Source organism: Acinetobacter sp. 1294596, assembly GCF_000582925.1.
GTDB classification, from domain to species: Bacteria; Pseudomonadota; Gammaproteobacteria; order Pseudomonadales; family Moraxellaceae; genus Acinetobacter; species Acinetobacter radioresistens.
The window spans coordinates 1-104997 of sequence record NZ_JFCC01000007.1 but is presented as its reverse complement, the minus strand read 5'-3'; the positions used below and the strand labels follow the sequence as shown (position 1 = coordinate 104997).

At 43.0% G+C, this 104997-nt stretch carries 91 protein-coding genes, 2 pseudogenes and 1 riboswitch; of the genes and pseudogenes, 53 read left to right on the top strand and 40 right to left on the bottom strand.

Annotated elements, in window-relative coordinates:
• Positions 1–310 (bottom strand): helix-turn-helix domain-containing protein (locus J502_RS16495; RefSeq protein ID WP_033844983.1); only part of this gene is annotated, 310 nt, incomplete at its 3' end.
• 181 nt (positions 311–491) lie between these two features.
• On the opposite strand from J502_RS16495, the gene J502_RS04955 reads away from it, so the two are divergent.
• A complete protein-coding gene (locus tag J502_RS04955; RefSeq protein WP_034683322.1) occupies positions 492–2063 on the top strand; it encodes a histidine-type phosphatase in 1572 nt (523 codons plus the stop codon).
• Positions 2064–2182: 119 nt separating this feature from the next.
• Here J502_RS04955 and purC read toward each other — a convergent pair.
• The 3 genes and pseudogenes from purC to dapA form a co-directional block, all read right to left on the bottom strand.
• Positions 2183–2901, bottom strand: a pseudogene (gene purC / locus J502_RS04950) (phosphoribosylaminoimidazolesuccinocarboxamide synthase).
• Between the two features lie 35 nt (positions 2902–2936).
• Positions 2937–3545 carry a hypothetical protein gene (locus tag J502_RS04945; protein ID WP_005017707.1) on the bottom strand — a complete coding sequence of 203 codons (609 nt, stop codon included), beginning with the start codon at positions 3543–3545 and terminating at the stop codon, positions 2937–2939.
• A 13-nt stretch (positions 3546–3558) separates the two neighbouring features.
• The gene (gene dapA, locus J502_RS04940; protein WP_005017708.1) at positions 3559–4455 is read right to left on the bottom strand and encodes a 4-hydroxy-tetrahydrodipicolinate synthase; all 897 of its coding nucleotides are present in this window, start codon (positions 4453–4455) and stop codon (positions 3559–3561) included.
• A 708-nt stretch (positions 4456–5163) separates the two neighbouring features.
• Between dapA and mhpT the strand changes: the two genes are divergently transcribed.
• The 3 genes from mhpT (at position 5164) to J502_RS04925 (ending at position 8237) form a co-directional block, all read left to right on the top strand.
• Positions 5164–6366, top strand: coding sequence for a 3-(3-hydroxy-phenyl)propionate transporter MhpT (gene mhpT / locus J502_RS04935; RefSeq protein WP_034683320.1), 1203 nt, complete (start codon positions 5164–5166; stop codon positions 6364–6366).
• 145 nt (positions 6367–6511) lie between these two features.
• Positions 6512–7156 carry a bifunctional nicotinamidase/pyrazinamidase gene (gene pncA, locus J502_RS04930; protein WP_005017712.1) on the top strand — a complete coding sequence of 215 codons (645 nt, stop codon included), beginning with the start codon at positions 6512–6514 and terminating at the stop codon, positions 7154–7156.
• Between the two features lie 118 nt (positions 7157–7274).
• Positions 7275–8237: a bile acid:sodium symporter family protein gene (locus J502_RS04925; protein WP_005017714.1), complete on the top strand. Its 963-nt coding sequence runs from the start codon at positions 7275–7277 to the stop codon at positions 8235–8237.
• A gap of 356 nt (positions 8238–8593) precedes the next feature.
• Here the strand turns inward: J502_RS04925 and J502_RS04920 are convergent, their stop codons facing one another.
• Positions 8594–10006 carry an aminotransferase-like domain-containing protein gene (locus J502_RS04920; RefSeq protein WP_034683317.1) on the bottom strand — a complete coding sequence of 471 codons (1413 nt, stop codon included), beginning with the start codon at positions 10004–10006 and terminating at the stop codon, positions 8594–8596.
• Between the two features lie 112 nt (positions 10007–10118).
• Between J502_RS04920 and J502_RS04915 the strand changes: the two genes are divergently transcribed.
• The gene (locus tag J502_RS04915; protein WP_005017716.1) at positions 10119–11027 is read left to right on the top strand and encodes a DMT family transporter; all 909 of its coding nucleotides are present in this window, start codon (positions 10119–10121) and stop codon (positions 11025–11027) included.
• A gap of 75 nt (positions 11028–11102) precedes the next feature.
• On the opposite strand, the gene glmS is transcribed toward J502_RS04915, so the two are convergent.
• The 8 genes from glmS to J502_RS04875 form a co-directional block, all read right to left on the bottom strand.
• Positions 11103–12941 carry a glutamine--fructose-6-phosphate transaminase (isomerizing) gene (gene glmS / locus J502_RS04910; protein ID WP_005017717.1) on the bottom strand — a complete coding sequence of 613 codons (1839 nt, stop codon included), beginning with the start codon at positions 12939–12941 and terminating at the stop codon, positions 11103–11105.
• Between the two features lie 11 nt (positions 12942–12952).
• Positions 12953–14317 carry a bifunctional UDP-N-acetylglucosamine diphosphorylase/glucosamine-1-phosphate N-acetyltransferase GlmU gene (glmU, locus tag J502_RS04905; protein ID WP_005017718.1) on the bottom strand — a complete coding sequence of 455 codons (1365 nt, stop codon included), beginning with the start codon at positions 14315–14317 and terminating at the stop codon, positions 12953–12955.
• A gap of 21 nt (positions 14318–14338) precedes the next feature.
• On the bottom strand, positions 14339–14815 hold the full coding sequence (locus tag J502_RS04900; protein ID WP_005404828.1) for a phosphatidylglycerophosphatase A family protein: 477 nt from the start codon (positions 14813–14815) through the stop codon (positions 14339–14341).
• A 22-nt stretch (positions 14816–14837) separates the two neighbouring features.
• Positions 14838–15755, bottom strand: a complete 918-nt coding sequence (thiL, locus tag J502_RS04895; protein WP_034683314.1) for a thiamine-phosphate kinase — start codon at positions 15753–15755, stop codon at positions 14838–14840.
• A 12-nt stretch (positions 15756–15767) separates the two neighbouring features.
• Positions 15768–16217 (bottom strand): transcription antitermination factor NusB, encoded by a 450-nt coding sequence (nusB, locus tag J502_RS04890; RefSeq protein ID WP_005017726.1) that lies wholly within the window; start codon positions 16215–16217, stop codon positions 15768–15770.
• Positions 16218–16220: 3 nt separating this feature from the next.
• Complete coding sequence (gene ribH, locus J502_RS04885) at positions 16221–16691, bottom strand: 6,7-dimethyl-8-ribityllumazine synthase (RefSeq protein WP_005017729.1); 471 nt, start codon at positions 16689–16691, stop codon at positions 16221–16223.
• Positions 16692–16702: 11 nt separating this feature from the next.
• The gene (gene ribBA / locus J502_RS04880) at positions 16703–17824 is read right to left on the bottom strand and encodes a bifunctional 3,4-dihydroxy-2-butanone-4-phosphate synthase/GTP cyclohydrolase II (RefSeq protein WP_034683312.1); all 1122 of its coding nucleotides are present in this window, start codon (positions 17822–17824) and stop codon (positions 16703–16705) included.
• 282 nt (positions 17825–18106) lie between these two features.
• On the bottom strand, positions 18107–19390 hold the full coding sequence (locus J502_RS04875) for a hypothetical protein (protein WP_155757371.1): 1284 nt from the start codon (positions 19388–19390) through the stop codon (positions 18107–18109).
• Positions 19391–19449: 59 nt separating this feature from the next.
• On the opposite strand from J502_RS04875, the gene serB reads away from it, so the two are divergent.
• The 3 genes from serB to J502_RS04860 all read left to right on the top strand — a co-directional run bounded on the left by serB (position 19450) and on the right by J502_RS04860 (position 22050).
• A complete protein-coding gene (gene serB / locus J502_RS04870) occupies positions 19450–20670 on the top strand; it encodes a phosphoserine phosphatase SerB (protein WP_005017734.1) in 1221 nt (406 codons plus the stop codon).
• Positions 20671–21082: 412 nt separating this feature from the next.
• The gene (gene aciT / locus J502_RS04865) at positions 21083–21418 is read left to right on the top strand and encodes a ciprofloxacin tolerance protein AciT (protein ID WP_005017736.1); all 336 of its coding nucleotides are present in this window, start codon (positions 21083–21085) and stop codon (positions 21416–21418) included.
• Positions 21419–21570: 152 nt separating this feature from the next.
• Positions 21571–22050, top strand: coding sequence for an SCP2 sterol-binding domain-containing protein (locus tag J502_RS04860; protein ID WP_005017739.1), 480 nt, complete (start codon positions 21571–21573; stop codon positions 22048–22050).
• A gap of 51 nt (positions 22051–22101) precedes the next feature.
• Here the strand turns inward: J502_RS04860 and dtd are convergent, their stop codons facing one another.
• Positions 22102–22542, bottom strand: a complete 441-nt coding sequence (gene dtd, locus J502_RS04855; protein WP_005017742.1) for a D-aminoacyl-tRNA deacylase — start codon at positions 22540–22542, stop codon at positions 22102–22104.
• Positions 22543–22748: 206 nt separating this feature from the next.
• Between dtd and J502_RS04850 the strand changes: the two genes are divergently transcribed.
• The 5 genes from J502_RS04850 to asd all read left to right on the top strand — a co-directional run bounded on the left by J502_RS04850 (position 22749) and on the right by asd (position 28082).
• Positions 22749–24269, top strand: coding sequence for a catalase (locus tag J502_RS04850; protein ID WP_034683307.1), 1521 nt, complete (start codon positions 22749–22751; stop codon positions 24267–24269).
• Positions 24270–24467: 198 nt separating this feature from the next.
• Positions 24468–24893 (top strand): ankyrin repeat domain-containing protein, encoded by a 426-nt coding sequence (locus J502_RS04845; RefSeq protein WP_410113645.1) that lies wholly within the window; start codon positions 24468–24470, stop codon positions 24891–24893.
• 172 nt (positions 24894–25065) lie between these two features.
• Positions 25066–26274, top strand: coding sequence for a nicotinate phosphoribosyltransferase (gene pncB / locus J502_RS04840; RefSeq protein WP_034683302.1), 1209 nt, complete (start codon positions 25066–25068; stop codon positions 26272–26274).
• 111 nt (positions 26275–26385) lie between these two features.
• Positions 26386–27234 (top strand): sulfurtransferase, encoded by an 849-nt coding sequence (locus J502_RS04835; protein ID WP_034683300.1) that lies wholly within the window; start codon positions 26386–26388, stop codon positions 27232–27234.
• Entirely contained in the window at positions 27231–28082 is an 852-nt protein-coding gene (asd, locus tag J502_RS04830; protein ID WP_005017748.1) for an archaetidylserine decarboxylase, read from the top strand. The genes J502_RS04835 and asd overlap by 4 nt, the downstream gene beginning before the upstream one ends.
• A 46-nt stretch (positions 28083–28128) precedes the next feature.
• Here the strand turns inward: asd and phoR are convergent, their stop codons facing one another.
• The 3 genes from phoR to J502_RS04815 all read right to left on the bottom strand — a co-directional run bounded on the left by phoR (position 28129) and on the right by J502_RS04815 (position 31123).
• Positions 28129–29487: a phosphate regulon sensor histidine kinase PhoR gene (phoR, locus tag J502_RS04825; RefSeq protein WP_005017755.1), complete on the bottom strand. Its 1359-nt coding sequence runs from the start codon at positions 29485–29487 to the stop codon at positions 28129–28131.
• A gap of 9 nt (positions 29488–29496) precedes the next feature.
• Positions 29497–30207, bottom strand: coding sequence for a phosphate regulon transcriptional regulator PhoB (phoB, locus tag J502_RS04820; RefSeq protein ID WP_005017756.1), 711 nt, complete (start codon positions 30205–30207; stop codon positions 29497–29499).
• 238 nt (positions 30208–30445) lie between these two features.
• Positions 30446–31123, bottom strand: coding sequence for a TetR/AcrR family transcriptional regulator (locus J502_RS04815; protein WP_005017757.1), 678 nt, complete (start codon positions 31121–31123; stop codon positions 30446–30448).
• Between the two features lie 198 nt (positions 31124–31321).
• Between J502_RS04815 and J502_RS04810 the strand changes: the two genes are divergently transcribed.
• On the top strand, positions 31322–32173 hold the full coding sequence (locus J502_RS04810) for an SDR family NAD(P)-dependent oxidoreductase (RefSeq protein ID WP_005017759.1): 852 nt from the start codon (positions 31322–31324) through the stop codon (positions 32171–32173).
• An 86-nt stretch (positions 32174–32259) separates the two neighbouring features.
• Here J502_RS04810 and J502_RS04805 read toward each other — a convergent pair whose 3' ends face one another.
• The 5 genes from J502_RS04805 to J502_RS04785 form a co-directional block, all read right to left on the bottom strand.
• The gene (locus J502_RS04805) at positions 32260–33627 is read right to left on the bottom strand and encodes an MATE family efflux transporter (RefSeq protein ID WP_005017760.1); all 1368 of its coding nucleotides are present in this window, start codon (positions 33625–33627) and stop codon (positions 32260–32262) included.
• Positions 33628–33744: 117 nt separating this feature from the next.
• Positions 33745–34899, bottom strand: coding sequence for a methionine aminotransferase (locus J502_RS04800; RefSeq protein ID WP_005017762.1), 1155 nt, complete (start codon positions 34897–34899; stop codon positions 33745–33747).
• Positions 34900–34932: 33 nt separating this feature from the next.
• On the bottom strand, positions 34933–36234 hold the full coding sequence (locus J502_RS04795; RefSeq protein ID WP_005017764.1) for a DUF445 domain-containing protein: 1302 nt from the start codon (positions 36232–36234) through the stop codon (positions 34933–34935).
• Positions 36235–36266: 32 nt separating this feature from the next.
• Positions 36267–36833: a CC0125/CC1285 family lipoprotein gene (locus tag J502_RS04790; RefSeq protein ID WP_005017767.1), complete on the bottom strand. Its 567-nt coding sequence runs from the start codon at positions 36831–36833 to the stop codon at positions 36267–36269.
• A 52-nt stretch (positions 36834–36885) separates the two neighbouring features.
• Positions 36886–37425 carry a DUF924 family protein gene (locus J502_RS04785; protein ID WP_005017768.1) on the bottom strand — a complete coding sequence of 180 codons (540 nt, stop codon included), beginning with the start codon at positions 37423–37425 and terminating at the stop codon, positions 36886–36888.
• A gap of 206 nt (positions 37426–37631) precedes the next feature.
• On the opposite strand from J502_RS04785, the gene gshA reads away from it, so the two are divergent.
• Both gshA and J502_RS04775 read left to right on the top strand, forming a co-directional pair.
• On the top strand, positions 37632–39209 hold the full coding sequence (gshA, locus tag J502_RS04780; protein ID WP_005017771.1) for a glutamate--cysteine ligase: 1578 nt from the start codon (positions 37632–37634) through the stop codon (positions 39207–39209).
• A 23-nt stretch (positions 39210–39232) separates the two neighbouring features.
• Positions 39233–39757: a disulfide bond formation protein B gene (locus tag J502_RS04775; RefSeq protein ID WP_005024008.1), complete on the top strand. Its 525-nt coding sequence runs from the start codon at positions 39233–39235 to the stop codon at positions 39755–39757.
• 136 nt (positions 39758–39893) lie between these two features.
• Here J502_RS04775 and J502_RS04770 read toward each other — a convergent pair whose 3' ends face one another.
• Positions 39894–41225 carry a PGAP1-like alpha/beta domain-containing protein gene (locus J502_RS04770; protein WP_005404662.1) on the bottom strand — a complete coding sequence of 444 codons (1332 nt, stop codon included), beginning with the start codon at positions 41223–41225 and terminating at the stop codon, positions 39894–39896.
• A gap of 224 nt (positions 41226–41449) precedes the next feature.
• On the opposite strand from J502_RS04770, the gene J502_RS04765 reads away from it, so the two are divergent.
• Both J502_RS04765 and parE read left to right on the top strand, forming a co-directional pair.
• Positions 41450–42037: a YqiA/YcfP family alpha/beta fold hydrolase gene (locus tag J502_RS04765; protein WP_005017776.1), complete on the top strand. Its 588-nt coding sequence runs from the start codon at positions 41450–41452 to the stop codon at positions 42035–42037.
• A 15-nt stretch (positions 42038–42052) separates the two neighbouring features.
• Positions 42053–43933, top strand: coding sequence for a DNA topoisomerase IV subunit B (gene parE / locus J502_RS04760; protein ID WP_005017778.1), 1881 nt, complete (start codon positions 42053–42055; stop codon positions 43931–43933).
• Between the two features lie 100 nt (positions 43934–44033).
• On the opposite strand, the gene J502_RS04755 is transcribed toward parE, so the two are convergent.
• Entirely contained in the window at positions 44034–44771 is a 738-nt protein-coding gene (locus tag J502_RS04755) for an outer membrane protein OmpK (protein WP_005017779.1), read from the bottom strand.
• A gap of 694 nt (positions 44772–45465) precedes the next feature.
• Between J502_RS04755 and J502_RS04750 the strand changes: the two genes are divergently transcribed.
• The 3 genes from J502_RS04750 (at position 45466) to J502_RS04740 (ending at position 47262) form a co-directional block, all read left to right on the top strand.
• Complete coding sequence (locus J502_RS04750) at positions 45466–45819, top strand: HPF/RaiA family ribosome-associated protein (RefSeq protein ID WP_005017781.1); 354 nt, start codon at positions 45466–45468, stop codon at positions 45817–45819.
• A 118-nt stretch (positions 45820–45937) separates the two neighbouring features.
• Positions 45938–46480: an ankyrin repeat domain-containing protein gene (locus tag J502_RS04745; RefSeq protein WP_005017789.1), complete on the top strand. Its 543-nt coding sequence runs from the start codon at positions 45938–45940 to the stop codon at positions 46478–46480.
• A gap of 14 nt (positions 46481–46494) precedes the next feature.
• Positions 46495–47262 (top strand): transporter, encoded by a 768-nt coding sequence (locus J502_RS04740; RefSeq protein ID WP_005017790.1) that lies wholly within the window; start codon positions 46495–46497, stop codon positions 47260–47262.
• Positions 47263–47421: 159 nt separating this feature from the next.
• Here J502_RS04740 and J502_RS04735 read toward each other — a convergent pair whose 3' ends face one another.
• On the bottom strand, positions 47422–48333 hold the full coding sequence (locus J502_RS04735) for an alpha/beta hydrolase (protein ID WP_005017796.1): 912 nt from the start codon (positions 48331–48333) through the stop codon (positions 47422–47424).
• Positions 48334–48492: 159 nt separating this feature from the next.
• On the opposite strand from J502_RS04735, the gene J502_RS04730 reads away from it, so the two are divergent.
• On the top strand, positions 48493–48930 hold the full coding sequence (locus tag J502_RS04730; protein ID WP_005017798.1) for a DUF2147 domain-containing protein: 438 nt from the start codon (positions 48493–48495) through the stop codon (positions 48928–48930).
• Positions 48931–48994: 64 nt separating this feature from the next.
• On the opposite strand, the gene J502_RS04725 is transcribed toward J502_RS04730, so the two are convergent.
• Positions 48995–49351, bottom strand: a complete 357-nt coding sequence (locus tag J502_RS04725) for a Spx/MgsR family RNA polymerase-binding regulatory protein (protein ID WP_005404660.1) — start codon at positions 49349–49351, stop codon at positions 48995–48997.
• A 447-nt stretch (positions 49352–49798) separates the two neighbouring features.
• On the bottom strand, positions 49799–50620 hold the full coding sequence (locus J502_RS04720; RefSeq protein WP_005017802.1) for an exodeoxyribonuclease III: 822 nt from the start codon (positions 50618–50620) through the stop codon (positions 49799–49801).
• 39 nt (positions 50621–50659) lie between these two features.
• Between J502_RS04720 and pyrE the strand changes: the two genes are divergently transcribed.
• The gene (pyrE, locus tag J502_RS04715) at positions 50660–51310 is read left to right on the top strand and encodes an orotate phosphoribosyltransferase (RefSeq protein WP_005407164.1); all 651 of its coding nucleotides are present in this window, start codon (positions 50660–50662) and stop codon (positions 51308–51310) included.
• Positions 51311–51619: 309 nt separating this feature from the next.
• Entirely contained in the window at positions 51620–52564 is a 945-nt protein-coding gene (gshB, locus tag J502_RS04710; protein WP_005017805.1) for a glutathione synthase, read from the top strand.
• A gap of 36 nt (positions 52565–52600) precedes the next feature.
• Here the strand turns inward: gshB and J502_RS16810 are convergent.
• Positions 52601–53797, bottom strand: a pseudogene (locus J502_RS16810) (MFS transporter).
• 410 nt (positions 53798–54207) lie between these two features.
• Between J502_RS16810 and murG the strand changes: the two are divergent.
• The 7 genes from murG (at position 54208) to lpxC (ending at position 62329) form a co-directional block, all read left to right on the top strand.
• Positions 54208–55305 carry an undecaprenyldiphospho-muramoylpentapeptide beta-N-acetylglucosaminyltransferase gene (murG, locus tag J502_RS04700; protein ID WP_034683297.1) on the top strand — a complete coding sequence of 366 codons (1098 nt, stop codon included), beginning with the start codon at positions 54208–54210 and terminating at the stop codon, positions 55303–55305.
• A gap of 13 nt (positions 55306–55318) precedes the next feature.
• Positions 55319–56767 (top strand): UDP-N-acetylmuramate--L-alanine ligase, encoded by a 1449-nt coding sequence (gene murC, locus J502_RS04695; RefSeq protein ID WP_005017818.1) that lies wholly within the window; start codon positions 55319–55321, stop codon positions 56765–56767.
• Between the two features lie 52 nt (positions 56768–56819).
• Complete coding sequence (locus J502_RS04690; RefSeq protein WP_034683296.1) at positions 56820–57755, top strand: D-alanine--D-alanine ligase; 936 nt, start codon at positions 56820–56822, stop codon at positions 57753–57755.
• Positions 57756–57758: 3 nt separating this feature from the next.
• The gene (locus J502_RS04685) at positions 57759–58616 is read left to right on the top strand and encodes a cell division protein FtsQ/DivIB (protein WP_005017833.1); all 858 of its coding nucleotides are present in this window, start codon (positions 57759–57761) and stop codon (positions 58614–58616) included.
• Between the two features lie 67 nt (positions 58617–58683).
• Positions 58684–59946 (top strand): cell division protein FtsA, encoded by a 1263-nt coding sequence (ftsA, locus tag J502_RS04680; RefSeq protein WP_034683295.1) that lies wholly within the window; start codon positions 58684–58686, stop codon positions 59944–59946.
• A 165-nt stretch (positions 59947–60111) separates the two neighbouring features.
• A complete protein-coding gene (gene ftsZ, locus J502_RS04675) occupies positions 60112–61296 on the top strand; it encodes a cell division protein FtsZ (RefSeq protein ID WP_005404658.1) in 1185 nt (394 codons plus the stop codon).
• Between the two features lie 130 nt (positions 61297–61426).
• Positions 61427–62329, top strand: a complete 903-nt coding sequence (gene lpxC / locus J502_RS04670) for a UDP-3-O-acyl-N-acetylglucosamine deacetylase (protein WP_005024044.1) — start codon at positions 61427–61429, stop codon at positions 62327–62329.
• A gap of 98 nt (positions 62330–62427) precedes the next feature.
• Here lpxC and J502_RS04665 read toward each other — a convergent pair whose 3' ends face one another.
• On the bottom strand, positions 62428–62868 hold the full coding sequence (locus tag J502_RS04665; RefSeq protein ID WP_034683293.1) for a DciA family protein: 441 nt from the start codon (positions 62866–62868) through the stop codon (positions 62428–62430).
• A 106-nt stretch (positions 62869–62974) separates the two neighbouring features.
• On the opposite strand from J502_RS04665, the gene J502_RS04660 reads away from it, so the two are divergent.
• From J502_RS04660 to recJ, 10 genes are all read left to right on the top strand, one after another.
• A complete protein-coding gene (locus J502_RS04660; protein ID WP_005024046.1) occupies positions 62975–63661 on the top strand; it encodes a M23 family metallopeptidase in 687 nt (228 codons plus the stop codon).
• Positions 63662–63868: 207 nt separating this feature from the next.
• On the top strand, positions 63869–66586 hold the full coding sequence (gene aceE, locus J502_RS04655) for a pyruvate dehydrogenase (acetyl-transferring), homodimeric type (RefSeq protein WP_005017845.1): 2718 nt from the start codon (positions 63869–63871) through the stop codon (positions 66584–66586).
• Positions 66587–66591: 5 nt separating this feature from the next.
• Positions 66592–68631, top strand: coding sequence for a 2-oxo acid dehydrogenase subunit E2 (locus J502_RS04650; RefSeq protein ID WP_034683290.1), 2040 nt, complete (start codon positions 66592–66594; stop codon positions 68629–68631).
• A gap of 129 nt (positions 68632–68760) precedes the next feature.
• A riboswitch (yybP-ykoY riboswitch) is annotated at positions 68761–68918 on the top strand.
• Positions 68919–69008: 90 nt separating this feature from the next.
• Positions 69009–69584, top strand: coding sequence for a TMEM165/GDT1 family protein (locus J502_RS04645; RefSeq protein WP_034683328.1), 576 nt, complete (start codon positions 69009–69011; stop codon positions 69582–69584).
• 179 nt (positions 69585–69763) lie between these two features.
• The gene (locus J502_RS04640; RefSeq protein ID WP_005405190.1) at positions 69764–70561 is read left to right on the top strand and encodes an oxygen-binding di-iron domain-containing protein; all 798 of its coding nucleotides are present in this window, start codon (positions 69764–69766) and stop codon (positions 70559–70561) included.
• Positions 70562–70653: 92 nt separating this feature from the next.
• Entirely contained in the window at positions 70654–71016 is a 363-nt protein-coding gene (locus J502_RS04635; RefSeq protein WP_005405189.1) for a YkgJ family cysteine cluster protein, read from the top strand.
• A gap of 173 nt (positions 71017–71189) precedes the next feature.
• Positions 71190–72656 carry an IMP dehydrogenase gene (gene guaB / locus J502_RS04630; protein ID WP_026444012.1) on the top strand — a complete coding sequence of 489 codons (1467 nt, stop codon included), beginning with the start codon at positions 71190–71192 and terminating at the stop codon, positions 72654–72656.
• A 140-nt stretch (positions 72657–72796) separates the two neighbouring features.
• On the top strand, positions 72797–74143 hold the full coding sequence (gene glmM / locus J502_RS04625; protein ID WP_034683287.1) for a phosphoglucosamine mutase: 1347 nt from the start codon (positions 72797–72799) through the stop codon (positions 74141–74143).
• Positions 74144–74146: 3 nt separating this feature from the next.
• A complete protein-coding gene (gene pdxH, locus J502_RS04620) occupies positions 74147–74800 on the top strand; it encodes a pyridoxamine 5'-phosphate oxidase (protein WP_034683284.1) in 654 nt (217 codons plus the stop codon).
• On the top strand, positions 74801–76513 hold the full coding sequence (gene recJ, locus J502_RS04615; protein ID WP_034683282.1) for a single-stranded-DNA-specific exonuclease RecJ: 1713 nt from the start codon (positions 74801–74803) through the stop codon (positions 76511–76513). It abuts the gene before it with no gap.
• Between the two features lie 142 nt (positions 76514–76655).
• Here the strand turns inward: recJ and J502_RS04610 are convergent, their stop codons facing one another.
• Positions 76656–77441 (bottom strand): putative porin, encoded by a 786-nt coding sequence (locus J502_RS04610; RefSeq protein WP_005017857.1) that lies wholly within the window; start codon positions 77439–77441, stop codon positions 76656–76658.
• A gap of 560 nt (positions 77442–78001) precedes the next feature.
• Here J502_RS04610 and prfB point away from each other — a divergent pair.
• Positions 78002–79097, top strand: a protein-coding gene (gene prfB / locus J502_RS04605; protein WP_155757370.1) for a peptide chain release factor 2 whose coding sequence is annotated in 2 segments (ribosomal slippage) — positions 78002–78073 and positions 78075–79097 — 1095 coding nt in all. Because the reading frame shifts where the segments join, the coding sequence is not laid out codon by codon here.
• A 72-nt stretch (positions 79098–79169) separates the two neighbouring features.
• On the opposite strand, the gene J502_RS04600 is transcribed toward prfB, so the two are convergent.
• The gene (locus tag J502_RS04600) at positions 79170–79715 is read right to left on the bottom strand and encodes a VTT domain-containing protein (protein WP_005404655.1); all 546 of its coding nucleotides are present in this window, start codon (positions 79713–79715) and stop codon (positions 79170–79172) included.
• A 305-nt stretch (positions 79716–80020) separates the two neighbouring features.
• Positions 80021–80476, bottom strand: coding sequence for a GNAT family N-acetyltransferase (locus J502_RS04595; RefSeq protein WP_052026665.1), 456 nt, complete (start codon positions 80474–80476; stop codon positions 80021–80023).
• Positions 80477–80765: 289 nt separating this feature from the next.
• On the opposite strand from J502_RS04595, the gene J502_RS04590 reads away from it, so the two are divergent.
• The 4 genes from J502_RS04590 to J502_RS04575 all read left to right on the top strand — a co-directional run bounded on the left by J502_RS04590 (position 80766) and on the right by J502_RS04575 (position 84260).
• Positions 80766–81071, top strand: a complete 306-nt coding sequence (locus J502_RS04590; RefSeq protein ID WP_005017861.1) for an ArsR/SmtB family transcription factor — start codon at positions 80766–80768, stop codon at positions 81069–81071.
• A 42-nt stretch (positions 81072–81113) separates the two neighbouring features.
• On the top strand, positions 81114–82169 hold the full coding sequence (locus tag J502_RS04585; protein WP_034683278.1) for an alkene reductase: 1056 nt from the start codon (positions 81114–81116) through the stop codon (positions 82167–82169).
• A gap of 87 nt (positions 82170–82256) precedes the next feature.
• The gene (locus J502_RS04580) at positions 82257–83534 is read left to right on the top strand and encodes a 3-deoxy-D-manno-octulosonic acid transferase (protein WP_034683275.1); all 1278 of its coding nucleotides are present in this window, start codon (positions 82257–82259) and stop codon (positions 83532–83534) included.
• A 12-nt stretch (positions 83535–83546) separates the two neighbouring features.
• Positions 83547–84260 (top strand): 16S rRNA (uracil(1498)-N(3))-methyltransferase, encoded by a 714-nt coding sequence (locus J502_RS04575; RefSeq protein WP_005017864.1) that lies wholly within the window; start codon positions 83547–83549, stop codon positions 84258–84260.
• Here J502_RS04575 and J502_RS04570 read toward each other — a convergent pair.
• On the bottom strand, positions 84234–85226 hold the full coding sequence (locus J502_RS04570; protein ID WP_005017875.1) for a mechanosensitive ion channel family protein: 993 nt from the start codon (positions 85224–85226) through the stop codon (positions 84234–84236). The two genes, J502_RS04575 and J502_RS04570, sit on opposite strands and share 27 nt — an antisense overlap.
• Before the next feature lie 98 nt (positions 85227–85324).
• Positions 85325–85888 (bottom strand): DUF805 domain-containing protein, encoded by a 564-nt coding sequence (locus J502_RS04565; RefSeq protein WP_034683269.1) that lies wholly within the window; start codon positions 85886–85888, stop codon positions 85325–85327.
• Between the two features lie 299 nt (positions 85889–86187).
• On the opposite strand from J502_RS04565, the gene acs reads away from it, so the two are divergent.
• Positions 86188–88134, top strand: a complete 1947-nt coding sequence (gene acs, locus J502_RS04560) for an acetate--CoA ligase (protein WP_034683266.1) — start codon at positions 86188–86190, stop codon at positions 88132–88134.
• 120 nt (positions 88135–88254) lie between these two features.
• The gene (locus J502_RS04555; protein WP_034683264.1) at positions 88255–89439 is read left to right on the top strand and encodes an acyl-CoA dehydrogenase family protein; all 1185 of its coding nucleotides are present in this window, start codon (positions 88255–88257) and stop codon (positions 89437–89439) included.
• A 188-nt stretch (positions 89440–89627) separates the two neighbouring features.
• Here J502_RS04555 and sfnG read toward each other — a convergent pair whose 3' ends face one another.
• Positions 89628–90737 carry a dimethylsulfone monooxygenase SfnG gene (gene sfnG, locus J502_RS04550; RefSeq protein WP_034683261.1) on the bottom strand — a complete coding sequence of 370 codons (1110 nt, stop codon included), beginning with the start codon at positions 90735–90737 and terminating at the stop codon, positions 89628–89630.
• A 20-nt stretch (positions 90738–90757) separates the two neighbouring features.
• A complete protein-coding gene (msuE, locus tag J502_RS04545; RefSeq protein ID WP_005017880.1) occupies positions 90758–91495 on the bottom strand; it encodes an FMN reductase in 738 nt (245 codons plus the stop codon).
• A 367-nt stretch (positions 91496–91862) separates the two neighbouring features.
• On the opposite strand from msuE, the gene J502_RS04540 reads away from it, so the two are divergent.
• Entirely contained in the window at positions 91863–92513 is a 651-nt protein-coding gene (locus J502_RS04540; RefSeq protein WP_005017881.1) for a response regulator, read from the top strand.
• Positions 92514–92573: 60 nt separating this feature from the next.
• On the opposite strand, the gene J502_RS04535 is transcribed toward J502_RS04540, so the two are convergent.
• Both J502_RS04535 and J502_RS04530 read right to left on the bottom strand, forming a co-directional pair.
• Positions 92574–93341, bottom strand: coding sequence for a hypothetical protein (locus tag J502_RS04535; RefSeq protein ID WP_034683258.1), 768 nt, complete (start codon positions 93339–93341; stop codon positions 92574–92576).
• A 396-nt stretch (positions 93342–93737) separates the two neighbouring features.
• Positions 93738–97235: a hybrid sensor histidine kinase/response regulator gene (locus J502_RS04530; RefSeq protein WP_034683257.1), complete on the bottom strand. Its 3498-nt coding sequence runs from the start codon at positions 97233–97235 to the stop codon at positions 93738–93740.
• A gap of 192 nt (positions 97236–97427) precedes the next feature.
• Here J502_RS04530 and J502_RS04525 point away from each other — a divergent pair, with 192 nt between their 5' ends.
• Together J502_RS04525 and J502_RS04520 are read left to right on the top strand one after the other, a co-directional pair.
• Complete coding sequence (locus tag J502_RS04525; RefSeq protein WP_005017884.1) at positions 97428–97772, top strand: DUF485 domain-containing protein; 345 nt, start codon at positions 97428–97430, stop codon at positions 97770–97772.
• A 1-nt stretch (position 97773) separates the two neighbouring features.
• On the top strand, positions 97774–99489 hold the full coding sequence (locus tag J502_RS04520) for a cation acetate symporter (RefSeq protein ID WP_005017886.1): 1716 nt from the start codon (positions 97774–97776) through the stop codon (positions 99487–99489).
• A gap of 48 nt (positions 99490–99537) precedes the next feature.
• Here J502_RS04520 and J502_RS04515 read toward each other — a convergent pair whose 3' ends face one another.
• Entirely contained in the window at positions 99538–100578 is a 1041-nt protein-coding gene (locus tag J502_RS04515; protein WP_034683253.1) for a hypothetical protein, read from the bottom strand.
• Positions 100579–100923: 345 nt separating this feature from the next.
• Here J502_RS04515 and J502_RS04510 point away from each other — a divergent pair, with 345 nt between their 5' ends.
• On the top strand, positions 100924–101619 hold the full coding sequence (locus J502_RS04510) for an ion channel (protein ID WP_034683323.1): 696 nt from the start codon (positions 100924–100926) through the stop codon (positions 101617–101619).
• A gap of 165 nt (positions 101620–101784) precedes the next feature.
• The gene (locus J502_RS04505) at positions 101785–103752 is read left to right on the top strand and encodes a glycine betaine transporter (protein ID WP_026444010.1); all 1968 of its coding nucleotides are present in this window, start codon (positions 101785–101787) and stop codon (positions 103750–103752) included.
• 60 nt (positions 103753–103812) lie between these two features.
• Here J502_RS04505 and omp33-36 read toward each other — a convergent pair whose 3' ends face one another.
• Positions 103813–104742 carry a porin Omp33-36 gene (gene omp33-36 / locus J502_RS04500; RefSeq protein WP_262446913.1) on the bottom strand — a complete coding sequence of 310 codons (930 nt, stop codon included), beginning with the start codon at positions 104740–104742 and terminating at the stop codon, positions 103813–103815.
• Positions 104743–104997: the final 255 nt, after the last annotated feature.

Genomic DNA, 104997 nt, shown 5'->3' with positions numbered 1-104997 from the left:
AACGCTTTGCTATTTGCTGAGGAGACCATAAACAACGGATCGCTTCAACAATAAATTTCCAGAGGATTGAATCGATTTTGAGTTTTCTGTGACCACGTCTACGTCTAGCGAAGGTGTTATCAGAAGCATATCGAGCTTGATAAACGTCATTGATGCTATTTCTTTTAAGCTCACGATAGATCGTACTAGGATGTCTTTTAATGAGTTCAGCAAATTTTCTGGCTGAAAAGCCTTCTTTTCTTGACTCAAGCATTAATGCAGTACGATCTTCAAAGTTAAGATGATGGTATGACAATTTTATATACTCCATAAACCCTTTAAATTAATTAGGTGGTTTATGTCGCACTTCAAGTTTTACTCTGCCCTATTCACCCAATTATAAAACAATTAACAGAATATTCTAGTAGAGATCCTCTTTTAAAATTAGTAATAAAATTGACATAACATTAAATTATTATACCCAGCATTTCCTTATCTATTATTTGAATTATATGAATAAAATATTTAAAATCAGTATATTAGCTTTAAATTTATTTATAGTTGCCTGTAACGATGAAACCAGTAATAATTTAGTCATACCACCTTCAAATCATACTGAGTCAAAATATTATCAAACTAAAACCCCTTATCAGCCACAACAGGATTTAAAAAGTTACGAGCCAGTTCCTTCAGGCTTTCAGCCTGTTTTTACAGAAATGGTTGCACGTCATGGATCAAGGGGATTATCAAGCCTTAAGTATGATCTAGCCTTATATCATTTATGGAAACAGGCGAAAGCAGAAAATGCCTTAACTCCTTTAGGGGAACAACTGGGTAAAGACCTGGAAACTATGATGCAAGCTAATATACTTTTAGGCTATGGGGTAGAAGGTATTCGCCAGTTTGGTTATGGTAATGAAACTGTGACAGGTATTTTGGAACATCGTGGAATTGCTGACCGGTTACTGCAGCGTTTACCAAACTTGTTTAATCAGGATGCTTCAATCTGGATACAAAGTTCTGGAGTGGACCGGGCAGTCGATAGTGCAAAATTTTTCACAGCTGAATTAATTCAGCAGCGAAGTGAGCTTAAAAATAAAATAGAACCTGACTCCTATACCAGTCTGACCAGTACTATTTCTCCTACCATTGAAGAAGGTGGAGTCGACCGCTTCAAGCTTTATTTTCACCGCTTAAATGCAGAGGAAGATTTAATTAAAGCACTTAACCCTCATCAACAGGAAATTTATGAGGCGAGTCAGACCTATCAACAGTTTGAAGAAAATAATGATGACTTGAACAAGAAACTTGATGAATTATCTAACCATACTCAGGCTGAGGCAGTTGCATTAACTGTACTCGAACCCATCTTTAAGGCAGATTTTATTCGAAAGCTCGGTTTACCTGACTATATTTTCAGTAATACAGGCTCATTTACGGTCACTACTCCTGCAGGGGAGCAAGTTACAGAAAAGGGTAAGGGTAAAAATACAATCGCAAGCACGGTAGATGCTGCAGCTTATCTGTATGAGCTTTATTCGATTTCAGGTGGAATGCAAAGTGAATTACGAGGAACAGACTTTGCTAAATACATGCCTTTAAATGCTGCCAGGTTTTACGCTGAATTTAATGATGCTCATGACTTTTATGAAAAAGGACCAAGCTTTTTAGAATCAAATCAGGTAACAAGTAAAATAGCATATGGCCTAAAACAGGATTTATTTCAACAAGCTGATCAGGTTATCGAGAAAACACAACCTTATAAAGCTGTTTTACGTTTTGCCCATGCAGAAATTATTATTCCGCTTGCGACCAGTCTTGATCTGCATAGTATGATGCAACCTTTAGCCCTGCATCAGACTTATAGTTATGCTACCAGCACATGGCGGGGCGAAACAGTTTCACCTATGGCCACCAATATACAGTGGGATATTTATCAAAATCCTCAAGGCCATACGCTAGTAAAAATGCTTTATAACGAAAAAGAAACTTTATTTAAACCAGCTTGCAATTATGCACGTTACCAACCCACAAGTTTTTATTATGATTATCAAAAATTAAAACAGTGTTATCAGAGCCGTTAAATTACTGGGTAAAAAATTATACTTATCTGAATAATAAATCCATGATTGAAGTGTGCAAACATAATACTATTAAATTAAAAAACCGGACTCTATGTCCGGTTTTTTAATTTACTGCTATCTCAGATATCAGATAGATCAATACCTAAACGTGCGGCTACTTCTTCATAGGCCTCAACAACACCTCCTAATCCCTGACGGAAACGGTCTTTGTCGAGTTTTTTCTTGGTATCCTTATCCCATAGACGGCAGCCATCTGGAGAGAACTCGTCACCAAGTACTATACGGTCATGGAACACACCAAATTCAAGCTTGAAATCTACCAGAAGCATATTGCCCTGAGCAAACAGGTCTTTTAGAACTTCATTTACTTTATAGGTAAGAACCTTCATCTGTTCCAGCTGCTCCGCAGTAGCCCAGCTCAAGGCAATTGCCTGAGACTCGTTTACCATTGGATCGCCTAAACCATCATCTTTAAAGAACAGTTCAAAGGTAGGTGGATTAAGTTCCTTACCTTCTTCGATACCTAGACGACGACATAATGAACCTGCAGCATAATTACGGATCACACATTCTACCGGAATCATTTTCAGTTTCTTGACCAGAACTTCTGTAGGTGAAAGCAGCTTCTCGAAATGAGTTTCGATCCCGGCAGCAGCGAGTTTTTCCATGATAAAGGCGTTAAAACGGTTATTCACCTTGCCCTTACGATCTAGTTGTTCGATTTTTTCGCCATTGAACGCAGAGGCATATCACGAAAGACTAAAATCAGATGGTCGGCAGAATCTGTTTCATATACAGATTTCGCTTTACCCGTATAAAGCAAGGTTTGTTTTAACATGGAGGAACCTTTTTACAAAAAAATGCCTAGTACGACTAGGCTGGCCAATTTTGGTAAATCTGAGCTAACAGCTCTGCAGCCTGCTGTGGATCTGCAAAACTATTATCGGCATTAAACACAGCAAGTGTATGACTTGCACCTACGGAGGTTAGTCTTAAAACATATGTCCGGTTATCAGCTTTAATAGTGGCTTCATGACCATTTTTACTCTGGCCAACTACGCTATAGTTAAGGCTGCTCAGCGTGGCAAGGGTGTATTGCCAGATCGTTGCCGAGTTACCCTCAATTTTAAGTAACGGATTGCGGTTACCATCCATCACTACTTGAGGACGCCCAGTTTCAGTCACATTCTGAGCTGTAGCAGACTGATTTGCACCTTGCTGAGCTGATTCTGGACGAGGCAAAGCAAAACGGTTGCCCCGCTTATTTTCAAGTTTAGGCGCATTATCAATGGCGAGCTGTTCAACTGTAGGTGCCGGATACAGCGGCGTAACTGGTCGTACCAGAGAACCTTCAGGATATTTAAGTGGTTCTAGTGTGGTTGTATTTTTATAGTCAAGAGAACCATTATTGATGCTCATGGAACTGCAACCAGCCAGACTCAAGGCTGAAAGGGTCAGGGCTAAACCAATACGTAACTGCATAATCTTTGTGCTCTTATTCAAGTATACCCGCTGCTTTGAGGGCATCACGCAGTGGGGTGCGATACTGTTCTGCAAGTGGGGTCAGCGGCAAGCGAATACCAGTGCCAATCAGACCCATTTCATGAAGAGCCCATTTCACAGGAATTGGATTCGATTCACAAAATAGAATGTTATGTAAATTTGATACTTTATTGTTAAGTTCAAGAGCTAAAGTCTTATCTCCCTTGATTGCAGCTGCACAGATTTCACTCATGATCTTAGGTGCAATATTGGCAGTTACAGAAATATTCCCCTGAGCCCCGCCATGAATCAGCTCGCATGCTGTAGCATCATCACCTGAATATACTGAAATCTTGTTTTTCAGCCCTTCGATCAGTTTGCAGCCCCGCATAATATCGCCGGTAGCATCTTTAATACCAACAATCTGTGGAAGATCGGCTAGACGGATTACAGTTTCATTCTGCATGTCTACACCAGTACGACCTGGTACATTATACAAAATCTGTGGTAAATCGACAGCTTCAGCAATCGCTTTATAATGTTGATAAAGACCTTCTTGTGTCGGTTTATTATAATAAGGAGTCACCAGCAGGGCAGCATCTGCACCCAGTTCCTTGGCTTCTTTAGTCAGTTCGATGGCTTCGCGTGTTGAGTTCGCACCAGTGCCGGCAATAATAGGAATACGTTTGTTGGCCACACGAATGATTTCTTTGATCACCTGTGTATGTTCAGCCATACTTAAAGTCGATGCTTCACCTGTTGTGCCAACAGCAACAATGCTGTTAGTGCCTTGTTCTATGTGCCACTCAACCAGCTTCTCAAGACCCTTCCAATCTACGCTACCATCTTCAAACATTGGGGTGACAATGGCGACAATTGAGCCTTGAATGGTCTGTGCTTGCTGAGTCATTTTAAAAAAATATCCTTGTTGTCCATCCGGATAGTTTAAGAATTAAGTGTCTGGATGGTTGCAGTATTTTGAGTGTAAGCAAAATATGAACAGGCGTAGCCCATTGCATAATGCTTATGCAAATTATGACTGAACATCTGGTGAAGAACAATATACTTTCGCCAAAGCGATGAAAAACTTTGATGAAACATATTCAGGCGACCAAAAATTTTTAATTTCCAGTCTGATAATGAATTGAACCGAATTATTTTAATTTAGAAAACCTGTAGTTCAGGACAGTGAAATGACCAGGTAAATCATCAAATATTAAAATTAATAGTCTGGAGAGCCAGAAAGATAAAAATCACCTGATTAAGAGCTAATTGTGATGAGCTTATAGAGGAATATAATAAAAAAATTTTAAAATCTGATGTACTAAAACTACTCAAAAAATAATAAGTTATTGGTTTCAGCTATCAGAAAATCAGTAGAAGTTAGTCTAAAAATTAAAAAAATATAGTATTTACAGCTCTATTGTTGAGTTTTTTAGTCAGTATTATTTGCCAGTTATTGTTTTTATCACTATCTCAGTATTTTTATATTAGAAGAAAAGTCCAGTAATTAATAAAAAAAATAGAAATTTCTAGAATTTATGGCTAGTTATATTAAATGTTGGCCTTCTGGATGATGTGAGGCTAAGTCATCACCTCTACTTTAAGGATACGCTAGATGGGTGGATCAAATAAAAAGCATTCCATTATTACGGTGGTTATCTGTTTTTTAATTGCTGTCATTGAAGGGCTAGATATTCAGGCTGCGGGAATTGCAGCTGCCGGTATCCGTGAACATTTTAGGCTAGATAGCTCACAGTTAGGCATATTTTTTAGTGCAGGTATTCTGGGGCTGTTACCGGACGCATTAATTGGGGGACGTTATGCGGACCAGATTGGCCGTAAAAAAGTTCTGATCTGGTCAGTTGCAACCTTTGCGGTATTTACTTTATGTACGGTATGGGTCAACAGTTTCTATAGCCTGCTATTGGTACGGTTGCTGGCAGGTGCAGGGCTCGGCGCGGCTATGCCGAATCTGATTACTCTGGCTTCAGAAGCCGTGAGTCCTGCCCAGCGTGGCCATGCTGTAGGTTTAATGTATTGCGGTATGCCGGTCGGCGCTGCCGCACTATCCTATATCGCCAGTCTGGAGTTTGGAGCTGACTGGAAAAATATTTTCTACTTGGGTGGATTGCTACCGATTATTGTTATTCCGATCATGGTTAAATTTTTGCCAGAATCACATGAATTTTTGCAATCCCGACAATTACAACCCCGAATCGAAATACCAAATTCATTTAAACCACTGTTCAACCAAGAAAATTTATTACGGACTTTGCTGGTATGGGGCAGTTATTTTTTGACCCTGATGGTGGTGTATATCATGTTAAGCTGGTTACCGTCCCTGTTTATGGAACTCGGTTTCTCGCGTAAAGAAGGCAGCACTGCACAGTTCTTCTTCATGGTCGCAGCTACCGTTGGTACAATTATTCTGGGTATTTTGACAGATCGCTGGAAAAAAGCCTATGTCATACTCCTCATGTATGGCGGTATTGCTGCCGGGCTGTTTAGTTTAAGTGCAGCGGGTTCCTTGCAGCAGATGTACTGGGCAGCTGCTTTAACTGGTGCTTTTGTCATTGGTTGCCAAGGGGTACTGTATGCGTTTGGCAGTATTGTTTATCCGACTAATATCCGGGCTAGTGGAGTAGGTATGGCATCTGCTGTAGGACGGGTTGGAGCTATGCTTGGGCCAGCAATTGCAGGTCAGTTGCTATCTGCCGGTTTTGGTGCTGTTGGAGTCATTTCTGCAGCTATTCCCTGTATTATTATTTCAGCAATACTCATGTTGTTGTTAGTACGTCGCTTGCCTGCACAGACCTGAATCTGATCACTTAAAAGCCTGCATCTGTCGGGCTTTTTTATTGGTGTGACGAGAAAACCACAGAAATTTAATTTGTCTGGTTAAACTGTACTGAAACCACGCTACACTATTTTGATTTTTAGATACAGCTTAGAGGAGCTACCGCATGCTTCCGCAAAACAGTGCTTTGATTATTGTCGATGTGCAAAATGGTTTTTGTCCCGGTGGCAATCTGGCAGTCAATGGGGCGGACCAGATTATTCCGCTAATTAACCGGCTGGCTCAAAAGTTTAAAAATATTATTCTGACTCAGGACTGGCATCCGGAAAATCATGTTTCATTTGCAAAAAACCATATAAATAAAAAGCCTTATGACAGTATTGAGCTAGCTTACGGGACACAAGTACTGTGGCCGGCACATTGTGTTCAAGGCACTGACGATGCTGAATTACATCCCTTGCTTAATGTTCCAGCTGCACAGCTAGTAATCCGAAAAGGATTTCATCCTGACATTGACAGCTACTCAGCTTTTCTGGAAGCAGACCAGGAAACTGTAACCGGTCTGGCAGGTTATTTAAAAGAACGCCGAATTGATACAGTATATATTGCAGGGATTGCTACAGACTTCTGTGTGGCCTGGACAGCAATGGATGCACGTCAATTCGGTTTTAATACTTTTGTAATTGAAGATGCCACCAAGGCAATTGATCTTGAGGGTTCACTTGAACAAGCTTGGCAGCAGATGCTGGATAGGGGCGTACAGCGTATCCAATCAGATGATTTATTTAAAGTCACAGTTCAAGATGAGTGATGTGCTCAAAGAATATGGCAGAATGGGTATTCAAACCCGCTTACCTCAACAGAAAAAGAATATTTTTATAGTAAAACTTTAAAGTTTGATTTTCTCTGTCAATACATGGATGAATTTTATGGCTGCCTTGTTACGCTTGACCCAGTTTATTCAGAAAACTTTTGCATTATGGGTTGTCCTGTTTGCAGGGGTTGCCTTATTAGTGCCTGAGGCTTTTGTCTGGCTCAAGGCCTATATTACCTGGATGCTGGGTATTATTATGTTTGGCATGGGCATGACCATGACACCAAATGATTTTAAAAGCGTATTACAAAGCCCAAAAGCAGTAATCATTGGAGTAGCTGCCCAGTTCGTAGTCATGCCGGGCCTGGCTTTTATTTTATGTAAATTATTCCAGTTACCGCCTGAAATTGCCATTGGCGTCATTCTGGTCGGATGTTGCCCGGGAGGTACAGCTTCTAATGTAATTACTTATATGGCCAAGGGCAATACGGCGTTATCAGTAGCCTGTACCTCGGTATCTACCTTATTGGCACCTATTTTTACACCAGCAATTTTTTATGTATTGGCCAGCCAGTGGATTGAAATTAATGCTGCTTCAATGCTGGTTTCTATTTTGCAGGTGGTGCTATTTCCAATACTGCTAGGGCTCATTGTCCGTAGCTTACTTAAGCAAAAGGTAGAACAGTATATTCAGGTCATGCCTCTGGTTTCAGTGGTTGCTATTGTGGCCATTGTGGCTGCGATCATTGGCGGCAGCAAGGCTTCTATACTGGAATCCGGGTTAATGATTCTAGGAGTAGTCATGCTGCATAATACCTTGGGATATTTGTTGGGATTCTGGGCCAGTCGCCTGTTTAAGTTACCTTATGCAGACAGTAAAGCGGTGGCAATCGAGGTTGGTATGCAGAATTCAGGACTGGGTGTTGCACTTGCCGCCGTACATTTTGCTGCTTCACCAGTTACAGCAGTACCAAGTGCCATCTTTAGCCTCTGGCATAATATTTCCGGCCCGGCATTGGCAACTTACTGGGCCAGCCGAACTCGGCAGGAAGTAGCGCCACAGCGGCATGAGGAATAAATCTGGTTGTATCTAAACTGTGAACCCAGCTTTTCTCAGAGATGATTATTTAAAGTGCTAGAGTGGTAGTGTTCAATAAGAGTTCGCAATATTAATGCGCTTCAGCCGGTATAATATAAAATTTGGCTAGCCTTAAACCACCAGATGAAACAGGTACAACTTATAGTCTTCACCCGGCCATACCATATAGCGAGCGATAATATTGGAAAATAGACATTACGTATAATCTTGAAAATTCATGATTATTAAAGCTGTCAGCGGTACAACTATAACTGATCACCTAGAGACTAACTTTCCTAATCGGCTTATAGGATGGATATACAAGACGTCTATACTAATCAGGAATAATCCTGCAGTTAAATGTCGGTGCTGCCAGCTCTGGATTGTTTGTTTAAGACTTTCTCCAGGATCTGGTAGATTTTCTTATGATTGGACTGTGCCACATTAAATCTTAGAAACTGGTTAGCGGTTGGTGATGAGCTGAATGCTCCGCCTGGTGCGAGAATTACGCCGTGTTTGAGCGAATCTTTAGAAATTTTATCCGCCTGATAGCCCGCAGGTAACTGGCACCAGAGAAACATACCTGCTTTAGGTAACAACCAAGGGTGAATATCCAGTTTTTTTAAGTTTCCTGCGGTTTTACTCATAGCCTCTGCCAGATGCAGGCGCAGCCAGTCAAGATGCTTGCGGTAGGCTGAATCTGTTAAGGCATGATAAATAATTTCAGTATTTAAATGATTGCTGTTAAAACAGGTAGCGATCTTAAGATCGATCAGGCGTTCAACCCATTCCGGTTTGGCAGCAATATAACCGCAGCGAATAGATGCTGACAGGGTTTTAGAAAAGCTGCCAATCTGTATTACCTGATGAAAACCATTTAATGCTGTATAACGGGGTGCCGGAATTAATTCAAGATCAGCAAAGATATCATCTTCTATGATAATCAGTTGAGCTGCCTCGGCCAGTTTGAGTATCTGGTATGCAGTAGAAATCGAGAGGCTGGCCCCGGTCGGGTTATGTATACCGGCATTGGTAATATAAAGTCGCGGCCGTTTAGCCAGTGCAGCTTGAAACGCTGCTATATCTGGACCCTGAGCTGTAAAAGGAACTGCTATAGTTTCGACTTTATGCACCTTGAGTAACGCGTGAAAGTTAAAATAGCAAGGATCATCAATCAGGACAACATCACCTGGATTTAAAAAGAGCCGACAGATCAGGTCGATTGACTGTGTACCGCTATCGGATAAAATTATCTGCTCAGGTAGACTGTATACCCCTGTCATCTCCATACGTCTGGCAATCAGATGGCGTAAGGGTGCATAACCGGCAGGTGTAGAATAGCTGACCAGACCATCAGGTTCAGTTCGTGAGGTTTTTCTCAATGCTTTTCGTAAAGCAGCTTCTGGCATCCAGTTTGCCGGCATCCAGCCACATCCTGGTTTAAGAGAATTTGGCTTTGCTTCAAGAGATTGCCGTGAGATCCAGAGCGGATCTATTTCCCGGGTCAAACAAGGTTCAACCGTATTTAAAGGATAAGCCCTGACCGACGAGCAAACAAAATAGCCCGCTCCGGCACGTGCTTCTATAAGTTCTTCCGTGACCAGCCGTTCATAAGCCTCTACAACGGTAGAGACCGAAAAATTAAATTTCTGGGCCATTGCCCGTACTGAAGGTAAGCGTGCCCCTGAGACCAGATGGCGGTTTGCCACTTTTTCACGCACACTTTGCATGACTATTTCTATTTTTGTTTTCTTTACATTATTTTCCATAACAGTGCCAATTTCTAGAGCAATACAGTATGTTTAAATTGTATGGGGCTGTATCTGTTAGTACAACTATAAGATGTCTTATAACACATCAACCGTTATAGGAAGATAGAGTATGTATAAGTCATCTAGAGGCTGGTTAAATGGGCTGATTGGCGTAATTATTTTTTCAGGCTCCCTGCCTGCAACCCGAGTCGCTGTAGCAGGTTTTACCCCAGAGTTTTTAACTGTTGCCCGTGCAGCAATTGCCGGATTGCTGGCCTTATTGGTCTTAAAAATATTGAAAGAGAAATGGCCTAAACGTACTCATGTGAGCTCTCTGGTAATTGTATCTTTAGGCGTTGTTATAGGTTTCCCTTTATGTACTGCACTTGCGTTGCAATATATTACTGCATCATATTCAATTGTCTTTATTGCTCTGCTACCCCTATCTACAGCTATTTTTGGTGTAATACGTAGTGAACAATGTCCTCAGCCTTTATTTTGGCTATTTGCACTTCTGGGGAGCAGTGGTGTCATGGGTTTTATGCTGCTTAAAGTACAGGGTGAAAATACCATGTCTGGAAACCTTTGGATGCTAGCTGCCATAACGGTTTGTGGACTGGGTTATGCTGAAGGAGGAAAACTGTCGAGACAGCTTGGCGGGTGGCAAGTAATTTCTTGGGCTTTGGTAATTTCTTTACCGCTTATGCTCATACTGAGTTATGTCTATCTACCACAAAGTTTTAGCCAGATTACTATTTCTGAGCTGCTGGCGCTGTTATATGTCGCTTTCTTTAGTATGTTTTTCGGTTTTATTTTCTGGTATCAAGGCTTGGCACAAGGCGGGGTACTGGCAGTAGGACAATTACAACTGCTACAACCGTTTTTAGGTTTAGGCTTGTCTGCTTGGTTGTTGAATGAAACCGTAAGCCCGATAATGTGGGGGATTTCACTCATGGTTGTCATTTGCGTAGCAGGAGCTAAAAAATTTTCGGTATATCCCTCGTCTACTAATTCTATAAACAATGTAAAACAATCTTAATTATGAAGATGATCATTTCTTTTAAATAATAAAAAAGAGAGCAATAAACTCTCTTTTTTATTATCAGGTATTAAATTATTCAACAGTAACGGACTTGGCTAAATTACGCGGCTGGTCCACATCAGTACCACGTAACACTGCAACATGGTAAGACAATAGCTGCACTGGAACACTATATACAATAGGTGCCAAGCAGGCAGTTACAGTAGGAATGCTGACCACATGCTGACGCTCTTTTTCCTGTATACCGCTGTTCTCATCTGCAAAAACAAATAATTCTCCACCACGTGCCTGTACTTCTTCCATATTCGATTTTAATTTATCGAGCATGTCATCTTGTGGCGCGAGAATAACTACTGGCATATCGTTATCTACCAATGCCAGTGGGCCGTGTTTTAATTCTCCTGCTGCGTAGCCTTCAGCATGGATATAGGAAATTTCTTTCAATTTAAGCGCGCCTTCTAGCGCGATCGGATAATGAATTCCCCGGCCTAAAAACAGACAATGCTGTTTTTCTACAAACAGCTCAGAGAGACGTAAAATCTCACTGTCATGTTGCAAGGTATCCAGTATTACTTTTGGACAGTGCCATAACTCTGCCGTAATCTCAGCAATCTGCTGAGCACTAATACTTTGCTTGACCTGACCGACTTTTAATATTAACAGCATTAATGCCGCCAGCTGGGTAGTGAAGGCCTTGGTTGAGGCGACACCAATTTCTGGCCCTGCTAAAGTCAGCAGATAATGATCTGTTTCACGTACCATTGATGAAGTTGCAACATTACAAATCGTCATGGTGGTAATAGGGATATTTTTCTCGGCAGCCCGTTTTTTGGTATCACGCAGGGCAGCAAGTGTGTCGGCAGTTTCACCAGACTGAGAAATACAGATATATAGGGTATTTGCTATAATTACCGGCGAACGATAACGGAATTCGCTGGCGATTTCGACTTGGCAGGACAGCCCGATAATCTGTTCAAACCAGTATTTGGCAATCATACCGGCATGATAGCTGGTGCCACAGGCAATAATCTGTACCTGCTGGATATTCTTGAAATCATTTTCAGCACTTTCCAGAAAATCTTCACGCAGGTGGTCACTATTTAGAGCCTGAGATATTGTCTGCTGAATCGCTTCCGGCTGCTCATAAATTTCTTTGAGCATATAGTGCTTATATTCACCTTTAGATGCATTGCTTACTGTAGCATCCAGCTCTTTTACCGGACGGTCAATACGCTGGCCATGAGCATAAACTTCAATACTGTTACGGGTGAGGCGTGCAATATCACCTTCTTCCAGATAGATAAAACGGTTAGTGATCGGAAGCAATGCCAGCTGGTCAGAGCTAATAAAGTTCTCGCCAATACCTACTCCAATCACAAGAGGTGAGCCTTCACGTACTGTAATTAACTCATCCGGATGATCAGTATGGATAATTCCCAGTGCATAGGCACCTTTTAACTGTGGAACCACCTGATTAACTGCTTCCAGCAGATTTGAGGTTGATTTAAGGGCATCATTAACCAGATGTGCCACTACTTCGGTATCGGTCTGTGAGGTGAAAACATAGCCGAGAGCTTCTAAGTCATCTTTGAGTTCCTGGTAATTCTCAATAATACCATTATGAACAACTGCAACATTACCAGAGATATGCGGGTGAGCATTATCTTCAGTCGGTTTACCATGAGTGGCCCAGCGCGTGTGAGCAATACCGACCGAACCGCTAATCTGGCTATCACGAACTGCTTCTTCCAGCATGGCTACTTTACCGACACGGCGTTCGCGTACAATCTGGCCATTATGCAGCAGGGCAACACCGGCTGAGTCATAACCCCGGTATTCAAGGCGTTTTAGGCCTTCAATTAAAATATTAATAATATTACGTTCAGCAACGCCACCAACAATACCGCACATAGTTTATTCCTCTATTTTTTAATTTTTTGTGGACGCTGATAGTTTTCTTTGGAGAGCTGTTTGGCACGTTCAAAAGCCAGAGAATAATCTTCAACATCACGGGTAATGACTGAGCCTGCACCAACTGTTGCGCCATTACCTATTCTGACCGGGGCAACCAGTGAGCTATTTGAACCGACAAAGGCCTCATTACCAATAATGGTTTTATGCTTGTTGGCACCATCATAATTACAGGTAATTGTGCCTGCACCAATATTGGAATTTTCGCCGACTTCAGCGTCCCCTAAATAAGTAAAATGATTGGCTTTCGAGCCTGTACCGATAGAGGTATTTTTCACTTCAACAAAATTACCAATATGTACATCATTGCCAAGTTTTGCGCCCGGACGAAGGCGGGCAAATGGCCCAATCTGGGTATTTTCACCCACTACCGCGTTTTCAAATACGCTATATGGCTGGACTTTGGTTCCAGCCGCAATTTTAGTATTTTTGAGAACACAGCCTGCGCCAATCTCGACAAAATCACCGAGTTCACAGTCGCCCTCAATAATGACATTAATATCAATTCGCACATCTTGGCCGGCTTTTAATGTTCCACGTAAATCAAAGCGTGAAGGATCAATCAAATGCACCCCTTGCTGCATAAGATCTTTCGCCTGCTGCTGCTGAAAATCGCGTTCCAGTGCAGAAAGTTGTAGGCGGTCATTTATTCCTTCAACTTCAAATGCCAGTTCTGGTTGAATTGATGCAATCTCCAGACCGTCTGCCACGGCCATCGCTACAATGTCAGTCAGGTAATATTCACCCTGTACATTGTCATTGGAAAGCTGCGGCAGCCACTGATGCAGCTTGGCATTACTAACACAATAAATACCGGTATTGATTTCATTAATCAGACGCTGCTCATCCGACGCATCTTTGTGCTCGACAATTGCCTGAATTTTGCCACTTTCACGTACAATTCGGCCATAACCTGCTGGTTTGTCTACAGTTAAAGTAATCATGCCAATACCGGTTTCTCTGGATGCCTCCAGCAGCTGTTCTAATGTCTGCTGGCGCACTAACGGCACATCACCATATAGAATCAGGGAAATACCTTCTTTAGGTAATACTGGTAGCGTCATTTGAACCGCATGTCCGGTTCCGAGCTGTTCTGCCTGTTCTACCCATTGAATTTTTTCTTCAACAAATGCATCTTGAACCAGTTGGCCACCATGGCCATAAATCGTAATAATATTTTCAGCTTGTAGTTTTTTTGCGGTCTCAATCACATGACCAAGCAATGGACGCCCTGCCAGAGGTTGTAAGACTTTAGGTAAATGGGAACGCATTCGGGTTCCTTTACCTGCCGCAAGAATAATAACGCTTGTAGACATGAGTAATCCTAAAAAATAGGGTTAAATCCTGGAAAAATATAAATAAATTAATATACAGAGTGCAGCCCAGATACCCGCGATAATATCATCAAGCATAATACCAAAGCCACCATGTACCCGGCGGTCAACTACCCGGATTGGCCAAGGCTTCCAGACATCGAACAAACGGAACAGGGCAAAACCGATAAGAACCCACAGCCAATTCATCTGACCTAGATACACCAGTGGTAAAAATGAAATAGACTGTCCAGCAAATTCATCCCAGACAATGCGGCCATCGTCATGTACACCCATGAGTTCAGCAGTACGCCCGCACAGATAAATACCTAGCAGTGACATCAGTACAATGATCAAGACACTGTTAAAAAAACCTAGTGCCAGCCAAGCGGGTATAAACAGCAAGGCAAAAGCAGAACCAAACGTACCCGGAGCCTTAGGTGCTAGACCTGAACCGAAACCTACGCCACAAAATACAATACAGCGCTGTGTCCAGGTCATCTGTTTAAATTTGATGGAAGGTTTATGCAAAATGTTGATATCCGTGAAACTGAAACGGATGGTCTATGCCATCTTTTTCAAAAGTTAAGCCGAGCCGCTCAGTAATATGCCCGATTTTGCTAATTTTTACATGACTTTGTTGTTGTAAAAGTTTTTCATAAGCTGTCGGACTCAGCGTAAAGCAAAGCTCATAGTCATCGCCACCAGCTAAGGCATACTGGAACTTTTCATTTAAAGAGAGCTGCTGTAGTACAGGATCAAGTGGCAGACACTCGAGTTCGATCTGTGCGCCTACATGCGATGCCTGTAAAATATGACCTAAATCCTGTGCCAGTCCGTCTGAAATATCGATCATGGCTGAGGCCATGCCTTTAAGCTGCTGGCCAAGTTCACAGCGTGGTGTTGGATAATCTAGCCGTTTTTGCAGAGGATGTCCGGGATGTTGCAGACCATAAGCTGCATCTCCAACCTGCCCACTTACACAGATATAATCACCTGCCTGGGCTCCGCTACGTGTAATGGCTTTTCCGGCTTCAACCCAGCCCAATGCAGTAATACTGATAGTTAGATGTGGACCCTGAGTGGTATCACCACCAATCAGGCTGACACCAAACTGCTGGCAGCAGTCAAATAGGCCTTGGCTAAAAGCCTGTAACCACTCGTGATCTACCTGTGGCAAAGTTAATGCCAGTAAAATACTGTGTGGTTTGGCACCCATGGCAGCAATATCAGAAAGATTTACCGCGACACTTTTCCAGCCAATGGCATGGGCAGAGGTCGAGAGCGGGAAATGACGGCCGGCCACGAGTGTATCAGCACAAATGACCAGTTGCTGGCCAGGAGGAGGGGAGACCAGAGCCGAGTCATCTCCAATACCTAAATCAACCTGACTATGATGATCACGGTTAAAGTAGGTCTGAATTAAGGAAAACTCGGCCATCGTCAACAGCTTTTATTCAGCTTGCTGTTTTTCTGCCGCACGCAGACTTTGTGCCAGACGGTCAAGTACACCATTAATGTATTTATGACTATCTGCACCACCAAAATGCTTGGCTAGTTCGATCGCTTCATCCAGTACGACCCGGTAAGGAATTTCAAGATGATCCCGTAGCTCGTAAGCGCCCAGACGTAACGTAGCCAGTTCTACACCATCAAGTGCACCAAGCTCACGGTCAAGTACCGGAACCAATAAGGTATCAAGTGCTTCATGCTGGGCAACAACTTGCGTAAGCAGCTCATGATAATAGCCAAGGTCGACCTTATGCATGGCATTTTCAGCACGGGTACGAGCTTCAATTTCATGCACTGGATTATGGCTCATTTGCCATTCATATATACCTTGTACAGCAAAACGGCGTGCTTTGCGTTTTGCTGCATAAGTTGCTTGAAGAGTTTGCGACATCTTTTAGATTGCCTTTAACAAGTTAACCATTTCAATAGCAGTCAGGGCAGCTTCGCTACCTTTATTACCTGCTTTTGTACCAGAGCGTTCAATTGCCTGTTCAATACTATCCGTAGTTAATACACCGTTGATCACTGGCAAGCCAGTATCTAGCCCAACTACGCCCAAGCCCTTGGCACATTCACCGGCTACAAAGTCAAAATGTGGTGTACTGCCGCGAATCACTGCGCCTAGCGCAATAATGGCATCAAATTTGTCTGTTGCAGCTAGTTTTTTTGCAACTACTGGCAGTTCCCAAGCACCCGGTGCGTGAACAACAGTAATATTCTCTTCAGATACACCATGACGTTTCAGTGTATCAATCGCACCTTCTAACAGATGTTCTACAACAAAACTGTTAAAACGGCCGACCAGAATCGCGTAACGGCCTTCGCTCGCGAGATGTAATAAACCTTCAATACGGCGAATCGCCATAGCAACCTCGATTATTTAACTAAAGTTTGATCTGCGGTGATATATTCCACCACTTCCAGATTAAAGCCGGACAGGGCATTAAAGCGTAATGGCGAGCTAAGTAGCTGCATTTTCTCTACCCCCAGATCCCGTAAAATTTGTGCCCCTACCCCAATAGTCTGATACTGCTGCGATAACGCTGCGTTCGATTTGATCGGTTTAGGCTTGTTCAGGCTTTCAAGCGCAGGGCCCAAGTCCTGCAAGTGACGCTGTCCGATCCAGACCAGTACACCACGTTCGCTATCAGCAATGGTTTTTAAGGCACGGTCCAGATTCCAGGCTGGCTCGCCTTCCTGCTTGTTCAGTTTCAGCAGATCACGAGCTGGATTAAAACCATGCACACGAACCGTAGTGACCCCTTCTTTAGGCTCACCTTTTACTAGCGCCAGATGAATATCCGGGTTACCGATTTCACGATAACGATACAGGTCAAAAGTTCCATATTCAGTGTCGATACTTTGCTGGTCAATACGTTCGATAGTCTGTTCATTGGTCATACGGTAATGAATCAGGTCTGCAATTGTACCGATTTTCAGTCCATATTTTTCAGCAAAAATTTCCAGATCCGGACGGCGTGCCATTGTACCGTCTTCTTTAATAATTTCACAAATGACTGAAGCCGGTTCCAGTCCTGCCAGTCTTGACAGATCGCAGCCTGCTTCTGTGTGTCCGGCGCGGTGCAAAACACCTCCCGGTTGAGCCATTAATGGAAAAATATGTCCTGGCTGGACAATATCACTTGGTTTGGCATGGGCAGCTACGGCAGTACGAATCGTATGAGCTCGTTCAGCTGCTGAAATACCGGTTGTGATACCCTCTGCCGCTTCAATGGACAGCGTAAAGTTTGTTCCGTGCTGGGCACCGTTAGAATCCACCATCAGTGGCAGATCTAACTGCTTGCAGCGTTCGCGGCTTAAAGTCAGACAAACCAAACCACGCGCATGCGTAATCATAAAATTAATATCTTCAGGGCGTACGTGCGTGGCGGCCATCACTAAATCGCCTTCATTTTCACGATCTTCATCATCCATCAGGATGACCATTTTTCCTGCACGGATATCTGCAACGAGCTCTTCTACAGTATTGAGCGGCATCTATCTAGACCCTCTTTTTTTGTCTTGCTGACAATAAATTGCATTGATAAGCCATAGTCTAACGTGTTTTAACTATATTTGCCTATGCTTATAGTATGGATGTTCCGGTTCTCTGTTATACACACCCTAATAGCCCTTTGAAAAGAGTGAAGATTTTAAAACAGAGCTGAATATGCTTAATCTTTGCTCACCTGGAAGATTTTGGGCCAGTGTGCCAAGGGTTTTAGACTGAAATAAAAAAACCTGACCTATATACAGATCAGGTGTATGTTTTCAGAGAAACTAGACTTGTTCTGAACGTACTTTTTTACCCATCAGGATTTCAGTACGGATTTGCTGTGCAAGTTCAGCAGACTCAGTATTTAAACCATTGAGCATAAATGCATTTCGGGTAAGGACATTACTCGGATTTGGCATTGGCATCAGCTGGTAATTCTGGCTGATGTCTTTAAGCTGTTCATTATTGAGATATAAAGCAGTTTCCTTGGCGTTGAGCTGCTGGGCCAGACGTTCAGCAGCTTGCTGGGCGTTGAGCTGCATTGCCTCAACCGCGGTTGCAACCGCACTCCGTGTTTGCAGGGCAAAGCGTTTGTCTTCACGGTAACGTTTATACAGTACATCTGAGAGTAACTGGAATACCGTGCCTACCATAAGTAGACACTCAACTGCTGGTTTGGAGTCAGCAGAGACAGAAACGACTGCACCATTCTGGTTAAATTCCTGTCGAATTTCCAGATTGCTACTGCGTAGATGATAATGCTGTGCACACAGCTCAATACTTTTATTCAGAAAAATCTGACAAAGCTTAAAGTAAGGCACAGAAACGGACTGGTTTACGCTACTAAGCAACTGTTTTGGATCATAGAACTGAATATTTAATGCCACTCGCTGATCATTATCTGAAGTTGTTTCGGCAGTTCTGGCTTTAGGTAATGGCTGGGCTTTAGCCTGCTGCTGTACTTGGGCCACCATCAAGGCAGAATTATGTTTCTCTAGTTCAAGGGCCTGGGTCAACTGCTGAATTTCATGTTTCAAGCGTGACTCATTGTTGATCCGTGCCAGATATTCGCTACGGCTTGGACGCGCAACTGCCCGGTAAGCCAGCCATAACAGCATATGTATAAACAGTGATGCCAGAATTGCCAGCCATTGGGTCCGTAAAATTTCACCAATACTGGGTTTAATCAGACTGACTTCAATACTGCCCACTTTCTTTTCATTCTGCAGCGCATCACGCACAAATACTTCACCCTGACGGGTTTTAGCCATGCCACTTGATGCTAAAAGCTGGTTGTTGGCATCCAGAATGCGAATAGATGCCACACTCGGATTGGTCGCATAACGGTTGGCGACCAATGCCAGCGAAACCGGGTTGGGGGGGTCCAGCTCTGCCAGAGAGTCACTGACCAGTTGACTGGTCATCAGCTGGCCTTGGCTGGCCCGATTCTCATTGAGTTGATGGGTTGTTGCAAGAACCAGTAAAAAGGTATGCAATGCAAAACTTATTATCAGCAGGCTAGCAAATAGCCCTTGTCTAGGCGCATTCAACGTAAACTTCCAAGGCAATTATATTTGATTTCGATTATGATTCTTACAATAGTTGTAGCTCAGACCCGAGTCAATTCATGCGAGAAATCATTCTTATATCATTTTTAGGACCTGATCAACCCAACCAGTTTACGCGATTAATGCAGGTATTGTCCGTACATTCCTTGCAAATTCTGGATGTGGGGCAGGCCGTTATTCACAATCAGCTCACCTTAGGCATTGTAGTCGCGTCAAACGACCAGACTGCAACAGCTCTGGCAATGAAAGAGATTTTGATTTTAGCACATGATATTGGTTTAACTGTGCGCTTTAAACCAATCTCAAGCACAGAATACGAACAATGGGTAAATGAAGGTGGCCGAACCCGTTATATTGTCACGGCTTTAGCACCTGAACTGTCAGCTTCGCATTTACAAGCTGTTACGAATATTGTCTCAGGGCAAGGCTTTAATATCGAAACAGTCACCCGTCTATCGGGACGGCCTCATCTGAATCATGAACAGGTAGAACCTAAGCGTAGTTGCATACAGTTTGGCTTGAGCGGACAAATGCTTGATGCCGCAGCTATGCGAGCTGCCTGTCTAAGGCTCTCAACTGAGCTTAATGTTGACGTTGCTGTACAAGAAGATAATGCTTACCGGCGTAACCGACGCCTGGTCTGTTTTGATATGGATTCCACCTTGATTGAACAGGAAGTCATTGATGAATTGGCAATAGAAGCTGGTGTTGGTGCGCAGGTGGCTGAAATTACCGAGCGTGCCATGCAAGGTGAACTCGATTTCCAGCAGAGTTTCCGTGCACGGGTTGCTCTGCTTAAAGGGCTAGATGCCGAAGTTCTACCAAAAATCGCCGAACGACTGACAGTGACAGAGGGTGCAGAACGTCTGATTTCAACGTTAAAAGCTTTGGGTTATAAAACTGCTATTCTTTCGGGTGGTTTTCAGTATTTCGCAGAATATTTACAGGCCAAACTCGGGATTGACGAAGTACATGCCAATATACTTGATGTAGAAAATGGCCGTGTCACTGGTGAAGTGAAAGGACATATAGTCGACGGTGCCCGCAAAGCCTTCTTACTGCGTGAACTGGCAGAAAAAATGGGTATTTCCCTGGAACAGGCAATTGCTGTTGGAGATGGTGCTAATGACTTGCCTATGCTTTCAATCGCGGGCTTAGGGGTGGCTTTTCGTGCCAAACCTCTAGTACGGCAAAATGCTAATCAGGCAATTTCGAGTGTAGGCCTAGATGGTGTTCTTTATTTACTGGGTGTACACGATAAGGACTTGAATCGTGCCTGATGCATAAATACAGTTACAACTTGTGCGACTCAGGAGTCGCACTTTTTGTTGGTAAACTTCTGATAAACAGATAGTTAATAAAAAATAATCTTGGTTTGTATATGTGTAGATTAAACTAAAAAAATTATTTTTTGCTCAAAAAAGCAACATATTTTTTTGTAATGACGCGCCAAGATTGATACAGCTTGGGATAAGACATTTCTATATTTTTTTTTAATGTAATGACAAAAGAATGTTGCGACAAGGTATGTCGTGTAATCGGAATTCAGGGCTTTTTTTCTATAGAAAACTCTTCATAATGCCAACAAGTACAAAACAGGCTAAGCAGAATAATCAATTTTGCAGGGCATTTGGGGAATAACATGATGGTCTAAGAAAGGGCCTAACGACATCATTAATGACGGAGATTGGTATGTGGACAGCGAATTATGCAACCATCATGGGATTTGGTTTAATTGTTGCTGCACTTGTTGCTGTTTTCTTTTCGCCTTACCGTCGTTGGCTGAGTTTTATGCTTGCCGGTATGGTGTTCTGGGGACTACTGGAAATGGTACGTTTTGGTATTCAGTCAGTTTTTATTATTCCACTCACTTACAGTTATTTATGTGCACTCAGCCTGGCCATGCTGGCGATTACCATGCTCTTGCTGCGTGAAGACCACCGTGCACAAAAAGCCCTGGCTAAACGCCAGTATATTGAGCATACTCCAGTTTATGAAGACGACCAGCAACAGTGTTCAAGTCGCTAAAAATGAGCTGACTTAACAAAAAAGGTGTACCTGTCCGTACACCTTTTTTTACGTTTGATAATTTTTAATATACAAAGACTTTATTTAAAAATAAGCTTTTATGCTACGATCATAAGATTATTTTTTATAAGAATATAATAGGCGCGCATGTCATGAAACTGTCTTCAATTCCTGTTGTTCACTTGCCTCTGGTTGACCTGAGTACTGATCCTCTCGATTTACTCCTGATGGGATTAGCTCTACGTATGAAGCAATTGGCCCGTACCAGTCCAAAGTTTATTGAACTGACCCATGATCGCCAGTTCCGTATCCAGATTGGGACAGAACAGGGGATGGCACGTCAGTTTGTCATTAATCATGGGCACGTAGAAACTGTATCTGGTTCTGCTGAAAAAGCTGACTTTATTTTACAGTTTGCTGATAGTGAGCAGGGGGTGAAGACGCTGCTTAAAGGTGATCCAACTGCTTTTATGACAGGGATGCAAAATGGCAGTATTAAAATGGAAGGTGATTTTGGTTTACTGGTCTGGTTTAACCAGGTAGCAAAACTGCTTCCACCTAAACTGCCAAAGCCGGTTAAAGAAAAAATTAAAATGGCTCGCCAGTTTTTAAAGGAAAAAACGGGGAAATAATAAAACCCAGCCCTCTTAAAATAGAGGGCTTCTTTATATTTTTTTTTAAAATTACTCTATTTCAAGATTGAAGGTAACCGGCCCATCATTTACCAGATGGACTTTCATATCTGCTGCAAAAATACCGGTTTGTACATTCTCAAACTGAGACTTCGTGTAGGCAACCAGTTCTTCATAAAGTACTTTAGCTTCACTCGGTGGCATCGCTGGTCCAAAGTCCGGACGTAACCCTTTTTGGGTTTGAGCCATCAGGGTAAACTGGGAAACCAGTAAAATACCACCCCCTGCCTGACTGACATTCCAACCCATTTTTCCCTGCTCATCATCAAAAAACCGATATTTTAAAATTTTATCGATTAATTTCTTACCTGTATCCAGCGTGTCTTCTTTCCCTAATCCTAAAAATACCAGAATCCCATGACCAATTTCACCGGTAATTTTGCCTTCCACTATGACTTTGGCCTCAAGTACACGCTGTAATAATGCCCGCATCTCACTCTCTTTTTTGCTTACTTAAAGACTGGGTTAATAGTGTATCAAAACTCGCTTTCTAAACTTGAATATATATTTTATTAATATTATACAATAGCTTATTTTTAAATATTTGAATAACCGATTATATTTATTTTTATTATCATTTTTAACTATTTTAAAGACTCTAGTAAAGTGCCGCTGCAGAAAATTAAAGAGATGATGTTATGTTTAAGCGTTCATTACTGGTCACCATGCTGGGTGTTACCATGTCAGCAAGTTACGCAGCGCCTTTGACCAAAGACAATGGAGCACCTGTAGGGGATAACCAGAATTCAATCACTGCCGGCGAGAATGGCTCAACTTTGCTTCAGGATGTACAGCTGATTCAAAAATTGCAGCGTTTTGGTCGTGAGCGTATTCCTGAGCGTGTAGTACACGCACGTGGTACAGGAGCATATGGCGAGTTTATTGCGACAAAAGACTTATCGGACTTAACGGTTGCATCACTATTTAAAGCAGGAACCAAAACACCGGTTTTCTTGCGTTTCTCTACTGTAATCCATCCTAAAGGTTCACCAGAGACATTACGTGACCCGCACGGTTTTGGCCTGAAGTTTTATACTCAGGAAGGCAATTGGGACCTGGTCGGCAACAACCTGCCTGTATTTTTTATTCGCGATGCTATTAAATTTCCCGACTTTATTCATGCTATGAAGCCAAGCCCGGTGACAAATGTTCAGGATCCAAACCGTGTGTTTGACTTCCTGCAAAGTCAGCCTTGGGCTGTAAATATGCTGACCTACGTGTATTCTAACCTCGGTACTCCAGTCAGCTACCGCAACCTGGATGGCTTCGGTGTGCATGCTTTTAAACTGTACAATGCTAAAGGCGAGTATAAGTATGTGAAATTCAATTTCCGTACTCAACAGGGTGTTAAAGGTATGAACATGGAACAGACCCGTGAAATGCAAGGTAAGGACTTTAATCACCTGACCAATGACCTGTACAACAATATTTATGCCGGAAACTATCCAAAATGGGATTTATATATTCAGGTACTTGACCCGAAAGATCTGAACAAATTCGACTTTAATCCACTGGATGCTACTAAAATCTGGCCCACTCACCTGATTCCAGAAGTTAAAGTAGGGACTTTGACGCTAAACCGTATGCCGAAGAATTTCTTTAATGAAACTGAACAGTCGGCATTTGCACCCGGTAATCTGGTTCCAGGCATTGAGCCTTCTGAGGACCGTCTGCTACAGGGCCGTATCTTCTCTTATTCAGATACCCAGATGTACCGTTTAGGTGCAAACCATCAGCAGATTCCAGTAAACCGTCCTCTGGTCAAGGTCAATAACAATAACCAGGAAGGCTCCATGAATGTATCTGAACGTGATTCAGATGTGAACTATGAACCAAGCCGCAAGGAACCTAAACCTCCAACCACACATGCCAAAGCAGTCATGACACCACTTGAAGGAAGTGTATTACAGCAGGCAATCAAGAAAGAGCAACCATTCAAACAGGCCGGTGAACTCTATCGCTCCTATTCAGCGGTTGAAAAAAATGACCTGATCCGTAACTTGGCAGCTGATTTGGGTGCAGTAAAAGATACCGAAACCAAACACATCATGCTGTCCTACTTTTATAAGGCAGATGCAGATTATGGTACACGGCTGACCCAAGCGGTAAAAGGTAACCTAACTACTGTTAAGGCAAAAGCAGAGCAACTGCAAGACTAAGTCCGGTCAGTCCTTCAGTGAGGAAAGGTGAGTTAACTTAATCACCTTTACCTCATGTGGTGCACTAGTTTTAAAGTGGAGTGATTACAGCAATATGTTAGAGATATTTTATTATTTTGAAGACTAAGGGGAATCCTGATGAGTTTTTTAAAAAGCACTTTCCTGATTTCACTATTTTGCCTGAGCAGTACCGTCGTGATGGCCGAAGTAGCTGAGTCTCCTGTGCAAGACAGTAAGCTGTTAGCCCAGCAGGAACTGGTTGATCTTTTCTTTGCTGCTGCAAAAACAGGAAATAAAGAAGTAATTGATGAATTCCTAAAATATGGATTTCCGGTCGATAGCAGAAATCATGCAGGTTTTACTCCCTTGATGATAGCAACTTACTATGGTCAGCAAAATATTGTCAGCACATTATTGGCATCCGGGGCTGACCGCTGTGCCAGAGACAATAAAGGTAATACAGCCTTGATGGGTGCTATTTTTAAAATGGAATGGGCAATTGCCAGACAGCTGCGTAAGGTCGACTGTGATATGAATACACAGCAGCCCGGACAAAAAACTGTAGCAGAATTTGCTAAAGTGATTGGACAGGAACAGGCTCTTAAAGAGCTATTGAACGAATAATATATACTGGCTAAGTTTTTAAAATATAGATAAAAATTTAGCGGACTGTTTGCAGGTAGATTCTGAACAGTATAAGACCATAGTCTTGCTTTACGTATCTACATGAAAAACTTGGCTTATAGCTCATCAAAATATGTTTTAATTAAAAGATTAAAGCAAAAATTTTCTGCATATGTCTGCAATTATTCACTCCCTTCTTGATACTGACTTATATAAATTCACCATGCTACAGGTGGTATTACATAAGTTTCCGCAAACTGACAGCGTCTATCATTTTCGTTGCCGGAATCTGGAAGATACTGTATATCCTTTGTCAGATATCCTGGATGAACTCAATCAGCAACTAGATTATTTATGCCAGCTCACATTTAAAGAAGATGAGTTGCAGTATCTGCGTAATCTACGTTTTATCAAGAGTGATTTTGTCGACTATCTGGAACTGTTTCAGCTCAAGCGTCGTTTTATTAAAGCCAGTATAGATGCAGAAGGCCGACTGGATATCTGGATTGAAGGCCCAATGGTTCAGGCCATGATGTTTGAAATCTTTGTACTGGCACTGGTTAACGAACTATATTTTCGCCGTATTCGCAGTGAAGAAGTATTGGCTGAAGGTGAACGACGTTTGCAGGCCAAGCTGGAACTGATCAAGAGTTATGAGCGTGGACAGCAGCCAAATGATCCTCCTTTTCTGGTGTCAGACTTTGGTACACGCCGTCGCTACAGTTTTGAATGGCAAAAGCATGTAATTGAAGAGTTCCATAAGGCCAGTCCAAGTGTTTTCCGTGGTACCAGTAATGTCTTATTGGCAAAAGAGCTGGGTATTACTCCTATCGGTACAATGGCACATGAATTCTTGCAGGCCTTTCAGGCACTGGATGTACGGCTGCGCAATTTTCAGAAAGCTGCACTGGAAACCTGGGTACAGGAGTATCGTGGTGATCTGGGCATTGCCTTAACTGATGTTGTGGGTATGGATGCCTTCCTGCGTGATTTTGACCTGTATTTTGCCAAACTGTTTGATGGTCTGCGGCATGATAGCGGTGACCCTTATGAATGGGGTGACAAGGCCTATAAGCATTACCGCAAGCTAAAAATTGACAGCCGGACTAAAATGCTGACCTTTAGCGATGGCCTCAATCTAGAAAAAGCATGGAAACTTCATCAGTACTTTAAAGACCGCTTTCAGGTCAGTTTCGGTATTGGTACCAATTTGACTAATGATATGGGCCAAACACCCTTAAATATTGTCTTAAAACTGGTGGAATGCAATGGACAATCGGTTGCCAAAATTTCAGACAGTCCGGGTAAAACCATGACCGATAACGATACCTTTCTGGCCTATTTACGACAGGTTTTTGATATTCAGGAACCTGAAATTTAAGCCGGTTTACATAGCAGTTATTTTATAAAGGCCCTGTAAAAAACCGCAATGGCTTTAAATTAGACTATGCTAAAATTGGCTTCAGATAAAAAATAACCTGAAATAAATGTAATGATGACACCTGATTTTAACTTTGGTTTACTGATCGAAGCCGAGGAACTTTTGCCACAGCTGGGTCATCCGAAACTGCGTATTGTCGACTTGAGTCGAGAATCGGTTTATCAGCAACTGCATATTCCGCACGCTTTACATTTAAAACCTAAATTATTAGTGCGTCATGAAGAGCAAGCCTCTGGCCTGCTCCCAGATGAGCTGGGCCTGCAGGCATTAATTGAATATTTACAAATTTCTCCAGAACATCATGTAGTTGCTTATGATGATGAAGGCGGGGCATGGGCAGGACGCTTGCTCTGGAACCTGCATTGCTTAGGTTTTGAACAGACCAGTCTGCTAAATGGTGGTATTCATGGCTGGCTGGCTGCCGGTTTACCTACTTCATCTGAACAGGTGGTTATTAAAGCCGCTGATACACTGGTACAGGTTGACCTTGGCCAAATTGAGAAATATCGGGTAAAATATGATCTGCTTCGTCAAGTGATTAAAGAAGATAGCACCCAGCTATGGGATTGCCGAACCTTTGATGAGTATACTGGCCTGCGTCTTGCCGCCCGTCGTGGTGGACATATTCCAGGTGCTCGCCATTTTGAATGGAGTACTGCCCTTGACCGACAAAATCATCTAAAATTGCATCCGCTAGAACGTACCCGACAAAATCTGCAGAATGCAGGTTTTCAGCTGGACCAGCCTGTCGTGGTATATTGTCAATCGCATCATCGCTCTGGGCTGGCTTATATACTGGGCCGACTTCTCGACTGGGAAATACAGGCTTATGATGGTGCATGGAGTGAATGGGGCAATCGCCTCGACAGCCCTATTATTACCGGAGAGTTGCCGTTTTGAGCCTCACATCACGTCTGAAAAAAAATATCTTTATTCGGGCCCAGCGCCTGGTTCCCCAGCATCAGCTAAGCCGGGTAGTTGGTAAAATTGCTGCCAGTGAGAACCCGCTGGTACGTGCGGCAGTCATTCAGACTTTTAAAACCCGCTATGGCGTAGATATGTCAATTGCCGAGCAGGTTAATGCTTTAAAATATAAATCTTTTAACGAGTTTTTTACCCGTGCCCTACGCGAAGGTGTGCGTATGGTAGATGCTGATCCTAAGAGTATCGTTTCCCCAGCCGATGGCGCTATCTCACAGCTGGGTACGATCCATGACGGTGATATTTTTCAGGCGAAAGGACAAAGTTTTTCTGTCGAGAAACTCATCGGTGATCCACAACTGGCAGAGCCATTTAAACATGGCCAGTTTGCTACGGTTTATCTTTCTCCGCGGGATTATCATCGTGTCCATATGCCAATAACGGGTACATTAACTGAAACCCTGTATATTCCAGGTGAGCTGTTTTCAGTTAACCAGATTACTGCCGAGAATATTCCTGGCCTGTTTGCACGTAATGAGCGTATGGTCTGTCTGTTCGATACCGAACTGGGACGCATGGCGGTAGTCATGGTAGGTGCCATGATTGTGGCTGGAATTGAAACAGTGGTTACTGGAAAAGTAAAACCGTCCGGTCGTCTTGAGCTGAACCAGCATAACGTGGTACTGGAAAAGGGTGCCGAACTGGGACGTTTTTACTTGGGCTCAACTGCTGTAATTTTATTTGAACAGGATAAAATGGCTTGGGATGCGGAATTTAAGGCCAATTCTGTGGTGACTATGGGACAGAAACTGGGTCAGGCTCTTTAGAAGACCAATAATAAAAAATGCGCCTTGAGGCGCATTTTTTATAGATCTAGTTTAAATGATATAGGCGTTCTTTAGGGAAGACAGCTTTGAAGGTCGAGCCTTCATTTTCCTTTGATTCAATTTCCAGATAGGCATTGTGCTGCATGAGTACATGCTTGACGATCGCAAGGCCTAATCCGGTACCGCCGGTTTGCCGGCTGCGGGCACTATCCACCCGGTAGAAACGTTCAGTCAGTCTTGGTAGGTGCCGTGGGTCAATTCCGATGCCTGTATCCTGTACGGTAAAATAGCCATGTTCACCATCATCATGCCAGCCGATAGTAATCGTACCGCCCTTGGGCGTATATTTAATGGCATTGGTAATCAGGTTGCTAAAGGCGCTGGCCAGTTCCATATCTGAACCGATCAGGTCACAATGGCTGTCTATATCCAGATTAAGTGTATGGCCATAATCGACATTATAGGCCTGAGCATCATCAAAAAGCTGGTTCATTAGACCGGGCATTTCCACAATCTGGTTCTTAGCAATTTTCTTGTTATTTTCAAGACGTGATAACAGCAACAAGTCATTAACCAGAGAATTCATGCGCTTGGTTTGTGCCTGCATCTGGTCAAATGCCCGTTTCCAGCGTGGATTCAAATCTTCCTGATCGGTAAAAGTCTCAATGTAGCCACTTAATACAGTGAGCGGGGTACGTAATTCATGCGAAATATTGTCGACAAAATCTTTACGCATCTGTTCCAGGTTTTGCATGCGAGTAACATCATAAGCCACCAGCAAATGACTTTCGCCACCAAAACGGGTTAGCTTGATTTGCACATAGTGGTCTTCATGCACGGGCGACTTCATTTTGATGCCATCTGGCGCCTGATCAATATTTTGAAAATATTCAATAAAAATAGGCTGGCGTAATATCGTGAGCAGATTACGACCACGATCCAGGGGCTGTATACCAAGCAGTTTTTCAGTAGCCGGATTAAACCATTCTATCTGGTTCAGATCATCAATCAGCATTACTGCTTCAGACAGTGCGACTAATGAAGACTGCGCCCGGTCAATCAGTCCGACCATTTCTGCCTGCACGATGCGTTCCTGACGCTGGGCCCGGTATACATTAAACAGGAGTGCTCCCCAGATACCGTTTAAATTAGGTGGAGCATCATAAGGCCGGTTGGAAATCCATTCATTTACTAAATATAAGGACCGTAGTTGAAAGGCAAAAAACACGACAAAGCCAATGAAAATACAGCTCCAGAAATAGCCGATTCCGAAACCGATCAGACTGGCAACGAGCAGTAGAAAGACCAGCAGCCGTAAGTCCTGTTTAGCAAAAGTCCATAAACTGCTGTATCGGAATTTTTTGTAGTCCCGGGCCAGCTCAGGGACCGGATATGGTTCATACATAAAGTCAGTTTAACCTAGAGCGACATCAGCACGGGTCGAGAAGCGGTAACCGGTTCCACGTACAGTCTGTACAAAGCGGTCGGCACCATAAGGCTCAAGCACCTTGCGTAAACGTCGGATATGTACATCAATGGTACGATCTTCAATATATACATTTCCGCCCCAGACCTGGTCAAGTAACTGGGCACGGGTATAAGCACGCTCTGGATGAGTCATGAAGAACGCCAGTAATCGGTATTCGGTTGGCCCCATTTCCAGAATAGAATCACCAAAGCTCACACGCTGACTGACCGGATCTAATAGCAGGCCATTGGCATCAATTGTTTTCTCACCGCTCAAGGCATTGGCACGGCGCAGTACAGCTTTAATTCGGGAAACCAGTTCACGAGTTGAGAATGGCTTGGTCATGTAATCATCTGCACCGGCATCAAGGCCTTGTACTTTATGGTCTTCTTCGCCACGAGCAGTGAGCATAATTACCGGAATTTCAGAAAGATTTTCATCGCGCTTCAGACGGCGACACAGATCAACACCACTGATACCGCCTGGCATCATCCAGTCCAGAAGAATCAGGGCTGGGCGCTGATCAACAATCATCTGATGAGCCTGCTTGGCATCTTCAGCTTGCAGACATTGAAAACCTGCCATGTCCAGAGAGGTATGAATCATTTCACGGATCGGTAATTCATCATCTACAATTAAAATATAATCATCTTTCACAGCGCAATACCCTATTCGTTATTAACGGTGAACCGTTTTTATTTATGACAGGCTTATTACAAAGATAAATTATGACAGTATCATTGCAAAAATGGGGACAAAGTCTATTTTAGCAATTATTTGTGACAAATATTACATTCAAATAGCAGCTCTGCAAAAGTATGGTATTAATAATTCAGAAATTGTCAGAATATTAAATTAAGAAAGATAAGCGATCAGCTCACAATTTAAAGAAAGACTATTTCTCAAATTTTTCTAATAATGCCATAAATACCACTTGGGCTGCTGCCAGTATATCTTCAAGACTCTGTTTAAAACCGCCCATAACCCAGCGAATTGCCAGCTGTGTGACATAACCATTCAGGCCAGTCGCGATCAGTGAAACTTCATGCTGGCTACGGCTTAGATGCGGCATCATTAACATTACAAAAGCCTGAATCATTCGATCAAAACGCAGCATGGTTTCCTGAATGGTGGCCTGGTTATGCAATTCCTGAACCAGCATGGCATCCACATAAATGATACGTGCAACCCGTGGATCATCTTTTAACATGTTGAGTAAAGCCCGTAAGCCGGCTTCAATCATTTTATCAGGATTAGGCGAAGCCTGCATAATAGCCTGCATTACCCTTTGCTGTAGCTCTTCAATCAGCTGGAGAAAAATAGTCTGGAACAGCTGTTCACTTTTCTTGAAAGATTCATAAAAATAACGTTCAGTCAGTCCGGCTTCACGGCAAATATCTTTAACCGTAACTGAAAAAAAACCTTGAGTACCGTAAGCCTCAATTCCCGCTTCAATCAGCTTGGTGCGACGTGCCAGTTTACGTTCTGACAGAGATAATCCCTTGAACTGACGTTCCCTCAAACTGGTAGCTGTATCTGCCTGTGGCTCCTGAGCATATTCTGACTGACTCATCTTTACCTATTATTTATAGAATTTTATGGCAGCCATTTTAACAAGTTTTTTAAACGAAAGTGCTGGCAGATACTGCCGTTTATTTTTTATGCATTTTTAACTTTAAAGAAATATTGACAATATGAATTGTCAAAATTATATTGAAAAGGAAATTTGCTATCTATCTGCCACTGCAGAGAGAAAAATAAAGGAACATGCATGAAGAATTTTAAAAATAAAGTTGCTGCCATTACAGGTGCAGGCTCAGGGATTGGCCAACAGCTGGCAGTTTTGCTGGCTAAACAGGGCTGCCATTTGTCTTTAAGTGATGTTAATGCGCAAGGCCTACAAAAGACTGTCGAACTGTTAAAAGACAGTAATGTACGAGTCACGACCCAGATAGTGGATGTGGCAGATCGTGAAGCAGTAAAAGCATGGGCTGAAGAAACCGTCAGAAATCATGGGTCGGTAAATCTGATTTTTAATAATGCCGGCGTTGCTTTAGCTTCAACAGTCGAAGGTGCCAATTATGATGAGCTGGAATGGATTGTCGGAATTAATTTCTGGGGCGTAGTATATGGCACTAAAGAATTTCTACCTTATCTGAAAAAGAGTGGTGATGGGCATATTGTCAATATTTCCAGTTTATTTGGTCTGACAGCTCAGCCTACTCAGTCTGCCTATAATGCGACCAAATTTGCAGTGCGTGGTTTTACTGAATCGTTACGTCAGGAACTGGACCTGCAAAAATGTGGGGTAAGTGCCTTATGTGTGCATCCAGGCGGTATTCGTACCAATATTGCCAATGCTGCTAAAGTCAATCAAAGTCTTAAATCACTAGGCATGCATCCCGAAAAATCAGTCAGTTCATTTAACAAACTGCTCCGTATTCCACCAGAAGAGGCTGCTCGCCAAATTCTGGATGCGGTACTGAAAGACAAGCGCCGTCTATTGATTGGTAATGATGCAAAATTTCTGGATGCCTTGCAGCGCGTTATGCCGGCCAAATACCAATATATTACTGGTCTGCTGACTGGCATGAATAAAAAACCACGTAACCAGATCGTATAACTGTTTATTAATATACTAAATAAAAAAAGCCCAGATCCTATTATCGGTTCTGGGCTTTTTAATACCTAAAAAAAGAGAGTGTTATTTTAAATTAATACCTCTACAGTTTTTTTCTTCCATACGAACTGGTAATACAAACCTTGTAAAATACAGAGACTTACAAAAGCAAGTGCATAGGCATACCAGATTCCTTTAAGGCCCCAGATTTGACTAAACCAGTAAGCACATGGCAGTTCAATCGCTAAAATAGCAAAGATATTGATGAGCATCGGTACAGTTACGGTGCCACTGGCCCGCATGATGGAGGCGAAAATGGCACTGGCTCCAAAAAACAGAATAGACCACAGTACAATAAACAGTAACTGCTGACCCAGCTCGACTACTTCTGGATCGGTAATAAAAAGTGCCATCAGATACTTCGAGAAAAGATAGCCTAATATTACCAGAATGCCAGTGATGACAAAATTCATGCCGAGCGCAGTACGGCTCACCCGTGACAGTAAATCATTTTTACCCGCTCCAATCGCTTGGGCTGCAAAAATTGAAGCTGCGATACCTATAGAGAGTGCTGGGAACTGGATATAGTTTAAAACCTGGTTAACTGCACCATAAGCTGCTGTGGCATGGGCACCAAAACGGTTAACCAGCCCCACAATGACCAGGCCAGCTACAGAGGTGGTTACCATCTGGATGCCAGTAGGAATACCTAGCCTTAAAATAATTTTACTTAATTTTGGCTGATGACGGATATAACTGAACAGCTCCCGGTCTGGACGTAAAGGATGATGTTTTTTATTCAGATAAACTGCAAGAAAGCCCAGCACCGCAAGATAGCCCACAATAGTCGCAATAGCCGGTGCAATAATCCCCATTTTAGGTAAGCCGAAATAACCGGCGATCAGGATAGGGGTGATCATTAAGCCGATCAGGCTGGTCATACCCAATGCAATCAGTGGCGTTACACTGTCACCGACACCCCGTAAAATAGATGTATAAATAATATAAATAAATAGCAGGGGACTACCAGCTAGCATCCAGCGGACATAAGGAAGTGATAAATGCATCACAGCCGGGTCTGTACCCAGTGCAAGCAGAATATGCTCGGCAAATATAACCCCCAGTAACGCCACAATAATCCCGCCGATTAATGTCATAAATAAGGTAGAACCAACTACGCAGCGCACCTTCTGAATATTCTGAGCGCCCCAGGCCTGGCCCACCAGTACGGTGGCTCCTGCTGAAAGCCCAATCACAAATGCCATCAGGCAGAATAAAATTGGAAAAAACACGGAAACGGCAGCAATTGCCTCGACGCCCATCATCTGCCCAACAAAGATCGTATTAATTGTCCCGGACAGATTTTGCAGAATATTGGTTGCAATTAACGGTAAAAGAAAAACTAAAAAAGTTTTCCAGAGTTTCTGCTGCTGTATAGTAGTTTGATGTGGTGCCATAACAGTGCGTCGCACTCTCCCAGTTTTTAGTATTATCTTTAAAATAACCTTAACATAGGGCTGACCTGAAAAACGCTATGAATTAAGTAACTTCCTGCCAAATATAGTGGTATCTGTTTAGCAGCCGCGTAAAATTTCGCAAGCTTTATGCAATGTAGATTCCTGTTTAGCAAAGCAGAACCGGATCAAACGTAGTTCAGAGGGCGGTTTTTTATAAAAGGCAGAAACAGGAATAGCCACAATACCATGCTGTTCAGCCAAAAATTTACACATTTCCATAGCATTCAGTTCTGGGCAGATCTGGCTGTAGTCCAGATTCTGAAAATAAGTGCCTTGAGAAACTTCATACTGGAAGCGTGAACCTTTTAATCCCTCAATAAACAGGTCTCGCTTGGCCTGATAAAAACTGCCGAGCTGCTCAATATGTTCCGGATGCTGTTGCATATAGCTGGCCAAGGCTACCTGGCAGGGAGTATTCGCACAGAAATTTACAAACTGATAAACCTGACGAAACAGGCGCATGAGATGCGGTGAAGCTGCACAATAACCTGTTTTCCAACCTGTCACATGAAACGTTTTACCAAATGAACCAATCACGAAACTGCGCTCGGCCAGCTCAGGGAAACTGAGGGCACTTAAATGCGGACGGCCATCAAATACCAGATGCTCATACACCTCATCGCTGAGAATCACGATATTGGTGTCTTGCACCAGTTTAATCAACTGTTGCCAGTCTTCACGTGTCCAAACAGTAGCACTCGGATTATGTGGAGTATTGACGACTATCATTCGTGTTTTAGAGTTGACCTGTTGTTTTAAATGTTCCCAGTCAACCTTGAACTCTGGCGCTTGCAGGGCTATACGCTTACAGCTTCCTCCCATCATCTGTACACTGGGTACATAGCTGTCATAACTCGGATCAAAAATAATTACTTCATCACCCGGACGAATCATCGCTTGAATAGCGCAAAAAATAGCAATTGTAGCACCTGGTGTAATGGTAAGCTGAGCCCGTGGATCAATATTGATCTGGTCCCGTTTATAAAACTGGGCAGCCAGCTGTTCACGAAGTGTCAGTAAGCCATCACCCGGAGCATATTGATGATGGCCGTCACGACTGGCTTTAGATAATGCCTCGACCAGATCGGGAGGTGCTGGAAAATCTGGAAAACCCTGAGACAAGTTCAGTGCACTCAGGCGCTGTGCCATTTCTGTCATCACGCTGAATATGGTCACGTTCTGTGCGGCAAACTTAGACTCTACTTTAAACATATCGTCAACCTCCTTTTAAAATTTAACTCAAGCTTAAAAAGCAAAGTCCACCAGCGCGCGAATAATGCCGAGAGTCAGTCCGATAAAAGCGCCTACGACTACGCCGTTGACGCGGATCATGTGCAGGTCGCCACCCACTTCGTTCTCAATTTTGTCAATCATTTCCCGCGAATCCCATTCATGAATTCGCTCACTAATAAAATGAATCACCCGGTCACTGTACTGGTCACTAAAGCTAACAGCCAAACTACTCATCCGCTGATTCAGCAAGTGACGGACTTCTCTATTCTGCATCAGGTTCTCACCCACCTGCTGAATGGCAACTCTTAAATTCAGAGCAATTCCCGAATCCGGTTTTTCTAAATCGTCCTTGACAGCATTACACAATATAGCCACCGCGCCACTAATAAAGTTAAGTACTTGCGGACTGTTGAGCAGGGCATCCTTGGCACTGTTCAGACGTTGACTCGACAGGCTATTTTCATCTGTCAGTTCCAGCATAAGCTGGCTTGCATATTGTTCAATACTCTGCCGCCACGGATGCTCGGGATCAGCCAGCATGGACTCGACCCGGCCAAGCATTGAATCAACAGTCCGCTGCTGTACATCAATACCAATCCAGCTAGCGCCTCTTGCCAGTTTCCAGACACCGAGTTCCTTAAACAGCTTACGGGTCAGCTCACGTGTCTCTTCCGGATGGGACTTCATCCAGTCCTGAGCTAGATCCAGCCCACGCTGCAATACATCCTGGTGAAAATCATTTTCCAGTACAGCACGCAACATTTCACTGGCCAAAGTGTTGATCTGGGTATTACGTACCCACTGCACACTATTATTCTGGATAAAACGGCCAATTTGCTCCTGCCCGACAAATTCAAAAATTTTGGGTACAGTCTGTTGAATAATCTGTACCACTTGCAGATTGTTATCTGGCTGAGCCAGCCACCGTCCGGCTGCCATGGCCAGATCAGTATCTTGCAGACTGCGTTCTACCACTGATGGAGACAGGAAGTTTTCCTGTACAAAGCGGCCCATAGATACGGCAATCCGATCCTTGTTGCGTGGAATGATTTCTGTATGGTCTTTTAAAAATGCTGGAATAGGAATACGACCAAAAGGATTCCGGAACAGAACTGTAATCGCATACCAGTCAGCAAGCCCGCCCACTACTCCAGCTTCAGCAGCAAGCATCAGGATCTGGATTAGCCAGGCATACTCTGGCACGAACTTGGCCATGGCAATGAGTATGAGCCAGGCTACAACCGCCACAACTAGAGCGACTGTGGCATAACGTTTACTACGGTTCAGACTCGGAGAAGTCATAGGTTCAGCCATAAAATTTTATTTGTCCTTAATTTTTGTTTTTATCATTTGGTTGTGTTCTGGGCTGGTGCAGTCTGGGGTTGTAGGACCTGACCAGTTGGACTGACTCCATATTTCTGTCCAATAGATGACAGAATAAGACGTGCATCAAAGGCCTCCTGAGGCACATTTTTCTGCTCCTTGTAACATTCAATAGTATAGGAAACCTGAACCGGGTCAATATTTACCACTTGCGGCATATCATAAAACGGATCTGGCCAGAAGCCGGGATAGCGCCGGTAATAAGCGGAAGGATAATAGGGCCGGCTTGGATAGACGACTGCCTGACGGGGTGGCTGCTGGGTGCGGTTGCTCGGATCATCCAGTACTTTAAAGTAGCGAAAACCGTTTTCTACTGTGGTCTGTGCTGCTTTAACCAGGGTAATTTCTTCTGCAGTCCCATAACTGATATTGTCACGAGCCTGGTAACTGATACGATAGGTCTGCGCATTTAAAGCATAACTTGAGAATTGTCCCAACTGGTCAAATGTCAAAGGCTTGTGCGGGGTAGTAGCACAACCGCCAAGCAGCAGAGCTGTACCGAGAGCAAAACCTATAGATAAATTTTTCATCATACACCTCCTATCAGGAAGGACAGCACAATGGCTGGGGAGTGCAGGAAGGTTAAAAGCTGCTTCCTGGCTGATCTAGGAATTCCAGTTCTTCCGGAGTTGATTCACGGCCCAGAATTTTGTTGCGATGCGGATAACGCCCGAAACGTTCAATAATTTTCTTGTGACGTTTTTCATAATCCAGATTAACCGGATTACCCAGACGCTGAAAGAGCTTTAATGCAAATTCATGCATCATTTTTGATTCACTGTGCATGAATGGCATGTATAAAAAAGAACGTTGTTCAGGATTGAGCTGGGCATCCAGATTCAGGCTGATCGCTTCCTGGGCCAGAGCCAGAGCTAACCCGTCCTGTGCAAAAGCCAGCGGCTGGTCACGATAAAGGTTGCGGGAGAACTGATCCAGAACAATAATCTCGGCAAGGCGTCCATCGGCTGTTTTGCGCCATGACCAGAGCTCTGCCTGAACTGCTTGTGCATGAACTTTGCTAAAGTTCTGCCGTATTTTCTGATCAAAAGTATCACTTTTTGAAAACCATAGTGACTGGTGCTCAGGATTAAACCAGAAATCGAGGATCTCCTGATAATTCATAAGCTTTAATACCTATCAAGATTTATTTTTCAATAAAATCACAAATTTTCCGTGTCTTATACAGCAAGATTGTGATAAATATTTGCCGGGATAAACGCAGTATAATTGCCGGAAAATCAGTTGACTGTCACAGTAGAGCGGGTAAATCGCGTTATACTGCATGACTTAGATGATTTGAATTAATAGTTTTTAAAAGTGAGCCATGTATGAGTCAACCCGAATCAATCTCTCAAGTTTTGATACCAACATGGGTAGATTCTTCGCTCTTCAAAGGCATGTTGCGCGGGGTAGAACGGGAAGGCCTGCGCATGCAAAGTAATGGGTTTATCTCTCAAGGTCCGCATCCACACAGCCTGGGGGCGGCGCTCACTCATCCGCATATTACCACTGACTACTCTGAAGCCTTGATGGAATTCATTACGGCCCCTCAACCCGATATTCAGGCCATGCTGGCTGAACTGACAGATATTCATGCACTGGTTTACCAGCATCTTGAACATCAGGAAAAACTCTGGCCGCTTTCAATGCCGTGTATGCTGGACCGTGAAGAAGACAGTATTCAGCTGGCACAATATGGCTCATCTAATATCGGCCGGTTTAAAACCCTATATCGCCGTGGCTTAGGGGTGCGTTATGGCCGGCGTATGCAGACTATTGCAGGCGTCCATTATAATCTTTCATTTCCCGATGAGCTCTTTGAACAGTTACAGCAGCATGAGCAAGACAAAGCCTTAACACAGCTAAGTCTGCAAGATTATCGCAGCCATCGTTATTTTGGCCTAATCCGCAATTTCATCCGCCTGACACCACTGGTAATGTATCTGGTGGGCGCTAGTCCGTCAGTATGTCAATGCTTCTTAACAGGTCGCGAACATCACTTGCTGCCACTGGTTAAAGGAACTTTATATCTTCCATATGCTACCGCATTACGCATGGGGCGTTTTGGCTACCAGAATTCGGCACAAAAACAACTTGGTATTCACTATAACAATCTGTCTGGCTACCTGGATGGTCTACAAAAAGCTGTGAAAACCCCTTACGCTCAGTTTAGCCGTCTGGGACTAAAAGACGCAGATGGTGAACCGCTCCAGATTAATGATCATGTACTCCAGATTGAAAATGAATATTACAGTCTGGTCCGGCCAAAACAAGTACCAAGAGATGGAGAAACACCATCTGAGGCTTTAGCAAACCGTGGTGTCGGTTATGTGGAACTGCGGGCCGTCGATATTAATCCTTATAATCCGATTGGTATTGACGAAAATACTGCTGGTTTCCTTGAAGTGCTGGCTTTATATTGTCTGCTAAAAGACAGTCCAGACCTGCTGCCAGAAGAACAGGACCAGATTGAAAATAATCAGGCTGAAGTGGTCAACCGGGGCCGTGCTCCCAACAGTCACATCACTGAACGTGGCCAGGAACAATCTTTGGAGCAATGGGCTCAGGCACATGTTGTGGCCATGCAGCCTCTGGCGGTATTGCTGGATGAGGGCTATCACACCCAGCTGTATAGCCATGCCCTGCAACTGATGCAACAGCGTATTCAACAGGTTGATGAGACCTTATCAGCCCATGTAATTGCCGATACGATAAAATGGGGTGGAACCTGGAATCTGGGTAGCCACCTTGCACAAGAACATGCCAATTTTTATGAACAGCATGCACTTACACCAGAGAAGCAGGAATACTTTACAAAACTTGCACAGACATCGCTAGAGCAGCAACAGCAGCTTGAAGCCGATACCCGTATCAGTTTTGAAGATTATCTTGCCCATTATCAATAGTGAAAATAACAAGAGGTTGATCCATGCAATGGGGTAGTTATCGCTTCGTAAATGGTTTATTGCTGATTGCCAGTATTGTAGGGATGGCATTTGCACTTTATCTGGAACATGTCAAAGGCCTGGAACCTTGCCCTTTATGTGTCTTCCAGCGAATTGGCCTGATTGCGATGGGCTTGGTTGCCTTGGTGGCAGTAATTCATAATCCGGTATCGAATATAGTCAAACGTCTTTACGCTTTTTTGGCGACCTTAGCCATGATCTGGTCTGTAGGTGTTGCTGCGCGACACGTCTGGTTGCAGCATTTACCACCAGATCAAGTGCCAAGCTGTGGGCCGGGACTGGACTATCTGGTAGATGCCCTGCCATTGAAAACCGTTTTTCAGCAGGTTCTGACCGGTTCGGGCGAGTGTGCCATGGTAGACTGGACATTTTTAGGTCAGTCGCTACCGTTTTGGTCACTGGTATTTTTCTGTATCTTGTTAATGCTATGCTTATGGCAGCTGGTACGTAATTATCCTTATAGCAAAGCAGTCAAGAAAAAATATTAATCTGGTTCTACCTGATAAGATATCGAAAGGCCAGCTTGGAATATATCAAGCTGGCCTTTCAAATTCAGATAATTAAATAATTTATGAGCCATAAATTATTTAAGAGTAGCAGTGGCTATTTTATACTTTTAATGTTTTATGTCTCAGCAATATCTTCAAGTTTTATATTTTCTGTGTGCAGAATGTAGTAATCTAAACGTGTATTTTCAAGCAGAGGATCAGGATAGAACCACTGTACAATCTGCTGAGCAACCTGAGTATGATACTGGATCTCAAAATGGTTCAAGCCGAAAAATACTGCCTTGTGGTGTTCAGGTACCTTGAGCTGGAAACGTGGATTGGGATGTTCTCCCAAGGCACTTTTAATACTCACCAAATAATCACCAATAATCTTTAAAGCGCGGCTGTTAATATGTTCTGCTTCAACTGTACCCGCTACAAAAAAGGCCTGAATATGTGAAGGCAGGGGCGCAGGTTTACGGCTGTCATCCATTGTTCCAATACGCGCATCTAAATATTCCCAGTCGTCATCACGAACACTGCCATGGCGCAAGTCAATAATTCCATTACTACGAATATTTACCAGGTTACCAATCATATTAATCAGGGGGAAACGTCCGAGCTTTTCCTGCAAGGTAAAACCAAAACGCTCTAGAACCGCGCCATGATGCGGCGACCCCAGACAAACCAGATTCCCTACTTTACTCAACCAGCCCTGCATATTTTGCTTGCCATAAAATAAGGCACTACGAGACACTAATCCTCCCATACTATGACCAATCAGGTCAATCTGGCTAATGTCAGGGTTACGCTGGATCAAGTCATTCAGTAAATTGGCAAAACTGCGCCCATTGGCAGAAATTCGCCGTCCCGTATTATAGTTTAAATAAAGCATAGTACCGGGATGCGGTTGTGTCAGCAGATGCGCACCAATACCTGTAAAATTTGAATTGGCCCAGGTCAGGTGGTTCATGCAGAGTCCATGTACAAAAATAACCACTTTACCTTTAAGCCGGCCCTGTTGTACCCGACCATGGTGTTCATACAGAACCATAGGAAGTGCGAGCGGATTTTGCTGTGCTAAAAGATAATCACCTAATACACCGTTCAATATACCAATTAGAGAATGTAATTGCGGTGTCAGGTCTTTGCGATGCAGGCCGGGAAAGTGCTCAATAACTTGACGTAAACCGGGCGCAAGAAAATAATGGCCATAGCGTTGCAGGGCCCGGTAAGAAAACTGGTAAATCTTTTCTACACGGGGCAGGGCCTGAAAATATCTGGACTGCTGTTCGCTCATGCCTAATGTGTTTAATAATAATTCACGGTGAATCATCTGCACCAGTTCATGTATACCGCTTAAACTGGTGGATGCCAGCTGTGCCAGTCCCTCTAAGAGATCTGCCTGACTGGGTGGCGTGCGGTCCCATCTACAATAGGTTTCATGCAGTGGCGTCAAACTTGGCATATTTATAGTCCTGATAGCCTGTTGGTTACATGTAGCCGGCTCTTTATTTTTTAAATATTTAAGAGTATAAAAACTACGCATCCCTGATGAACTAAACATACTGTGAATAGAGAGATGAGCTGCATTTTTTTGTCCAACAATCTGCTTTTTCCTGTAATGATCAATTTTTAGGAAGACACTCGGGTCTAAAATTTCGGACACATTAAGAGATAATAAATATTTTAATGAATATCATTTATTTACATGGCTTTAAAAGTAATTCGGACTCTATTAAAGGGCGGCTGCTTAAACAGTACTGTGCAGAGCATTTACCAGACATGAAGATCCATCTGCCTGACTTGAATATGCCGCCTGTCGAGGCATTAAAACAAATGTCTGAGCTGATTGAGGCTTTAGAAGATGTGGCTTTGGTAGGAAGCAGTCTGGGGGGCTTTTATGCGACACAACTGGTCGCTAAGCATAATATTCCAGCTGTACTGATTAATCCGGCTATGCGACCATGGTTACTCTTTCGGAAACTATTTGCTGTAGAATCCGTTCCCTATCCAGTGACCGAACACTGGACGCTTGATAATGCCCAGTTACAGCAGCTTGAACAGCTTGCAATTCCTTTTGCCCGGCATGCCGAAAAAGTTTTGGTATTACTGCAACAAGGTGATGAAGTTTTGGATTATCGAGAGGCCCAGCGTTATTATAGTGCGCCTGCACATTCATCATTAATTATGACTGAAGCGCATGGCAGCCATGGGATGGACAATTTTGCAGAAAAACTTCCCATGGTGCTTGAATTTTTATCGTATTCCATAAAATAAAGGAAATTGTACAACGTGTCTCAATATACGGCTCAATCACTTGAAGTTCTCTCTGGTCTGGATCCGGTCCGTCGCCGTCCAGGGATGTATACCGATACCACACGTCCTAACCATCTGGCACAGGAAGTGATTGATAATGCTGTAGACGAAGCACTGGCAGGACATGCTAACCAGATTGCGGTTAAGGTCTATAAGGATGGTTCATTGTCGGTTGAGGACAATGGGCGTGGAATGCCGGTTGATATTCATCCGGAATACGGTCAGAGTGGTATTGAAATTATTCTGACCAAACTGCATGCCGGAGGTAAGTTTAGTACCGATAACTACCAGTTTTCGGGTGGTCTGCATGGTGTAGGTATTTCTGTAGTGAATGCTCTTTCAACCCGGGTAGAGGTTGAAGTACAACGGCAGGGCAATCTTTACAAAATGGCTTTTGAACATGGAGAGCCGGTTGCACCCTTAGAAGTTCTAGAAGGTAAAGCACCTAAGCGCGCCAGTGGAACCACAGTTCGGTTTTGGCCAGAAACCAGATATTTTGACAGCCCAAAATTTGCCTTGAAGGCGCTCAAACATAATTTGAAGGCCAAGGCAGTATTGGCAGCTGGTCTGAAAATTAATTATATTGATGAAATTAATAATGAAAAAATAGAATGGCAGTTTGAAAACGGTCTGGTCGATTACCTTATGGATGAACTGCAGGAGCGGGAGATTGTTCCACAGCCTGCTTTTGTAGCAACAGGTGAGGCAGAACGAGCCAGTGCTGAATTTGCAATCTGCTGGAATACCGAAGGTGGTGAACAGATTCAGGAAAGTTATGTCAACCTGATTCCAACAGCTCAGGGAGGAACGCATGTAAATGGCTTGCGTTCAGGCATTACCGATGCATTACGGGAATTCTGTGAGCTGCGTAATCTATTGCCCCGTAATCTCAAGCTTTCGGCTGAAGACGTATGGGATGGGGTAAATTATATCCTGTCTTTAAAATTTCAGGAACCGCAGTTCTCTGGTCAGACCAAAGAACGTTTATCAAGCCGTGAAGCATCATCGATTGTGCAAAATATTGCTAAAGATGCTTTTACCCTATGGTTGAACCAGAATTCTGAAATTGCCATGCAACTGGCAGAAATGGCAATCTCTAAAGCTGGCCGGCGCCTGAAGGCGGCTAAAAAAGTCGAGCGGAAAAAAATTGTTTCGGGTCCGGCTTTACCTGGAAAACTGGCCGACTGTGCCGGCTTGACCCGTGAAGATAGTGAGCTATTTATTGTAGAAGGGGACTCAGCTGGCGGTAGTGCCAAACAGGCGCGAGACAAAAATTTCCAGGCAATCATGCCGATTCGGGGAAAAATTCTGAACACCTGGGAAGTATCTTCCGATGAAGTGCTTGGCTCTCAGGAAGTCCATGATATCGCAATTGCTATCGGGGTCGATCCAGGCAGTGATGATCTGTCCGAATTGCGTTATGGGAAAGTCTGTATTTTGGCTGATGCTGACTCGGATGGCCTGCATATTGCCACTTTGCTTTGTGCCTTATTTGTTAAACACTTTCCAGCACTGGTTGAAGAGGGTCACTTATTTGTAGCAATGCCACCTTTATTCAGGATTGATGATGGTAAGGATGTGCATTACGCTCTGGATGAGGATGAACTTGAAGCCATCCTGAAAAAGACCAAAACCAAGACTCCACAGATTACCCGTTTTAAAGGTCTGGGTGAAATGAATGCCAGCCAGCTTCGTGAAACCACCATGGATCCAAATACCCGTCGTCTGGTACAACTTGATCTGGACGATATTCAACTGACAGCGGGTTTGCTCGACAAATTACTGGCCAAGAAGCGTTCTAGTGACCGCAAGCACTGGCTCGAACAAAAAGGGAATCTGGCTGATATTGTAGTGTAGGCCAAGAAAAATCTGTCCAATGTAGAACTTTGATATAAGTTAAAAAATCAAAGTATTAAAAAGCAGAGCCTTGGCTCTGCTTTAAACATTTAATTATTGTTTAAAAATGGTATTTTACTAACGCACTTACGTTATTTTCGCGTACATCTGGTACACCGTATTTATTGTTCCAGAGAGAATATTCAATACCTAGGTAAAGACGGGTTTCAGGTGAAATATATTTACCGGCATTCCATTTAAGCTGGCTGGTCCAGTTCAGTTCACTTGCATGAGCTACTTCGTCATCTTCTGCAGTTGACCAGTCTAAAAATCCGTCAAACAGGAAGTCTTGGCTGCCTAATTTAAACGGTACTCCATAAGTGAGTGTCATCTGCCAGTCATCTTTCTGGATTTCATTATTTGCGCGATAAAAGTTGATGCTGGCATATTGAGTATAAGGAATAGCTAAATCAAAACCGATACCGTAGAGATAGTTATTAAAACTCTCAATTCCATCACCGCTATTGCCTTCCCAAGTGGTTGAAATCAGTACATCTTTAACTGGGCCGGCAGACAGTTTTTTACCCGAAACTTCGCCCAGGCTTAAGCGTGGAGAAAATTCAAAATAGGTACCTTTATCACCGCCGCTTTCAGTACGGTCTGCAAAAGCAAATACATCACCATATTGTAATTTGGCTGCATATTCAAAGGTTACAGTAGTTTGTTCCGGCTCTGTAGTAAGTTCATAGTTTTCACCGTACAGTCCGGTAATACTAAAATCCTGCCAGACTGGTTTGGCTTGAGCCATGGACGCAGTTGCTGCTAGAGCACATGCCAGTGCGATATGTGTAAATTTCATGTCAGTCTCTCCCCCGTAGACGGCATAAAGAATACACACTATTGTTTAAAAATAAAGACAAAATTTAAGCAGTAAAGAAAAAAAGTCCACCGAAGTGGACGCGCTAAAACAAATATAAGATAAACCAGGAATTAAAGCTGAAACTGAATGCATCAAGAATTTTAAGCGGAACTCTTGAAATTTTCCTTAAACTCTCTGGTTAAAAAACTGGCCCTTCTCTAGTTATCTGGAATAGGTCTGAAAAATTATATATTTAGATCATACCGATTATAAAACAAGTTGCAACCTTAATCTCTGTATTCTATGAACTCAAAACGAATCTTCTTATAAAGGGAGCATGTCTAACCGGTTCGAAAATATAGCAGAAGGTTCTTCAAAAACCACTATGGCTTATTAAAGCAGGATTTATGCATATATCTAAATAGGTTTGTAGGGAAAAGCGTGATGTGTTGTTACCGTTGTGTATGCTTTAGAAATTTTTACAGAATTCACTTGCATATTTTTAAACTTAGCCCGATATTGAAGATAACAGCATGAATAAAATTTTAGCGAGAATTGAGCTAAAACAGGAGGATAGGCACAAAAAACTGCTCGGCAAATCATTAAGTATTGTGTTTAAGTCACCCGTAATAATGTGTCAATTCCAACAAGTTTTGCACAGGTAAGATTCGACCAGAAAGAAGAGGATGAGATTATGAACATTGAAATCCGTACAGATAAAAATATTCAAAACAGTGAACGTCTGATTAGCTATGTGCGTGCAGAACTAAACCAAGAATTCGAACGCCACAATGAGCGAATTACTCATTTTTCAGTTCATATCACCGATGAGAACGGCTTAAAAGGTGGAGATGACGATATCCGTTGTATGATCGAAGCCCGTCCTTCCGGATTAAAACCTGTTGCAGTCAAGCATAAAGCACCGAGTGTCGATTTAGCCATTCATGGAGCTATAGACAAATTGAAACGTAGTCTCGAGCATTTAATTGAAAAAAATGAACCTCAGCGTGGTGGTACTCTCGAAATACCAGATGAATTACCTGAGTAAGAAAAAAAGCCCCTTAGGGGCTTTTTTATGGCTTATTATTTTTATTCAACAATTTCCTTTCAACAAATAAATAATTCTTCGGCATAATAGGAGAAAATTTCCTGTAGAGTGCCAAGATATGTTAACTGCCCCACAACAAGCCTTGATCCAGGCCATAGAAGAATTAGATCTGGAGCAGGTACAGCGTCTTTTAAATGAGGGGCTCGACCCGAATTTTATTGATCCTGAAAAAGGTCCTCCTATTTCAGTAGTATGCGATGGCCTGTTTCAATGGTGGGAAGACGTTTCAGAAGCTTATGCTTCTGATCAACCTTTGACAGAGCAGGAAAAACAGCAAAAATTACAACCACATTTGGCGATACTTGATGCTTTAATTGAAGCTAAAGCCAATTTACACCTATGGGATGCCGAAGAGTTTTATGGTCCACTCTGGGATGCTGCAAGTGCTGCCTGTACTCCTGCTATACAACGTTTACTTGACCATAAAGTAGATCCAAATACTCGTGATGAGGAAGGTCAAACTATTCTCACATCGATCAGCGAATTATTCTTTGACTGCGATTTTGATAAAATAGACTGGACACAGTCACTACCTGAAGAAAAAAATGCATTGGAACTGCTACGTCAAAATGGCGCAAAAATGTCGAAAGAATTAATCTGATTTTGAGTAATCTTATGAATTTATCTAAAACTTTATCTTTTGTTATGCTTTCTACTGTAGCCGTACATACGATGGCTGCCGATTTTTCTTTTGACCGCCCAAGTACAGGTTTTGGTACCAGTATTACACCAGTAGGCCAGCTTGCATGGGAACAGGGATTACCGACAGTAAGTTATGATAAAAGTTATCAGGCTGGCGAAAAACAGAGAGTATTAAATTTAAATGCCGATACACTTTTACGGACCGGTTTAATGCCTGACCTGGAATTACAACTAGGCTGGCAAGGACCAGCCTGGACCCAGACTAAATATAATGGCAAAACAACAGAAGATGACGGTTTGGGTGATATCAGTATTGGTGTAAAAAAAGCCATAGACTTAGGTGATGAGCGTCTATCGATGGCAATTCTGGCAGAAGCTGTTCTGGCAACCGGTAATAGTGGTTTTAGTAATGAAGATGATATTTATAGTCTGAGTTCTGCTGTTGCCTATGTTTATAATGATCTGGTTAATACTTCAATCACAATGCGTTATGAAGTACAAGATGGTAACTGGGCAGTTACTGCGGTACCTACATTTGAATATCAGATTGCTGGCAAGTTGTCCGGTTTTTCTGAATTCGTTTACCGTAAGGCAGAAAGCCGGTCAGATGAAACCTCTCTGGCTTCAGGCCTGATGTATCAAGTTAATAATCGTACCCAGCTGGATGCTAGCGTCGGGGTCGGCCTTGCAGGAGACACACCGGATTATCAGGGTGGTTTAGGTATTTCTTACCTGTTTTAGGAAGTAATACAGATAAGATTAGTGAAAAGCCGGCATTTATTTAAATGCCGGCTTCTGCTGATATTTGATATTAGTTATTATTAATAAACAGAATATAAAACTATATTGACTGTCCTATTGAATAATAAAATGACACTATCTTTCTGATTTTATTAAAAATCAGCTGCGATCAATTCGATGTGCAAATTCAGATAGGTCAGCGAGTGCCTGTTTACTTTCATCAAACCAGGCGCTGAACATTGAAAAGTTATGCCACATACCCGTATAAATTTTAAAATCTACCTCAACTCCAGCAGCTTCGGCCTTTTCCTTAAAACGCTGTGCATCATCTAGCAGAATTTCTTTAGAACCGACTTGAACCAGAGTTGGGGGTAAACCGCTGAAGTCACCAAATAAGGGTGAAACCTGTGGATCTGCTGTATCTATTGAAGGCGGTACATAGTATTCAATACCCCGTTCTAGTAATTCGACTGATAATAATGCATCAAGTTTACGGTTGTAGCGTAAGGATTCACTGGTCAAGGTCAGATCCAGAAATGGTGACATAAGTACCAGTGCACTCGGCAATGGTTGTTCATTCTGCTTGAGTCGTAAAATCAGTGCTAATGCAAGATTAGCTCCACAAGAATCACCTGACAAAATAATATCTTTGGGCTGAATATCTTGGTCGAGTAGAGTCTGGTAAATATCATATACAGCTTCCAGAGCTTCGGGGTATGGATGCTCTGGTGCCAAAGGATAGTCAATATGAACGACCTGCATCTGGGTTCGGGCAGCAAGCTCAGTCATAAAAGACCGGTGAGTAGCCAAACCTCCTAAAAAGAAAGCACCACCATGAATATGTAGAATCATCTGGGTAGCATTAGGTTGAGGCTTGATTTCTTCTGCGCGAACACCGGCTAACCGGAGTGCCCGGATCTCGACTTCAGGATTTTTGGGAAAGACTCGGCCCAACTGATTAAACGCAGTACGCAGTACAGGAAGAGGAAGAGCAAATTGGCTGGGTTTACGTACCAGCGATTTCAGCAGTGACTCGGCTAAAAATTGTTTAAAAATTGGGTCAATCTTCATACTTTTTCCATTATGGTGATTTACTATTTTTATTGAAGTGTATTTACCGACAGTTTTTACAAGCGTACACTAAACGGTCACATTCAAAAGTTGAATTCTTGTTGTGACTTCTTTAATACTAGGGTGGTCGACTAGTGCAGGACAAGGGAAGCTAGAAAAATGAAAAAAATCGCAATTGTGTTAGGACTGTTCAGCGTGACTGCTTTGGCAAATGCAGCTGATCCGCTTAATGGTACAGTATGGAAAACGATAGACGACCAGACTAATCAAGCGAAAGCCTTAGTCAAGTTTACTGAACAGAAAAATGGAACTCTGACAGCATCTATTCAGAATGTACTCACCAAAGGTGAGGAAAATGCCTGTACGAAATGTGAAGGTCCATACAAAAACAAGTCACTTAAAGGTTTAACCATTGTTCATAACCTGAAAAGTGTAGGTACCAATAAATATGATGGCGGTACCATTCTTGATCCGCAGTCAGGTAAAACCTATAAACTGAAAGGTGAGCTGGCTGAAGGTGGTAAAAAACTGAAATTGCGTGGTTATATCGGTGTATCAGCTCTAGGCCGTAACCAGACTTGGGTTCGCGCTAACTAAGCTTGAATTGAAGTCAAATTCCATAAAACTCCCGGCAAATTACCGGGAGTTTTATATTTTAAACTTAGCTTCTCTCAGCAAGCGTTCGATAAGAAAATTCATCAAAACCTACCACATAGCCTTGTGGTGTTTTTAATACCGGACGTTTGACCAAGCTGGTATGGGTGATTAAGGTTTGAAGCAGCTGCTCTTCACTCTCTAGGGCTTTCTGCTGCTCTGTTTCCGAAAGTTTTCGCCAAGTGGTTCCTTTTTTATTAAGAATTACATCAGCTCCCATCTGCTCCAGCCATTCCTTGAGAGTCTCTTTATCTATTCCCTGTTTTTTATAATCATGAAATTCATAGGGCAAGTTTAGTTCATTGAGCAGATCAAACGCTTTTTTCATTGAACTGCAATTTTTAATTCCATAAATTTTCAGCATATTACTATCTTTTTTAACCTTTTCGACAAGACTAAAGGTTAGCTAAAATTACTAGTATTGGCTATTCGATTAAAATTAAAGTTTTATGAAAGTGACACAGGACTGTCACATGAAAGACTTAAAATAATTTAATAAAGAAGTAAGATTTAAAAATATATGGATCAAGAGAGTTTTATAAAATGAGGGTCCTAAAATAGAGAAAACCCACATTTAATCATCCTGATCATGCGGGTCTCAAGCTAACGTCCATTGTCATTTCCTTAAAAAATAAGCTAAATCATTTAGATTATTTTCTTCATCCTACGGCTTCCGATCCTTTTCGTGTCATCCTGACCCATCCTTGTGCCGTAGCGGTATAATGCGCTTAAGCAGCTGTAATAAAAAGAAACAATAACTACAAATCATGTAGGACAAAAACTCACATTGAGTTTACATGTGTACACTAATTTAGTTTATTTTATAGTCGATTATGACTGGTGCATGATCACTAAACCATTGTTCTTTATATACCCAGGCATTGACTGTACGGTTTTTCCAGTCTGGTGAACAAGCTTGGTAATCAATTCGCCAACCTACATTTTTAGCACGGGCCTGACCACGGTTGGACCACCACGAATAAAGTTCTGCTTCTGGACGAACTTCACGGAATGTATCTACATAACCCAGTTCATCATAGATATGGTCCAGCCAGGCCCGTTCATGAGGTAAACATCCGGAGGACTTCTGGTTACCTGACCAGTTTTTAATATCAATACGTTTATGTACGATATTATAATCCCCACAGATAATGATAGATTTGCCTTCCTCTCGCCACTGCTTAAGGATTTTTTGATACTCTTCTAAAAAGTAATCTTTACGTGCCTGTGCTTCATCACCAGATGAACCTGATGGTAAGTAAAGTGAACAGATATAAACCGGATAGCCGAATCCTAAATCAAATTCAGCTGTAACAAAGCGGCCTTGGCTGTCAGCCAGTTCAAAACCTAGGCCATCTTTAACTGAAATAAAAGGCAGGCGGCTATAGATCGCAGTTCCAGCATAGCCTGGACGCTCAGCTGGAAACAGATGCGTGTACCAGCCTTCTGGTTTAAATTTATCGGTCCACTGCGCATGGGTAATCCGGCTCTCCTGCATGCAAATTACATCAGCATCAGACTGTTCCAACCATTCCAGCAGGCCTTTAGTCACTGAGGAACGTAAACCGTTTACGTTAATTGAAACCACACGTAGAATTTTTTGATCACCTGGATAGCTACTCTTTGGTATCATGCGCAAGTCTTACCTCAATCTAAAAATTTGGAGCACCTCATGACAACGCCTGTGCAATTTAACCCGCAAGCTTTCATCGAACTTGCCTTATCACGTGGTGTGCTTAAATTTGGTGAGTTTACTTTAAAATCAGGCCGTGTGAGTCCTTATTTTTTTAACGCAGGTTTACTTAATGATGGCGAAGCATTGTCATTACTGGCAGCAGGTTATGCTGACAAGCTGACAGAATGCAATCAGGTAGAAGTAATTTTCGGGCCAGCCTATAAAGGGATTCCATTTGTGGCCGCTACAGCTGTGGCTTTGTCACAAAATCATGGTGTAAGTGTGCCATGGGGCTTTAACCGTAAAGAAGCCAAGGATCATGGCGAAGGTGGAGTACTGGTAGGTGCTTCAGTACAAGGAAAAAAAGTCTGGATTATTGATGACGTGATTACTGCTGGCACAGCCATCCGTGAAGTAGTAACTATCCTTAAAAATGCGGGTGCATCAATTGCCGGCGTACTGGTTGCTCTTGATCGCCAAGAAAAAGGTCAGGGTGAACTCTCTGCAATTCAGGAAGTGCAGAAGGAGCTGGAGATTCCTGTACATGCATTGATTACGATGAAAGACTTGATGAATTATCTAGAAACGAAGGGCGATAAGGTGGCACTTTCAAAAATGGAAGCCTATCGAATGAAATATGGGATCTGATATTCAGTCGAAAAGTTTAAGCTTTTTAAAGCCCTATTTATAATAGGGCTTTATTCTTCTATTCAATCAAATAAAGTTATAACTCCTGACCAGTTTGAGTTCTTTATTCCGTTTTGATCACCTGGAAAAATTAGCCCATATAGAGGAACTAAAAATAATTAATAATATTAAGGTCTGACAGGGTTTTATATACTGACCCTTTTTATAAAGATATTTAACATGAAATAAAAGCTTTACTAAAATTGAGAAAAAAGCACAGTTAATCTCCGCTATACTTTTCTGGATTAAAAATTGATAGAGCAAAGACAGATGCGCGTACTTGTTGTGATGGATCCTATTGAAAATGTAAATCTGAAAAAGGACTCAACCATGGCTATGCTATGGGCAGCCAGCCGTCGTGGCCATGAACTCGGTTATGCATTACAGCAAGACTTATACATTGATCAGGGTAAAGCCTGGGGCCTGATTTCTCCTTTAAAGGTATTTGAAGACTATAATCATTACTACGAGTTAGGCGAAAAACAAAAAGAATCAATCGCAGCCTATGATGTGGTATTGATGCGTAAAGATCCGCCATTTGACATGAACTTCGTCTATACAACTTATATTTTGGAGCAGGCAGAGCAGGAAGGTGCACGTATTGTCAATAAACCGCAGAGCCTGCGCGACTGTAACGAAAAACTGTTTGCAACTCAGTTTCCAGAATTGCAGGTGCCAACCCTGGTGACCTCACAGCAACAGCTGATTCGTGAATTTATTGCAGAACATCAGGATGTGATTGTCAAACCACTTGATGGTATGGGCGGCGCTGGAATTTTCCGCTTAAGTGCGACAGGAGCCAATATTGGTTCCACACTAGAAATGCTGACTCAACTCGGACAACAGCCAATTATGGCACAGCGTTATATTCCGGAAATTGTTGATGGTGATAAACGTATTTTAATGATCAATGGAGAGCCTGTACCATACTGCTTGGCGCGTATTCCACAAAATGGTGAAGTACGCGGTAATCTGGCAGCAGGCGGTTTGGGCGAGGCCCGTCCCTTAACTGAAAATGATAAAGTAATTGCAGCTAAAGTTGGACCTTACCTGAGGGAGAAGGGCCTGATCTTTGTAGGCCTTGACGTTATTGGTAATTATGTGACTGAAATTAACGTTACCAGTCCAACCTGTATTCGCGAAATTGATAACCAGTTTGGTACTTCAATTGCGGATGATCTGTTTGAAGTTCTGGAAAATAGCCCCTCAGCTTAAAACTGGAAATATAAAGAAGCCCAGATCTGGGCTTCTTTATATTCTATAGGGATAGCGCTGAAATAATTGTATGGTCAAGATCAGACCAAGCACAGAGAGAATCGTACTGACCCAAGCAATCATGCTCCAGAGCTGAGTATAAGAAATTAAGGCTGCAGTCAGTGGGGGAACAGTAAGTTGTGCAAAAGCAGAGACTTGCAGGACTAACCCGATACTGGCTGCTGTGGCATTTGGCTGTGGTGCATAATGCAGACTAATGGCAAAAATAGTAGTGGGAATAAAACCTCCCAATATTGAAAATACCATGATAGCTAGATATTTCAGACCAAAAGACAAATTAAAATAAGTAGAGAAAGCCAGCCAGCACATCATGACCATAAGTATAAAACCTGTGCTAATGAGCCGTACAGGTGCCAGACCACGATGTAATAAAAAACCGGAAGCAAACGTACCTAAAATATTAGAGACTGAAACAAGAGCAGTCAGTGTTCCGGCAACTTTTAGATTAATTTGCTCATCAAGATACAATGTCGGTAAAAAGCCAATTACTGTCAGCTATTGACTGGTATAGCAGGCAAAAATAAGAGCCAAGATCAGTACAGGCGGATGACTTAAGGTTGTTCTCAAAAGCTTAATGAATAAAGGGAAGGAGCTATTTTGTATTTTGTTGATAGGCGGTAACTGTAGGTACACGACAGCCGCCAGCAGCAGGCAAGATAAGCCAAGCATATTCCAGATCTGCTGCCAGCTCCAGAACTCTAACAGGAATGGTATAAACAGCAGGGCGAGACCCACACCTAATCCCATATAGGATCCCCATAGCCCCATTTTCAGGTTAAGTGATTCAGGCGTACTCAGCTGTTTAAGCAAAGTTGAAGCACATAAAGTGATAAAAAGGAAGCCAACACCTTCAATAAAACGGAAAATAAACAGGCTATAAAGATCGTTAATCCATAAACTGCCCATACTGGCACAGCCTAGAATGACTAAACCCAATATAAGACATCTTTTTAAACCAAAATATTGTGAAAGCCCGCCCAAGCTTAGAGCAAAACACATACCAGCTGCTTGTACCAGTGAAAGTGCTAAACCTGCCTGAGTTAAACTCAGGCCAATTTCCTGCTGTAGAATGGGTAAACCCGCAGATAGTTTACCTACGTGAATAGCGGCTAGGTAACCTGCGAAAATGATGCAAAAATTAGTCTTTAAAGAAGCTGGAGCCACGTTTTTCATCCATGAAAATATTGGGATTTTTTTGAATATTAAGAGAATTTTTTTATAGTTTATAATGAGATTTTATAAAAAAATTAGAATTTTTGCATAATATGATAATTTTAATTTTTATTAATCTTGTATTGGAATCAATAAAGCTCTTATACAAAACTTTACTCAAGAGAATAATCATAATAAAGAACGAGAAGGGACATTTTTATCTTTAATTAAATTAAACTCTCGATAATTATACGAATTTATATAGGGTTAATAATAAAACTAGTTTAAACTTTAAAATTCCAAGAAAAAAACGATGACATGCTTGGTGAAAAAAAGTAAATAAACTTTTCGAAGCTTAAACTTTGTGATTACAATTAGCGGTCAAAAAACTGGTTCCCAGTCGAATTATTTTAGTATTGAAGAATTAAGCCGTGTCTGACTCACAACAACGTATTTCCAAACATGTCATGATTATGGCTGCCGGCACAGGCGGCCATGTTTTTCCTGCGCTTGCTGTTGCCAAACAATTACAATCAGAAGGTGCTCAGGTTTCATGGTTGGCAACTCCTCAGGGTATGGAGAACCGCCTGCTTCAAGATCAGAAAATTCCAATTTACCAGATTGATATTCAGGGTATACGTGGTAATGGCATACTTCGTAAACTCATGGCCCCCTTTAAAATTTTAAAGGCAACTTTTAGTGCTATGCGTTATATGAAGCAGCTAAAAATTGATGCGGTGGCTGGTTTTGGTGGATATGTTGCAGGACCTGGTGGCTTGGCTGCTCGTTTATTGGGTATACCTGTCATTATTCATGAACAGAATGCCGTAGCCGGTTTTACCAATATACAGCTTTCTCGTATTGCAAAAATAGTCTGTCAGGCATTTCCAGAAACTTTTCCGCCACAGTCCAAAGTGGTCACAACCGGTAATCCGGTTCGTAAAGAAATTGCTGAAATTCTAAATCCAAAATGGCGCTATGATCAGCGTGCAGCTGCACAGGCACCGCTAAATATTTTAATTGTGGGAGGCTCACTAGGTGCACAAGCATTAAATGAGGGAGTCCCTGCCGTATTAAAACAGTTTGATATGCCTTTAAAGGTATTTCATCAGTGTGGACAAAAACAGCTGGAACTTACCCAGTCTGCCTATCAGGGAGCACCAGCGAGTTTACAAGTTGAAGTACAGCCATTCATTACCGATATGGCCAAAGCTTATAGTGATGCTGACTTAATTATTTGTCGTGCTGGCGCACTTACTGTTACTGAAGTCGCAACTGCTGGGGTGGCTGCCATATTTATACCTTTACCTATCGCTGTAGATGATCATCAGACTGCCAATGCCCGGTTTCTAGCAGATTTGGGTGCTGCCAAAATCTGTCAGCAAGCCGTCATGAGCCCTGAATATTTAAAAGAACTTTTAACGCCCTTACTTAACCGCCAGTTACTGACTGAAATGGCAGTCAAAGCGCGGCAACAGGCACAACCGAATGCAACTCAGCACGTGGTTGATTTAATTAAAAAATTGTAATATAGAGTTTATTATGTCTCCTTCTATTCCTGCTGAACAAGTTAAAGAATTAATTAAAATTCCTGAAATGCGCCGTATCAAGCAAATTCATTTTGTCGGAATTGGTGGGGCAGGTATGTGTGGTATTGCCGAAGTACTTAAAAATCAGGGTTACTGCGTTTCAGGCTCAGATATTAAGGCCTCGAAGACCACAGCTCAGCTCGAAGAAAATGGTATTGAAGTATTTATTGGCCATGCGGCTGATAATATTAAAGGTGCCAGTGTACTGGTAGTGTCTACCGCAATTGATCCTGAGAACCCGGAAGTCAAAGCCGCGATCGAACAGCGTATTCCAGTGGTACGCCGTGCCGAGATGCTGGGCGAGCTGATGCGTTACCGTCATGGAATTGCAGTAGCAGGGACTCATGGTAAAACCACAACTACCAGTCTCCTGACCTGTATGCTGGCAGAAGAAGGTATGGATCCTACTTATGTTATTGGCGGCTTGCTGAACCGTACTGGTGTAAATGCTGCATTAGGAGCAAGTCGTTATATCGTAGCTGAAGCCGATGAGTCAGATGCATCCTTTTTACATCTTGAGCCAATGGCAGCCATTGTGACCAATATCGATGCTGACCATATGGATACTTATGGCGGTAGTTTTGATGTACTGAAAGATACCTTTATCCAGTTCCTTCACAAGCTGCCATTTTACGGCTTGGCAGTTGTATGCGGGGATGATGCCAATATTCGTGAAATCATGCCGCGGATCGCGCGTCCATTATTAACTTATGGCTTCAATCCAGATAATGACATTCGCGCTGTCGATGTTGAACAGGATGGCATGCGCAGTCACTTTACGGTATTACGTAAAGATCGTGAGCCATTACGCCTGACGATTAACCAGCCCGGCCTGCATAATGTATTAAATGCACTGGCAGCTATTGGTGTTGCAACAGATGAAGGTGTATCCGATGCCGCAATTGGCCGTGCACTAGAAGGTTTCAGTGGCGTGGGACGCCGTTTCCAGGTTCAGGGTGAGTTTGGGCTGGAACAGGGTACAGTCAAGCTGGTCGATGACTATGGCCATCATCCGAAAGAGGTAGAAGCTACCATCAAGGCTGCACGGCAGAGCCACCCTGACCGTCGACTGGTCATGATGTTCCAGCCTCACCGCTTCAGTCGTACCCGAGACTGTTTTGATGACTTTGTCGATGTACTTTCACAGGTTGACCAGTTACTGTTACTTGAAGTTTACCCTGCTGGTGAAAAGCCGATAGTGGGTGCGGACAGCCGATCGCTAGCACGCAGCATCCGTCTGCGTGGCGAGGTTGAACCAATCCTGATCGATCCGGTCGAAGGTAATCTGCAGAATGTTATACAAAAAGTGTTACAACCGAATGACTTGTTATTAACCCAAGGTGCAGGTAACGTGGGGGCTATTTCACTTGAACTCGCTCATCACCAGCTCTATCTGAAATAGGACTTTTGGGTCATTTAAAAAATATTAGTGATAAAACTTTAAGGATATCAACGTGTCAAATGCTTTAAAATTCGGCAAAGTTGCAGTATTGCTTGGCGGGAAATCAGCAGAGCGAGAAGTTTCGTTAGATAGTGGTCGTGCTGTGCTTGAAGCATTGATACGTTCAGGGGTGGAAGCCGAGGCCTTTGATCCACAAGAACGTTGTGTCACTGAACTGGTGAATTATGACCGCGCTTTTATTGTATTGCATGGTCGTGGCGGTGAAGATGGACAGATTCAGGGTGTACTGGAGTGGTTAAATATTCCATATACCGGCACAGGGGTACAAGGTTCTGCGATTGGTATGGACAAGATCAAAACCAAGCAGGTCTGGCAGGGCAGTGAACTGCCGACAGCCCCACACCGTATTGTGAGCAAAGATGCCGATGCTGATGAGGTAATTGCCAGTCTTGGTTTGCCATTCATCATTAAACCGGTACATGAAGGTTCAAGTATTGGCATGAGTAAGGTAGAAAAACCTGAAGACTTTGCTGAAGCTTTGGCCAAGGCCACTGAACATGATGCTGTAGTCATGGCAGAAAAATGGATTAATGGCCGTGAGTTCACGATCGTATTGCTAAATGGCCAGGCCCTGCCAGTTATCCGTCTGGAGCCGCCAAAAGATGTCGCGTTTTATGATTATGAAGCTAAATATAATCGTAATGATGTGCAATATGGTATTCCTTGCGGCTTAAGTGAAGCTGAAGAGAAGATGCTTCAGGAGCTGGCCTTGCGTGCATTTCAGGCAGTGGGCTGTAAAGGCTGGGGCCGTATTGATGCCATGCAGGATGAACAGGGTAATTTCTGGCTGCTTGAAGTCAATACTGTACCGGGCATGACCAGCCATTCACTGGTTCCTAAAGCAGCCAAGGCTGTGGGTTATGATTTTGACCAGCTTTGTGTCACGATTTTGGAGCAAACACTGCAAGATCATGGAGTAGATCAGTAAGCCATGGCTCAGCTTCCGACTTCTATGCGCCGTAAACCACGGGCAGCAATTACTTCTATTCATGAAAAACCACCAACCCGGAAGGAAAAGCTTACTAATCTGGGTGGGTGGCTGATGCTGGTAATTGCCTGCTTGATGCTGGTTATAGGAGTTTATGGTTTATACAGGGTTATGACAGATGCTACTGTGGCTGAACTTCAGGTAGTTGGAGCACGCTCTGACGCCGAACAGCAGCAGCTGGTCAAACATCTGGACCCGGTAATTCAGGCTAACTATTTTACCTCTGATCTGGAACAGATCCGGGACGAAGCCTTGGAAATATCTTGGGTAGATAGAGTCGTCGTATCACGCGCATGGCCAAATGCCATCCGGGTACGTGTTATGCCACGTCATGCAATTGCCCGTTGGGGAACAGGACGACTGCTTAGTGACAGTGGTGATATTTTTACTGAGGCGGTGTATAGCAGTCATCAGCAATTGCCCTTACTCCATGGTCCGGCCAGTCAGTCCAAAGTGATGATGCGCCGTTACAATGAGATCAATCAATTATTTCGACCAGTCAATTTGCGTTTAAAAGAACTTTATTTAACAGAACGCATGACTTGGTTTATGCAATTTGATTCTGGACTTCGTATCATCGTGGACCAAGATCAGACTATGAGTAAACTGCAACGTTTGAGTCATCTGGCACAAACTGACTTAAAACCAGTGTGGAACAAAATCTCGGCAATAGACCTGCGTTATCGTAATGGTCTGGCTATTCAGTGGAAAAGTGCAGCACCACCTAAAATTATAAATAGTCAGTTTGTTGTAACGATTGATGACACAAGCATTGCAGGCGGAATAAGGGCAAAGCCATAATACGTGGCTTTATAAGATTGAGGCATTGGGCCAAATATAAACAACGAACATAAAATGGTAGTGAGTAATGAGTGAAGCTGTTCCCTCGGTTGTTGCGATTGATATTGGGACGCACAAAGTTTCAGTTTTAATTGGTAAGGTCCATGCTCCGGATAATATTCAGGTCATTGGTATGGCGAGTGCTCGCAACCGGGGTATGAATAAAGGAAAAATTGTCAGTCTCGATAAAGTCATTGCCGCAATAAAAAATGCTGTCGCAGAAGCAGAAAATATGGCGGAATGCCGTATCCACTCGGCCTGGGTGTCTATACCGAGTACAGAATTAAAAAGTTTCTATGCTGCTGGCCGTACCCCTGTTACCAATCCGGAACGTATTATCAGCACCAATGAAGTGGTGCGTGCGCTGGAACTAGCCAAGGCAAGCCATGTAACAGCAGACTACTATCTGGCCAGTGCTGTACCATTAGGTTTTGAACTGGATGACACGCCAGAATGGGTACAAAATCCGATTAACATGTCAGCACAGAGTATGACCGGACATTATCAGCTAATGATGATGCCAATCAGCACTATGCAAAATCTTGACCGGGCCATGAAAGGTGCAAATATTGGGGTCGAGAAGATGGTGGTATCTTCTTTGGCAACATCGGAAGGCAGCCTGTTGAAAGATGAAAAAGAATATGGTGTCTGTCTGGTCGATATAGGCGCAGGTACCACCAATCTGGCGGTCTATCTTGACGGTCATTTAGCACTGGTTCATACCTTGCAGCGAGGAGGGGAGCATGTTACCCGGGATATTGCTGCTGTGCTGCAAACAACGACTGAAGAAGCCGAGCGTATTAAAATATTACATGGTTGTGTTGATTTGCATGCAGTAAAGCCTGATCATATGATTCAGGTACAATGGATTGATGGTCCGCAAACGATTAGTCGCATTGAACTTGCAGAAATTATTATTGCACGCTATGAAGAAATTTTTTCTAAAATTCGAGAAGAACTAGAACGAAGTGGTGCAATTCATGGCTTGTATCACGGTGTCGTGCTTACAGGGGACGCATGCCAGATCGAAGGCATGGTAAATCTGGCGCGCCGTATGCTAGGTGTATCCGCCCATTTAGGTAATCCGCCTTTACAGGTGTATGCAGAAGAACAGCATCAGGCTTCTTTGCGTCGCTCCATGTATGCCACTGCTTCAGGCTTGCTACTTTTTAGCCAAAGTGAAATGCAGGCAACCGTTGATGAGCCGGAAGAAACAGAGAAACGCCCATTCTGGAGTCGGGTTGCCAATGGATGGACTAACCTGAATAGCAAACTAAAATCGATCTTCTAGGATGTATGGGTTTTTTGGGAATATTGTTAGGAAGTTGTAAGTGAAAAGCCGTGTACTTGACAAGGTGAGCATTGCACAGCATTCTAAAAAATATTTTTTACAGATCAAGGCAGTATACGGGCTAAAGTGACTGCCACAATTTAATTAGGAAATCTAAAGGTCATGTTGTCCTCATTTGAACTAATAGAAGATGAACCAAGCGATAGCAACGGTCAGGCCCGTTTCACTGTATTTGGTGTAGGCGGTGGTGGCGGTAATGCTGTACAGCATATGGTGCAGTCCGATATCAAAGGTGTAAAGTTTGTCTGTGCTAATACCGACAAACAAGCTCTCGACCGGATGAACGCTCCATTTAAAATCCAGCTTGGCGAACAAAGTACACGTGGTCTTGGCGCAGGTGCTAATCCGGAAGTAGGACAGATTGCCGCTGAAGAAAGTCGCGAAGTAATCCGTCAGCATCTTGAAGGTGCTGATATGGTTTTTGTGACTGCTGGAATGGGCGGGGGAACAGGTACAGGTGCCGCACCTGTGGTTGCTGAAATTGCTAAAGAGATGGGGATTTTAACCGTCGGTGTAGTGACCACGCCTTTTAACTTTGAAGGCCGTCGTCGTCAGCGTTCTGCAGAAAAGGGTATTGATGCGCTTGAAGCTCATGTCGATTCCCTGATTATCATTCCAAACCAGCGCCTGCTCAGTGTGTTTGGTGATATTTCCATGCAGGATGCATACAAAAAAGCAGACGATGTACTGCTTAATGCAGTACGTTCAATCTTTGATCTGGTTGTACGTCCAGGGCACATTAACCTTGACTTTGCTGACTTGAAAACTGCAATGAGTACCCGTGGCTATGCCATGATGGGTGAAGGGCGTAGCAGTGGACAGGATCGTGCCGAGAACGCAGCCCGTCTGGCTATTCGTAGTCCGTTACTTGATAATGTTAATATCATGAATGCCAAAGGTGTTCTAATTAATATTACAGGTGGTGCTGACGTAACTTTACGTGAAACTGAGATTATTACAGATGTCGTTAACCAGATCGTGGATCTGGATGATGGTGAGGTATTCTTTGGTACGGTATTTGATCCAGATGCGCGTGATGAAATTCGTGTTACAGTCATTGCTACCGGTTTGACCCGTAATGCTGCTGATGCCGTTGAGCCAAAGCGCCAGGCCCAGTCAGCTCAAGCACGTACTCAGGCTACCACCCATGTTTCTGTTGAAGAAGATGATGTGCCTGCTATTAGCAAGCGTCAGGCTGTAGAAGCTCCAGCAGCCTCTACACCAAGTTCTACGCCACGTTCCTCACCAATGAGTATTCAGGATTACCTGAAAAACCAGCAACGCAAGTAAAAATGCAGCTAGTTTGAACAAAAGCTGATGTCTTTACAAAAGGTAGTGGTCAAACACTACCTTTTTGTTTTTTATCAATGGCTAAATATGCTAACGTATAGCGGTTTTTTAGGTGGAAGACAAAAAGCGAATGTTGAAACAGCGTACCCTCAAACGTATGGTCAAAGCGAGTGGCATTGGACTGCATAGCGGTCAGAAAGTCATGATTAACTTTGTTCCGCATACAGTTGATGGCGGCATCATATTTCGTCGTATTGACCTAAACCCTCCTGTTGATATTCCTGCTGATGCCTTACTCATCCAGGAAGCATTTATGTGTTCTAACCTGGTACAGGAAAATGCCAAGGTTGGAACCATTGAGCACGTCATGAGTGCAATTGCCGGCTTGGGAATTGATAACCTGATTGTGGAGGTTTCAGCCTCTGAAGTGCCGATTATGGATGGTAGTGCAGGTCCATTTATTTATTTACTCATGCAAGGTGAGCTGGTTGAACAAAATGCACCCAAGAAATTTATTAAAATTTTAAAGCCGGTTGAAGCCCTGATTGATGACAAACAGGCTATTTTTACCCCCCATCATGGCTTTCAGTTAAATTTTACAATTGATTTTGATCATCCTGCATTTGCTAAAGAATACCAATCTGCCACGATTGACTTCTCTACTGAAACTTTCGTATATGAAGTTAGTGAAGCCCGGACTTTTGGATTTATGAAAGATCTGGATTATCTGAAAGCAAATAATCTGGCGCTAGGAGCCAGTCTTGAAAATGCAATTGGTGTAGATGATACTGGTGTAGTGAACGAAGAGGGGCTACGTTTCTCAGATGAGTTTGTACGCCATAAAATCTTGGATGCAGTAGGTGACCTATATCTGCTCGGACACCAGATCATTGCCAAATTCGATGGCTATAAGTCTGGCCATGCTTTAAATAATCAGCTGCTACGCAATGTGCAGAGTGATCCCAGTAATTATGAAATTGTAACATTTAATGATATTGAGGACTGCCCAATTTCTTATGTAAGTCTTTCATAAGTCATTGTCTTTATATGGTTATGTTATAATATAACATCTAAAAATGTGAAATAATTCTCTAAATATCTTCTCTAAAGTAATTGTATATTGCTGCCATGTTACTTTTTATTGCTTGCCAAACGTAGCAAGGCTTGGCTAAGCTTGGGGTCGCTCACAAAGCCAGCAGCATTTCGTAACATTTCCTGTGTTTCTGGTGCAAGTGATTGAGAAGATGCATTTCTGACAGGAGTGTCAGGTTGTCTAGACCTGAGATAAGGCCGGATCTGTTTCAGATCTTTCAGTTCAGCATGTTGAGCTAACTTAGAAATATATTGCTTTTGCAGGTAGCCGAGCTGACTAATCAAGGCTTGATTTTCACCAGTTACCGTCAAAATGCCATATTCATAACACACGACTTGCCATTGTTCCGGTTGGGGTAATAGCGGTTGAATTAGTTTCGTAAGTTTCTGCCATTCAGCAACTTGCGCTTTAAGAAACGTTAAGTTTCCTGTTTTTAGGTGTTTTCTTGTCTGTTGAAAGACGTTGAAAGGTTCTGACATACATATTTTCCACATAGTAATGTCTTAATCTTATGCGCTTGTTTCAGCTGATATCAAGGAAGAGATCACAAGGAACCTTGAGTAAGAACAGTTAAATGAGGTTTTTATGCACACGCGTCGTATTTTACTAGCGTTTTCACTCGCCGCATCAGCTGCATCAGTTGCATTTGCAGATCTGGTTGAATTAAACGGTACCACATCATCACCAGATCGTCTTGAAGAACTTACCCGCACTTTGGCTCAAGGTTCATATTCTCAGCCGGATGATATTAATATTCCAGCAAACACGAATGTCAGTATTACTCTTCGCGAGAAAACTGTTGAATTGAATAATGAATCTTTAGCAAAGAAGTACGGAACTAAAGCGACCCCATCTTACAGCTCCAGTAATCCTTATTCATGGCTAGTCAGCCATCCCCTACCTGATATGAAACGCGTCAGTTCTAATTACGGTGGCCGTGTTATGGGTGGCCGGGCTGAAAATCATTCAGGTCTGGATCTATCTGCACCTAGTGGTACTCCAATCTATGCAACTGGCCCAGGTATTGTGACCAAATCAGGCTGGGGTACAGGCTATGGCCAGTATGTAGAAATTAATCATGGTAATGGTTACTTAACTCGCTATGCCCATGCTTCACGTTTGGTCGCCCGTGTAGGTGACCGTGTTGAAGCAGGTGAACATATTGCAAATGTTGGCTGTACCGGCCGCTGTACTGGCCCGCATCTTCATTATGAAGTAGTCAAAGATGGCCAGCGTAAGAATCCTTCAACTTACCTTGCTATGCTGCCATAAAATTATAGTATCACCACTTTTAATATGAATTGTATGAAAAATCGCCTATATTGGCGATTTTTTGTTATTATGAGTAATAAAACGTCACTTGGTATTTATCTTATGAATAATTCTCCATGATGGCATTCACCTGCGGCGATACCTGCTCTACACGAAAACATGATACATATAGGGGATAAGACAGGAAGATTAAGAGAAAGGTGAGTTATGGCGTTTTACGGTGATACCGACGCACAGGAAACACAAGAATGGCAAGATGCTTTTGATTCAGTACTACAGCATATGGGTACAGAGCGGGCAGCATTTCTGCTTGAAAAATTGTATCAGCGCGCGATAGCTAAACATGTTCCTATTCAGCGTCTCAATACGCCATATCTCAATACAATCTCAGTAGATGAACAGCCTGCTATGCCGGGTGATCAGGATATGGAGCGAAGAATTCGCGCTCTGATTCGCTGGAATGCCTTAGCAATGGTGTTACGTGCTAACAAGACTGGTGATGATCTTGGTGGTCACTTGGCAAGTTTTGCATCTAGTGCCACCCTGTATGATGTAGGTTTTAACCATTTTTTCCGTGCTGCTAGTGATAATTTCGGCGGTGATATGATCTATTATCAAGGTCATTGTGCACCGGGCATTTACGCACGTTCATTTCTGGAAGGCCGACTCACTGAAGAGCAGCTCGGCAATTTTCGCCGTGAAGTAGGCGGAAATGGTTTACCAAGCTATCCACATCCTTATCTGATGCCAGATTACTGGCAATTCCCGACAGTATCTATGGGCTTGGGACCAATCATGTCAATTTATCAGGCCCATATTCAGAAATATCTGATGAACCGTGGCCTGATTAAAGAAGAAGACCGGAAAATCTGGGCGTACTTGGGTGATGGCGAGATGGACGAGCCAGAGAGTCTGGGTGCGATTTCATTGGCAGGTCGCGAAAAGCTCGATAACCTGATTTGGGTGGTGAACTGTAACCTGCAGCGTCTGGATGGCCCGGTGCGTGGTAATGGTAAAATTATCCAAGAACTAGAATCACTGTTCCGTGGGGCAGGCTGGCGAGTAATTAAGGTAGTGTGGGGTCGCCACTGGGATCCGTTACTGGCCAAAGATACCTCTGGTGCATTAAAAGCTGCAATGGAAGAAGCAGTAGATGGTGACTATCAGCGCTATCAGGTTAAAGGTGGAGCCTATACGCGTGCTCACTTCTTCGGTAAGTACCCGGAAGCTGAAGAGCTGGTAAAGAATTTAAGCGATGAAGATATTGATAATCTGAATCGTGGCGGTCATGACCCGTACAAGGTCTTTGCTGCCTATGCTGAGGCCACCAAAGCCAAAGGTCAGCCGACAGTTATTTTAGCTAAAACGGTAAAAGGTTATGGACTGTCTGAAGAAATTGAAGCGGTAAACAAGACGCATCAGATCAAGAAAATGCAGCTTGAGTCACTGAAATATGTTCGTAACCGCTTCAATCTACCATTTAATGATGAACAGCTTGAAGAATTGCCATTCTATCGTCCGAGCGAAAATTCTCCCGAGCTAAAATATCTTAAGGCACGGCGCGAAGCTCTAGGGGGTTATCTACCGGCACGACGCAAAGAAAGCTATGCTCTGGATATTCCAGAACTGTCAGTTTTTGATAGCGTTCTACGTGGCAGTAATGGTAAACAGCAATCTACCACCATGGTAATGGTACGCCTGATCTCAGCATTGCTTAAAGAAAAAGCCATTAAGGATCATGTTGTTCCGATCGTACCGGATGAGGCACGTACTTTTGGCCTGGAAGGTATGTTCCGGCAGCTAGGTATCTATGCGGCGCATGGTCAACAGTATACGCCAGAAGATAATGAACAGCTCATGAATTACCGTGAAGCTAAAGATGGGCATATGCTTCAGGAAGGTATCAACGAAGCTGGAGCCATGAGTGCCTGGGCTGCACTGGGAAGTAGCTATTCAACTAATAATTTGCCGATGATTCCGATGTACATGTATTACTCCATGTTCGGTTTCCAGCGTATCGGTGATATTGCCTGGGCTGCAGGAGATGCGCAGGCTCAAGGTTTCTTGCTGGGTGCAACTGCAGGCCGCACTACCCTGAATGGTGAAGGTTTGCAGCATCAGGATGGTCATTCACATATTCTGGCCAGTACCATTCCAAACTGTGTTTCATATGACCCTTGCTTTGGTTATGAGCTGGCTGTTGTGGTACATGATGGTTTGCAACGCATGTATGTAAATCAGGAACGTGTGTTCTATTACCTGACACTCATGAATGAAAACTATGAACATCCACCAATGCCACAGGGTGTAGAAGAGGGCATCAAACGCGGGATGTACCTGCTTGAAGAAGATGATAAAGCCACTGTCCAGTTACTGGGTTCAGGCGTCATTCTGCGTGAAGTGATCAAGGCTGCTAAAATTCTGCGTGAGGAATATCAGGTTCATGCCAATGTCTGGAGCGTCACCAGCTTCAATGAACTGGCACGTGATGGAATGGCATGTGAAGAATATAACCGCCTGCATCCGTTAAATGAACAAACCCGAGAATCTTGGGTTTCTCAGCAGCTGCGTGGTACAGATGGTATCGTGGTTGCAGCAACGGATCACATGCGTACTTATAGTGAACAGATCCGCGCTTATCTGCCCGATAACCGGCCTTACGTTACATTAGGTACAGATGGCTATGGCCGTTCTGATACCCGCGCCAATCTTCGCAGTTATTTTGGTGTAGATGCAGCTCATATCGTGGTTGCTACTCTGAAAAAACTGGCAGATGAAGGTGAAGTTGAAAACCGTCTGGTTAAAGATGCTATTTCCAGTTTTGAGCTGGAAACAGACCGTCCGGTAGCCTGGGCACCTCAAGCTCATCCGGAAGTCCAGACAGTTGCAGAATATCAAGAACCAGTATCAGGTGAGGAGAACTAAGCCCTATGCAAATCAAGACACCTGATATCGGCGTAGATCAAGCGAATGTTGCAGAAATTCTGGTCAGAGTAGGCGACCATATTGAAGTAGATGACAGCATTGTCGTGTTGGAATCCGATAAAGCAACGGTTGAAGTGCCTGCCACTTCAGCCGGAGTAGTTAAAAGTATCCTGGTCAATCAGGGCGATGACGTGACTGAAGGCACAGCATTGATTGAACTTGAAGCAGAAGGTACATCTGGTGGCGTTACTGAAGCTCAAGAAGCCGATGCAGCACAGAAAACTTCAGAAAATACTCCAACTGAATTACCTGACCGGGAAATTCAGCAGGAAATTTCATCCTATCAGCCAAACTCTTCGACCCAAGCTGCTCAACCGTCTGAATCTGAATCATCTTCAGCTGCTACGGTTGAAGTTAAGTTGCCTGATATTGGGGTAGAGAAAGCACTGGTGGGTGAGCTGCTGGTTCAGGTAGGTGATGATATTCAGGTTGACCAGAGCATTGCAGTAGTTGAGTCAGACAAAGCCACCGTAGAAGTACCAAGTACTGTAGCAGGCAAAGTACAAAGTATTACCGTCAAAGAAGGTGATAGCATTAAAGAAGGTGTGGTGCTGATTACTGTACGGACCGCTGAAGGTTCGGCCGAACCTGTATCAGAGAAGCCTTCCGTCCAGTCTGCTACAGAAAAATCTGCATCTCAACAGCAGGCTGCTACATCAGTTGAAAATAGTAGTAGTGCTGAAAGTACAGAAATTGAAGTCACTGTACCGGACCTTGGGGTAGATAAAGCCACAGTCACTGAAATTTTAGTTAAAGTCGGTGACCGTGTAGAGGCTCAGCAAAGCTTGTGTGTGGTTGAGTCAGACAAAGCTTCAGTTGAGATTCCAAGTTCTGCTGCCGGCATCATTAAGGCGTTACATGTAGAGTTAAACCAGGTCGTTAAACAGGGACTATTACTGGCTGTAGTAGAGACAGAGAAATCATCTGAACCGGTTAAAACTAAACAGGCTGCAGCGGTTAAAGAGCAGGATGCTGCAACGCAACAGACTGTAGCTAAGCCGCAAAATGATACTGGTACTTTGTCAGCTCCACAGCAGGGCACTGATAAGTTAAGTAAAGAACAGCAACTTGAAAATGCCAAGGTTTATGCTGGGCCTGCAGTACGGAAGCTGGCTCGTGAACTGGGCGTAGTATTAGCACAAGTTAAGGCATCGGGTCCGCATGAACGTGTAATGAAGGAAGACGTTTTTGCATATGTCAAAACTCGTCTGACTGAAGTGCAAAAACCTGCAAGCTCAACTCCAGCACCTGTAGTTTCAGGTTTGCCAGCTTTGCCAGATTTTACTGCTTTTGGTGGCGGTGAACTGAAAACCATGACACGTTTGCAGCAGGTGTCTGTTCCACAGCTTTCACTCAACAATTATATTCCTCAGGTAACCCAGTTTGATCTGGCTGATATTACCGAACTTGAGGCATGGCGTGGTGAATTGAAAGCTAACTTTAAAAAAGAAGGCATCAGTCTGACTATCTTGGCCTTTATCGCCAAGGCGGTTGCTCACCTGTTAAAAGAAGAGCCTTATTTTGCAGGTCATTTGGCTGATGACCAGAAAGCAGTAATGCTGCGTCATGAAATTCATATGGGTATTGCAGTAGCTACGCCAGATGGGTTGACTGTACCGGTGCTACATAATCCTGACCGGAAATCTATTCGTCAGATTGCACAAGAACTGGGGGAGCTGAGCCAGAAGGCGCGTGATAAAAAGCTGTCTCCAAAAGACCTACAAGGTGCCAACTTTACTATTACTAGTCTGGGTTCAATCGGTGGTACGGCATTTACGCCGCTGGTTAACTGGCCACAAGTGGCAATTCTGGGAATTTCTCCGGCAACCATGCAACCAGTATGGAATGGTGAGTCTTTTGATCCGCGCCTGATGTTGCCATTATCATTGTCTTATGATCATCGGGTCATTAATGGTGCTGATGCAGCACGTTTTACCAATAAGCTGACCAAACTGTTAAAGGATATACGCAGTTTATTGCTGTAATCTCCTTATCTAGATAAAAAGCCCTGCAATTGCGGGGCTTTTTATCAGCTCGATTAAAAAATATTAATGTATAAATCCGGGTTTAAAATAAAAGGGGTTTGAAAATTTGGCTGGCTCGTTTTACACTAGGCCTACTTCATTGGGGAGTAGCCGCTATTTACGTTCCAGTAAATAGGTGATGGTCAACATAATTGTTCAACAGAACATGGTCATCATAGCCAAAGAACCCGAGCTTTAATTCTTTTGTTGGCAAGACCTTTGATTTATCTTTCTGCTTGATTATGGCTGGCGGGAGAGATAAGTCATGGGACTACGCTAGCCAGAGAATAATCATGCCAGATTTTTTCACCTCCTTAATCTCTAATATGCCAACTAGTATGGTGGCTTTTTCTGTATCAACAGCGATTGTTGCTTTGGCTGAAATGGGCGATAAAACTCAGCTTTTGGCCCTTTTGTTGGCTGCGCGTTTCCGTAAGCCTTTACCTATTATTTTGGCCATTCTCGCTGCTACGCTGATTAATCACGGGCTTTCCGCAGTATTAGGGCAATTTATTACCCGTATGGTTGACCCGACTGTAATGATGTGGATTCTGGCAGCAGGTTTTATTGGCATGGCAATCTGGATGCTGATTCCTGACGAGCTGGATGATGAAACTGAAAATATTAATAAATGGCAGCGCTACGGAGTATTTGGTGCCACATTTGTATTATTCTTCTTGGCAGAAATTGGTGATAAAACCCAGATCGCTACAGTTGCCTTGGCAGCTCGTTTTGACAGTATTTTCTGGGTAACAGCCGGCACCACGCTAGGTATGCTTCTGGCTAATGTACCTGCAGTGTTTATTGGCGATAAGCTGGCACACAAGCTGCCCATAGCTCTAATTCACAAGATTAGTGCCTTTATCTTCTTGGCGATTGGTATCTTTACTATTGTGCAGCATTACTTTTTCTAAGCCAACTTTATGACAGCCCGGCAGATACCGGTCGGGCTGTATTTTATATTTTGAGCCTACTTAAAAAACTGCCTGAGCAGTACAAACTAAATTTTTTATTTTATTGTAAGTTTTAATGAATCCCATTATTTTAATAAGGAATTAAAAATTTAACTTGTTAAGTCAATTTGGGGTAGGGGATGAGTTTAGATCGCACCACATCACAGGTACTGTTTGATAACGGCACACATAAATGCATCAGTTTTACCAGTCTGGTTAAAGGTGAAGGTGTACAGGCCAATCAGTTTCTGATTATTGATCATGAGCGGGCGGCGGTTCTCGACCCTGGTGGCGACTTAACATATATTCCCCTGACCATGGAATTAAACCGTTACACCCGGCTGGCCAATCTTGATTATGTAATGGCTTCACACCAAGATCCGGATATTATTACTTCCATGCCACGCTGGCTGGTTTATACCGATGCCAAGGTGGTTGCATCAAAACTCTGGGCACGCTTCTTACCCCATCTGAACTCAGCCTTCATGAGTGACCGCATGAAAGGTAACTGGCTGGACCGTCTGGTTGAGCTCCCAGATCAGGGGCAGAGTATTGCGCTGGGACATGCTGCGATACTGGCTATTCCGGCTCACTTTTTACATTCAGTGGGTAATTTTCAGTTCTACGATCCGGTTTCTAAAATTTTATTTTCAGGTGATATGGGCGCTTCTATGGTAGAGAATGCCAGTCAGCCACTTGAAGACTTTGAAGCTCATATTCCTAAAATGAAAGCTTTTCACCAGCGCTATATGTGTGCAAATAAGGTTATCCGTTTATGGGTGAATATGGTTCGTAAAATGGATATTGAAATGATTGTGCCACAGCATGGCAGTGCATTTATTGGCAAAGAAAAAGTGAAACAGTTTCTGGACTGGATTGAGACACTCCAGTGTGGCGTTGATCTGATGGATGAGCGTATTTTTCACTGCCCGGCTTAAAATATTAAAAAATACTTGAGTAGAAAAACAACATTTTCTAAGATTCTGCTATTGGAAATAGCCAATATCTAGACTAACGAGAATATAAGAAAATGTTGTCTCAAGTAACTTATGAAAATGCCTGTTTAAGCTGTGGTGCCTGCTGTGCCTATTACCGGGTATCATTTTATTGGGCAGAAGGCGAACAGATTCCTGAACATCTGGTAGAGCCAATTACGCCAGTTTACTCATGCATGAGAGGGACTAACCAGACCCAGCCACGTTGTCAGGCACTAGAAGGAACGCCAGGAGAACAGGTTAGCTGTAGTATTTACAGTATGCGAAGTTCAAGCTGCCAGGAAGTTCAGGCTGGTGACAGTCAGTGTAATAAAGCGCGAAGCGCGCATGGGATGATTCCGCTGATTAATATTGAACCTCAGGTAATCAATGATGAAAGCTACGATCAGGTTAGCTAAGCATAAATAAAAATAAAACGAGTAGATAGATAAAACTATGGGCAAAAATGCTTCTGCGAAGATACTGATTTCTCTGGTCTGAAATCGCTGAAATAAAAATTCTCTGGGAGAAAAATGAAATTTGAGGAGAAATTTGTTTATAATAGCTCACGGAAATTACCAGTGAGACTGTTATGCTGACCATCGTTCAAGAAGCGTTAACCTTCGATGATGTCTTGTTACTCCCTGCCTACTCTACTGTTCTCCCAAAAGATGTCTCCTTAAAGACACGTTTGACCCGCGGTATTCAACTTAATATTCCTCTTGTTTCAGCAGCTATGGATACTGTAACCGAGTCACGTATGGCAATTGCCATGGCTCAGAACGGTGGTATCGGTATTCTGCATAAGAATATGGATATTGCACTTCAGGCTGCAGAAGTCCGCCGTGTCAAAAAATTTGAAGCCGGTATGGTTAAAGACCCGATTACAGTTACCCCTGAAACCACTGTACGTGAACTGATTGCGATTACGCAAGCCAATAATATCAGTGGTGTACCTGTGGTTAAAGATGGCCAGGTGGTCGGCATTGTTACTGGCCGTGATACCCGTTTTGAAACTAATCTTGAACAGCCTGTCAGTAATATTATGACACCACAAGAGCGCTTGGTGACTGTGCGGGAAGGCGAGTCTAAAGAAAATATTCAGGCCTTACTACAACAGCACCGTATTGAAAAAGTACTGGTCGTGGACGAGCAGCATGCGCTTAAGGGACTGATTACGGTAACGGATTTCCGTAAAGCTGAACTTTATCCAAATAGCTGTAAAGATGACCTTGGCCGATTGCGTGTTGGTGCAGCAGTAGGAACTGGTGCCGAAACACCAAGCCGTGTTGAAGCCTTGGTTGAGGCAGGTGTAGATGTCATTGTGGTCGATACTGCTCATGGTCACTCAGCCGGTGTAATTGAACGCGTCCGCTGGGTCAAGAATAACTACCCGCAGGTTCAAGTCATTGGTGGAAATATTGCCACAGGTGATGCTGCGCTGGCGTTACTTGATGCCGGTGCAGATGCAGTTAAAGTAGGTATTGGACCAGGTTCAATTTGTACCACCCGTATTGTTGCCGGTATTGGTATGCCGCAGATCTCTGCAATTGACAGTGTGGCCAGTGCACTTAAAGAACAGATTCCACTGATTGCAGATGGTGGTATCCGTTTCTCGGGTGACATGGCCAAAGCAATTGGTGCAGGTGCCAGTACGATTATGGTCGGTTCATTGCTAGCAGGAACTGAAGAAGCGCCAGGTGAGGTTGAATTCTTTCAGGGACGTTACTATAAGGCCTATCGTGGTATGGGTTCATTAGGAGCAATGGCTGGAGCGACCGGGTCCGCAGACCGTTACTTCCAGGACTCTAAAGCGGGTGCCGAGAAATTGGTTCCAGAAGGTATAGAAGGCCGTGTACCATATAAAGGCCCGATGGGTAATATTGTGCACCAGATGATGGGTGGTTTACGTTCATCTATGGGTTATACCGGATCTGTGACAATTGATGATCTTCGCCAAAATGCTAAATTTGTAAAAATTACGGCAGCAGGTATGTCTGAGTCTCATGTACATGATGTCACGATTACTAAAGAAGCACCTAACTACCGTGTGGGTTAAATCATGATTGGGCTATTTCTGACCTGATCCTTATAGAAAAAGCCGTCAGTTTTATGACGGCTTTTTTGTTTTGGTGTAAAGTAAATCCAATTTGCAACAGCTTGGTTAAATAACCATAAACTATAAGAAGTGAGTAAAATATGAGCTATTTTGGAACCGATGGTATCCGTGGTAAATTCGGTGAACTCCCAATCACCCCTGAATTTGCCTTAAAACTTGGTTTCGCTGCAGGTAAGGTACTCAAAAGAATCAATCCTTCTGATAAAACATTAGTCGTACTAGGTAAAGATACCCGTTTGTCCGGGTATATTTTAGAGTCAGCCTTACAGGCTGGTCTTAACGCTGCTGGCGTTTATGTACATTTACTTGGGCCTTTACCGACTCCCGCGATTGCCCATTTGACGCGTGCTCTACATGCCCATGCCGGGATTGTCATTTCTGCTTCGCATAATCCTTATTTCGATAATGGTATTAAATTCTTTTCCAGTCAGGGTAAAAAATTGCCAGACGAGCTTCAAGAAGCAATTAATGCGGAACTGGAAAAAGAAATTCATATTGAGGATACGGCTAATCTGGGTAAGAGTGTCCGGGTAAAAGATGCAGCTGGCCGTTATATTGAATTCTGTAAATCCACCTTTCCTTACCATCATGATCTCCGTGGCCTGAAAATTGTAGTAGATTGTGCCAATGGAGCAGCCTATAACGTAGGTCCTGCTGTTTTTCGCGAATTAGGGGCAAAAGTTATTGCTCTATATAATGAACCAGACGGCCTAAACATTAACGAGCAATGTGGTTCAACTCATCCGGAAAACTTGCAAAAAGCAGTAATACAGTCACATGCCGACCTTGGTATTGCATTTGATGGCGATGCTGATCGGGTCGTTATGGTAGATAAAGCTGGTAACCTGATTGATGGTGACCATATTCTGTATATTCTTGCGACACAAACCAGCCAGAAACCTGCGGGTATTGCCGGTACCCTGATGAGTAACCTGTCACTGGAACTGGCATTAAAAAAAGCCGGTGTCGATTTTGTTCGGGCCAAAGTCGGTGATCGCTATGTATTGCAGGCACTGGAAGAGAATGGCTGGATGATTGGCGGTGAACCTTCTGGACATATTCTTACCTTGGATAAGAGTACAACAGGAGACGCTATTATTGCTGCACTTCAGGTATTAACTGTCATGGTTGAGCAGGGTAAGGCTCTGGATAAACTGGTTGCAGACTTTGAGCTTTTTCCACAAGAACTCATTAATATTCGTTTAGAAAAAATGATTGATCCTTATTCAATTCCTGCACTGGTTGCTGAATTTGAAAAAGCTGAAGCACAGCTTGAAGGGAGAGGACGGCTTTTAATAAGAAAATCAGGTACTGAGCCGGTCATCCGTGTGATGGTAGAGGGTGAAAATGAGCAGGAAGTAAAAGCACTGGCTCAACATCTGGCCAATGCCGTAAAAAATCAGGCAGATGTACTTGTGGAGGGCTAAAGCATGAGTGATGTGATTAAAGATTTAAGTGAGTTACGCCTGACTTATCAGAAAGGTGAGCTGCATGAAGCAGAAGTAGATACCCAGCCACATGAGCAGTTCTTGAGCTGGTTTAATTATGCTCTTCAAGCAGGATTACATGAGCCTTATGCCATGTCCTTGGCTACTGCAAATGCTCAGGGGCGACCACATGTGCGTACCGTGTTGCTGCGCGGTGCCACTGAAACAGGTTATGACTTCTATACTAATTATGACAGTCAAAAAGGCTTGGATCTGGCAGTTAATCCTTATGCCGAGCTGCTATTTTACTGGCCTGCATTGGAACGGCAGATCCGTGTTCATGGGCGGGTTGAGAAAATTTCAGAACAGGAGTCAACGGAGTATTATCATAAACGGCCACATGACAGTCAGGTTGCTGCCCATATCAGTCAGCCCCAGAGTGGCGTAATTTCTAGCCGTGAAGAATTACAGCAGCGCTTTCAGACTCTACAGCAGCAAGTAGAGAACCAGCCTCTTGAAAAACCTGTATTCTGGGGAGGCTATCGTCTACACCCTGAATATTATGAATTCTGGCAGGGACGGCCTAACCGTTTACACGACCGTCTCAGTTATGAAAGAATCGATGGTCATTGGAAATTACAACGATTAATGCCATAGATGCCGAATATTCAAGTTAAGCAACGCCCTTTACTGACACGTGTAGAAAGTTTTCAACACGTGTCACCCTTTCTTGCCCATATTCTGGCCAGACGTGGAGTCGCTTCTGAACAAGAACTTGAACTCAGATTAAAATATCTGCTTTCTCCTTGTCTTAAAGGACTGGAACAGGCAGTTGAGATTATAAATCAGGCCATTGACCAGCAGAAAAAAATTGTTATTGTCGGTGATTACGATGCAGATGGTGCAACCAGTACTGCTCTGATGATTCTTGCTTTAAGAGATATGGGCGCAGATGTAACCTATCTGGTTCCTGACCGGTTTAAATATGGTTATGGACTTACGCCTGCAATTGCGGATCTGGCTTTTACCCGTTTTACTCCTGACCTGTTGATTACTGTAGATAATGGTATTTCTAGTCATGAAGGGGTAAAACAGGCGCAAGACCATGGTATGCAGGTTATTATTACAGATCATCATCTGACTACCAAAGAAACGCCAGGCGCTGAGGCAGTAGTTAATCCGAACCAACTGGGCTGTAATTTTCCGAGTAAAGCCTTGGCTGGAGTAGGCGTTGCCTTTTATGTACTTGCCAATCTGTGCAGTTTTCGCAAAAGGGCAGACCAATCTGTCAGCAATATAACCCAATATCTGGACCTGGTTGCCTTAGGTACCTACGCCGACGTTGCGAGCCTTGATTACAATAACCGTATTCTGGTCGATGCCGGTTTGAAACGCATACAGCAACAGCAGTGCCGTCCAGGAATTCTGGCATTACTTGATATTGCCGGACGCGAACCGGCAGCTCTTAAAGCACAAGATTTAGGTTTCGTACTTGGGCCGCGTATTAATGCAGCAGGCCGTATGGAAACTATGGAAATCGGAATTGAGTGCCTGTTAGCCCCTAATCTGGAAAATGCTTATCCTCTGGCCCGGCAACTTAATCAGCTAAATATTGAACGCCGTCAGATTGAAGCACAGATGAAGCAGGAAGCCTTGCGCTATCTGGAGCAACTACAGCTATCAAAAGAGAATATACCTCCCGCGCTGATTATGTTTGAAGAACACTGGCATCAGGGCGTGATTGGAATTGTCGCTGGACGCTTAAAAGAGCAGTTTCACCGGCCAAGCATTGTATTCGCAGCAGATGAAGACGGTATTCATATTAAGGGATCGGCCCGTTCGGTTGAGGGAATTCATATTCGTGACAGTATTGAGCAGATCGCTGAACAGTATCCTCATCTGGTACGTTATTTTGGCGGTCACGCTGCCGCTGCCGGACTCACGATCCGTAAAGAGCATTTTTTAGAATTTAAACAGGTCTTTACCCAGCTAATTGCAGAAATGGATGAAACGCTGCTCTCTGCTACACTTTGGACAGATGGGGAGCTGCCTGTAGAAGCATTGGTTCTTGACACAGTGGATCTGATTGAAAAGTTAGGACCATGGGGACAAAAATTTCCGTCACCTGTGTTTGAAGGAACTTTTAAGGTTGTAGACTTCAGATGGCTTAAAGAGACTCATCTCAAATTACGTCTGGCATTAAATAACGGTCAGGTAGTAGATGCAATTGCCTTTAACGCAAAAGACAGATTTGAGTATGATCCGGAAAATGATCAAGTCGATCTGGTCTATGAACTGGAACGTAACGAGTTCAATGGTAATACAGGCCTGCAATTGCGTATCGTCCATCTTAAGCAGAAAATTTTATAATAGGCCGCTTGAACCAGTTTAAGTATAGTAGATCGAATGGATGGGTACTGACCGTAATAGATATATTGCTTTATGACTTGTAAAATATAGTAAAAAACCCATCCGGAGATGGGTTTTTTATTAGTCTAAATATTACTTCAGATTAGAAGCGGTATTTTGCAGCTACACCAAAGCTGTTGTAGTCGTTATTACCTGCTTCACCGAAGCCTACACGACCTTCCAGACTTACTTGCTGGTTAATGAACTTACGGGCATTTACGCCAAATTCATTAGAGTCTGTTAAATCATTGTTGTAATAGTCGGCACCGATACTGAAAGTTTTGTCAATGAAGTAATCTGCCGCCAGATTGTATTCATCAAGATCACCGAACGCTGCACCCGCTTCAAGGTTGATATCTTTACCATTGCTAAGAGTCGTAACATATTTAGCACGAAGTGTTGGGTCTACACCGTCGTCATTGTCATTGTCATAACCTTTTAGACCGGCTGCAATTAAGAGACCTGGAGCTGGTAAGTAACCAACTTCTGCACCATAGTAAGTTGTATCATAATCAACAGTACCAATTGGTGTATCACGTTCTATATCTTGACGACTAACATTACCACTTAAGTAAAAATCTGAGTTAGGTACAAAGTATTCTGCACCGACACCATAACGGTTATCATCAACATCACCACGGTCAGCGAAAGTTGCGAATGCACTTACATTACTGGCACGATCAAGGAAAGCAGCTTCTGCAAGCGGTGCATTACGTGTTTGAACCGGATTAAAATAATAAGTACCGTTTACACCAAAAGCACTACCTGAATCGCCATTGTCGGGGTCTACATAACTTGCAGATGCACCTACTTCGGCTTGATAAGCATTGGCTGTGCCCGTTACTGCTAGAGCTGATAAAAGCGCTGACGCAATTGCTAGTTTTTTCATGGTTATTCACCCCTCTTAAAATCTTGTTAGCTAAGTTGCATACATAATGTTTTGTTACAACTTCAGTTTATGTGTTTTTAAATTCGGGTCAATCACAGGAAAGTAACGAGAATGTTGTTCGCGTAATAATATGTAATTTTTTTGATATAAGTATCTGATATATAATATTAAAACTTAAATGTTTAGTTTTATTAAAAGCATGGAGCTTTTGTGAATAGTACAGGTGTTTGATTATAGATTATTCAATTTTGATTACAACTTATTTAAATGTGAGCGAAATTTACTCATTTTTATCTTTTTATTTTCAAGCTGAATTTACATATTTTGTTAGCTTTGAAATATGATGTTGATCTGTTGCATACATTCAGACAACTTGTAATTCACTCTCATTTATTTCATTTTCAATATAAATATTTAATTTTAATAAACTCATAAATGATCCCTGCCAACATCAGTTTTCAAATTTTTTATCACGCTACTGTTATTTGAAATGATCCCAACGAGACAGATGCTCTATGCTACAATTTAAGGATTAAAAGGTTTTTTTGAGAGTAAATCACGTGGAAATTAATCCGTATCTAAACCAGTTGAAAGATTTAAGTGAACGTAGTCAGACTCTACGGGGGTATCTTTGACTACGATCTTAAAAAAGAACGGTTAGAAGAAGTTTTACGTGAGTTAGAAGATCCGAGTATCTGGAATGACCAGAGTCGTGCTCAGGCGATGGCTAAGGAAAAAGGTGAGCTTGAAAATATTATTAATGTGTTGGAAGGTTTAAGTACCCAGCTGGAAGATGCACATGCAATGCTAGACCTTGCAGTCGAAGCGGATGATGAAAGCCTGCTTGCTGATGTACAGGCTGAACTGAGCTCTGCGGAAGAAGCATTGGCAAAACTTGAGTTCCGCCGCATGTTCAGTAACCCCATGGATCCAAATCCCTGCTATGTCGAAATTCAGGCTGGTTCGGGCGGTACAGAGGCACAAGATTGGGCCTCTATGTTACTGCGGATGTATATGCGCTGGATTGAACGTCATGGCTTTAAAGCTGAGTTGATGGAAGAGTCTGATGGTGATGTCGCGGGAATCAAATCAGCCACTATCCGGGTAGAAGGCGAGTATGCATATGGCTGGCTACGGACAGAATCCGGTGTACACCGTTTAGTACGTAAGTCGCCATTCGACTCGGGTAACCGTCGTCATACGTCATTTTCTGCTGTATTTGTTTCACCTGAAGTAGATGATAATATCGAAATCGATATCAATCCATCTGATGTACGTACAGATACTTACCGTGCATCAGGCGCGGGTGGACAGCATATTAACAAAACTGACTCTGCAGTACGTTTGACCCATATGCCAACAGGTATCGTGGTTGCATGCCAGAATCAGCGATCACAGCATGCCAACCGTGATCATGCCTGGAAACAGCTACGTGCCAAGCTTTATGAACTTGAAATGAGTAAGCGTAATGAAGCTGCACAAGCTTTGGAAGATTCCAAGTCGGATATTGGCTGGGGTAGCCAGATTCGCTCTTACGTACTTGATGACTCACGGATTAAAGATCTGCGTACCGGCGTTGAGAATTCAAATACCGGAGCAGTACTTGATGGCGATCTGGACAAGTTTATTGAAGCAAGTTTGAAACAAGGGCTTTAATTTTATTTATAGCTCATATAAAAACAGGAGCTGACCTCCTGTTTTTTTTAATTTTATTAATAAAATAATTAATTAGGTAATTTCATTAATTAAAAAAATCGTACTGCCAGCAAAATATCCCAAGCCCAGCAATAGCCCAATCCAGAACAGGCCGCCTAGCAGGTTATAAAGCAGAAACATCGGATAATTCATCTGATTGGCACCTGCAGCAAATGGAGCCACTGAACGTACAAAAGGAATAAAACGAGCCATCAGGATAGTTTTACCACCATGACGCACAAAATAACGATTTGTACGGGCTAAATGTTCCGGTTTGATAAAACGTGATTTTACACTGGTAATCTGTGGCCCAAAGAATTTACCAGTATGATAGTTAACAATATAACCTAGAGTGGCCGCTGCAAAAAGCAGCATGATCATAAAGTCAAGGTGCATAAAATCTACTGAAGCACATAATGCTCCTACACTCAGGAGCAAGCTGTCTCCTGGCAGAAAAAACATGGCAATAAATGCAGTTTCAGCAAAAATAATCATAAACAGGAGCGCATATACCCACATACCATAGGCTTCAATAAAGCCGGGCAAATGCTGTTCGAAACCAAGCAAAAAATCAATCAATTCCGTCTACCCATTTGTCGTGTTTATATAGAAAACGAGAAGTTACAGGCACTTCCATACAGCAGGCTGTATACAACGTTATACTCATTCAGCTTTGGCCTGATCTGGTCACAGTCAAAAATCTATATTTCAATATATAAATAAAAAATTAATATATTCAATATGATATGAAATTTATGACTTTCATTCATTTTCAAAACTGACAGCAGTATAACCCGGTTTAGCTTAAAGTAAACCTCAGGTGTTTATCGATAAAACTGCATTTCTGGTCTGATCAGTAGCTTTATAAGTACTCTGAATAGAATTTAAGGCGTAGTTGAGGAAAGGGTTAAATGCATATTAATATGGGGTATACCGCAATTTTCATATACTTCCCCAAAACATGCAAAACCGAGTTCCTGATAAAATGATGTTGCATGGACTTGAGAAGATAAACACAGCTGATCAAGCTGCTGTTCTTGTGCATATTCAATGATAGCCTGCATTAGAGCTTTACCTAAACCACGTCCACGATCAGTTTTAAGAACGGCCACCCGGCCAATCCAGTGGTTTGGCAGCAAACGTGCAGTTGCAATGGCACGTGCCTGATCATATAGAATAAAATGAACAGCATGTTTATCGTCCTGATCCCATTCATCTTCTGCTGCAATCTTTTGCTCCTGAATAAATACTTCAGTACGAATAAACTTTGCTGCTGACTGGAGTTCGTTCCAGCTGCCATGTTTAATCTGGAATAAAGACAAAACTTGCTCCTGTAGCATATCGATATAAATGAATTAGCCTGATTTTAATGCAGCAACCCGGTACTGCTACACTATTTTTATAAAACTTTTTGAATATAGAGAGTTTTAATATTGACTCATCAATGAGTACAGTGAAGGTTATGGGGAAAGTCTTCTGAGAGTGTTAAAATAAAATCCCCCGTTCAACAGATCACGTTTATTTCTAAATTGAATAACAAATATCGTAAAAATTCGATATTAATATCGATAAAAAACGATATACTGTATTTCAAGGGTGACGTGTTTTACATCAGTGCGAGAAAAAGTGATGGACACAGAAGCGATTTATAAAGCTTTGGCAAATCCGATCCGCAGGCAGATTTTACAGTGCCTGAAAGATCCTGAGCAGTTTATTCCTAAGCTAAATGAGTGTGAATATGATTTTAGCCGGGGAGTCTGTGCAGGGCAGATTGAAAAAATTGCCAATGTCTCTCAGTCGACTATGTCCAACCATCTGTCAGTGTTGCAACAGGCAGGACTGATCCAGGCAACCAAATATGGTCAATGGTCTTATTTTTCACGCAATGAAGCACTGATCCAGGAATTTGTAGATACTCTACAACAATCTCTCTAAATCTTTTTCAGGTGAAGAAAAGATCTCCCAAGGATATGAAATATGACTGATCTGTCTACTCCCGCACAGTTTGGCGAACTTCAGCTCAAGAACCGTCTGGTTATGGCCCCATTAACCCGGACCCGTGCTACGGAAGACCGTATACCCACTGATCTGATGGTGGAATACTATACGCAACGTGCCAATGCTGGCCTGATTATTGCGGAAGCAACTGTGATTGCAGAAGAAGCAAACGGATATGAACGTAGCCCAGGTTTATATAATGATAAACAGGTTGCTGCATGGAAAAAGATTACAGATGCAGTGCATGCTGAGGGAAGCCTGATTGTTTCACAACTGTGGCATGTAGGCCGTATTTCACATCCAGATTTACTCAAGGGTGAAATACCAGTTTCATCAAGTGCCATCAAACCGAAAGGTACCGTTAGTCTGCTACGACCAAAACGTGAATATGTGACCCCACGCCCGCTCGAAATTTCTGAAATTAAAGCCATTGTAGCGCAGTATAAGCAGGCAGCCATATATGCCAAAGCTGCCGGTTTTGATGGGGTAGAAGTTCATGCTGCAAATGGCTATCTGCTGGACCAGTTCCTGCAAAGCAGTACGAATCAGCGTGAAGATGAATATGGTGGTTCTGTTGAAAATCGTGCCCGCTTCTTACTTGAAGTTGTCGATGTTCTGATTGAGGTATGGGGAGCAGGACGTGTTGGCGTACATCTGGCACCACGTGGTGATGAGCATGATATGGGCGATGATAACCCGAAAGAAACCTTTGGCTATGTGGCTGAAGAGCTGGGTAAACGTCAGATTGCCTTTATATTTACCCGTGAATATCTTGCAGAAGACAGTATTAGTGCCTACCTGAAAGAACGTTCAGGCATACCCTATATTGCGAACATGCGCCTAGATGCGCAAACAGCTAAAGAGCTGCTGGCCAGTGGTAAGGCAGACGCCGTATCGTTTGGCAAGGCTTATATTGCCAATCCGGACTTATATCAACGCCTGATGAGCAATGCGCCACTTAATGAGCTTAATACCACTACCATGTATGGTTTTGGACCGGAAGGCTATACTGACTACCCGACAATGGCTATATAAACACCAGGGTTAAAATTCTTAAGAGGCATGATCCAGAGGACTGGGTCATGCTATATTTGCCGATTGTTTCTTGACTGAGAGTTCTGCTTGGGAACACCATTTTGGTACAACGCCTTACTGGCGTTAATAAAGCCGCTTTATCGGAAGCGTTTATATAAACGTTCGGGACACTTGCTTGATTTTCAGGATGAGCTGCTGGAACGCTTTGGGCCTTTTCAGCCTCCTTTACATATGCAAGCGCTCTGGTTCCATGCTGTTTCTGTCGGTGAAACCAATGCAGCACAGCCTCTGATTGAACATTATTTAAGTTTAGGTCAGCCGGTACTATTGACCAATACGACCCGTACTGGACAGGCACGTGCCAAATCCTTATTCGCACAGCGTTATCCGGCACTGTTTCAGGCAGTATTTCTGCCGGTAGACCAACGTTACTTAATTGAAGAGTTTCTGAACAAATACCAGCCCAAACTGTTGGCACTGGTTGAAACTGAACTCTGGCCGAACCTGTTGCAGATAACCCGATTTCGGCATATTCCTATCTTATTGTTAAATGCACGCTTATCTGAAAAGTCCGCCAAAGGTTATGCCAGAGTAAAAGGCCTTAGCCGTTCCATGGTGGAATGCCTAGATTTAATGCTAGCTCAGGATCAGCCCACCAGACAGCGTTATATCGAATTGGGTATGCCACCTGAAGCTGTTCAGGTTGTAGGAAATATCAAGTTTGATATTTCTGCACCGCCTAAATTTACTGAACGGGCTGTCCAATTAAAGAGAGACTGGCAGTTAGAGCCACGCAAGATTATTCTACTGGCCAGTACTCATGCGCCTGAAGAACTAGAGCTGTTAACTGCTCTTCGGCCCTTTTTACAAAAGCAGCCAGAACTCTTATGCATTGTGGTACCACGACATCCGGAGCGTTTTAATGAAGTATTTGAGCAGTGCCAGAAACTGGCACTGCTTCCCCGACGCCGTAGCCTTGACCAGACGATTCAGCCAGATACACAAGTCTATCTGGCCGATAGTATGGGTGAATTATGGTTATGGTATGCCTTGAGTCAAGCCTGTTTCGTTGGTGGCTCTTTAAATGAGCCAGGGGGCGGACATAATATTCTTGAACCGATTGCACTTCATGTTCCCACGGTTATCGGTATGCGATACTTTAATTTCCAGAGTATTGTTGATGAGTTCGTAGAAGCTCAAGGAATTCTGATTGCACATGATGCAAACGAGGCTGTAAACCAGCTGCTGGCCTGTATAGATGACCCGGAGGCCGCAGGTCATTTAAGCCAGCAAGCCTATAATATTCTCCAAAAAAATCAGGGTTCTTTAAATCGGCACATCCATGCTATTGATCAGTATTTATAAGTCAGCATAAAAATGAATATTGTTTTACTTGAGCCGCAGGCAGCAGCGCCCGAAACATGGACTATCTGTTCCAGACGTCAAGTCCAGCATTTACATCAGCATCTGAATATAAAGACAGGTGATACTTTAAAAGTGGGTATCCGTAATGGTGAGCGTTACCTGACAGAAATCGTTGCTCTGAATGACAATACAGTACAGGTACGGCCATTAAAACAGGAACAGCTACCAGATAAACTTCCTGTCACCCTCATTGTGGCTATGCCACGGCCAAAAGTATTACGCCGCCTGATTATGGACAGTGTAACACTCGGTGTTGAAAAGATTATTTTATTGCACAGCTACCGGGTCGATAAAAGCTACTGGCAAACCCCATTTTTACAACAGATTGAAAGTTATGTAACGCTGGGGCTGGAGCAGGCAGGAGATACAATTGCACCAGCTGTAGAAATCCATAAGCGTTTTAAGCCTTTTGTTGAAGATATATTGCCCGGGTTAATCTCAGCGCAGCAACCTGCTTATGTGGCACATCCCTATAGCGAGCAGGCTATGCCGTCCAGTATAGTGCATCCCTGCACTGTAATTATTGGACCAGAAGGTGGCTTTATTCCTTATGAAATAGAATTGCTCACTCAAAATGGCTGTCAGGCCGTGCATCTAGGCCAACGTATTATCCGTACTGAAACCGTGATTCCATATGTGTTAGGTCGGCTGTTTAGTGGCATCTGATGGTTTATCTTCCTGTACTAGACTGTTGTCGCCGCGGTAAACTTTAACTTCCTGTACCGGATAAGGAATAGAGATGCCATGCTCATCAAAGGCTTTGATCACCTGTTCCTGAACTTCACTGACTGAAGCACCAATATTGGTTTCTTTTGTATCAATCCACCAGAACACGCTGAGCCTGACAGAAAAGTCAGATAAAGCAGAAACATTCACACTAAAAGCCGGCTGGCTTAAAATTGTACGCTGGTTATTAAGTATATTCAGAATCAGTTCTTTGGCTTTTTGTGCATCATCTTCATAGCTGATCCCGACATCAAAGTTACAGCGGCGGCGCGGGTAGGCAGTGTTGACAGTTATTGAGCTGGTATAGACTGTCGCATTTGGGATCAGAATACGGCGACCATCCGGCGAGCGTAAATAAGTTGCCCGAATCTGGATATCTTCGACCGTACCTTCCAGTCCATTTACAATAATATCGTCACCAATCCGGAAAGGTTCACTCAGTAAAATCAGGATACCTGAAAGCAGGTTCTGAAAAATATCTTTAAATGCAAAACCGATTGCGACCGAGCCGATTCCTAGCGCGCTCATCAGTTGTCCTGGTGTAAAGCCGGGCACTGAGATTACCAAGGCAATCAGCAAACCAAAAGATACAATAAAGGTACTTCCTACCCGGTTTAGTACCAGAACCAAATTCTGTCGGGTATAGGTTTTATTATGCAGGGTCTTGCGAATAAAAAATTTAAACAGGGCTGATAAGAGCCAGAAAATCAGGAAAACTGCTAGAGCAATACAGAAGTAGGGCACACGTTCCCAGAAACCTTCAATGATCTTATCAATGGTACTATAGGCATCATTATATTTGCTGGTGTGTTCAATCACCTTTTGTGCAGTTTTTTCACCTGCTTCGTGCAGTAACTGAGTAGTTCCCTCAGTTACATCACTCAATTTCTTTGCTTCTTCAGCCACAGCTTCATCCGCACCTTAAACAAAGACCATATTCTGCCTGAAAACCATATTGAATTTAATCGGCTACTTGCCAAAATTATACATAGGTTGTACCTGAGTTAAAAATACGGTGTTGCTTTTTGCAAGACTTCCCGTGGTATTTCAATAGGCTGACTTTCACTCAGGTAAATCCAGGTACTACGGCTGACAAAGAAGCTTAAAATGACTAAAGCAATTAACAGCCAAGCTACAGTTTTTTCCCAGAGCAGGGTTCGACGTGGATGCCCAAAACGGTTAATTCCTGCATCACCCGCGGCAAAAAGCAGGTAAATCATGAACAGGAAATTAACCAGAGGTAAGAACAGCAGCAGCGCCCACCAGCCGCTATGATTACGGTCATGCAAACGTCGTACTATCAGGACCAGGTTAAAATAGGCATAAAGCAAGGTAAGTATTAATAAACCTATACTGGCCAGCTGATCCCACATCCCTGTAATACTATAGCTCTGAGGAGTGCTTTGCATATTAAAGCTGCCCATGAGCAGACTGAATATAACCAGTATGAAGAAAGCGATACAATTTAAAAGGCCATTCCAGCCAATATAGCTTAAACGGCTAAAGCGCCCTCTCATCGAAAGAGGATGATCGGTTTCAGTGGGGTAAAAATTATATTCAGCAGTCATGATCGCTCATCAGTTAATGGCTGGATTGGGTAAGAAAATGTTGCTTTTATGCAATTATTAAAGTTTTACCGGTTTAAAATTATAAGATAAAGATTAAATTAGTTTCTGATAAATCAATCATATTTGTTAAAAAGCAGTTATTCTGTTGAATAAAAGTTAAGCGTTTTATCTACGACCAAAGCATGATTGTCAGTTGTACTGAACAGTCCTATTACTGGTTAAAAGGCAATCAATAAAATAAATAATACCCCGTGCTAAAAGTCTCGTGAGGAGACGTAAAATATCAAGGAAGTGATACTATGAGTGAGATCTATCCTGTACCTGAAGAATTTAAAAAAACTGCCCGCACTGTCGAAGAAGATTATCTGAAACGTTACCAGCATTCGATTGAGCAACCTGAAGAGTTCTGGGCTGAAGAGGCAAAAAGGATTGACTGGATCAAGCCATTTATACAAGTTAAAAATAGCAGTTTTGCTGCTGATAATTTCAAGATCGAATGGTTTGCTGATGGCCAGCTTAATGTCAGTGCCAACTGTCTGGACCGACATTTAAAAGAGCATCCGCACAAGCCTGCAATTATCTGGGAGGGAGACCATCCTTCACGTCACAAGATTATTTCTTTTAAAGAACTGCATGATGAAGTATGCCGTTTTGCCAATGCCCTGAAAAAATATGGGATTGTTAAAGGCGACCGGGTAGTCCTATACATGCCAATGGTCAGTGAAGCTGCCATTGCCATGCTGGCATGTGCCCGTATTGGAGCAGTGCATTGTGTAGTCTTTGGGGGATTCTCTCCTGATTCGCTGGCCAGCCGTATTGAAGACAGCCAGGCAAAAATGGTAATTACCGCTGATGCTGGTATGCGGGGTGGCAAGCTGATTCCTCTTAAAGAAAGTGTCGATCAGGCCTTAGAGCATGCAGAAACAGACTCAGTTGAACATGTAGTAGTAGTACACCGTACCGGTAATCCGGTAGAAATGAAACCAGAGCGCGATCTGTGGTATCACGAAGTAATAACTGAAGTGAATGAAATCTGCCCGCCGGAGCCGATGAATGCTGAAGATCCACTTTTTATTCTTTATACCTCTGGCTCTACCGGTAAACCTAAAGGCGTACTGCATACTACTGGCGGATATCTAGTTTATGTCAACAGCACCTTTCGAGAAGTATTTGATATAAAACAGGACGACATATACTGGTGTACTGCCGATGTGGGCTGGATTACTGGTCACAGCTATATTATTTATGGGCCATTATCTAATGGTACCACGACGGTAATGTTTGAAGGTGTGCCGCAATATCCAAGTTGGGCGCGTGTAGGCCATATTGTCGACAAACATAATATAACCATCTTATATACTGCACCCACTGCAATTCGGGCCATGATGCGTGAAGGTGATGCTTACGTGCGTGAAAGTGACCGCAGTAGCCTGCGTTTGCTGGGCTCTGTTGGTGAACCGATTAATCCTGAAGCCTGGTCATGGTACTACAACGTAGTTGGAGAAGGTCGCTGTCCAATTGTCGATACCTGGTGGCAGACTGAAACGGGCGGCATACTGATTTCACCACTCCCCGGCGCGACTGACCTTAAACCCGGTTCGGCTACGCGACCTTATTTTGGAGTACAACCTGCTATTGTCGATGGTGAGGGCAAGGAGCTGGACGGTGCAGCAGAGGGTAACCTGATTATTAAAGATTCCTGGCCGGGCCAGATGCGAACCATATGGGGAGATCCACAGCGTTTTATTGAAGCCTATTTCTCGACATTCCCGGGTAACTATTTTACTGGTGACGGTGCTCGTCGTGATGAAGACGGTTACTACTGGATCACGGGTCGTGTTGATGATGTGTTAAATGTTTCAGGTCACCGGCTGGGAACTGCAGAAATTGAAAGTGCCTTGGTGGCACATGACCATGTTGCTGAAGCCGCTGTAGTGGGAATGCCTCATGAGATTAAAGGACAGGGGATCTGTACTTTTGTAACCTTGCAGGCAGGCGTTAATGAGTCTGAAGAGTTAAGGCAGGAACTGGTCAGCTGGGTACGCAAGCAACTTGGCCCAGTGGCAACACCAGATGCGCTGCACTGGGCACCGGCACTGCCCAAGACACGTTCCGGTAAAATCATGCGCCGTATTTTAAGAAAAATTGCTGCCAATGAACTGGACAGTCTGGGAGATACTTCGACCTTGGCAGAACCAGCTGTAGTCGAGCAATTGATTGTTACGGTCTATCCGGACCACAAGTAAAATATTTCTGAATACCACCTTGCTTTAAGGCGGTTTTTTTAAAAAAAAAAAAAAAAAGAAAAAAACACACACAGCTAAAAAAGCCATAAAATTTTAATGAGTATCCTAGATAAAAGCTTAATGAATACAACAGAAAATTCTTACTCTGCCGAGCAGGCGATACAGACAGCACAACAACTCACCCAGCTATTTTCACATACCGCTGCCTTACGTGATAAGCAGGGCGGTAACCCTAAAAAAGAACGTGACCTGATTCGGGAAAGCGGACTACTTAAACTGTTAATTCCTACTGAATATGGCGGTTCAGGAGCAAACTGGGCGACAATTTTTGAAACTATTCGAATTATAGCGCAGTCAGACAGTTCACTGGCGCATGTCTACGGATTTCATCACTTGTTGATTGCCACGGTACAACTGTTTGCACAACCACAACAATACGCCAGCTGGTTCAGGCAGACTGCTCAAGATAACCTGTTTTGGGGAAATGCACTCAACCCCCTCGACCGTCGTACTACAGTAACCCGAATTACAGATCATGAATATATTTTTCAGGGGGATAAAAGTTTCTGCTCCGGTTCAATAGACTCAGACCTGCTGCTGTGCTCGGGCTATGATGAACAGGGCAAATTGCTGATAGGTGTGATTCCATCGCAGCGCAACGGCGTTAGTTTTTTAGGGGACTGGGACAATATGGGTCAGCGCCAGACCGACAGTGGCACCAGCCATTTTGAACAGGTGCATGTCTATAAAAAAGAGCTATTACTTAACCCCGGCCCACTGAGTACGCCCTATTCGAGTCTTCGTCCGCTTATTGCACAGCTGATTTTTGTCCATTTATTTTTAGGTGTAGCAGAAGGAGCATTTGAGGCTGCTAAAGCTGTTGTACAGGGCCAAAAAGCCTGGTCAAAGTCTCTGGCTGAACAAGCTGTAGATGACCCTTATATCCAGAAACATTTTGCCGAGTTTTATGTGCAGCTTGAAGGGGTAAGGCTACTTGCAGCAGACGCTGTGAAGAAACTGCAGGCAGCATGGTTACAGGGTGAACACTTAAGTTCAGTGCAACGCGGGGAGGTTTCTATTGCAATCGCAACTGCTAAGATTGCTGCGACCAATACCTCACTTTATATCACGCAAAATATATTTCAGGTCATGGGGGCACGTGCCACAGCTGCCAAACTGAATCTGGACCGCTTCTGGCGCAATGTTCGAACCCAAACCCTGCATGATCCGGTTGACTATAAATATCAGGAAATTGGGGAATGGATATTAACCGGTAAACTACCTGAACCCAGCTTTTATTCTTGAACGGGTATGAGAGAAATAATTTTCAGTTCAATCTTTATGTCCAGAATTTAATATACAACTATCTTCAGAGACAGCTTATAGAAAAAGAGCAGGCTATAAAAACCCCTCAAGCCGAGTCTTGAGGGAGGAGAACTGCCATGGGGTCTTATTATTATTTGATTCATGAGCAACCAGGTTTAGCTGATTAATCAGGCAGACTTGGCAGATACAACATGCTGCTGCTCTACTTCTAACTCACGAACCAATGGCAAAACTTTTTCGCCGAAATACTCTATTTCTTCTATAAAATGTAAAAAGCCTGAGAGGATCAAATCAACCCCGGCATTTTTAAGCTCAATAATCCGTTCAGCAATTTGTTGGGGAGTACCAATCAGATTGGTCTTAAAACCATCATTATATTGCACCAGATCCTCAAAAGTGGATTTTGCCCAGTTTCCTTCGCCTTCACGACTGGCAGCTCCTGCCTCACGAGTAGCCTTCCCAAAAGCCTGTACTGTCTGAATGTCGGCCTGCTCGATAATCTCTTGTAATACTGCCTGCGCTTCTTCTTCTGTATCACGGGCAATAATAAAGGCATTTACCCCGACCTTAATTTGATGACCATTTAAAGCTGCTTTGGTACGCAAATCACTAATCTGTTTGACCAGTTCGTTAACGCTATTACCGTTGGTAAAATACCAATCAGACACACGTGCAGCCATATCACGTGCGGCTCGGGAACTTCCACCCTGAAATACCTCAATATGAGGCTGCTGTAGAGGTTTGGGTTTAAGGGTATAATTCTCAAACTGATAATATTTACCTTTAAAACTATACTGATCCGTAGTCCAGATCCCTTTTAAAGCTCGAATAAATTCTTCAGAGCGTACATAACGTTCATCATGTTCAGGCCAGATCTCTCCAATGGCATCAAATTCTCCACGAAACCATCCACTTACAATATTAACTGCTATACGACCTTGAGTCAGATGATCAATAGTAGCCAGCTGTTTGGCAGCCAGAGCCGGTTTCCAGGGACCTGGTAAAATGGCAGCAATGACTTTCAGCTTTTCAGTTTTTGCGAGAAGAGCATGGCTAAAGCTGACAGACTCATGCTGGTTTTCGGCGCCATAGCCTATTGTAAAACGAATCTGGGTTAATGCATATTCAAAGCCGTTTTGCTCGGCAGTCTGCTCTAAACGGACGTTATATTCATAACTCCAGTCGGTACGCTGCTCAATTTTACTCACCACTAAGCTGCCACTGACATTTGGAACCCAGTAAGCAAACTTCAGCTGCTGTGCTTGATCATCCTTCATAGTGATTTCCTTAAAAACTGTTAGGCCACATGAGTCTTCAGGTTTTTTGGATGCAAACGCGACTCTGCTGCATCTAGACTGGGTACAGCGACAGATGGCAAGACCTCTTCCTGCTCAATCTGTTTATTGATCCCCAAATTCTGGTTAGCCTGCTCAGTTTTGACTTTAACCAGTTCTGCGCGTTGCCCTTTGGCTGGCGCCCACTCTAGAATTGGAAGTGCGCGGGCAACAGCCAGTGTAATACGATCTGTCAGCTGTTGACTCTGAATAGTATATTCTGGAGTAAAATCACGATCTGTGGCATAAACACCAATTGGTAAAGTCTGTGCCTGAAAAAAGCTAAACAATGGGCGTAATTGGTGTTCCAATACCAATGCATGGCGGTCGCTACCACCAGAGGCAGCCAATAATACAGGTACATCCACTAGCGCTGTCTGTTCGACAAAGTCAAAAAAATGCTTGAATAGGCCAGTAAAAGAGGCACGGTAGACCGGGGTCCCGACAATTAAAGCGTCTGCTGCTTCCACAGCAGCCAGATCATCCTGTACGCGCTGTGGAAGCTGGTTACGGTAAATTGCGCCTCCCAGTAAAGGCCCAATTTCACTAAATTTAATAAAGTGGATATTAATAGGTGTTGCCTCGCCGAGTTCATTTAATACCGCCTGAACCAGAGCTTCAGTTTTAGACGGTGTATTGAGACCACCTGAAACTGCAACAATATTAAGAGGCTGAACAGAAGATGAAAAATGATGTGTCATGTAAATAAACCTAAATAGCTCGCTAGTTACTATTTATTAACGGTCAGAAGCAGCCAGCCTGTAAAATAAGGAAATTAAAATAAGTTATCGTTTTTCAAGATATCTTTTAGATCAAAAAAAATTAAAATTTAAGTTATTGTTTTATAAAAATTTAATATAAACTGAGATTTAGGCAGCTCTAAAAATAGTAATTTATATGAAATTCTGATTTGAATTGAATAAAAATATCAAATACATTAAGAGCGCTTTATTATTGATCAGTTCTTGCTAGCTTGCACACTAAATTAGTGAAGAATTGCATATCCTTAATGTCATGAGTGCAGTTAGAATAAAGCTGTACTGTGCAAAGAGATCTCCTGTTTCGCTTATGAACATATTAATCGTTGATGATCATCCACTGTTCCGGCATGCCCTGATTCAAGCCGTGCGTTATAGCCTGCCACAGGCACAAATCTCTGAAACAGCTGCAGTAAATGAATTTTATGAACGTCTGGAAAAGGGTTCAGAACCAGATTTGGTCTTACTGGATTTAAACTTGCCCGGTGCTTCAGGTTTTTCAGCACTGGTTCATGTCCGGGCCCAATATCCTTCTATTCCGATTATTGTAGTCTCTGCTCATGAAGAGCTGTCAATTATTCAGCGTGCAATTGCACACGGAGCAATGGGCTATATTCCTAAATCTGCCCATCCAAGTCATATTGGCGAGGCAATTCGTCAGGTATTAGAAGGGGAAATCTGGTTACCACCGAATTTGCCTACCAACGTGAGCTTTGATCCGAGAGCAACTGATGAGACCGAACTTGCAGAGCGAATTCAGTCACTTACACCACAGCAGTTCCGTGTACTGATGATGGTTGCTGAAGGTCTGCTCAACAAGCAGATTGCTTATGAACTGGATGTTTCAGAGGCTACCATCAAGGCACATGTAACAGCTATTTTCCGTAAGCTGGGAGTACAAAACCGTACTCAGGCAGTATTGGCTATCAAGGCACTTAATATTGATGAAAAGAGAGTCTAATTTAAAATAGCTATAAAAATAAGGCCCATAAATAAGGCCTTATTTTTTGTACCGAATGTTTTAAGCCAGGCAGTCCTGTTTGGCCATCAGATCAGTGCAAAACAGCGGATTCAAGGCAAATTCTAAATCATCAATCTGATCTTGTGATACTTGTCCTTTTTCCTTTAAATAATTTGCTACACGATCATCACGCAGGCTCAAGAATGCTGCATCATATACACCAAGCTCGACAAATAAAGCCGCAGTTTCCAGACTGTTAAAACGGTCCAGAAAAATATCACCTTCATACATTAAGAAAATATGATCCGAATCAGCCTGAGGGTCTACCTTTAAATACTCGGCCAAATCATAAGGTGAAATCTTAATAAAGAGCAGATCGGATAATTCATCAAATTGGGTCATATCCAATTGGTCCTGTCCGGTTTTTACCTTACCCAGCCATGCCTTAAAGACCAGTACTGCTCCACCACGCAGCAGCATACTCCAAAGCTGATGACGTGCAGCATCATCTAGACACTCAGATTCTGACTGTAGGACCTGAATCAGCTTTTCTTCCTGCTGGGCTAGCTTGTCAAATAAACCCAGACCTTGGGGCTGATAGGCAGCGGGAGCAAAAACATCAAATCTTAATGCTTCAAATACCTGAAGTGCCAGAGGAACTGCGCTGTGGTAAAGGGTATCGAGAGCCTGTAATTGGGGTTGGGCAAGCTTGCTATGTTTAAACAATTGCTGCCACTGGATTTCAGGTAATAGCGCATTGGCACTATAATCCCGATAAAACTGTTGTGAAGGCTGGGCACCGTGTCCGACAATTTCTGACATATTCATAATAGTATCCTTAGGTTTTTTCTCTGACCGGTTTTTTCATAATGCAGACAATGAGAAAACCTGATGTATATATCTATTTTATGAGGGTGGAGGGGGGTAAATAGAAATAAGACTAAAGTTGTATAAGATTAAAAATGGGTTTTTTATTTTTATAAAATCAATAACTTGTTTAATTGTAACTAAGTATACAAGTGTTCACTTTAAAATTGAGCAGCTTTGCCATAGAAAATTCACAGTTGAAATTTTTGGCCAGTTTTTCATCATTAAATTAGCTGTTTTTTGATTTATTCTGCCTGTCTTGCCCTTATATTTTGTCAGTTAAGGCTGAAAATAGTTTTTCACAGTCTTTTTTGCCAGCTTTATACTGGCAAAAGAGACTGTTCAATTATTTATAGATCAAGACTGATCACCTATGATTTTTAAACCCGATAACCAGGCGCGTAATGCTGCTGGTTTTAATGGTTTTTTCAATAAGACAATATTGTGCTGTTTTAAACGGTGAGGTAATTCAGGATCTGAATCTGCGGTAATCAACGCTACGGGTACAGGATGATGACGATGCTCAAGAATAAAGTCTAATCCTAATTGTCCCTGATTTAGATGTTGGTCAATCAGCCAGACCTGAATATTTTCCTGTTCGATAAGAGCAATTGCCTGTTGAGGTTCACGGGCTTTAAAGACCTGATACCCCCATTTCGTTAGTAAGGTTGACATACCTTCAAGGATAGTTTCGTCATTGTCCAGACAAAGAATGCGATAAGCCTTAGTTTTCAGTGGTGCCACCTGTACTGGGGCAGTTACTGTTTTGGGTGGCGTTACAATTGGAACTTCCAGAATAAAGCAGGAGCCCTTACCTTGGGTAGAGTATACATGAACCGGATAATCTAGCAGGCTGGTCATCCGCTGAACAATGGCCAGACCTAGGCCCAGACCTTGCTCACCCCAAGGCGAGGTATGTCCACACCGTTCAAATTCCTGAAAAAGCTTAATACGCTGTTCTTCAGCAATCCCGGGCCCGGTATCCCAGACGCCAATTCGGATATGGCCCGGTCGTTCACTGGAACGTAATACACCTAAAAGCACCCGGCCTTTAGCGGTATAACGTAAGGCATTACTGACAAAATTCTGTACAATCCGGCGTATCCACTGCGGATCTGTGTCTATCCAGAAGGGTGCATCGTGGACGTGAAACTGAATATTGCGCTGTGAAGCAATCGACTTGAACTGCAACTCCAGATCACGTAGCAAGTCATGTAGAGGATAAGACTGCCGGTTTGGCTGCATATTGCCCCCTTCTAGTCGGGCAATATCCAGAAGAGCTGACAGCATACTTTCAGCCCCATGCAGGGCTCGGTCCAGTTGTTGCAAAGTGATACGATCTTCATCGTTGTTAACACTCTGCTCCAAAGCGGTACTAAACAGCCGGGCAGCATGCATTGGCTGTAACAGGTCGTGACTGGCAGCTGCAATAAAACGGCTTTTCGACATGTTCGCCTTATCTGCCTGTTCGCGGGCAAGTTGCTGCTCTGCCAGGGCATCTGCCAGCTGGCGGGTGCGGTCAATAACGCGTGCTTCCAGTATGGCTTCATTTTCCCGGAATGCAGTAATGTCGGCAAAGGTAGTCACGAAACCACCCCCTTCAATTGGGTTGCCGCGCATCTGGATCACCCGGCCATCCTTACGGATACGCTCAAACTCATGTGCGCTGCCGACCTGCATCCAGTGAATCCGCTTACGGACATGTTCTTCAATAGACCCGGGACCACATTCGCCACGCTCGGCATTATAACGGATCAGATCAGAAATCGGACAGCCGACATAAACCAGATCTTTAGGATAGTCAAACAGCTTCAGGTACTGGTTGTTCCACGCCACCAGACACATATTTTCATCGACTACACTTACACCTTGGGTCATGTGGTCAATCATGGTCATCAGCAGATTCTGGTTGAAACGCTGCCATTGCGAAGCCTGGTCCAGAATATTGGCTACCTGGCCTAATGCCAGGCCATTATTAACCATGGCCGTAGTAAGCAGGGTACGGGCTGAAGCGGCACCAATAGTACCAGCCAGATACTGCTCGGTAAAGCGCCACCACATACCGTTAGCAACACTATTTTCATTAAGAACCAGATTGTTCTGGGCACAAAATTGCTGAAAGGCATGCGTCGCTGGCCCTTCTCCAGTAATACGCCGCGCCAGAGTCATGAGGTCACCTACTTTTAAACGGACCGCATCCTGGTGCAAATAACTCATGTCAGTAGAAGCACTGTGTGCTGGTAAGGGTTTAGTTTCATAATAAAAGAAACTTTCAGCCTGAATCTGCTCAGCAATACTTGGGCGGTAAATTCGTGATACCCAGATATATAAAATAATATTGAGACCTAATGCCCAGATGACGCCATGAGTTAATGGCGCAAAGGATTCAAAGCCTAACAGGGCCTCCGGGCGTAACCAATGCAGGCCAAGCGGTCCAGCCGTGAGGAACTGTTGGGCAAATTCAGTATAGCTTTCTGGCAGACTGCGCAAGATGGTAGGTAGCAGCAGGGTATAGGTCCACATAAAGAAACCAACAATCAGTCCGGCATACCCCCCCTGACGGCTACCCCCCCGCCAATAGAGTCCACCAATCAGGGCAGGGGAGAACTGGGCTACTGCACTAAAGGCCAGCAGGCCAAATACAGATAACTGGTCAATATCGTTAAAAAAATGAAAGAACAGGAAGCCCAGGAGCATGACACCCAAAATGCAGACCCGCCGGGTAAATTTAAGAACTTGTGGTAAGCGTTTGTCATGCCGGGAAATAATATTAAAACGCCATAATGCCGGCATGATCAGATCATTACTGAGCATAATGGAAAGTGCAACCGATGAGACCAATAGCATACCGGTCGAGGCAGAAAAGCCTCCTAAAAATGCTAATAAAGTCAGCCATTCCTGATTATAACTGAGCGGAAGGGAAAGTACTGCCACATCAGGTACGGTAAGAAAGTTTGGTGCAGCATGCAATGCCCAGCTGGCAATAGGAATAATTGCCAGTGTCGTTAAAATCAGATAAGCGGCAAACCAGCGACGTGCCCCGCGAATATGTTTTTCGTCGCGCAGTTCAACCACGGCCACATGGAACTGTCGTGGCAGGCAGATGATTGCCAGTGCAGCCAGCAAGGTCTGTACCCAGAAAGTTTCCGGCACACCAAATAGCTGTACTTCATAAAATGTCTTGGCAACGTCACCAGAGACCTGCACAATATTTTCAGGAGCATCAAAAAGAAAAAAGAGAGCTACACAAAGTAGGGCAAACAGCTTAACAAAAGACTCAAAAGCGACAGCCAGCATCAGACCACCATGTTGCTCAGTATTGGCGATCTGCCGTGTACCGAACATCATTGCGAGTATAGCCAGAACACCGGTAAGTAAAAGCACACTGTTGGTGGTGGTATGTAAGGATTCATTCTGCGTTAGTATGACCGACGCACTCAGTGCAATCGCCCTGAGTTGTAAAGCCAAGTAAGGAATGATGGCAATGACAGCCAGAATAGTCACTAAAGAGGCAAGACTACCGCTTTTACCATACCGGGCAGCTACAAAGTCAGCAATAGAAGAAATAGCATGATGCTGGCGTACCCGACCCAGACGGCGCCAGATATCATAGCCTAATCCGACGAATAGCAATGGCCCCAGATAGATCGGCAGAAAAATAATACCTTCACGTACTGCAGCACCAGTTGCGCCATAAAATGTCCAGGATGAACAATATACTCCGAGCGTCAGGCTGAATAACAACATACGGCCACGAGTACTTAAACGGCTGGCATGCTTTTCACCAAAAAATGCACAGACAAAAAGTATAAAAATATAAAGGGCCAGTACCCCGATGATCAGCCAGCTGTTCATATTGCTCACGGTCTTTATTGCTGCTTCTATGATACCTCAAGCGCAGGATAAACAGATGCCTGATCAGTATTTAAAGACCAAAGTCTAAGTTACGGGAACCCTACAATATTGTTAATTTTGTATACGTAAAAAAAAGATTAAAGATTGGACAAAAGCGACCAATAGCTTGGCCGCTGATTAAGGAGCAAGGTTATGGATGAGCTTAAGGTAGAACGAATTCTACAAAATCCAAAATTTAAAGAGATGGTGGCCAAGAAAAGAAATCTCAGCTGGACATTAACTGCAATTATGCTGTTTGTCTATGTCGGTTTCATGCTGTTGGTAGGTTACAACAAAGAATTCCTGATGAGTTCTTTTAGTGGCGGGGTAACAACTTGGGGAATTCCTTTAGGCCTCGGCATTATTGTCCTGTCATTTGTATTATGTGCAGTGTATTCATATATCGCCAATAACACACTTGATGAACTTAACAGAGAAGCTTTGAAAGAAGTCGAGGCAATCGCGCAAGAGTCTACGACTACTAAAGGAATGCACTAATATGAAATGGAATTCATGTAAAGCAAAAGTATTTGCTGCGTCCACATTTTTAACTTCTGGTCTGGCTATGGCTGGCCCTGATCTGGGTGCGGCTGAGCAGCAGGCTACGAATTGGCACGCAATTATCATGTTCGTGATTTTTGTCGGCCTTACATTGTTCATTACCAAATGGGCAGCCAAACAGACTCAGTCAACTCAAGACTTCTACACTGCAGGTGGTGGTATTTCGGGTTTCCAGAACGGTTTGGCGATTGCTGGTGACTTCATGTCTGCTGCATCGTTCCTGGGTATTTCTGCCATGGTGTTCAGTTCAGGATTCGATGGTCTGCTGTACTCGCTAGGCTTCATGGTTGGCTGGCCAATTGTTCTGTTCCTGATTGCAGAGCGTCTGCGTAACTTGGGTAAATATAACCTGTCAGACGTGGTGTCATTCCGTCTGGAAGAAAAGCCGGTTCGTACCTTGGCAGCAATCAGCTCACTGGTCGTGGTCGCGTTTTACCTCATTGCACAGATGGTCGGTGCGGGACAGCTGATCAAACTGCTATTTGGCTTGAACTATAATATCGCGGTTGTAATTGTTGGCCTGCTGATGATGGCTTACGTAATGTTCGGCGGCATGTTGGCTACCACCTGGGTACAGATCATCAAGGCTGTAATGCTGCTTTCTGGCGCAACTTTCATGGCATTTATGGTAATGAAAGGTGTTGGCTTCAGCTTTACTGCAATGTTTGACCAATCTATCCAGATTTTCGCTAAAGTCCATGATATTACACTGGCAGAAGCAGGCAAAATCATGGGACCAGGCAAACTGGCAGAGAACCCAATTGATGCGATTTCCCTCGGACTTGCGTTGATGTTTGGTACTGCTGGTCTTCCACATATCCTCATGCGTTTCTTTACAGTAAAAGATGCAAAAGAAGCACGTAAATCAGTGGTTGTAGCAACAGGTTTCATTGGTTACTTCTATCTGCTGACCTTCATCATTGGTTTTGGTGCAATCTTGTATGTATCGAATAATCCACAATTCATTGATGTAGCGAAAATGGCGGTTACAGGCAAGTTAGAGCTTGTAGGCGGTAACAATATGGCTGCGGTCCATCTGGCTGATGCTGTGGGTGGCGACCTGTTCATGGGCTTCATTTCAGCAGTAGCATTTGCCACAATTCTTGCCGTAGTGGCTGGTTTAACCCTGTCAGGTGCTTCTGCAATCTCGCATGACCTGTATGCAAACGTATTTAAAAAAGGGCAGACTACGCCTGAATCTGAACTTCGCATGTCTAAAATTGCCACTCTGGGCCTTGCGATCTTTGCAATGATTTTAGGTATCCTGTTTGAGAAGCAGAACGTGGCCTTCATGGTAGGTCTGGCATTCTCGGTTGCTGCGTGTGCTAACTTCCCGGTACTTGTTCTGTCTATGTTCTGGAAAGGGCTGACGACACGTGGTGCAGTAGCCGGTGGTGTTGTGGGTCTGTCACTTGCTGTAATTCTGATTGTACTGTCTAAAGCAGTATGGGTGGATACACTCGGTATTTCTGATACGCCAATTAACCCTTTTAATGGCCCTGCAATCTTTGCTATGCCACTTTCATTCTTCTGCTGCTGGTTGTTCTCTGTAACTGATAAATCAGCGCGTGCACAGCGTGAACGTAAAGAATTCGATGCCCAGTTTGTACGTTCCATGACTGGTATCGGAGCTTCCGGTGCTCAAGATCATTAATTGATTTAAATAAAAAGCCCCACAATTGCGGGGCTTTTTATTAATTCATTATTTCTTGTCACCAATTATAGTTGACCAGTACAGGTCAGCAATTTCACTATCATTAAAATAAACAGTAGCTTTTAATGATTCAGGCTGGTTCTGGCGCACATCAATCATCTGGTTGTAGGTGTCACGTATTTTTAAATTACCCTCAGTAGGTAAATGCTTATAATTGTTAGATACGGTTTCAGCCATTTTAAAAGGTGTAGTGGTCTCAAAATTAAAGCTATAACGGAAATCTGCCTGGTAAGGCTGGCCAATAATTGTCCCGCTGGTGGTAAGTGTGCGTATTCCATTACTTCCGCTGCCATATTCATCGGCTAAACGGTAGTTATAGTTTCTGACTTGCAGGTACTCTTTACTGGTTTCATTATAGTTTGTTCTGCCAGCTGGTGCATTAGCATCCTTGCTGACCCGCTGAAATTCCAACTGATCAACCTGATAACCCTTTTCTTTGCCTGCTGTAGTTGTTGTTTCCCGATAGGAAATACTGCCTGAAATCAGGTAATCATCTTTCAGGCTAAAATCTACATTTGAACCATAGCGCACATTAGTAAATTTTAAAGTAGTGGTATCACCATTTACGGTTTGGGTAATACTTGAGCCCTGACGATAAGTTTTATCGAGAATAATACAGTTTTCTTTATCCTGCTTTAGGCTTAAAGTCTTTACTGAGCCATTCGTAATTACTTCTGCACAAAGTCGGTTTGGAAACTTGATGCTATTTAGACCCAGATTATAAATCTGTACCAGTCTGCCAGTCCGGCCATAAGGATAGTCTGCAAAAACCTCCCCAACCATGTGGCCTAATGCAACGTTATAGTCTGTCTCATTGCTGCGATTACCAGTGATTTTATCGCGAATCTTGTCCAGAATATTCTGGTCTTCAAAAGGCACAAATTCTTCTGATAATTCTGGTGAAATTGTTTCATTAGGCACATTTGGTGGTGTAGTGATAGTAGCGTCATCGGTACTTCCGCCTCCTCCACAGGCTACCAGTAAAGTTGAGCTCAAAGCCAAGCCAAGTAAGCTGATATGCTTTTTCATAAAATGTACTTCCTTAATTTTATTTGTTTTTTTGGATTTAAAAACGAATTAGAATTTTTACTCTAAAATTTTGGATATGGGTCTTTTTAATGTCATTATTTTGTAAAAATTGAATAGACATAGGCTGCAGAGATATTTTTTAAATAAAATTTTAAATTTGTTGTTTTTAAAAGATTAATGAAAGAAAACCTGTAGACGTAGAGTTTACAGACCTAGAGTTAGTGTTACATTTCTTAATATAAGATTTTATAAATTTATACTTTCTTTTTATAAGGTCTCGCCACACTTCATTTAATTAATAAATAATAATGGCTACATCATAAAATGGCTGGGTTAAAAGCAGGCTTGCGTGTACTTCTTGGATTCTGGAAAGGTTTTCGCTTATTACCTTCCGCCCAGTTAGTTTTATTACAATTTTTTATACTGATTCTATCTTTGCTCAGCAATGATAGTACACCGTCTCGTTCTGTCACCTGGTTGCTGGGCGTGATCGCACTATTACTGGTGGCAAAAATGATACGCCAGACTCCAGCCTACACCGCACTCGGTCTCATTTTTGTCGGTGGTGCTTTTATTTTTTCTGTGCCCATACTTTTTGGTTATGAACATGTGGGTCTGATCATTACTACCCATGCTTTTGAAGCAAGTGCCTATTTCTGTGCGGCTTATGGACTGATCCGCTATATGTTTGCTGACCGTTATCTTACTAAGGATGAGCTTTTTGCAGCTGCCGCAGTCTTTACCTTGATCGCTTGGGGTTTTGCCTTTCTTTATAACATCTGCCAACTGGTAGTTCCTTATAGCTTTCAAAATCCAAATCGGACAGGGCCATTGCAAACCTGGCTGGATCTTCTGTTTTTAAGCTTTAGTCTCCAGTCAGCTACGGGTCTTGCAGACCTGATGCCAGTCAGTCCGGCGGCACGTGTTCTGGCAATGTTACAGATGTTTGGCGGAGTAATGTATCTGGCACTTATCGTTTCAAGACTTATTGTGCTCCAATATATTTCACATTCACCCCGTACGAATAAAGACAAATCTTGATAATTCTCCTTTACAGGAAGTTAACGGCTTTCATTTGTAAGTTAATTTAATATATCACTCTGAATACTGGTTGGGTATTCTTTGTTTTTACAATGTCTTAGCAGAATGCATTTTGACCGCAGAGTCTGTCATCCTATTAAAAAAATATATGGGGGTAAATCACCTATGTCTTCCAAGTCCAAAGCTTGGTTTTCCAATGTTAATCCTAATGTGTTTATTAGCACGGTTGTGATTATCCTGATCTTTTTAGCTATTGTTATTTTTGCTCCCGATGCATTTGAACTTCTGACCAAAAAATTAAATCAGTGGATTACTGATTCTTTCAGCTGGTTTTATGTTTTATCGGTTGCCTTATTTTTAATCCTGCTAACAGGTATTGCTGTGTCTTCCATGGGCCGGATCAAACTTGGGCCAGATCATAGTCAACCTGATTATACTTATCCTTCCTGGTTTGCCATGCTGTTTACTGCAGGTATGGGGATTGGCTTGATGTTCTTTGGTGTTGCTGAGCCTATTATGCATTATGTCAGTCCGCCAAGTGGCCAGCCGGAGACCGTACTGGCAGCACAACAGGCTATGCGTGTTACTTTCTTCCATTGGGGTTTACATGCCTGGGCTATTTATGCAGTTGTTGGGTTGTCACTGGCTTATTTTGCATACCGTCATCAGCTTCCATTAAAAGTCCGCTCAGCCTTATATCCTTTAATTGGTAAGCGTATTTATGGACCAATTGGTGATGGAGTCGATACTTTCGCCACAATTGGGACCATATTCGGGGTTGCCACTTCTCTGGGTTTTGGTGTAACACAGATTAACTCGGGATTAAATTACCTGTTTGGCTGGGAGCAGAGTATTCTGACTCAGATTATTTTAATTGTTGTGGTAAGCAGTATTGCTTCACTCTCGGTTTTTTTAGGTCTGGATAAGGGCGTTAAGCGTTTATCTGAACTCAACCTCATTCTGGCATTGCTATTGCTGGCTTTCATATTTTTAACTGGCGCCAGCATTTATTTATTGCAGACCACCATCCAGACAGCAGGACAATATGTATCTAACCTGTTCAGCATGACTTTTAACTTATATGCCTATCAGCCTAATGGCTGGATTGGTGGCTGGACTATCATGTACTGGGCTTGGTGGATTTCGTGGTCACCATTTGTGGGTATGTTTATTGCCCGAGTCTCACGAGGACGTACTGTCCGTGAGTTTATTGCAGGCGTATTGCTGATTCCTACAGGTTTCACCATTATCTGGATGGGATTCATAGGTAATGCAGCGCTATATAATGTGATGTTTGAAGGAAATAATAGCCTGCTAGAAGCTGTAAAAACTGATTCTTCTGTAGCGCTGTTTGAATTCTTGACCCAGTTACCTTGGTCTGGAGTGAGCAGTATTTTAGCAACTGTTCTGGTCATGCTGTTTTTTGTGACCTCTGCCGATTCAGGCGCCCTGGTTACCGATTATCTCACCTCTAAAACAGATCAGTCTCCTGCCTGGCAGCGGCTGTTCTGGACAGTACTTATGGCGCTACTGGCTATTATTCTGCTCATGGCTGGTGGTTTAGGTGCATTACAGTCCGCCACCATTATGAGTGCTTTGCCATTTACCTTTATTATGCTGCTCATCTGCTGGGGGTTGCTCAAGGCACTAAGATTAGACAGTTTGAAAATGCAGGCTATTCAGGAGGCACGTATTACACCGCGTGCTATTCATAACCCGCGCAGCTGGCAACAGCGTTTGGGCCTAATTATGCATTATCCACATAGTCGTGATGAAGTAGAGCATTATATAAAGTCTACAGTTGCTCAGGCATTTCAGCATATTCAGCATGAGTTTAAACGTCGTAATCTTGAGGTGAGCATAGAAACTCTTGAGGACGGATTGCTATTAAGGGTGGATCATCGGAATGAGATTAATTTTATCTATAAAGTGGTTTCACGTGAAACTACCCCTCCGAGCTTTATGACTGGAGCCCAATCAGCTACCGACCATGAATATTATCAGGCTGAAGTGTTTTTAAGAGAGGGAGGACAAAATTATGATGTTATGGAATGGACGCAAGAAGATCTGCTTCAGGATATTCTGGACCAGTATGAACGTCATCTTTACTTCCTGAACGTCATACGCAGTTAAATGCAATAATAAAAAGGACTCCAATGGAGTCCTTTTTTAGTTCCTTAATCTGTTAACAGATTAGAAACGGAATTTGGCGTTAACCCCTACAGTTTGAGTATCTGCATCTATACCTACTGCGTTTGCATTAACATAGCTTGCGCCTACTGCAACTGCTGGAGTAATAAAGTAGTTAATGTTTGCTCCCCAAGCTGAATCCATTACATCAGTAAAATTAGATTCAGCATAAGAAGCGCCTACACTAAATTTTGGTGTAAAGTAGACATCAGTTTTTAACTGATATGCATTGTTGCTGTCTGCATGCATCATTGCGGCTTCAAAACCAACTGATGCATTTGTACCATCAACTGGGCCTACATATTTAGTGCGGGCAGTTACGATATCTTGAGAAAGACGCTGATTAGTAAAACCAGCAGTTGCAGCTTCACCTACAGTTTTTAGAATACCATTAGACATAATATTGTTGGCGTCTAGAGCAAAAGGATCAGCAATATTTGCATAGCCTACTGCTACCAGGAAATTAGGTGCCAGAAGTGCACCAAGCTCTAACGCATAACGATCGCCATTATTTTCAATAGAACCTAATTTTGTACCAAACTCAGATATATCTGTATCTGTTTTAGTGTGGCTATAAGCTGCACTGGTATATAACGGAACAACTGAAGTCGGAATATATGCTTCACCTTTTACACCGTAAGTGTGTGCTTCAGTATCTAGACTCAAGGTACGATCTGCACCCAAGTCAAGATTACCATAGGTGTAAGCAAGAGAAATGTTAGAAGCTTGGTTTAAAAATGCGGCTTCAGCTAATGGCCCTTTGCTTGAATCTACATTTTTATAGTAGTAAGTTCCGGCTACTGAACCAGTAAAATCTTTATCATTGAGTGTGGCATCGATATATTCAGATTGTCCCTGAACCTCAAATTGATATGCTTGCGCACCGGTCATGGCTAATAGTAAAGCAGTGGCTAAACCGAGTTTTTTCATGATATTTACCAGTTTATTAAAAATGGATTAAACCCCTGCATTGTATTGTAACAATTTATTAAGTCAATGAAGTAAAAAGATATTATTTTACAGAGTAATTATACTAAATATGATAAAGGACATTTTTTACTCATTTGGAATAAAGTTTGTCAACCTTTTAAAAAGTTTCGATATAACAGTTAAGTAATACTTAATTAATGAATAAATTTTGGGAAAAAATAAGTCTTGAATAAGAATTTTATGATTGTTTTAACTGAT

What these genes read in the sequence shown, in the direction of transcription:
- ribBA (WP_034683312.1), bottom strand. Translation starts at nt 17,824, where the DNA reads ATGCCGCTCAATACTGTAGAAGAGCTCGTTGCAGATATCCGTGCAGGA.
- J502_RS04785 (WP_005017768.1), bottom strand. Translation starts at nt 37,425, where the DNA reads ATGAATTATCAGGAGATCCTCGATTTCTGGTTTAATCCTGAGCACCAG.
- J502_RS04730 (WP_005017798.1), top strand. Translation starts at nt 48,493, where the DNA reads ATGAAAAAAATCGCAATTGTGTTAGGACTGTTCAGCGTGACTGCTTTG.
- gshA (WP_005017771.1), top strand. Translation starts at nt 37,632, where the DNA reads ATGAGTCAACCCGAATCAATCTCTCAAGTTTTGATACCAACATGGGTA.
- J502_RS04815 (WP_005017757.1), bottom strand. Translation starts at nt 31,123, where the DNA reads ATGAGTCAGTCAGAATATGCTCAGGAGCCACAGGCAGATACAGCTACC.
- J502_RS04640 (WP_005405190.1), top strand. Translation starts at nt 69,764, where the DNA reads ATGAGTTTAGATCGCACCACATCACAGGTACTGTTTGATAACGGCACA.
- J502_RS04795 (WP_005017764.1), bottom strand. Translation starts at nt 36,234, where the DNA reads ATGGCTGAACCTATGACTTCTCCGAGTCTGAACCGTAGTAAACGTTAT.
- acs (WP_034683266.1), top strand. Translation starts at nt 86,188, where the DNA reads ATGAGTGAGATCTATCCTGTACCTGAAGAATTTAAAAAAACTGCCCGC.
- J502_RS04770 (WP_005404662.1), bottom strand. Translation starts at nt 41,225, where the DNA reads ATGCCAAGTTTGACGCCACTGCATGAAACCTATTGTAGATGGGACCGC.
- J502_RS04900 (WP_005404828.1), bottom strand. Translation starts at nt 14,815, where the DNA reads ATGACCTGGACACAGCGCTGTATTGTATTTTGTGGCGTAGGTTTCGGT.
- J502_RS04915 (WP_005017716.1), top strand. Translation starts at nt 10,119, where the DNA reads ATGTATAAGTCATCTAGAGGCTGGTTAAATGGGCTGATTGGCGTAATT.
- glmM (WP_034683287.1), top strand. Translation starts at nt 72,797, where the DNA reads ATGAGCTATTTTGGAACCGATGGTATCCGTGGTAAATTCGGTGAACTC.
- J502_RS04735 (WP_005017796.1), bottom strand. Translation starts at nt 48,333, where the DNA reads ATGAAGATTGACCCAATTTTTAAACAATTTTTAGCCGAGTCACTGCTG.
- msuE (WP_005017880.1), bottom strand. Translation starts at nt 91,495, where the DNA reads ATGACACATCATTTTTCATCTTCTGTTCAGCCTCTTAATATTGTTGCA.
- J502_RS04685 (WP_005017833.1), top strand. Translation starts at nt 57,759, where the DNA reads ATGGCTCAGCTTCCGACTTCTATGCGCCGTAAACCACGGGCAGCAATT.
- aceE (WP_005017845.1), top strand. Translation starts at nt 63,869, where the DNA reads ATGGCGTTTTACGGTGATACCGACGCACAGGAAACACAAGAATGGCAA.
- J502_RS04805 (WP_005017760.1), bottom strand. Translation starts at nt 33,627, where the DNA reads ATGGCACCACATCAAACTACTATACAGCAGCAGAAACTCTGGAAAACT.
- J502_RS04565 (WP_034683269.1), bottom strand. Translation starts at nt 85,888, where the DNA reads ATGACTGCTGAATATAATTTTTACCCCACTGAAACCGATCATCCTCTT.
- thiL (WP_034683314.1), bottom strand. Translation starts at nt 15,755, where the DNA reads ATGGCCGAGTTTTCCTTAATTCAGACCTACTTTAACCGTGATCATCAT.
- J502_RS04660 (WP_005024046.1), top strand. Translation starts at nt 62,975, where the DNA reads ATGCACACGCGTCGTATTTTACTAGCGTTTTCACTCGCCGCATCAGCT.
- guaB (WP_026444012.1), top strand. Translation starts at nt 71,190, where the DNA reads ATGCTGACCATCGTTCAAGAAGCGTTAACCTTCGATGATGTCTTGTTA.
- J502_RS04595 (WP_052026665.1), bottom strand. Translation starts at nt 80,476, where the DNA reads ATGCTACAGGAGCAAGTTTTGTCTTTATTCCAGATTAAACATGGCAGC.
- pncA (WP_005017712.1), top strand. Translation starts at nt 6,512, where the DNA reads ATGCTTCCGCAAAACAGTGCTTTGATTATTGTCGATGTGCAAAATGGT.
- J502_RS04925 (WP_005017714.1), top strand. Translation starts at nt 7,275, where the DNA reads ATGGCTGCCTTGTTACGCTTGACCCAGTTTATTCAGAAAACTTTTGCA.
- J502_RS04515 (WP_034683253.1), bottom strand. Translation starts at nt 100,578, where the DNA reads ATGAAAAAGCATATCAGCTTACTTGGCTTGGCTTTGAGCTCAACTTTA.
- J502_RS04575 (WP_005017864.1), top strand. Translation starts at nt 83,547, where the DNA reads ATGAATATTGTTTTACTTGAGCCGCAGGCAGCAGCGCCCGAAACATGG.
- J502_RS04535 (WP_034683258.1), bottom strand. Translation starts at nt 93,341, where the DNA reads ATGAATATGTCAGAAATTGTCGGACACGGTGCCCAGCCTTCACAACAG.
- J502_RS04635 (WP_005405189.1), top strand. Translation starts at nt 70,654, where the DNA reads ATGTTGTCTCAAGTAACTTATGAAAATGCCTGTTTAAGCTGTGGTGCC.
- glmS (WP_005017717.1), bottom strand. Translation starts at nt 12,941, where the DNA reads ATGTGCGGTATTGTTGGTGGCGTTGCTGAACGTAATATTATTAATATT.
- pyrE (WP_005407164.1), top strand. Translation starts at nt 50,660, where the DNA reads ATGACAACGCCTGTGCAATTTAACCCGCAAGCTTTCATCGAACTTGCC.
- J502_RS04745 (WP_005017789.1), top strand. Translation starts at nt 45,938, where the DNA reads ATGTTAACTGCCCCACAACAAGCCTTGATCCAGGCCATAGAAGAATTA.
- J502_RS04790 (WP_005017767.1), bottom strand. Translation starts at nt 36,833, where the DNA reads ATGAAAAATTTATCTATAGGTTTTGCTCTCGGTACAGCTCTGCTGCTT.
- J502_RS04800 (WP_005017762.1), bottom strand. Translation starts at nt 34,899, where the DNA reads ATGTTTAAAGTAGAGTCTAAGTTTGCCGCACAGAACGTGACCATATTC.
- J502_RS04850 (WP_034683307.1), top strand. Translation starts at nt 22,749, where the DNA reads ATGTTTAAGCGTTCATTACTGGTCACCATGCTGGGTGTTACCATGTCA.
- J502_RS04775 (WP_005024008.1), top strand. Translation starts at nt 39,233, where the DNA reads ATGCAATGGGGTAGTTATCGCTTCGTAAATGGTTTATTGCTGATTGCC.
- nusB (WP_005017726.1), bottom strand. Translation starts at nt 16,217, where the DNA reads ATGTCGCAAACTCTTCAAGCAACTTATGCAGCAAAACGCAAAGCACGC.
- J502_RS04845 (WP_410113645.1), top strand. Translation starts at nt 24,468, where the DNA reads ATGGCCGAAGTAGCTGAGTCTCCTGTGCAAGACAGTAAGCTGTTAGCC.
- J502_RS04645 (WP_034683328.1), top strand. Translation starts at nt 69,009, where the DNA reads ATGGTGGCTTTTTCTGTATCAACAGCGATTGTTGCTTTGGCTGAAATG.
- serB (WP_005017734.1), top strand. Translation starts at nt 19,450, where the DNA reads ATGCGAGAAATCATTCTTATATCATTTTTAGGACCTGATCAACCCAAC.
- J502_RS04530 (WP_034683257.1), bottom strand. Translation starts at nt 97,235, where the DNA reads ATGAACAGCTGGCTGATCATCGGGGTACTGGCCCTTTATATTTTTATA.
- J502_RS04585 (WP_034683278.1), top strand. Translation starts at nt 81,114, where the DNA reads ATGACTGATCTGTCTACTCCCGCACAGTTTGGCGAACTTCAGCTCAAG.
- J502_RS04835 (WP_034683300.1), top strand. Translation starts at nt 26,386, where the DNA reads ATGATGACACCTGATTTTAACTTTGGTTTACTGATCGAAGCCGAGGAA.
- J502_RS04520 (WP_005017886.1), top strand. Translation starts at nt 97,774, where the DNA reads ATGAAATGGAATTCATGTAAAGCAAAAGTATTTGCTGCGTCCACATTT.
- J502_RS04610 (WP_005017857.1), bottom strand. Translation starts at nt 77,441, where the DNA reads ATGAAAAAACTAGCAATTGCGTCAGCGCTTTTATCAGCTCTAGCAGTA.
- recJ (WP_034683282.1), top strand. Translation starts at nt 74,801, where the DNA reads ATGCCGAATATTCAAGTTAAGCAACGCCCTTTACTGACACGTGTAGAA.
- ribH (WP_005017729.1), bottom strand. Translation starts at nt 16,691, where the DNA reads ATGGCGATTCGCCGTATTGAAGGTTTATTACATCTCGCGAGCGAAGGC.
- ftsA (WP_034683295.1), top strand. Translation starts at nt 58,684, where the DNA reads ATGAGTGAAGCTGTTCCCTCGGTTGTTGCGATTGATATTGGGACGCAC.
- J502_RS04765 (WP_005017776.1), top strand. Translation starts at nt 41,450, where the DNA reads ATGAATATCATTTATTTACATGGCTTTAAAAGTAATTCGGACTCTATT.
- J502_RS04505 (WP_026444010.1), top strand. Translation starts at nt 101,785, where the DNA reads ATGTCTTCCAAGTCCAAAGCTTGGTTTTCCAATGTTAATCCTAATGTG.
- phoR (WP_005017755.1), bottom strand. Translation starts at nt 29,487, where the DNA reads ATGTATGAACCATATCCGGTCCCTGAGCTGGCCCGGGACTACAAAAAA.
- J502_RS04590 (WP_005017861.1), top strand. Translation starts at nt 80,766, where the DNA reads ATGGACACAGAAGCGATTTATAAAGCTTTGGCAAATCCGATCCGCAGG.
- gshB (WP_005017805.1), top strand. Translation starts at nt 51,620, where the DNA reads ATGCGCGTACTTGTTGTGATGGATCCTATTGAAAATGTAAATCTGAAA.
- J502_RS04750 (WP_005017781.1), top strand. Translation starts at nt 45,466, where the DNA reads ATGAACATTGAAATCCGTACAGATAAAAATATTCAAAACAGTGAACGT.
- J502_RS04665 (WP_034683293.1), bottom strand. Translation starts at nt 62,868, where the DNA reads ATGTCAGAACCTTTCAACGTCTTTCAACAGACAAGAAAACACCTAAAA.
- mhpT (WP_034683320.1), top strand. Translation starts at nt 5,164, where the DNA reads ATGGGTGGATCAAATAAAAAGCATTCCATTATTACGGTGGTTATCTGT.
- dapA (WP_005017708.1), bottom strand. Translation starts at nt 4,455, where the DNA reads ATGACTCAGCAAGCACAGACCATTCAAGGCTCAATTGTCGCCATTGTC.
- lpxC (WP_005024044.1), top strand. Translation starts at nt 61,427, where the DNA reads ATGTTGAAACAGCGTACCCTCAAACGTATGGTCAAAGCGAGTGGCATT.
- J502_RS04810 (WP_005017759.1), top strand. Translation starts at nt 31,322, where the DNA reads ATGAAGAATTTTAAAAATAAAGTTGCTGCCATTACAGGTGCAGGCTCA.
- pncB (WP_034683302.1), top strand. Translation starts at nt 25,066, where the DNA reads ATGTCTGCAATTATTCACTCCCTTCTTGATACTGACTTATATAAATTC.
- J502_RS04860 (WP_005017739.1), top strand. Translation starts at nt 21,571, where the DNA reads ATGAAACTGTCTTCAATTCCTGTTGTTCACTTGCCTCTGGTTGACCTG.
- aciT (WP_005017736.1), top strand. Translation starts at nt 21,083, where the DNA reads ATGTGGACAGCGAATTATGCAACCATCATGGGATTTGGTTTAATTGTT.
- J502_RS04740 (WP_005017790.1), top strand. Translation starts at nt 46,495, where the DNA reads ATGAATTTATCTAAAACTTTATCTTTTGTTATGCTTTCTACTGTAGCC.
- J502_RS04540 (WP_005017881.1), top strand. Translation starts at nt 91,863, where the DNA reads ATGAACATATTAATCGTTGATGATCATCCACTGTTCCGGCATGCCCTG.
- J502_RS04720 (WP_005017802.1), bottom strand. Translation starts at nt 50,620, where the DNA reads ATGATACCAAAGAGTAGCTATCCAGGTGATCAAAAAATTCTACGTGTG.
- glmU (WP_005017718.1), bottom strand. Translation starts at nt 14,317, where the DNA reads ATGTCTACAAGCGTTATTATTCTTGCGGCAGGTAAAGGAACCCGAATG.
- J502_RS04650 (WP_034683290.1), top strand. Translation starts at nt 66,592, where the DNA reads ATGCAAATCAAGACACCTGATATCGGCGTAGATCAAGCGAATGTTGCA.
- J502_RS04755 (WP_005017779.1), bottom strand. Translation starts at nt 44,771, where the DNA reads ATGAAATTTACACATATCGCACTGGCATGTGCTCTAGCAGCAACTGCG.
- J502_RS04525 (WP_005017884.1), top strand. Translation starts at nt 97,428, where the DNA reads ATGGATGAGCTTAAGGTAGAACGAATTCTACAAAATCCAAAATTTAAA.
- J502_RS04955 (WP_034683322.1), top strand. Translation starts at nt 492, where the DNA reads ATGAATAAAATATTTAAAATCAGTATATTAGCTTTAAATTTATTTATA.
- sfnG (WP_034683261.1), bottom strand. Translation starts at nt 90,737, where the DNA reads ATGAAGGATGATCAAGCACAGCAGCTGAAGTTTGCTTACTGGGTTCCA.
- J502_RS04725 (WP_005404660.1), bottom strand. Translation starts at nt 49,351, where the DNA reads ATGCTGAAAATTTATGGAATTAAAAATTGCAGTTCAATGAAAAAAGCG.
- dtd (WP_005017742.1), bottom strand. Translation starts at nt 22,542, where the DNA reads ATGCGGGCATTATTACAGCGTGTACTTGAGGCCAAAGTCATAGTGGAA.
- murC (WP_005017818.1), top strand. Translation starts at nt 55,319, where the DNA reads ATGTCTCCTTCTATTCCTGCTGAACAAGTTAAAGAATTAATTAAAATT.
- J502_RS04555 (WP_034683264.1), top strand. Translation starts at nt 88,255, where the DNA reads ATGAATACAACAGAAAATTCTTACTCTGCCGAGCAGGCGATACAGACA.
- J502_RS04920 (WP_034683317.1), bottom strand. Translation starts at nt 10,006, where the DNA reads ATGGAAAATAATGTAAAGAAAACAAAAATAGAAATAGTCATGCAAAGT.
- pdxH (WP_034683284.1), top strand. Translation starts at nt 74,147, where the DNA reads ATGAGTGATGTGATTAAAGATTTAAGTGAGTTACGCCTGACTTATCAG.
- J502_RS04945 (WP_005017707.1), bottom strand. Translation starts at nt 3,545, where the DNA reads ATGCAGTTACGTATTGGTTTAGCCCTGACCCTTTCAGCCTTGAGTCTG.